This is a genomic window from Bartonella sp. AP65SXKL (assembly GCF_042195725.1).
GTDB lineage: Bacteria > Pseudomonadota > Alphaproteobacteria > Rhizobiales > Rhizobiaceae > Bartonella.
In genome coordinates this window covers 1-113,979 of record NZ_JBHIOW010000007.1, presented here as the reverse complement: position 1 = coordinate 113,979, position 113,979 = coordinate 1, and the positions used below count along the sequence as shown (strand labels likewise).

Annotated in this window: 90 protein-coding genes, 2 tRNA genes, 2 other RNA genes and 1 pseudogene; 39 read left to right on the top strand and 56 right to left on the bottom strand. The window is 37.2% G+C overall.

What is annotated here, in order from left to right; genetic code table 11:
• Both ACFIMP_RS05980 and ACFIMP_RS05975 read right to left on the bottom strand, forming a co-directional pair.
• On the bottom strand, nt 1-264 hold a 264-nt coding region (locus ACFIMP_RS05980), incomplete at its 3' end, for a phage major tropism determinant (RefSeq protein ID WP_524535890.1).
• A complete protein-coding gene (locus ACFIMP_RS05975) occupies nt 200-892 on the bottom strand; it encodes a hypothetical protein (RefSeq protein ID WP_375640996.1) in 693 nt (230 codons plus the stop codon). The genes ACFIMP_RS05980 and ACFIMP_RS05975, both read right to left, overlap by 65 nt.
• Nucleotides 893-1,797: 905 nt before the next feature.
• Here ACFIMP_RS05975 and ACFIMP_RS05970 point away from each other — a divergent pair.
• The 4 genes and pseudogenes from ACFIMP_RS05970 to ACFIMP_RS05955 all read left to right on the top strand — a co-directional run bounded on the left by ACFIMP_RS05970 (nt 1,798) and on the right by ACFIMP_RS05955 (nt 7,572).
• Nucleotides 1,798-2,406, top strand: coding sequence for a fumarylacetoacetate hydrolase family protein (locus tag ACFIMP_RS05970; protein ID WP_375613397.1), 609 nt, complete (start codon nt 1,798-1,800; stop codon nt 2,404-2,406).
• A gap of 143 nt (nt 2,407-2,549) precedes the next feature.
• Nucleotides 2,550-3,047, top strand: a pseudogene (locus tag ACFIMP_RS05965) (LysE family translocator).
• A 742-nt stretch (nt 3,048-3,789) separates the two neighbouring features.
• Entirely contained in the window at nt 3,790-5,190 is a 1,401-nt protein-coding gene (locus ACFIMP_RS05960; RefSeq protein ID WP_375613396.1) for an amino acid permease, read from the top strand.
• 990 nt (nt 5,191-6,180) lie between these two features.
• Nucleotides 6,181-7,572: an amino acid permease gene (locus ACFIMP_RS05955; RefSeq protein ID WP_375612029.1), complete on the top strand. Its 1,392-nt coding sequence runs from the start codon at nt 6,181-6,183 to the stop codon at nt 7,570-7,572.
• Between the two features lie 115 nt (nt 7,573-7,687).
• Here the strand turns inward: ACFIMP_RS05955 and ilvC are convergent, their stop codons facing one another.
• From ilvC to ACFIMP_RS05940, 3 genes are all read right to left on the bottom strand, one after another.
• A complete protein-coding gene (gene ilvC / locus ACFIMP_RS05950) occupies nt 7,688-8,707 on the bottom strand; it encodes a ketol-acid reductoisomerase (protein ID WP_375613394.1) in 1,020 nt (339 codons plus the stop codon).
• 1,065 nt (nt 8,708-9,772) lie between these two features.
• The gene (locus ACFIMP_RS05945; protein WP_375613393.1) at nt 9,773-10,507 is read right to left on the bottom strand and encodes a pyridoxine 5'-phosphate synthase; all 735 of its coding nucleotides are present in this window, start codon (nt 10,505-10,507) and stop codon (nt 9,773-9,775) included.
• Between the two features lie 86 nt (nt 10,508-10,593).
• Entirely contained in the window at nt 10,594-11,715 is a 1,122-nt protein-coding gene (locus ACFIMP_RS05940) for an ATP-dependent DNA helicase (RefSeq protein WP_375613392.1), read from the bottom strand.
• Between the two features lie 1,038 nt (nt 11,716-12,753).
• Between ACFIMP_RS05940 and ACFIMP_RS05935 the strand changes: the two genes are divergently transcribed.
• The 5 genes from ACFIMP_RS05935 to ACFIMP_RS05915 all read left to right on the top strand — a co-directional run bounded on the left by ACFIMP_RS05935 (nt 12,754) and on the right by ACFIMP_RS05915 (nt 16,133).
• Nucleotides 12,754-13,680: a D-2-hydroxyacid dehydrogenase family protein gene (locus tag ACFIMP_RS05935; protein ID WP_375686130.1), complete on the top strand. Its 927-nt coding sequence runs from the start codon at nt 12,754-12,756 to the stop codon at nt 13,678-13,680.
• 274 nt (nt 13,681-13,954) lie between these two features.
• Entirely contained in the window at nt 13,955-14,395 is a 441-nt protein-coding gene (locus ACFIMP_RS05930) for an MFS transporter (protein WP_375686129.1), read from the top strand.
• A 30-nt stretch (nt 14,396-14,425) separates the two neighbouring features.
• Nucleotides 14,426-14,755 (top strand): MFS transporter, encoded by a 330-nt coding sequence (locus ACFIMP_RS05925; RefSeq protein WP_375628869.1) that lies wholly within the window; start codon nt 14,426-14,428, stop codon nt 14,753-14,755.
• Nucleotides 14,756-15,312: 557 nt separating this feature from the next.
• On the top strand, nt 15,313-15,597 hold the full coding sequence (locus ACFIMP_RS05920) for a hypothetical protein (RefSeq protein WP_375686128.1): 285 nt from the start codon (nt 15,313-15,315) through the stop codon (nt 15,595-15,597).
• A 122-nt stretch (nt 15,598-15,719) separates the two neighbouring features.
• Nucleotides 15,720-16,133, top strand: a complete 414-nt coding sequence (locus ACFIMP_RS05915) for a Fe(II)-2OG oxygenase family protein (RefSeq protein ID WP_375668347.1) — start codon at nt 15,720-15,722, stop codon at nt 16,131-16,133.
• Between the two features lie 659 nt (nt 16,134-16,792).
• On the opposite strand, the gene ACFIMP_RS05910 is transcribed toward ACFIMP_RS05915, so the two are convergent.
• The 7 genes from ACFIMP_RS05910 to ACFIMP_RS05880 form a co-directional block, all read right to left on the bottom strand.
• Nucleotides 16,793-18,592 carry an acetolactate synthase 3 large subunit gene (locus ACFIMP_RS05910; protein ID WP_375652769.1) on the bottom strand — a complete coding sequence of 600 codons (1,800 nt, stop codon included), beginning with the start codon at nt 18,590-18,592 and terminating at the stop codon, nt 16,793-16,795.
• A gap of 270 nt (nt 18,593-18,862) precedes the next feature.
• Nucleotides 18,863-19,735, bottom strand: a complete 873-nt coding sequence (gene miaA / locus ACFIMP_RS05905; protein ID WP_375671896.1) for a tRNA (adenosine(37)-N6)-dimethylallyltransferase MiaA — start codon at nt 19,733-19,735, stop codon at nt 18,863-18,865.
• 705 nt (nt 19,736-20,440) lie between these two features.
• The gene (locus ACFIMP_RS05900) at nt 20,441-21,964 is read right to left on the bottom strand and encodes a Do family serine endopeptidase (RefSeq protein WP_375638325.1); all 1,524 of its coding nucleotides are present in this window, start codon (nt 21,962-21,964) and stop codon (nt 20,441-20,443) included.
• A 151-nt stretch (nt 21,965-22,115) separates the two neighbouring features.
• Nucleotides 22,116-23,054, bottom strand: a complete 939-nt coding sequence (hflC, locus tag ACFIMP_RS05895; protein ID WP_375606990.1) for a protease modulator HflC — start codon at nt 23,052-23,054, stop codon at nt 22,116-22,118.
• 2 nt (nt 23,055-23,056) lie between these two features.
• Nucleotides 23,057-24,196: an FtsH protease activity modulator HflK gene (hflK, locus tag ACFIMP_RS05890; RefSeq protein WP_375612019.1), complete on the bottom strand. Its 1,140-nt coding sequence runs from the start codon at nt 24,194-24,196 to the stop codon at nt 23,057-23,059.
• Nucleotides 24,197-24,315: 119 nt separating this feature from the next.
• Nucleotides 24,316-24,825, bottom strand: a complete 510-nt coding sequence (locus ACFIMP_RS05885; RefSeq protein ID WP_375629938.1) for a dihydrofolate reductase — start codon at nt 24,823-24,825, stop codon at nt 24,316-24,318.
• Nucleotides 24,822-25,616, bottom strand: coding sequence for a thymidylate synthase (locus tag ACFIMP_RS05880; protein WP_273722957.1), 795 nt, complete (start codon nt 25,614-25,616; stop codon nt 24,822-24,824). The genes ACFIMP_RS05885 and ACFIMP_RS05880 overlap by 4 nt, the downstream gene beginning before the upstream one ends.
• Before the next feature lie 213 nt (nt 25,617-25,829).
• On the opposite strand from ACFIMP_RS05880, the gene ACFIMP_RS05875 reads away from it, so the two are divergent.
• From ACFIMP_RS05875 to ACFIMP_RS05865, 3 genes are all read left to right on the top strand, one after another.
• Entirely contained in the window at nt 25,830-27,137 is a 1,308-nt protein-coding gene (locus ACFIMP_RS05875; protein ID WP_375612016.1) for an MFS family transporter, read from the top strand.
• 954 nt (nt 27,138-28,091) lie between these two features.
• Nucleotides 28,092-29,402, top strand: coding sequence for an MFS family transporter (locus ACFIMP_RS05870; RefSeq protein WP_375686127.1), 1,311 nt, complete (start codon nt 28,092-28,094; stop codon nt 29,400-29,402).
• Nucleotides 29,403-30,056: 654 nt separating this feature from the next.
• Nucleotides 30,057-31,364, top strand: coding sequence for an MFS transporter (locus ACFIMP_RS05865; RefSeq protein WP_375612014.1), 1,308 nt, complete (start codon nt 30,057-30,059; stop codon nt 31,362-31,364).
• 68 nt (nt 31,365-31,432) lie between these two features.
• On the opposite strand, the gene ACFIMP_RS05860 is transcribed toward ACFIMP_RS05865, so the two are convergent.
• Complete coding sequence (locus ACFIMP_RS05860; RefSeq protein WP_375612013.1) at nt 31,433-31,738, bottom strand: DUF2853 family protein; 306 nt, start codon at nt 31,736-31,738, stop codon at nt 31,433-31,435.
• A 96-nt stretch (nt 31,739-31,834) separates the two neighbouring features.
• Here ACFIMP_RS05860 and ssrA point away from each other — a divergent pair.
• The 5 genes from ssrA to ACFIMP_RS05835 all read left to right on the top strand — a co-directional run bounded on the left by ssrA (nt 31,835) and on the right by ACFIMP_RS05835 (nt 35,835).
• Nucleotides 31,835-32,191, top strand: a transfer-messenger RNA (tmRNA) gene (ssrA, locus tag ACFIMP_RS05855).
• 179 nt (nt 32,192-32,370) lie between these two features.
• Entirely contained in the window at nt 32,371-32,922 is a 552-nt protein-coding gene (locus tag ACFIMP_RS05850) for an SspB family protein (RefSeq protein ID WP_375612012.1), read from the top strand.
• A gap of 8 nt (nt 32,923-32,930) precedes the next feature.
• Nucleotides 32,931-33,113, top strand: a complete 183-nt coding sequence (locus ACFIMP_RS05845; protein ID WP_375612011.1) for a DUF4169 family protein — start codon at nt 32,931-32,933, stop codon at nt 33,111-33,113.
• Nucleotides 33,114-33,123: 10 nt separating this feature from the next.
• Complete coding sequence (locus ACFIMP_RS05840; RefSeq protein ID WP_375612010.1) at nt 33,124-33,375, top strand: ribbon-helix-helix domain-containing protein; 252 nt, start codon at nt 33,124-33,126, stop codon at nt 33,373-33,375.
• Nucleotides 33,376-33,495: 120 nt separating this feature from the next.
• Nucleotides 33,496-35,835: an ATP-dependent helicase gene (locus ACFIMP_RS05835; protein WP_375686126.1), complete on the top strand. Its 2,340-nt coding sequence runs from the start codon at nt 33,496-33,498 to the stop codon at nt 35,833-35,835.
• 56 nt (nt 35,836-35,891) lie between these two features.
• On the opposite strand, the gene ACFIMP_RS05830 is transcribed toward ACFIMP_RS05835, so the two are convergent.
• The gene (locus tag ACFIMP_RS05830; protein ID WP_375643457.1) at nt 35,892-36,521 is read right to left on the bottom strand and encodes a DapH/DapD/GlmU-related protein; all 630 of its coding nucleotides are present in this window, start codon (nt 36,519-36,521) and stop codon (nt 35,892-35,894) included.
• A 135-nt stretch (nt 36,522-36,656) separates the two neighbouring features.
• On the opposite strand from ACFIMP_RS05830, the gene ACFIMP_RS05825 reads away from it, so the two are divergent.
• From ACFIMP_RS05825 to ACFIMP_RS05815, 3 genes are read left to right on the top strand one after another with little or no spacing between them, the layout of a single operon-like run.
• Nucleotides 36,657-37,238, top strand: a complete 582-nt coding sequence (locus ACFIMP_RS05825) for an SCO family protein (RefSeq protein ID WP_375631170.1) — start codon at nt 36,657-36,659, stop codon at nt 37,236-37,238.
• Between the two features lie 26 nt (nt 37,239-37,264).
• On the top strand, nt 37,265-38,134 hold the full coding sequence (locus tag ACFIMP_RS05820; protein ID WP_375686125.1) for a 50S ribosomal protein L11 methyltransferase: 870 nt from the start codon (nt 37,265-37,267) through the stop codon (nt 38,132-38,134).
• 22 nt (nt 38,135-38,156) lie between these two features.
• Nucleotides 38,157-39,983, top strand: a complete 1,827-nt coding sequence (locus ACFIMP_RS05815; RefSeq protein WP_375613377.1) for an aminopeptidase P family protein — start codon at nt 38,157-38,159, stop codon at nt 39,981-39,983.
• A 606-nt stretch (nt 39,984-40,589) separates the two neighbouring features.
• On the opposite strand, the gene ligA is transcribed toward ACFIMP_RS05815, so the two are convergent.
• The 24 genes from ligA to ettA form a co-directional block, all read right to left on the bottom strand.
• Complete coding sequence (gene ligA / locus ACFIMP_RS05810) at nt 40,590-42,749, bottom strand: NAD-dependent DNA ligase LigA (protein ID WP_375686124.1); 2,160 nt, start codon at nt 42,747-42,749, stop codon at nt 40,590-40,592.
• A 111-nt stretch (nt 42,750-42,860) separates the two neighbouring features.
• Complete coding sequence (gene recN / locus ACFIMP_RS05805; protein ID WP_375671891.1) at nt 42,861-44,522, bottom strand: DNA repair protein RecN; 1,662 nt, start codon at nt 44,520-44,522, stop codon at nt 42,861-42,863.
• Nucleotides 44,523-44,528: 6 nt separating this feature from the next.
• Nucleotides 44,529-45,422, bottom strand: a complete 894-nt coding sequence (gene bamD, locus ACFIMP_RS05800; RefSeq protein ID WP_375675619.1) for an outer membrane protein assembly factor BamD — start codon at nt 45,420-45,422, stop codon at nt 44,529-44,531.
• 158 nt (nt 45,423-45,580) lie between these two features.
• Nucleotides 45,581-46,465, bottom strand: coding sequence for a UDP-3-O-acyl-N-acetylglucosamine deacetylase (lpxC, locus tag ACFIMP_RS05795; protein ID WP_375638332.1), 885 nt, complete (start codon nt 46,463-46,465; stop codon nt 45,581-45,583).
• 214 nt (nt 46,466-46,679) lie between these two features.
• The gene (gene ftsZ / locus ACFIMP_RS05790) at nt 46,680-48,452 is read right to left on the bottom strand and encodes a cell division protein FtsZ (RefSeq protein WP_375686123.1); all 1,773 of its coding nucleotides are present in this window, start codon (nt 48,450-48,452) and stop codon (nt 46,680-46,682) included.
• Between the two features lie 63 nt (nt 48,453-48,515).
• Nucleotides 48,516-49,817, bottom strand: a complete 1,302-nt coding sequence (gene ftsA / locus ACFIMP_RS05785; protein ID WP_375613372.1) for a cell division protein FtsA — start codon at nt 49,815-49,817, stop codon at nt 48,516-48,518.
• Nucleotides 49,814-50,725: a cell division protein FtsQ/DivIB gene (locus tag ACFIMP_RS05780; RefSeq protein ID WP_375618227.1), complete on the bottom strand. Its 912-nt coding sequence runs from the start codon at nt 50,723-50,725 to the stop codon at nt 49,814-49,816. The genes ftsA and ACFIMP_RS05780 overlap by 4 nt, the downstream gene beginning before the upstream one ends.
• The gene (locus ACFIMP_RS05775; RefSeq protein ID WP_375611998.1) at nt 50,713-51,633 is read right to left on the bottom strand and encodes a D-alanine--D-alanine ligase; all 921 of its coding nucleotides are present in this window, start codon (nt 51,631-51,633) and stop codon (nt 50,713-50,715) included. The genes ACFIMP_RS05780 and ACFIMP_RS05775 overlap by 13 nt, the downstream gene beginning before the upstream one ends.
• A 237-nt stretch (nt 51,634-51,870) precedes the next feature.
• A complete protein-coding gene (murB, locus tag ACFIMP_RS05770) occupies nt 51,871-52,848 on the bottom strand; it encodes a UDP-N-acetylmuramate dehydrogenase (protein ID WP_375686122.1) in 978 nt (325 codons plus the stop codon).
• Nucleotides 52,826-54,253: a UDP-N-acetylmuramate--L-alanine ligase gene (murC, locus tag ACFIMP_RS05765; RefSeq protein WP_375632331.1), complete on the bottom strand. Its 1,428-nt coding sequence runs from the start codon at nt 54,251-54,253 to the stop codon at nt 52,826-52,828. The genes murB and murC overlap by 23 nt, the downstream gene beginning before the upstream one ends.
• On the bottom strand, nt 54,237-55,373 hold the full coding sequence (gene murG, locus ACFIMP_RS05760) for an undecaprenyldiphospho-muramoylpentapeptide beta-N-acetylglucosaminyltransferase (protein ID WP_375638335.1): 1,137 nt from the start codon (nt 55,371-55,373) through the stop codon (nt 54,237-54,239). Before murG ends, murC begins: the two co-directional genes overlap by 17 nt.
• Nucleotides 55,366-56,520 carry an FtsW/RodA/SpoVE family cell cycle protein gene (locus ACFIMP_RS05755; protein WP_375621370.1) on the bottom strand — a complete coding sequence of 385 codons (1,155 nt, stop codon included), beginning with the start codon at nt 56,518-56,520 and terminating at the stop codon, nt 55,366-55,368. The genes murG and ACFIMP_RS05755 overlap by 8 nt, the downstream gene beginning before the upstream one ends.
• 143 nt (nt 56,521-56,663) lie before the next feature.
• Nucleotides 56,664-58,058, bottom strand: coding sequence for a UDP-N-acetylmuramoyl-L-alanine--D-glutamate ligase (murD, locus tag ACFIMP_RS05750; RefSeq protein ID WP_375686121.1), 1,395 nt, complete (start codon nt 58,056-58,058; stop codon nt 56,664-56,666).
• Between the two features lie 4 nt (nt 58,059-58,062).
• Complete coding sequence (gene mraY, locus ACFIMP_RS05745) at nt 58,063-59,133, bottom strand: phospho-N-acetylmuramoyl-pentapeptide-transferase (protein ID WP_375611992.1); 1,071 nt, start codon at nt 59,131-59,133, stop codon at nt 58,063-58,065.
• A 22-nt stretch (nt 59,134-59,155) separates the two neighbouring features.
• Entirely contained in the window at nt 59,156-60,577 is a 1,422-nt protein-coding gene (locus ACFIMP_RS05740; RefSeq protein ID WP_375613366.1) for a UDP-N-acetylmuramoyl-tripeptide--D-alanyl-D-alanine ligase, read from the bottom strand.
• On the bottom strand, nt 60,574-62,025 hold the full coding sequence (locus ACFIMP_RS05735) for a UDP-N-acetylmuramoyl-L-alanyl-D-glutamate--2,6-diaminopimelate ligase (RefSeq protein ID WP_375611990.1): 1,452 nt from the start codon (nt 62,023-62,025) through the stop codon (nt 60,574-60,576). Before ACFIMP_RS05735 ends, ACFIMP_RS05740 begins: the two co-directional genes overlap by 4 nt.
• A 23-nt stretch (nt 62,026-62,048) precedes the next feature.
• Nucleotides 62,049-63,791, bottom strand: coding sequence for a peptidoglycan D,D-transpeptidase FtsI family protein (locus ACFIMP_RS05730; RefSeq protein ID WP_375613364.1), 1,743 nt, complete (start codon nt 63,789-63,791; stop codon nt 62,049-62,051).
• Nucleotides 63,791-64,195 carry a cell division protein FtsL gene (gene ftsL / locus ACFIMP_RS05725; RefSeq protein ID WP_375611988.1) on the bottom strand — a complete coding sequence of 135 codons (405 nt, stop codon included), beginning with the start codon at nt 64,193-64,195 and terminating at the stop codon, nt 63,791-63,793. Before ftsL ends, ACFIMP_RS05730 begins: the two co-directional genes overlap by 1 nt.
• Nucleotides 64,192-65,190 (bottom strand): 16S rRNA (cytosine(1402)-N(4))-methyltransferase RsmH, encoded by a 999-nt coding sequence (gene rsmH, locus ACFIMP_RS05720; protein WP_375613363.1) that lies wholly within the window; start codon nt 65,188-65,190, stop codon nt 64,192-64,194. The genes ftsL and rsmH overlap by 4 nt, the downstream gene beginning before the upstream one ends.
• A 264-nt stretch (nt 65,191-65,454) precedes the next feature.
• Nucleotides 65,455-65,845, bottom strand: an RNA gene (rnpB, locus tag ACFIMP_RS05715) — RNase P RNA component class A.
• Nucleotides 65,846-65,928: 83 nt separating this feature from the next.
• Nucleotides 65,929-66,438: a lytic transglycosylase domain-containing protein gene (locus tag ACFIMP_RS05710; protein ID WP_375613362.1), complete on the bottom strand. Its 510-nt coding sequence runs from the start codon at nt 66,436-66,438 to the stop codon at nt 65,929-65,931.
• A gap of 1,364 nt (nt 66,439-67,802) precedes the next feature.
• Nucleotides 67,803-68,180: a hypothetical protein gene (locus ACFIMP_RS05705; RefSeq protein WP_375611985.1), complete on the bottom strand. Its 378-nt coding sequence runs from the start codon at nt 68,178-68,180 to the stop codon at nt 67,803-67,805.
• Between the two features lie 2,172 nt (nt 68,181-70,352).
• A complete protein-coding gene (locus ACFIMP_RS05700; protein ID WP_375636810.1) occupies nt 70,353-71,291 on the bottom strand; it encodes an ArsR/SmtB family transcription factor in 939 nt (312 codons plus the stop codon).
• Between the two features lie 666 nt (nt 71,292-71,957).
• A complete protein-coding gene (ettA, locus tag ACFIMP_RS05695) occupies nt 71,958-73,607 on the bottom strand; it encodes an energy-dependent translational throttle protein EttA (protein WP_375686120.1) in 1,650 nt (549 codons plus the stop codon).
• 160 nt (nt 73,608-73,767) lie between these two features.
• On the opposite strand from ettA, the gene ACFIMP_RS05690 reads away from it, so the two are divergent.
• Nucleotides 73,768-74,304, top strand: coding sequence for a hypothetical protein (locus ACFIMP_RS05690; protein WP_375636811.1), 537 nt, complete (start codon nt 73,768-73,770; stop codon nt 74,302-74,304).
• A gap of 46 nt (nt 74,305-74,350) precedes the next feature.
• Nucleotides 74,351-74,959, top strand: a complete 609-nt coding sequence (gene pncA / locus ACFIMP_RS05685) for a bifunctional nicotinamidase/pyrazinamidase (RefSeq protein WP_273790795.1) — start codon at nt 74,351-74,353, stop codon at nt 74,957-74,959.
• A gap of 453 nt (nt 74,960-75,412) precedes the next feature.
• Here pncA and ACFIMP_RS05680 read toward each other — a convergent pair whose 3' ends face one another.
• Nucleotides 75,413-76,465, bottom strand: coding sequence for a DUF475 domain-containing protein (locus ACFIMP_RS05680; protein WP_375671884.1), 1,053 nt, complete (start codon nt 76,463-76,465; stop codon nt 75,413-75,415).
• A gap of 359 nt (nt 76,466-76,824) precedes the next feature.
• On the opposite strand from ACFIMP_RS05680, the gene ACFIMP_RS05675 reads away from it, so the two are divergent.
• Complete coding sequence (locus tag ACFIMP_RS05675) at nt 76,825-77,364, top strand: helix-turn-helix domain-containing protein (RefSeq protein ID WP_375628802.1); 540 nt, start codon at nt 76,825-76,827, stop codon at nt 77,362-77,364.
• 389 nt (nt 77,365-77,753) lie between these two features.
• The gene (locus ACFIMP_RS05670) at nt 77,754-77,933 is read left to right on the top strand and encodes a YegP family protein (protein WP_142416545.1); all 180 of its coding nucleotides are present in this window, start codon (nt 77,754-77,756) and stop codon (nt 77,931-77,933) included.
• Between the two features lie 530 nt (nt 77,934-78,463).
• On the opposite strand, the gene ACFIMP_RS05665 is transcribed toward ACFIMP_RS05670, so the two are convergent.
• The 4 genes from ACFIMP_RS05665 to ACFIMP_RS05650 form a co-directional block, all read right to left on the bottom strand.
• A complete protein-coding gene (locus tag ACFIMP_RS05665) occupies nt 78,464-78,634 on the bottom strand; it encodes a hypothetical protein (protein ID WP_375613355.1) in 171 nt (56 codons plus the stop codon).
• Nucleotides 78,635-78,686: 52 nt separating this feature from the next.
• Nucleotides 78,687-78,998 (bottom strand): hypothetical protein, encoded by a 312-nt coding sequence (locus ACFIMP_RS05660; RefSeq protein WP_375613354.1) that lies wholly within the window; start codon nt 78,996-78,998, stop codon nt 78,687-78,689.
• A gap of 306 nt (nt 78,999-79,304) precedes the next feature.
• Complete coding sequence (locus tag ACFIMP_RS05655) at nt 79,305-79,553, bottom strand: hypothetical protein (RefSeq protein WP_375613353.1); 249 nt, start codon at nt 79,551-79,553, stop codon at nt 79,305-79,307.
• Between the two features lie 21 nt (nt 79,554-79,574).
• Nucleotides 79,575-79,700: a hypothetical protein gene (locus tag ACFIMP_RS05650; protein ID WP_375613352.1), complete on the bottom strand. Its 126-nt coding sequence runs from the start codon at nt 79,698-79,700 to the stop codon at nt 79,575-79,577.
• A 610-nt stretch (nt 79,701-80,310) separates the two neighbouring features.
• Between ACFIMP_RS05650 and ACFIMP_RS05645 the strand changes: the two genes are divergently transcribed.
• Complete coding sequence (locus ACFIMP_RS05645) at nt 80,311-80,625, top strand: helix-turn-helix domain-containing protein (RefSeq protein ID WP_007347852.1); 315 nt, start codon at nt 80,311-80,313, stop codon at nt 80,623-80,625.
• Here ACFIMP_RS05645 and ACFIMP_RS05640 read toward each other — a convergent pair.
• Nucleotides 80,549-80,731 (bottom strand): hypothetical protein, encoded by a 183-nt coding sequence (locus ACFIMP_RS05640; protein ID WP_375611974.1) that lies wholly within the window; start codon nt 80,729-80,731, stop codon nt 80,549-80,551. The two genes, ACFIMP_RS05645 and ACFIMP_RS05640, sit on opposite strands and share 77 nt — an antisense overlap.
• A 1,697-nt stretch (nt 80,732-82,428) precedes the next feature.
• Nucleotides 82,429-82,505, bottom strand: a tRNA-Ile gene (locus tag ACFIMP_RS05635).
• A 169-nt stretch (nt 82,506-82,674) separates the two neighbouring features.
• Here ACFIMP_RS05635 and ACFIMP_RS05630 point away from each other — a divergent pair.
• Nucleotides 82,675-83,418: an SIMPL domain-containing protein gene (locus ACFIMP_RS05630; protein ID WP_375613351.1), complete on the top strand. Its 744-nt coding sequence runs from the start codon at nt 82,675-82,677 to the stop codon at nt 83,416-83,418.
• 29 nt (nt 83,419-83,447) lie between these two features.
• On the opposite strand, the gene ACFIMP_RS05625 is transcribed toward ACFIMP_RS05630, so the two are convergent.
• The 3 genes from ACFIMP_RS05625 to dnaG form a co-directional block, all read right to left on the bottom strand.
• Nucleotides 83,448-83,909, bottom strand: coding sequence for a YcgN family cysteine cluster protein (locus tag ACFIMP_RS05625; RefSeq protein ID WP_375686119.1), 462 nt, complete (start codon nt 83,907-83,909; stop codon nt 83,448-83,450).
• Between the two features lie 609 nt (nt 83,910-84,518).
• Nucleotides 84,519-86,534: an RNA polymerase sigma factor RpoD gene (gene rpoD / locus ACFIMP_RS05620; RefSeq protein ID WP_375613401.1), complete on the bottom strand. Its 2,016-nt coding sequence runs from the start codon at nt 86,532-86,534 to the stop codon at nt 84,519-84,521.
• 391 nt (nt 86,535-86,925) lie between these two features.
• Nucleotides 86,926-88,863 (bottom strand): DNA primase, encoded by a 1,938-nt coding sequence (gene dnaG / locus ACFIMP_RS05615; protein ID WP_375668334.1) that lies wholly within the window; start codon nt 88,861-88,863, stop codon nt 86,926-86,928.
• 134 nt (nt 88,864-88,997) lie between these two features.
• On the opposite strand from dnaG, the gene ACFIMP_RS05610 reads away from it, so the two are divergent.
• The 4 genes from ACFIMP_RS05610 (at nt 88,998) to ubiC (ending at nt 94,742) form a co-directional block, all read left to right on the top strand.
• Complete coding sequence (locus ACFIMP_RS05610; RefSeq protein ID WP_375638344.1) at nt 88,998-90,215, top strand: mechanosensitive ion channel family protein; 1,218 nt, start codon at nt 88,998-89,000, stop codon at nt 90,213-90,215.
• A 69-nt stretch (nt 90,216-90,284) separates the two neighbouring features.
• A complete protein-coding gene (locus ACFIMP_RS05605; protein ID WP_375613347.1) occupies nt 90,285-91,976 on the top strand; it encodes a Na/Pi cotransporter family protein in 1,692 nt (563 codons plus the stop codon).
• Nucleotides 91,977-92,832: 856 nt separating this feature from the next.
• Entirely contained in the window at nt 92,833-93,084 is a 252-nt protein-coding gene (locus tag ACFIMP_RS05600) for a GlsB/YeaQ/YmgE family stress response membrane protein (RefSeq protein ID WP_375611967.1), read from the top strand.
• A 1,151-nt stretch (nt 93,085-94,235) separates the two neighbouring features.
• Nucleotides 94,236-94,742 carry a chorismate lyase gene (gene ubiC / locus ACFIMP_RS05595; protein ID WP_375611966.1) on the top strand — a complete coding sequence of 169 codons (507 nt, stop codon included), beginning with the start codon at nt 94,236-94,238 and terminating at the stop codon, nt 94,740-94,742.
• A 678-nt stretch (nt 94,743-95,420) separates the two neighbouring features.
• Here ubiC and ACFIMP_RS05590 read toward each other — a convergent pair.
• Nucleotides 95,421-95,873, bottom strand: coding sequence for a GatB/YqeY domain-containing protein (locus tag ACFIMP_RS05590; RefSeq protein ID WP_375646197.1), 453 nt, complete (start codon nt 95,871-95,873; stop codon nt 95,421-95,423).
• Between the two features lie 280 nt (nt 95,874-96,153).
• Between ACFIMP_RS05590 and carA the strand changes: the two genes are divergently transcribed.
• Nucleotides 96,154-97,350, top strand: coding sequence for a glutamine-hydrolyzing carbamoyl-phosphate synthase small subunit (gene carA, locus ACFIMP_RS05585; RefSeq protein WP_375636814.1), 1,197 nt, complete (start codon nt 96,154-96,156; stop codon nt 97,348-97,350).
• 869 nt (nt 97,351-98,219) lie between these two features.
• Here carA and ACFIMP_RS05580 read toward each other — a convergent pair.
• The gene (locus ACFIMP_RS05580) at nt 98,220-99,440 is read right to left on the bottom strand and encodes an MFS transporter (protein ID WP_375686118.1); all 1,221 of its coding nucleotides are present in this window, start codon (nt 99,438-99,440) and stop codon (nt 98,220-98,222) included.
• 757 nt (nt 99,441-100,197) lie between these two features.
• Here ACFIMP_RS05580 and ACFIMP_RS05575 point away from each other — a divergent pair.
• A complete protein-coding gene (locus ACFIMP_RS05575) occupies nt 100,198-101,037 on the top strand; it encodes a DUF1460 domain-containing protein (RefSeq protein WP_375671880.1) in 840 nt (279 codons plus the stop codon).
• Between the two features lie 1,295 nt (nt 101,038-102,332).
• Here the strand turns inward: ACFIMP_RS05575 and ACFIMP_RS05570 are convergent.
• Nucleotides 102,333-103,241: a cation diffusion facilitator family transporter gene (locus ACFIMP_RS05570; RefSeq protein ID WP_375613344.1), complete on the bottom strand. Its 909-nt coding sequence runs from the start codon at nt 103,239-103,241 to the stop codon at nt 102,333-102,335.
• Between the two features lie 765 nt (nt 103,242-104,006).
• Between ACFIMP_RS05570 and ACFIMP_RS05565 the strand changes: the two genes are divergently transcribed.
• Nucleotides 104,007-104,816: a TrmH family RNA methyltransferase gene (locus ACFIMP_RS05565; RefSeq protein ID WP_375686117.1), complete on the top strand. Its 810-nt coding sequence runs from the start codon at nt 104,007-104,009 to the stop codon at nt 104,814-104,816.
• Nucleotides 104,817-105,093: 277 nt separating this feature from the next.
• Here ACFIMP_RS05565 and mnmA read toward each other — a convergent pair whose 3' ends face one another.
• On the bottom strand, nt 105,094-106,317 hold the full coding sequence (gene mnmA, locus ACFIMP_RS05560) for a tRNA 2-thiouridine(34) synthase MnmA (protein ID WP_375628779.1): 1,224 nt from the start codon (nt 106,315-106,317) through the stop codon (nt 105,094-105,096).
• A gap of 390 nt (nt 106,318-106,707) precedes the next feature.
• Between mnmA and sciP the strand changes: the two genes are divergently transcribed.
• On the top strand, nt 106,708-106,983 hold the full coding sequence (gene sciP, locus ACFIMP_RS05555) for a CtrA inhibitor SciP (RefSeq protein WP_273790817.1): 276 nt from the start codon (nt 106,708-106,710) through the stop codon (nt 106,981-106,983).
• A 139-nt stretch (nt 106,984-107,122) separates the two neighbouring features.
• Here the strand turns inward: sciP and ACFIMP_RS05550 are convergent, their stop codons facing one another.
• A complete protein-coding gene (locus ACFIMP_RS05550; protein ID WP_375606932.1) occupies nt 107,123-107,509 on the bottom strand; it encodes a flagellar export protein FliJ in 387 nt (128 codons plus the stop codon).
• A 563-nt stretch (nt 107,510-108,072) separates the two neighbouring features.
• On the opposite strand from ACFIMP_RS05550, the gene ctrA reads away from it, so the two are divergent.
• The gene (gene ctrA / locus ACFIMP_RS05545) at nt 108,073-108,774 is read left to right on the top strand and encodes a response regulator transcription factor CtrA (RefSeq protein ID WP_273790819.1); all 702 of its coding nucleotides are present in this window, start codon (nt 108,073-108,075) and stop codon (nt 108,772-108,774) included.
• Nucleotides 108,775-108,997: 223 nt separating this feature from the next.
• Here ctrA and chpT read toward each other — a convergent pair whose 3' ends face one another.
• On the bottom strand, nt 108,998-109,636 hold the full coding sequence (gene chpT / locus ACFIMP_RS05540) for a histidine phosphotransferase ChpT (protein ID WP_375632317.1): 639 nt from the start codon (nt 109,634-109,636) through the stop codon (nt 108,998-109,000).
• Between the two features lie 214 nt (nt 109,637-109,850).
• Here chpT and ACFIMP_RS05535 point away from each other — a divergent pair, with 214 nt between their 5' ends.
• From ACFIMP_RS05535 to ACFIMP_RS05525, 3 genes are read left to right on the top strand one after another with little or no spacing between them, the layout of a single operon-like run.
• A complete protein-coding gene (locus tag ACFIMP_RS05535; RefSeq protein ID WP_375613340.1) occupies nt 109,851-110,447 on the top strand; it encodes a DUF1134 domain-containing protein in 597 nt (198 codons plus the stop codon).
• A gap of 27 nt (nt 110,448-110,474) precedes the next feature.
• Nucleotides 110,475-110,861: a hypothetical protein gene (locus ACFIMP_RS05530; protein ID WP_375611956.1), complete on the top strand. Its 387-nt coding sequence runs from the start codon at nt 110,475-110,477 to the stop codon at nt 110,859-110,861.
• Complete coding sequence (locus tag ACFIMP_RS05525) at nt 110,851-111,117, top strand: hypothetical protein (RefSeq protein ID WP_375611955.1); 267 nt, start codon at nt 110,851-110,853, stop codon at nt 111,115-111,117. The genes ACFIMP_RS05530 and ACFIMP_RS05525 overlap by 11 nt, the downstream gene beginning before the upstream one ends.
• Nucleotides 111,118-111,441: 324 nt before the next feature.
• Here ACFIMP_RS05525 and ACFIMP_RS05520 read toward each other — a convergent pair whose 3' ends face one another.
• Both ACFIMP_RS05520 and ACFIMP_RS05515 read right to left on the bottom strand, forming a co-directional pair.
• Nucleotides 111,442-112,560 (bottom strand): DegT/DnrJ/EryC1/StrS family aminotransferase, encoded by a 1,119-nt coding sequence (locus ACFIMP_RS05520; RefSeq protein ID WP_375686116.1) that lies wholly within the window; start codon nt 112,558-112,560, stop codon nt 111,442-111,444.
• 49 nt (nt 112,561-112,609) lie between these two features.
• Nucleotides 112,610-113,566, bottom strand: a complete 957-nt coding sequence (locus ACFIMP_RS05515; protein WP_375686131.1) for a Gfo/Idh/MocA family protein — start codon at nt 113,564-113,566, stop codon at nt 112,610-112,612.
• A 164-nt stretch (nt 113,567-113,730) separates the two neighbouring features.
• Between ACFIMP_RS05515 and ACFIMP_RS05510 the strand changes: the two genes are divergently transcribed.
• A tRNA-Met gene (locus ACFIMP_RS05510) sits at nt 113,731-113,807 on the top strand.
• Nucleotides 113,808-113,979 lie beyond the last annotated feature (172 nt).

Sequence of the window (113,979 nt, the reverse complement as noted above, 5' to 3'; positions counted from 1 at the left end):
TTCTGGACTACTACGTGGGCGGTGATTTAAACACCAAACAGAATTGGGCAAAATATCCCCCGCTTGATAACCCGATAAGAGATGACCTTCAATCTCACCAACATCCGCACATAGCGTATGAAATCCACCGATCTTTTCAGAATTATCCTCTGTATAGCCATCAGGAGCCGTCAGATTTTGCGAAAGCTCAAAGGATAGCTCATTCGTCTGATCTTTTAAGATGAGATATATAATAATCCTTTCCTGCTTCAAGATCTTCGTCAAAAGTCATCCTTCCACGCCCTAGAACGCGGTAAAAGAGATACCTACCCCCATTCTCTTCACCATGATAAAAGCGAAAACATGCCCCGTCATTGATCACAAGACCTTTTCTATTTTTCGGATCGGCTTCCAGAATTCTGTCAGGTTGATGAAAACGCACATTCTCTAAAAAATTAGTGGAAAGAGAACCTACCTTACTTTGAAGTTCAGAAAGACTGTCACTGTTCCTCTGTGCCTTCTCTTGAACTTCTATCAATGCACTCTTCGCTTCTTCCGCTAACACTTTTGCCTCAGAGGCGGCTGTATTCGCAGAATTTGTCGTTGCTGTCACCGTGTCTAATGAACTCTTGACCTCTCCAAGCCCTCGCTTTGTCGTATCAGCCTCTTCTTTTGCTTGCTCCGCAACATTCATCGCTTCTTCCGCTGTTATCTTCGCAGTCTCAGCTACTTCCTTGGCTTCTACAACCAAAGGTTCTACCTTATCTGCCTTAACCTGCGCTGCTTCATAAATGATCAGATCAAATTCTGATAAACCGTATTTCTCTTGCGCATCCGCAATCACTTGGATTAATTGGTAAGTAGCAAACACCACGGTCATTGCATTCGCTAAGACTTTATTTGTTTTTTTCAAAGCTTTTGAACATCATTTGGTAGCTGATAGAGCCAAGATCTGAGACATCGAGTTCGACAACAGCATCTTTGTTTTACGACGCTTGCCAACTTATGTATCAGAATACACCACAAAGGAATGAAACAGTACTTCTGTATAGCGTGTCCATTCTCTTATCGTTTATGACATCAAAGCCAGAAAAGGCACGAGAAACAAAACACGCTCTCCAGTTCCGGCTATTTGTTGTGCTATCTTAAAGCTGGTAAAAATCTTCTCCGTTCCAAATGCCATAATAAGTTTGCCACGGTCTGCTTCTTTTTAATCATCACAGACTTTCTCATACTTTTGGATTTGTTGAAAAGTTATCCCTAATTGGTGCCCTAATTGCTTTTACGACATTCCCAGCATTTTTCTTTGAAAGCAATTTTTTGCCTATAGAAATGTCGTTAAAATGTGGCTTTTTGCTTTTCACTTTCAAGTCCCCCGCCGGTTGCGAGCACCCTCGCATTAGTATTCCGAGAGCCTGAAAGTATTGAATACGAACCAGATTTTTACTTTTAGTGCTCATAGCACCTAGACATAGAAAAATATCCCATAATTCCGAGACACCCACAGAGTGGGCTCATTTATGATCGAACTTTAGGGCTTTCAGACCCTACTAATCGCTGCGTAGACGAGCAAAATCACTCTTTAAGTAATAAAGTAATTTCAGGAGATTAGCAATCAAAATGAAAATAATCTCAAAGACTATAAGATTGAGCACTCTTCAAAAGAGGATAATGCGAAGGGCTGTCATCGTGGTTAGTCATTAACCCACATAATGCTTCTTTTCCAGAAAACGCAAAACGCGATATAAGAAAAAATGTTGTTTGCAAAGTTTTCTCTTGCCTATACAAAAGAGAAAATGAAAAATTTGGAGGGCTCCCATGATAAATGACATCTACTGTGTTGGATACAATTATGTTGAACATGTTCATGAACTAGGTAATGTTGTTGAAGATGAACCTGTTATCTTTAGCAAGCCAAAAAGTTCACTCGTTTTAGGCAATGAAATTTATCTCCCTGATTTTTCCAAAGAAATACATTTTGAAACCGAAATTGTGCTCAAAATCTCAAAGGACGCTTTCATGATCATGGAGGCAGAAGCAGAAGAATGCTATGATGCCGTAGCAATAGGTCTTGATCTCACCGCGCGGGATTTGCAAACAAAACTGAAAGAAAAAAAGCTTCCTTGGCTTTTATCGAAAGGATTTAAAGGCGCTGCATACGTCTCTGACTTCATAAACAAGGAAAAAATAAACAACCCAATAACCTTTGCAATGAAGTTGAATGGCGAAACAAGACAAGTTGGCAATACGAAAAATATGATCTTTAGCTTTGAGAAGATAATCTCATTTTTAAGTCACTACATTCAGCTAAGACGTGGTGATCTCATATACACAGGCACTCCACAGGGTGTCGGAAAACTTTCTCAGTTTGACAGAATAGAATTGTATCTCGAAAATCAATTAATTTCAGAGCTAAAAGTAAAATGAATCATCAAATACTGACCTTTTTCCTTGTTTCATTTTTTTAGTCATCTCACCGGGGCCGAATATGGCCCTTATCATCGATAATGCAACGAGATTGGGAAGAAAGAACGCATTTGTAAACGTTTTAGGATTGTGTACAGCAACATATGTGCATGGGGCATTTTCCACACCTAGGTGTATCAGCGCTCATTCTCAACAACAAAACGCTGTTTTTTTTAGTAAAACTCATGGGTGGCAGCTATTTATTATACATGGGCTTTAAATCAATTAAATCTGGAATACACAGCTTAAATTCAAAAGAAAGAAGTTCAACGAATGAAAAGCATGCTACGAGTTAAACAAAGCTTTTAACCAGCTATATGGACGGTTTTCTGACACAAATACTAAACCCCAAAGTATCTATATTTTACATAGCAGCTTTTCCAAAATTCTTAGCTTCTGGAGGTAGCATTAAAAAAGGTTTTGAACTTGTCACAATACATTCTTTCAACATCTTTGCATGGTTTACTTTAATGACCATTTTTATATCATTTGCCAGTACCGCCTTAAAAAAGCAGCGGGTAAAAGGCTCGATTAACATTGCGACAGGAACAGTTTTATCTTTGATAACAAATTGTAAAGTTAATAGAGCAATCTTTTCCTGATTCTGTCTCTCACTATGAATAGCTCAATCTCTAACAGAGCTTATACAATCCCCAGTTCTTTTTTCTTTGTATAACTGAATTACGTTGCATTTCTTTATCATACTCTCAAGGACGTTTGTGTAAACTTTGTGTAAACAATGTGAGTTTCTCGCAACATTTTATAAAATGTTACCAATATCTAAACAAAATCCTTATTCATCACTTTTAAAAAAATAAGCTATGATATTCCTCTTTTCGTTTATGAAACAAAAGTAACTTTTTGATTTATGATAGCACCATACAAACAAAAAAATGATTTAAAAATCATTTTAATTTTCCATTAAAAATTGTTTCTTAAACTAAGATGAGAACTCTCGAGTGCTACTTGAGCAAAAAGTAAACTCTCACCATTATGAATAATAATAAATAATGCACTGATTACAAATAATAAGTTTCAAAAAATTATAAAAACTCCTGACAACTTTCTGAAATAATTTTAAAAGCCCCACGTCTTTTAATGAACAATTAATTTGTTATTCATAACAATAAAAAGCTCCCCATTCAAATATCTGTTACGTTATTTAAGAGGAAAACATTCTCTTTTTTCAAAACCATATTCCTAAAACATATTCTTTTCTTTATCCACACAAAATCCTAAAAAACGTTTTTTTCCTTTACACCTCATTTATATCATGCTTCGATACAAAATAATGCTTTTTTAGTGTAATTTAATCTCAAAATAATTAAAGGGAACCCCCAAAAAATGAGCTACAAACAAAATTTAAAAGATAATTCTCAGAATAAGTTACAGCGTGGACTACACAACCGACATGTACAACTTATAGCCATTGGTGGTGCTATTGGAACAGGTCTCTTCATGGGGGCAGGAAAAACAATTAGTGTAGCAGGTCCTTCCATCATACTCGTTTATGCTATTATCGGTTTTGCTCTATACTTTGTCATGCGTGCTATGGGAGAATTGTTGCTTTCTAATTCACAATACCGATCTCTTATTGATTTTTCAACCGATATGCTAGGACCGGGAATCGCTTTCTTTGTTGGCTGGAGCTATTGGTTGAGCTGGGTTGTAACTGGAGCTGCTGACATTATTGCCATCATCACTTATATGAACTTTTGGTGGCCAACACTCAATCCATGGTTTACCGTTTTTACCTGCATTAGTGTCTTTTTAATCTTTAACCTCTTTGCCGTGAAACTATTCGGTGAACTTGAATTCTGGTTTGGTCTTATCAAAGTCGTCGCAATTTTAGCATTAATTGTTGTGGGATTTTATATGATCGTTACGGGCTTTACCTCTCCCAATGGTACGGTTGCTTCTCTCAATCACGTATGGAACGATGGCAATATCTTTCCGCGAGGAATGACAGGTTTTTTTGCTGGATTTCAAATTGCCATTTTTTCTTTTGTTGGTATAGAAATTGCTGGAACAACCGCTGCTGAAGTAAAAGAACCTAAAAAAGTTCTCCCCAAAGCAATTAATGCAATACCGATCCGTATTGTACTCTTTTACATTTTTTCTCTCGCTGTAATTATGTCTGTCACACCTTGGGATCAAATTGTTCCAGATAAAAGCCCCTTTGTCTCGATGTTTTGGCTTGCAGGCATTCCGATAGCTGCTGGCTTGGTAAACTTTGTCGTTATTACCTCAGCTGCCTCTTCAGCAAATAGTGGTATTTTTTCTACCAGCCGTATGATATATGGACTTGCAACACAAAAAGGTGCCCCTCCAATTTTAGGTAAACTTTCCAGATACCATGTTCCAGCCAATGCTCTATTCTTTTCCTGTTTATGTATTTTAATAGGGTATACAATTGCCTCACTCTCTCCAAGCCTCATAAGTGCTTTTACAATTGTGACAAGCATTTCAGCTATTGCATTTTTATTCGTATGGTCTGTAATTTTGATTAGCTATATTGTGTATCGTCGCAATCGCCCTCATCTACACGCTGAATCCATTTATAAAATGCCAGGAGGTGTTATCATGTGTGGGATAATTTTAGTTTTCTTTGTTTTCATGCTCTATTTGTTGACATTAGAAGCTGATACTCTACTAGCCTTAAAATATAGTATATTCTGGTTTGTTTTCTTAGGTATAATGTATTTTATGTTTGTAAAGAAAAAAATAACTCAAGGTAACAAATAAAGTCTATACATAAAAACATCTCAAAAAAGGGTAATTTTAGTTACCCTTTTTCTACTTAACCTCCTCCCCAAACATCAAAAAACGACGATTCCTACCGGCACCGGTTTGTAAACAATCCGGCTTATTAAGGGGGAATGCTGCTGATCATTTATATGGTTCACCTACATAAGGCTCTATGGGCTAGCCCTGCCCTGAACACTCACCACCCATTCTAAAAATACTTAATGCGTAAAATGTTATATGCTTTATATCACTACTCTACACAACAGTATTTTACTGCACAATAGGATAAGAAACGAGCTATTCTGTAAAAAATTCTCTATAAACTTCACTGACATTGTTTACTAATAAAACATGAGATTTATCTAAAACTTTCCCCCCCAAAAAATTTATATTCAATTTTTTATCAAAATTAAAAATATAGCTCTAAACAGAATATATCTTAATAGCTATCTGCAATAAAAAAAGATTCTATGAAAATATTTTTCTATTTGTAATAAATTTTAAATATTAATACTTAAATGTAAATTTTAAATATATTTTTTAATGTTTTAAATAATAGTTTAACAATTTAAACTTATTTTATTTATATACAAAGTTTTATATTTAATAAATTTACAATTTTATTTATATTTTTATACAGATAACAATATATATAAATAAATAATTTTAAATATAAAGATATTTATATAAAAATTACTATAAACAAATATACATAAATATAAATTATATTATATATTATTATATATTATATATTATATATATTACTTATGTATAAAACATAAAAAATCAAAAAAATATAATACAATTTATCTTTTTTTTCTTATATATAAAATAATTATTCCATTAATTAATAATGTTTTTGCTTTATTCACATATAGTCATAGAAAAAAATTCCTTTACTCCTTAACCATAGCGTGTTCCGATAGAAGGAATTACCTTTTTTAGGGTAATTTTTATTTAAAAATAACTAAGGAGAACTCCCCAAAAATGAACAAACAAAATTTAGAAAAAAAACCTAAGAAGAAATTGCAACGTGGACTACATAACCGACACATACAACTTATAGCCCTTGGTGGAGCGATTGGAACAGGTCTCTTCATGGGATCAGGAAAAACAATCAGTGTAGCAGGCCCCTCAATTCTACTCGTTTATGCAATTATTGGTTGTGCTCTATACTTTGTCATGCGTGCTATGGGAGAGTTATTGCTTTCTAATACACAATACCGATCTTTTATTGACTTCTCAACCGATCTTCTAGGGCCATGTGCCGGATTCTTTATCGGCTGGACATATTGGTTGTGTTGGATTGTCACTGGAACTGCTGAAATTATTGCTATTGTCACTTATACACACTTTTGGTGGCCTGAGCTCAATCCGTGGATTCCTGTTATAATTGGTCTTATGTCCTTTTTAATTCTTAACCTCGTCGCCGTAAAACTATTTGGCGAACTTGAGTTTTGGTTTGGTTTTATCAAAATCGTAGCAATTCTAGTCCTAATCGTTGTAGGATTTTATATGATCTTTACCGGTTTTGTCTCTCCAAACGGTACGGTTGCTTCTCTTAGCCATATATGGAACGGTGGGAATATTTTTCCGCGAGGAATTACAGGCTTTTTTGCTGGATTTCAAATTGTTATTTTTGCTTTTGTTGGCATTGAACTCGCTGGAACAGCTGCTGCTGAAGTAAAAGAGCCTCAAAAAGCTTTACCACAGGCTGTTAATTCAATACCAATCCGCATTGTATTCTTTTATATATTCTCTCTTCTTGTGATTATGTCTGTGACGCCGTGGGATCAAATCAGTCCAGAAAAAAGCCCATTTGTAACAATGTATGCACTTATTGGTATCCCAACTGCTGCAGGTTTGATGAACTTTGTTGTCCTCACAGCTGCCGCATCTTCAGCAAATAGTGGAATTTTTTCTACCAGCCGTATGATATATGGGCTAGCAACACAAAAAGGTGCTCCTAAATTTTTAGGAAAACTTTCTCGTAACCACGTTCCAGCCAACGCATTATTCTTTTCATGTATATGCATCTTATTTGGTTATGCCGTTGTATCGTTATCTCAAACACTCATAGCTGCTTTTACAATTGTTACGACAATTGCCGCAACTTTGTTTATATTTGTATGGTCTATCATTTTGATCAGCTATATCGTCTATCGCCGCAATCGTCCTCTCCAGCATACTGTCTCTCCTTATAAAATGCCAGGAGGTGTTGTTATGTGTTGGGCGCTTCTTGTTTTCTTTGCATTCATTATCTATTTATTGTCATTAGAAGCTGACACTGCCATAGCTTTAAAATACACTCCAGCATGGTTCATATTTTTAGGAATTGTATACTTTCTTTTTGGGAAAAAGAATTATGCAAAAAATTAAAAAATAAAGCTTATGTTTCCAAAAACATATAAAAAAGGGTAACTAAAGTTACCCTTTTTTTGATATTTATCTATAAAATTATAAAAGCTATTGACAAAATATCTCTGTAGAATCTTCAATTACGCTCTTTATTAACCAAAGCATTCGATTTTATCCAAGGCATCATAGAACGAAGTTTTTTACCAACTTCTTCAATAGGATGATTATCATTTAAACGCCGCATACTTTTAAAATGAGCAGCACCAGCTTTATATTCTTGAATCCAATTCGATGTAAATTTACCCGTTTGAATATCTTTCAATATACGTTTCATTTCTGCTCTGGTTTCATCCGTAATCACACGTGGACCAGACATATATTCACCCCATTCAGCTGTATTAGAAATCGAATAATTCATATTTGCAATGCCCCCTTCATACATGAGATCAACAATCAGTTTAACCTCATGCAAACACTCAAAATAAGCCATTTCCGGCGCATAACCTGCTTGTGTTAATGTTTCATAACCTGCTCGAATCAATTCAACAAGACCACCACAAAGAACCGCTTGTTCACCAAAAAGATCAGTTTCGCACTCTTCTTTAAATGTTGTTTCAATCACCCCAGCACGTCCACCACCAAGTCCACATGCATAAGATAATGCTACATTATGTGCATGCCCTGAAGCATCTTGCGCCACCGCTATTAAGCAAGGAACACCACAACCCCGTTGGTATTCATGACGAACTGTATGCCCTGGACCTTTAGGAGCAATCATCACAATATCAACGTTTTTTTTAGGTTCAATCAAGCCAAAATGAATGCTCAAACCATGCGCAAAAGCAATCGCTGCCCCATCGTGTAAATGATCATGAATATGTTCCTTATAAATATCAGCTTGCAATTCATCTGGTGTTGCCATCATGATGAGATCTGCCCATTTTGCTGCTTCAGCAACACTCACCACTTCAAAACCATCAGCCATGGCTTTTTTAACTGTTTCCGACCCTGAACGCAAAGCTATTTGCACATTTTTAACACCAGAATCTTTCAAGTTTAAAGCGTGCGCACGCCCTTGAGAACCATAACCAACAATGGCTACTTTTTTCCCTTTAATGAGATTAACATCCGCATCACGATCATAATAAACACGCATAAAAAATTCCTTCTTTCTCTATTTAAACTGGATTTCAGATTATTTTTATTCAATAAGAAACATTATCTACAGTGCATCACACACTTATAAAGACAAAAAAAACCGCTTATAAGAACACAGCAATTGAATAATTTTAAAGTTTACATATTGCATAGAAAAAACTGTAGTCCCCAAACATTCCTAAAACATATACGGATCCCCAAATAAACTTCAACTGCTATTCTACAAAAACAATAATTACACAAAATAAGATTTCTAAAGAAAATTTAGCTAATATTCTACTCTTTTATCGTGCAACAACGCTATATTCTAAAAATTAAGATACAACATACAATCTTTAACATGAACCAAATCAATACGGATAGCAAGAAAAATTACAAAATAACAAGTATTGTTTTAATACAACCTTCAAAAGCATATACAACAATATCTTTAGAATAATAGAGAGGATGTTTTTACTTTTTACGTTCTTTTAATATCCACGCCTCTCACACGAAGAAGCCCCCATACGGCTATTATGTTATCCATTTATGGCGCCTTATAAAAAAATTTTAATATGCTCAAGCCCTTTTCAAGAATTCCCTATAATAGTGTAAGATTTATTGCACATCACTCTCTTTACTTCATAAAGCTACAAGTCGATATCATCATTCTATTTAACAGCTCCTATTGCATTAAGCTTATTCATAAGGAGATTTTACGTTATACTATTTACAGATAACCCAAAAATGAGCTCAAATATCAAGAAAATTTGTGTATTGATCCATTAAAATCCTACGCACTCCTTTATAAGGGAAATACTTTCAAAACCCTACTTCTTCTCCATTCAAAGAAATTATAATAAGAAGATTTTAAAACTTCCTCATAATGGATAGTACAAATAAAAAACATCGCATGCACTCAAAAACAAAAGATAGAAAGCAACCAATAAATAGAGGAACAATAGAATATTTATAATGCACGATAATAGTGCTATTTATCTCAACATATATAAAATTGCTTTTTAAGATAAATTGGCAAACCTCTATAAAAATTTCTTTTCCAATTTTTATAGAGAGAAAAAGATTACGATAATAACCGGATAAAACGCTGAACAGTCTCATGTATTCCATACTCTAATGCATCAGCAATGAGCCCATGGCCAATAGAAACTTCATCAAGCCAAGGAATATTTTTGACAAGAGCAGGAAGATTCATAAGTGTCAGATCATGCCCTGCGTTTATACCTAACTGCAATTCTTTTGCTCTTCTTGCTGCTAAAACAAGTTTATTGAGCTCTTGATCTTGTTTTGTTTTATCCTGAAATGCACCACCGTAAGGTCCCGTGTAAAATTCCACACGATCAGCGCCCATTGCTTTAGCAATATCAAGACCATCGACAGTAGGATTAGCAAAAAGGGATACACGAATCTTTCTGTTTTTTAAATTCTGAATAATAGGTGCTAAAAATTCTGCATCATGAGCAAAATTCCAACCATGATCAGACGTTGACTGATCTGGATCATCAGGAACAAGGGTAATCTGATCCGCATAGTTTTTAGCGATATCCAAAAATTGATCACTGGGATAACCTTCAATATTAAACTCAGCAGTAGGAAAAGTGTTCTTTATTAAACAGTATATATCTGGTAAATCCGCAAAACGAATATGCCTTTCATCAGGGCGCGGATGAACCGTCAAACCTGCTGCTCCAGCAGCAAGCGCTATATGCCCAATATTCGTTATACTTGGCCACGGAAGATTACGTCGATTACGCAAAACAGCAACAGCATTAAGATTAACCGAAAGTTTTACCGCCATGCCCATTTCCATTTTTTTATAGTGTGTAACAAGATAGAAAAAAGGCATTTTCCATCTGAAACTTAGATGATATACACATCTTTTTTCTATCGAACAATCGTTAAACGTTCTGCTGCGCGGGTAATTCCCGTATAAAGCCAGCGCGCATACATATCACGAAATGCAAAACTTTCATCAAACAAAACGACATTATTCCATTGAGAACCTTGCGCCTTATGAACCGTTAATGCATACCCATAATCAAAATCATCATATCGCTTTTTTAATTGCCATGAAATTTCTTGATCAGGGTTTTCAAACGCTGCTTTTAAAAGTTTAATCTTTGCTACCCCACGCTCACTTTCTTCTGGTTTCACAAGAAGATTAATACTTGGTTTAACGGTCTCCTTCTGTGAAGTCATCACCTTCCATAAAGAGCCATTCAACAAACCTTTAATCGGATCATTTCGCAAACACACCAGCTTATCTCCCGCTTGTGGATAATCTGCTGTAAATCCCTTTAACACACGTAAACGCTGATTATAAAGGTGGCGTGTACGATTAACCCCTACCAAGACCTGATCAGCATCCAAAACCAATTGTTGATTGACCTCTTTACGTGTCACAACGCGCGCTTCTCCATAGTCACCATAAGCAATATCGCGTCCTTCACGTACATCCATAGCAAGACGTATAATCGGATTATCTCGCGCTTGCCGATGAATTTCTGAAAGAAGAAAATCTGGTTCCCCATTAGAAAAAAAGCCTCCACCTGATATAGGAGGCAATTGACCTGGATCACCAAGAACAAGAATTGGCGTTCGAAAACTCATTAAATCACGGGCCAATTTTTCATCTACCATCGAGCACTCATCAACAATAATGAGTTTAGCTTGTGCAGCAGCACTTCTTCGATTTAACATAAATGTTGGAGCAATAGACTTTTTTCCTGTTATTTCATCGGAAACTTCCTCTTCTCCACGCGGACAATAAATCAGCGAATGAATCGTACAAGCATTGCTTGCACCTTTAGAACGCAAAACCTGCGCCGCCTTCCCTGTAAAAGCAGCAAATTGAACAGAACCATCAACTGTCTCTGCAAAATAGCGTGCAAGCGTCGTCTTACCCGTCCCCGCATAGCCAAAAAGGCGAAAAAGAGGAAAACGCCCTTCCTTCAACCACGCGGCAACAGCCTTCAATGCATTATCCTGTTCCGGCGAAAACTGCATAGCTTACCAACATAAGATTTGCATAAAAAGAGCAGTATTTTGAAAAAAACCGACTATCAAGAAAAACCTTTTTATTAAGAATTGCTGACACACGCCCATCTAACAACTTTCGTAGCACAATTATCAATTATTTACCCATTGTTTTTTCAAGATATTGTAACAATCTAAATTTTATCTATACATCGATCTTCTTGGTAACACCTTATGCGTATCAAATAAAATATCATTTTTTACAACAGTAACACCAACAATGGAAGATGCATATCTTAAATTTAAAATAACACCTATATACGCTTTTTCTAACCAAAATTTAGAATGAGAAAAAGAGCATTGCAATTGCAAAACCCTCACTAGAAAAAATGTCCTTAACAGGATAAAAATAATGTAATTTTTGAACGCTATTTTACACAATCAATCAGCTTTCTTGCACATAAAATAAAGTACATCCACTATTACGAAATAATAATTAAATATATCAAAAACCTTTTAGCAGAAATAAAAATAGCTCTCAACAAAACGACTTAATCCTATGATGATACACCTATAAAGTTCCTATCTCCCTCTCATCATGATTTTAATAAATTTACTCTTCATGCTACAAATAAGTGATATCTCAACGAATAAAGAGAGACATCACACTTATATGAAGCACGCTTTATCTCGCACAAATATGTAGCTTTTTCTGTTTCAACAATAAAATATGGTTCGTAAGTATGGCCTTCTTGGTAGTCTATTATAGAAAACTGGGACATGGCTTCAGTCCAGCGTAGCGCTTCAGGTTCATCCTCTAGAATATGAGAAAAGCGCAATTCTCCATCTATTGAGTTAAACTTTTTCTTTTTGTCGCAATGTTTTAAAGTTTATAAAAACTAACTGATTAATGCTATTCTTATTGCTAGAAATAACAATAAATCAAGGGGTATAATTTGTTAATAGGCTTGGTGTTATGTCAAAATATCAGCGATGAGATTGCTTTTTGGTTGTTTTAGAAATGAAATAATGAGCTCAAATATTGATGAATGAAACGGAAGGTTTAAATTGAAAATATTAATTCCAGATGACTATCAAAAAGCCACTCTAACATTACAGTCTATTACAAAATTAATGAAATCGCATGAAGTGCTGGTTATAAATAATTTAGCTAAAGAATGTAATTTAGAAGATAAGCTCAAAGAGATAGATATTCTTATCTTAATTAGAGAGCGGACTATAGTTGATAGAAATCTTCTCCTGAAACTGCCAAATTTAAAATTAATCTGCCAAACAGGCCCTATAGGTTCACATATTGATATAGAAGCTTGTAGAGACTTAGGAATTGAAATATTAGACGGTGGTGGAGATCCAACTTCTGCTGCTGAATTTGCCTGGCTCTTAATTATGTCTGCGCGTAGAAAACTCTATAAATCTGTGTCTGATATGAAAAAAGGACGCTGGCAAACAACATTTGGCAACCAAATGAAAGGGGCTACTCTTGGAATATTCGGGTTTGGGCGTATTGGTAAAATGGTTGCTCAATATGCTCAAGCTTTTGGCATGTCCATTTTAGTTTATGGGAGCGAGCGTTCAACGCAAGAAGCAAAAAATTTAGGTTATCATTTTACGCATTCAAAAGAAGAATTTTTTACACGTCCTGACATTATATCCATCCATTTACGTTTAAGTGATAAAACTAGAGAAATCATAAAATTAGATGATCTATTGAGCATGAAACCTCATGCTATTTTTGTCAACACAGCGCGTTCAGCTTTGATTGAAAAAGGGGCGATAGAAAAAATACTCAGTTTGGAAAATTCAACTTACTTTGCACTGGATGTTTATGACAGCGAGCCAGTATATGAGAGCAAATTATTGCAATCAGATAGAGTTCTTTGCACACCGCATCTGGGCTATGTGACTGAAGAAAGCTTTGAGAATTATTTTGAAAAAGCTTGCCAAAATATAGCTTCTTTTATGAAGAGCGCTTAATGCCGGCTGAGCCAATGTTTGTAAAATTTATCTTATATCGCTAGCGTATCAAATTTGCACGACACATAATAGCTTATTTCCTTAAATGAAGCATATTCCTTAGTTTTCATATTAATACCAATAGTATGGACAGATTTTTATGTAATCAGCATAAAATACACAATTTATTATTGCAATCATTAAAAAAGGCTACCTCATTGGAATACACTTTAATTGGAGGAGGCTGAGTGAGCAATAATAAATTTATAGAAAAAATTATTATAGATGGATTGTATTGCTTGTTGCCACTATCGCTCAAGCATCAGCCTGTTTCTTTGTTCAAGGGATTGGTCCTTTAGCTGAATTTTTTAAGAAAGATTTCTCGCTTAGTAACTCTCAGATAGGTTTGCTGTCTTCAGCCGCGCAGTTCCTACCTATTATTGGCTTACTTGTAGCTGACGAATTACTAGACAAGTTTAACGAGCGCTATATTGTTGGCGTTGGCGCACTCGGCGTTTCTGTCGCCCTTTTGTTGGGAGCAATCGCAGATAACTATATTTCCCTTTTGGTTTGTTTGCTAATTATAGGGGAATTTTATAGTTCTGCTCAACCCGGTGGCGCTAAATCTGTTTCTTCATGGTTTCCACAATCGCAGCGCGGATTTGCAATGGGAATAAGGCAGGCGGGGTTAACATTAGGTTGTGGGGGCATTAGCTGGAATAGTTCTTCCTGCTAGTGTGCTTGTCTATGGCATACAAGGTGCGTTTTGGTCGGTGCCATAGTTTCTTTTTTAGGGGGATGTATATTTATTATTTTTTATCACTCACCAGCAAAAGTTATCGCTATCGTTCCAAAAAGCAAGGCAAGAATTTCGTTCTATGCAAATGTAAGATCTCGTCTTGCAATGTTGGCTGCGCCTCATATGAAGAATATTATTTTTCCAAGCGTTTCACTTGTGATCGTTCAATATGTTTTAACCATTTTTATAACGATCTATTTTTATAGAATCTATCACCTGTCTCTAGATAAAAGTGCTTATTTATTTTTTGTTTCACAGGCTTCTGGTGCCTTAGGAAGAATTATTTTAGCAGCGTAGTGTGATCATTGTAAAAAAGGACAATTTTTTCCTGTCTTGTTTTGCATGATTGCAGTCGTTTTTGGATTTTTAATATTAATTTTGGGCATAAGTGGATCCATAATTTATTTAACTATTTTATCTGCTTGGTTAGTTTTTTGGGAATGGAATGGTATGGCCCTTGGGCTGCTTATATTGTAGACTCTTAAGCCGAAAGAAAGCGTTGGCTTTTCTCTGGATTTAGGAATGTCTATAAATCAAATCGCAATCATTACTGCTCCACGATTATTTGGATTAATCCAAAATTTTACAGAAACTTATTTACTAACATGGCTGATTTTAATTATTGTTTTTTCACTTTTCTTAATAAGAAAGTAGGGAAATATAATTGGGGAGGAAATTATAATGATAAATGAAAATACTTTTGAGTTGAGCAATATCGAAAGAGACAAACTTTGGGAGGCTTTAGACCATGTTATTTATGATCCATACGGGTGGTATTGAATATTCGGTTGAGCTAAAAAATAGCATTTTCGCTGCTACCCCATAGAATATTAACAATTCTTATGAACCAAAAGGTGTCTATTACTCCCAGACCATATCTAATCTTTGAAAATCTTCCTGTTGATAGACAAATTAATATGTCACCTAATCCTTACAATTTAGATGCGTCTTGTAAAAGTGGCTATATTAGCGAAAATTTAATTATGATGTTTTCTTTATTGATCGGAGAGCCTTATTCAATTAAGTTTGAAGGCGAACATATAGTAAATAACCTAGTTCCTTTAGAGGATAATAAAAAAGATTATACAGGATTAGGATCTGAAGTTGAGTTAGATTTTCATATGAAAATGCTGCACTAAAATTTATAACGGATTTAAATTTATCTCCTAAAGGGGATACTTTTATCTGGTGTTCGCAATGGTGTTGATGGTCCGTTAACGATGATGCACGTCTAGCTTTAAAACTTTTAAGTGAGGAGGATTTGAGGAGCTTCAGGGATAATTTATATATAATTAATGTTCCCTATAGATGGAGAAAAAATGGGGTAACTTCTACAAGTAAAGTGCCCCTCGTTCAAGGGGACGGTGAATTCCCAGATATCAGCGCTGTTTTTTATCCAGGCATGTTAGAGCCACAGTCAAAAAAAGCCAAGAAAGCTTCAGATCATTTTTATGAGGCTATTAAGGCTGTATCTTTTGGAATTGATGTACAACCAGGAAGATTATTATACATTGATAACAGAATGGCCTTACACTCTAGAGATAAATTTTTTGGATCATTTGATAGTTATGAAAATCCAATGCGGTGGATTCAAAGAGTGTTTATGTCTGCAGATTTATGGAATCATAGATATATAGAACAAATAAAAGAAAGAGTATTTAATTTTCAATGTTAATATCCTGATAATGATATGATGTTGAGTATTATTCTGGTTTATATATTGACGATACATCTCATATGTATAGGTTTCTCCCGCATAATCATACCTGATTATAAGCTATGGTGACCTATTGGTTTTCTATGGCTGCATTTGATTTTTGTTATTTTTTCCCTTCCTTTCAAACCGCTAGGGGGATTTTCCTATCAAGCCCCTGAAAGAGCTATTTGGAGTAATTTCATAATGCAAAACCAAAACATAGTAACAAACTTTTCTATTGTTTTCATAGGCATAATGGCTTGCATGGTTGCACCCTTCAAGCAGTGTGGCTTTTTTTCTTGCACGATGAAATCATTCATATATGAGACAACATAATTAATTTATAACAGATAATTCAATGTATTATCTAAAAAATGCAACGAAATAGCTATTAATGTGAACATATGAATTAAAAAAACAAACATCGCGTACAAATAAATTCAAACATAATTGTGCACACGACTTATAACATTTTTTAGATGAACAAATAATAATACACCCCATGTCTTTAAACAAAGAATGAAAATCATAAAATGAGCTCTAAGGATAATAGGAACTCTCCACAAAGAAGTGACAGAGATGAAGACTCCAAAGACTTCATCATCACCATCCTTCACCATTTTGTTAACATATTCATTTTATACAAGAATCTTTCCCTCGGAAGAAATAGCATTTGCAATAGCTTCTTCGCTTGCCTCATCGGGTAATAACATCTCATTATGAGCACATCCCGATGGGATCATAGGAAAACAGTTTTCTAAATGATAAACACGACAATCAAAAAGAACAGGCTTATCACAGTCAATCATCTGCTGAATTTTATCATCAAGTTCATCGGGTTTTGAACAATGAATTCCCACGGCTCCATAAGCTTGTGCCAATTTCACAAAGTCAGGCATAGATTCCGTATAAGAATGAGAAAGACGATTACCATGCAGCAATTGCTGCCACTGGCGGACCATTCCCATATACTGATTATTTAAAATGAAAATTTTCACCGGTGTGTCATGCTGAATAGCTGTTGCAAGCTCTTGAATATTCATCTGAATGGAGGCATCACCAGAAATACACACAACAAGCGCATCAGGATGCGCTATTTGAACACCTATAGCAGCAGGTAAACCATACCCCATCGTTCCAAGACCACCAGAAGTCATCCAATGTTTTGGTTCATCAAAATGATAATACTGCGCTGCCCACATCTGATGCTGCCCGACATCCGTTGTAATATAAGCATTCGCATCTTTGGTAAAAGCATACAGCCGTTCAAGAGCATATTGCGGCATAATGACATCTTTTTTCTCCGCATATGCCAATGAATTACGAGCTTTCCAACGGTTAATTTGCGTCCACCATGTTTTACGACTTTCTTTATCGAACTTTGATTGATGCATATGCAAATGTTGCATTATATCTGCCAAAACATGCGCCACATCACCAATAATTGGAACTTCTGCTTTTACAATTTTATTGATAGAAGAAGGGTCAATATCAATATGAATAATACGCGCATGAGGTGCAAATGCATCAAGGCGCCCGGTGATACGATCATCAAATCGTGCTCCAACAGCTAACATGACATCACAATCATGCATGGCCATATTAGCCTCATAGGTTCCATGCATTCCAAGCATTCCAAGCCAATTTTTACCGGAAGCAGGATAAGCACCAAGTCCCATTAATGTTGAAGTAATCGGAAAATCCCCCAATTGAACCAAATTACGTAAAAGCTGTATAGCTTTCATCCCCGATGAAATAACACCACCACCAGAATAAATAATAGGGCGTTTTGCCTCAACTAAAAGAGAAACGGCAGATTCAATAGCCTTAGTATTCCCTTTCAACGATGGAAAAGAATGTAAAGACTCCTGAACTTGAGGTGCTCTATAAAATCCTGAAGCAAATTGAACATCCTTAGGAATATCAATCAAAACCGGCCCAGGACGACCTGATTGAGCAAGAAAAAAAGCTTCATGAATAATAGCCGCAAGATCATTGACATTTTTAACCAGCCAATTACGCTTCGTACAAGGCTTTGTAATTCCAACTGTATCAGCCTCTTGAAAAGCATTTGTTCCAATCACCGTTGTTGACACCTGCCCAGAAAAACAAATAAGAGGTATCGAATCCATAAGAGCATCTTGCAAAGGTGTAACAGCATTCGTTGCCCCTGGACCAGAAGTCACAAGCATAACCCCTACCTTCCCTGTGCTGCGTGCATAGCCTTCAGCTGCATGCCCTGCGGCTTGTTCATGGCGCACCAAAATATGCTGGAGTGTATCTTGGTGATAAAGAACATCAAAAATAGGCAAAACAGCCCCACCAGGATAACCAAAAATATGTTCAACGCCTTGATCTATAAGAGCTTGAACCACTATTTCAGCGCCCGACATTATTTTTCCATCTGCACTCTCTTGCTTTCTTGGATCATTTCTCATTTTTCCCACTCACCTACTTTATAGGACAATAAAAAAGCCCCTAACGGAGCCCATAAAAAAAGCCCCCAAAGGAGCCCATTACACAACACATACTGTATGATTACCCCCATTATTCCAACGTATAAAATATATAAAAAATTCCTTGTAGAGAGATTTCTAATTCCATTGATACCATTCGTCAATAAAAAATTATATTTTCTAAAAAATTTCTTTTTCACGAATTATCTTTTATCTTTCGATAAGTTTCTTTGCAAAGCTCTAACTCTTTTATCAAAAAGTAAGCATCCATTCTTCATCAAATTGATTACGAAACCATGTCATTTGTCTTTTTGCATATCTCCTCGTTTGTATTTTCACCGCTTCAAGAGCACTCTCAAAGCTTCTATATCCATCCAAATAAGCCATAAACTCAGGTATACCAATAGCCTTCATTGCTGGTAATGAAGGGGAAAGTTTAAGTTTTTTCATAGCCACCACTTCTTCTAAAGCTCCTCTTTCAATCATAGAATCCAAGCGTTTATGAATACGTTCATAAAGCAGAGGACGTGGTGGCATGAGAAGAATTTTTTCGGTCAAATTTGGCGCAATGAGAGGTGTTGTTTTTTGTTTCTGCCACCAACTGAGCGACTTACCGGTTGCATCATAAACTTCCAAAGCACGTACAATACGCTGTCTATCGTGCGAAGAAATTTTTTCAGCAACAACAGCATCAATCTGCAACAACTGGCGATAAAGACTTTCAGGTCCCTCTTTATCAAGCAGCAAACGCCACTTCTGCCGCACAACATCTGGAACATGAGGGATTTCCGAAATCCCCTCTAAAAGAGCACGAAAATAAAGTCCTGTTCCACCAACAAAAATAACTGATCTTAAAGAAAAAGTAGCCAATAGCTTCTCGACATCACACAACCATTGCCCTACTGAATAGTTCAAAGTAGGACTCACATGACCATAAAGATAATGGGGAACAATCGCGGTGTCAGCCTCCCTCGGCCGTGCCGTTAAAATATTTAAAACATCATAAACCTGCATTGAATCAGTATTAATAATGAGAGCATTTTTTTCTTGAGCCATTTGCAAGGCAAGTTCTGACTTCCCACTTGCCGTTGGCCCTGCTATTAATGTAACTGTTCTCTGTGTCATGAATAGCAATTTCTCCCAATCAATAACTTATTGCAACATGCAGACACCCCCAAAGCCTTCCTGTATTTTCTCTCCATTATCATAGAGTAAATACTTCAAACAAAAATACGAACACAAATTCCCCTTAAGACAAAGCCCCTTATGAAACTTATAAAAAAGAAAAAATGGACTTAATAACAACACCAAAGGAATTTCCAAGCATTTTTTGCTATCATAATTCAATAACAAACCACAGCTATAATAATTCTGTCCGTTAAGGCCATTAAAAATATACTCTTTGTCATCATTTATGAAAATAATACTAAGTTTAATCTATACAATCAAATAGCTTTATTTTTTCCTATAAAAATAGCATGCTACGCCGGTTTATAATAAGAGCCTCATAAAGTATCATATCAATACCATTTACTTGCGCATCACAAGCAGAGATAAAAATGGACTTAAGAAAGGTGTACCAATATCTCTTATGCAGCATTTCAAAGTCTAGGCTGTTACAATATTGAGAACTGAAAAATACTATGATGACACCAATTTATACTTTGATATTCAGCATAAAGATATAATAATTTCCAATGGATTTTATATTGCACACCCCATACTCTCTATCGTGAAATGAGCTTGAGAAATATTGGACATCACATGGCTGACTTGCAAAATATCCCACACACTAAGGCTGATAAAAAACAAAAAATAATTTTTTAAGGATCAATCCATTAGGAGCGTTACGAACCGTAACTCTCCATCTGGACGCGCTACAATAAATAGAGCATTTTTGCGTCCAGCTTCACGTAATTTATGAATACGTTTTTTAGCCTCATCAATTGTTGTGATAGAACTCTGATTGATATCAACAATCACTTCACCAACGCGAATACGCTTTTTATCCGCGGCACTATTTTGTGCAACAGATGTCACCACTAGTCCTCGAAGTTTATCTGAAATTGAATAACGATGACGCAAATCCTCTGTCAGTTCAGATAACGTCATTCCCATAAATTGCATTGTCACGTTTTTCGACAGATCTTGATTTTTTTTATCATCAACTTCTTCTGTATCTTCATTTGGATCTGTTTCAATCAAACGTCCAAGCTTAACTTTTACTGTTGCTTCTTGCCCATTGCGTAAAATAGTAACGTCCACCACTTTTCCTTCTGAACTTTCTGCAACTAAACGCGGCAAATCACGTGCATGCTTAATTTTGGAATTACCAAAGGAAAGAATAACATCTCCAGTTTGTAACTGGCTATTATCTACATTATTTTCTTCCGTCTGTTCTATTTTACCAGCCACCAATGCTCCCACAGCATTGTCCAATTTTAAACTTTTTGCAATATCCTCTGTTACCGGCTGAATACGAATAGCCAACCAACCACGCCTTATTTCTCCAAAATCACGCAATTGATTGATAACAGAAAGAGCCATATCCGATGGAATAGCAAATCCAATACCGATAGATCCTCCCGAAGGTGAAACAATTGCTGTATTAATGCCAATGACTTCACCATTTCTATCAAATAACGGCCCACCAGAATTTCCCCGATTAATTGCTGCATCTGTTTGAATAAAATTATCATAGGGACCAGCATTAAGATCACGGTTACGTGCAGAAATAATACCAACCGTCACACTTCCACCAAAACCATAAGGATTACCAATAGCCATAACCCAGTCACCAATACGTGCTTTTTCTGAGTCACCAAAACGCACAGCTTTTAATTTTTTACTTCCTGCATCGACTTGAAGCAACGCCAAATCAGTTTTGCTATCCTTTCCAAGAAGCTTTGCCTTTAGTTTTGTACCATCCGTAAAATTAACTTCAATATCATCAGCATCTACAATAACATGATAATTTGTAACAATAATCCCTTTTTGCGCATCAATCACAAAACCAGAGCCTAAAGAACGCACCTTTTGAAATTGACTATCTTTTTGACCATCCTTGGGTGTAAAAAAATCACTGAAATATTCCTCCAGCAATGAATCTTTTGGGATAACGGGTACCGAGGTGTTTGCATCCTGTTCTGTTCCTTCAACAGTCTGCGCCGTGGAAATATTCACAACTGTTTCCAAAAGCTCAGAAGCTAAATCAGGAATAGAAAGCAATGCCTTGCTTGTCTCGGCTCCCCAAGACAAACTCACTGATCCTGATAGAAACAAAGTCACACAAAAAACAACTCTTGTGATAAAAAACTTTAAAAACGTATTTTTACTCACGATACTTCTATCCATGACATGCCTTTAATCAAAGATGCAAAGAGCCCCACTAAATTTATCTACGTAAAACCAGCACGGCTCGATACTCTCTACCACTTTTACCATAAAAGAAAATGGTCACAGATCATTCTTTTCATGCAAAATCTCGTATCTGCAATCCATTATTTTATCTATTCTCTCCCGATTTTGGATCAGTTTTACTGAGGCCAGTATTCATTGTCGGTAAGAATGCTTTATTTGCCTGCGGCGGATTACGAAAATAGAAAAAGAAATCCTCATTTGGAGAAATTACCATCGGTGTTTTCTCTAAATTCTTGTATTGTTCCATCGCCAACCAAAAATCGTAAAAAGACGGATTAGCCTCCCTCGCATTCAATAAAAGACGAATACTTTCAGCTTGACCTTCACCACGGGTAATTTCAGCATCACGCTTTGCAGCTGCTACAATTTCTTCATATTCACGATTAGCTTCTGCCACAATACGATCTCGCTCCTGCTGACCACGAGCCCGGATATTTTCCGCAGCAGCTTCACGTTCAGCTGCCATTTGCCGATAGACATCTTCTGAAACAGCATCAGTCAAATCGGTTTTACGAATACGCACATCAACAATGGTAATACCCAACGAGCCTGCATCTACAGAAAATTGCTTCTGTACTTCAGCCATCATCGCGCCTCGTTCATCCGATAAGGCTGCTTTAAATTCTCGCTTACCATAAACAGCACGCAAAGCGTCAATAAACCGTGGTGCAAGGTTTTCACGTGCCGCAATTTGTGGACGCCCAGAAGCAATGCGCTGTAAAAACAACTTAGGATCTGTAATACGGTAAATAAAGAACGCATCCACCTCATAATACGCACCACCACGAACCTGTACAGATTGTGTAGGAACATCGTAACGCAATAACCGATTATCAACAATGATCATCTTATCGATAAAGGGCGCCTTGAAATAGATTCCAGGATTAGATTCTACCTGAACAATTTGTCCAAAACGCTTAATTGCTACTTGTTGACGAGGATAGACGATAAATACGGACATCCACAAAATCATCAAAACAAACACTATAGCACTAAAAACAAACAAAAAGCGAGATTGCTGCATAATTAATCTCCTCCAGAAATACGAGAATCTAAGAGTAACGCAGGACGCGCTGCTGTTGCCTTTACTTTTTCCGATGACTTGCTACGCAACAATTCATTCAAAGGTAAATAAGGCACCGCTGGAGAATTTGCCTGATCAAGAACCAGCTTATTTGGTGAAGAAAGAATCCGCCCCATCGTCTCCATATAGAGACGGTAGCGAGCAGCTTCTGGTGAAATCGCAGCCTCTCGAGCTATCGCCTGAAAACGTTCAGCACGCCCTGTTGCCTCTTCAACCATTTGTGCCTTTTCACCTTTTGCGATTTCCCGTGTGCGTGAAGCTTCACCATTTGCTAAACCAATTTTCGTAAAACGCACACGATTCCCCTCTTCAATCATTCTTCCACGTTCCTGCTCCGCCTGCTGAACAGAATTAAACGCAGCAGCAACCTTTGTCGGAGGAGCAGCTTCACTGATAGAAACACGGCTTATTTCGACACCAAGTTGATATTTATCCACAGTCAACTGGATAATCTTTCTAACGTCATTAGCAACTTCTTCTTTCTTGTCACGTAAAACATCATCAACCGGCCGCGAACCAATGACCTCACGCATTGCACTCTCAGCAACTTGGCGGACAGTTCCCTCTTGATCATTCACATTGAATAAAAACTGACTAGGGTATGAAATCCGATAATAAACGGAAAAATTAACATTAACGATATTTTGATCACTCGAAAGCATTAAACCATCACTTTGTTGCGCCTGACCGGGCTTCCCACCAATCGCGATTGTTTTTTCCGTTAAAGGGACTTTCATATAGGTCTCAATTGGCCAAAAATGAAAATGCAACCCATCACCAATAATGCCTTCTTTAGGGATGCCAAAGCGCAACTCTACCGCTTGTTCATTTTGCTGAACAATATAAATTGACTGGTATAGCCAAAAAAACACAATAAGCAGAAGGAATAAAACAGAAAAACTGCTTCTCCCGAATTGTTTAAACTGATCCTGCCCTTTGCGCAAAATTTCATTAAGATTAGGACCATTTTCGCCACCATTACCGCCACCAGAACCAAAGAGATTCTTAGCTGGTGTTTTTTTGTCACCACTGTTTTTATCGCCACTCCACGGGCCACCACCATTTTGATTTGTCCAGGGCATTATCACCTCTTTAACTGATTACCACTACTCGAACACCAACCATTTGCTTGATCTTATAGGGTGTCTCTTACCTCATTACAATACAACTGATAAACCCTTCCACTTCATATTACAAAAAATTATTTCCGCTCATAAACAACAAAACGTGTCGGATGACTATCTTTATCCCCTTTTGGAATATCTTGTGTTTGCACAATAGTCCACTTTTCTTTATCAAAAACAGGAAAAAAACTATCACCTTCTATAGAAGCTAAAACTTCTGTAAGAAATATTTTATCAGCCATATGCAACCCTTGTTGAAAAATTGCACCACCACCAATAATAAAAATTTCCTCTACATCATTTTGAGAAGCAACGCTTGTTGCAAGAGAACAAGCTTGCGATAAAGAGTGAGCAACAACAGCCCCCTCAGCACAAAAGGTACAATCACGCGTAATGACGATATTTGTACGCCCTGGTAAAGGTCTCCTAATAGAATCCCAAGTTTTTCTTCCCATAATAATGGGCTTACGCAACGTCAAAGCTTTAAAGCGTTGCAAATCCGTCGATAAATGCCACGGCATGGCACCTTCACGACCGATAACACCATTTTCTGCAACAGCAGCAATTAAACAAATGGAAATCGTCATATTGCTACCGGCGCTTTAATATGGGGTTGTGCTTCATAATTAAGCAACTCAAAATCCTCAAATTGAAAAGAAAAAAGATCTGTTACCGCTGGATTTATGCGCATACATGGCAAAGCATTTGGTATACGAGACAATTGATATTTTGCCTGTTCAAAATGATTAGAATAAAGATGAGCATCTCCCAGAGTATGAATAAAATCGCCTACTTTAAGACCGCTTACTTGCGCAATCATCATCGTTAGCAATGCGTAGGATGCAATATTGAATGGAACACCTAAGAAAATATCCGCCGAACGCTGATAAAGTTGACAAGATAATTTCCCCTCCGCAATGTAAAATTGAAAAAGACAATGACACGGAGGCAACGCCATTTCCTCTATTAATGCAGGATTCCAAGCTGATACAATCAAGCGACGAGAATCTGGCGTTTCCTTAATCATCGTTAAAAGATTGTTAATTTGATCAATATGGCGTCCATCAGGAGCGGGCCAAGAACGCCACTGATAACCATAAACAGGACCAAGATTTCCCTTTTCATCAGCCCACTCGTCCCAAATTGACACACCATGCTCTTTCAACCAAGCGATATTTGTATCGCCTTTAAGAAACCACAAAAGTTCATAAATAATTGAACGTAAGTGTAGTTTCTTTGTTGTCAACAACGGAAATCCTGCTTGTAAATCAAAACGCATCTGATACCCAAAGATAGATCGCGTTCCAACACCCGTTCGATCTGTCCGATCAATACCCTGATTTAAAACATGAGATAAAAGAGCAAGATATGATTTCATGAGGGTATTATGTCCGATTCTTCTTATTATAGAAAATAAAAACTGTAAAATCCGTACAAACATAATTCAAATCTTTTTCCAAAAACATCTTACACAAGAAATTATCATGATCTAACTAAATTTTTGATGCAAAAGATAAAATACTATAGACAGCTTCTAAAAAAATGACATAAATGAACAAAGATGGATGAACATCAAATAAAGGGATCGACTATGGAAAAACAAGAAGCTTTAAAACCACATGATACAAGAAAACGTATCTGGGCTATCGTGTCCAGTGCATCAGGTAATCTAGTAGAATGGTATGACTTTTATGTTTATTCCTTTACATCTATTTATTTTGCATCACAATTCTTTCCCTCAGATGGCAATGACGTTACGCAACTTTTAAAAGCGGCGGGTGTTTTTGCTATTGGTTTTCTTATGCGCCCAATAGGCGGATGGCTTTTTGGCTTCATTGCCGATCGTTACGGACGCAAACGCTCAATGCTTATCTCTGTTTTTATGATGTGTGGTGGTTCGTTCTTAATCGCCCTACTTCCTACCTATGAAACCATTGGAATGGCAGCAGGAATTCTTTTACTTTTACTCAGAATGCTTCAGGGGCTTTCTGTCGGTGGTGAATATGGTACAACAGCAACTTATATGAGCGAAATCGCCCTCAAAAATCGCCGCGGATTTTTTAGCTCTTTCCAATATACCACACTGATTGGTGGTCAACTTCTAGCCAGTCTCGTTATATTCATTTTAGCGCTTTATCTCACCGAAGATCAGCTAAAAGCGTGGGGCTGGCGTATTCCATTTGCCATTGGTGGATGCGGCGCAATTGTTGCGATTTATCTACGCCGCACACTCCATGAGACAACGACCAAAGAAAGTCGTTCTAGTGCACAAGCTGGTAGTATTAGGGGACTTCTGAGCAACCACCGAAAAGCTTTCTTTCTGGTTATTGGCTTTACAGCTGGAGGATCGCTCACATTCTACACCTATACGACTTACATGCAGAAATATCTGATCACAACCACTGGCTTTGATAAACATACAGCCACAACAATCATGACAGCTGCACTCTTTGTTTTCATGTTACTCCAACCCCTCTTTGGTGCTCTTGCAGATAAAATTGGAACAAGAACTTCACTCCTTATTTGGAGTGTCTTATCTATTATCTTTACCATTCCTGGACTTAATATGATTGGTAGTACTGATAGTACATGGATTGCTTTATCAGTCATTACTGGAATGCTCTGCATTATGAGCTTTTATACATCTATCTCTGGCATTGTAAAATCAGAAATGTTTCCTGCTTCAGTACGAGCAATAGGAGTTGGGCTCTCTTATGCTATTGCCAACGCACTGTTTGGCGGTTCTGCTGAATATGTCGCACTTGGATTAAAAGATCTTGGATATGAATCTGTCTTCTATTTTTATATAACCGGCATGATGATTATTGCATTCATTGCTGTTCTCTTAATGCCAGATGCTCGCAAAAAAGGGTATTTACAAGGAGACGATATTCATTAACCTTTAATGTTAACAAACAAGGATTTTAACAAAAAAGCCCAGAGTACTGGGCTTTTTTTATATCCTTTCCGATAGAAGTTTAAAGCTCACAATTTTTTATCCCTTCAAACACTCTAAAGAAGCAATGTTCCCTCCTGCACACGCCGCTTATAAAAATAAATGGCTTCATATTATTATGTAATAAATACTTCTTTAGCTGAATTTAATTCACTGAAGATAAAAAACGTTTGATTTATTTTAATATTCCCATGCCCACTCAAAATCGAAGAAAAGTGATTATCTTTCAAGATAATTTTATCAATAATAAAGATTACACTCATGATTTTGTTTAATACGTTCTTAATAGTACCCCCTCATGCAAAACAAATTCTTTCATGAAAATAGAAAATACCATTATATTATGAATTCGCACACTTTTTTGAGAAACATTTCTCAATGCACCCAACTCCATTTCACAACGACACCCGTGAATGACATAACGTAAAAGCCCCGTAAAATATAAACATGAACATTACTCTCTTTACACTTAATAAAAGTGCAAGCCGCTATCATTATACTTTTGACGAACTCTTAATATTGTACTCCCCCTTAACACTTAAGCTCATTCATAAAAAGTATTTTAACAGATACACCAACCTCGCATGAAATAGTCAATAACATCATTTTACGAAACAACATCAAGCATATAAACTAAAGAGTATCATATCTTCATAAACACTCTGCATATGCAAATAATTCACAATCAAACAAAAAATAATATTTCCTTAAGGATAGTAAAAAGCGTATGATTTACGCAATGTAACAACACCATGAGCCCAAAACACCACTGATAGCTCTAGAAAAAATCTTTATGTTTCCCTAAAAAATTATCATGATACAATGGCGTTTTTATAATGCACATCGTAAATAGCTTTAAAAAGAAGAAAAGTTATAAATCTAAAAGGGGAATACTTCATGAATAATCAAACAACTTTAGATCCACATGATACAAGGAAACGTATTTTTGCTATCATATCCAGCGCATCAGGAAATCTGGTAGAATGGTACGACTTTTATGCTTACTCCTTTGCATCGGTTTATTTTGCATCACAATTTTTTCCTGAAGATGAAGATATTGTTACACAACTGTTAAAAACGGCAGGAATCTTTTTTATTGGCTTTCTTATGCGTCCAATTGGAGCATGGCTCTTTGGATACATTGCGGATCGTTATGGACGTAAACGCTCAATGCTTATTTCTGTTTTTATGATGTGTGGTGGCTCTTTTCTCATTGCCATACTTCCCACTTATAAAACCTTGGGAATAACAGCAGCATTTCTTCTCCTTTTAGTCCGTATGTTTCAAGGACTTTCCGTTGGCGGTGAATATGGTACAGCAGCAACTTATATGAGCGAAGTTGCGCCCAAAAATCGTCGTGGTCTCTTTGCTTCTTTTCAATATGCAACAACGATCTCAGGTCAACTTCTCGCAAGTTTTATAATATTTATTTTAGCCATTTACCTTAACGAGGATCAGTTAAAAGCATGGGGATGGCGTATTCCCTTTGTCATTGGTGGCTTTGGAGCAATCGTTGCAATTTATCTGCGTAGTTTGCTTCATGAAACAACAACCCACAAAAGCCGCTCTGAAAAACATGCTGGTAGTCTTCGAGAACTTTTTCGCAATCATAAAAAAGCTTTCTTTTTGGTTGTTGGCTTTACAGCTGGTGGATCACTCACATTTTATACATACACCACTTATATGCAAAAATATCTGATCACAACCACGGGCTTTGATAAACAAACCGCAACAACGATAATGACTGCCGCCCTCTTTGTTTTTGTGCTACTCCAACCCCTTTTTGGTTCCCTAGCCGATAAAATTGGAGCAAGAGCTTCACTCATTAGTTGGGGGGCATTATCCATTATCTGCACCATTCCTGTACTTAAAATGATCGGTAATGCCCATAATCCATGGACAGCACTCTTAATCATTATTGGAATACTCTGTGTTATGAGTTTTTATACGTCCATTGCTGGTATCATAAAAGCAGAATTGTTCCCTGCTTCAATCCGAGCAATTGGTGTTGGATTTGCTTTTGCCATTGGCAACGCACTCTTTGGCGGTTCTGCTGAATATGTAGCGCTTGGATTAAAAAATATGGGATACGAATCTGTTTTCTTTTTTTACATCGTTGGTATGATGGTCATTGCACTCATCTCTATTCTTCTTATGCCCGATATAGATAAAGGAGGATATCTCGATAAAGACGATAAACTTCATTAAACTTATTTTCTGGATAAAAAAAGCCCAAGAAATTGGGCTTTTTTTGATCTCCTCTCCACCCTAGTAAAGAACGAAAAGCCCGCCCCGCATTCATCTTACAAACAACTCAGTTTCTTTTAAATTGTCTATAGTTACTGCCCTCTTTATGTAATTTACTTGATAAGATTCTATGGGCAGCCCTACCCTAAATATTTATCACGATATCTAAAAAACACCTCATACGGAAAACCTTATCTGAGACTTACCTCACCCTCCTAAATGATGATGTGTTATGATACAATAAGATAATTAAGGACACAAAATCCCCTTTTACATTAACTTAAGCTTTATGAAATGTCTTCAGTTTTTGGGCTTTCTGCTCATAAAGACCATCTCTTCTATAATCCTCCGGTATGATGCCAATATTGCATTCTTCTCATCAAGTTTAAAGGTATCTTGATCTACTTTTCAATGTTCTCTCCCTTTAAATGCAATGTGATAACTTTTTATTCTACAACACAAGTAAAAATCTTAAAACGAATGACAACATAACTCTAATAAATCATCTTAAAGAGTTTCCCTAAGAAATTATTATAATACCATTGAATTTTTCTGGAAATCATAAACAATTATGTTTAGAAAATATGAACTATAAATCCAAAAGGGGAACAATTCATGAAAAATGAAACAACTTCAGCATCACAGGATGCAAGAAAACGTGTTTTTGCTATTATAGCAAGCGCATCAGGAAATCTCGTAGAATGGTATGATTTTTACGTTTACTCATTTGCATCAATTTATTTTGCATCACAATTCTTTCCCTCCGATGGTGATACGATTACGCCACTGTTAAAAACCGCAGGTGTGTTTTTTATTGGCTTTCTTATGCGCCCTATTGGAGCTTGGTTTTTAGGGTTTGTCGCCGATCGTTATGGACGTAAACGCTCGATGCTTATATCCATTTTTATGATGTGTGGTGGCTCTTTTTTCATCGCCATACTTCCCACCTATGAAACCTTAGGAGTAACATCAGCAATCCTTTTACTTTTAGCTCGGATGATGCAAGGACTTTCAGCAGGTGGTGAATATGGTACAGCAGCCACTTATATGAGCGAAGTTGCCCTCAAAAAACATCGTGGGCTTTTTGCTTCTTTCCAATCAGCCACCCTTATTACAGGTCAACTTCTTGCCAGCTTCATTATATTTATTCTAGCATCTTATCTCTCTGAAGATCAGTTAAAAGCATGGGGATGGCGCATTCCTTTTGTGATTGGTGGTTTCGGGGCAGTGATTGCGATTTATCTGCGTCGTTCTCTCCACGAAACAACCACGAAAGAAAGCCGCTCTCACAAACACTCTGGCAGTCTTAAGGAACTTCTCACCAAGCATACAAAAGCCGTTGTCGTAATTGCATGCTTTGCATCAGGAGGATCACTCACATTTTACACCTTTACGACTTATATGCAAAAATATCTGATCACAACCACCGGCTTTGATAAACATACCGCAACAACGATTATGACAGCTGTACTATTTATTTTCATCCTATTCCAACCCATAGCTGGTATCATAGCCGATAAAATTGGAACAAAAACTTTACTTATCATTTGGAGTATACTCTCTGTCATCTTTACATTTCCTGGACTCTGGATAATCGGTAATACGCATAGTATATGGGTTGCCTTTTCCGTCATTATTGGCTTGCTCTTCATTATGAGCATGTATACATCCATCTCTGGTGTCGTCAAATCAGCAATGTTTCCCTCTTCAATACGCGCATTAGGCGTTAGCATCTCTCATGCCATTGGCAACGCCTTATTTGGTGGTTCTGCTGAATACGTTGCGCTTGGATTAAAAAAGTACGGTCATGAATCACTCTTTTATTTTTATATAACCGTCGTGATGATCATGGCATTCATTGCTCTTCTCTTTGTCCCGAGTATGCGTAAAGGAGGCTACCTCCAAGAGGATGAAAAACATTAACCCTTTTTATCAACGAAAAAGCCCAAGAAATTGGGCTTTTTTTATCATTATCACAAATTTAATATTGTTTAAATTTTATGAAGTGCATTAAGGTGCTTAGCAACTAGATAATAAAAAGTCACACGACTTTTTCTACGCTCTCCAGACATCATCTCAGCCACTTTTGAAACAGCCATTTTAGCACTCTTCTCATCGGCTTCTAAAACATCTTGAACCCATTTTTCAACACGTTCTAACTCTTTTGGATCCGATGTAGCAACAAGCGCTGCATCCTGCTTTTTCATCACTAAAGCTAAACGACGGCTAAGTCGTTCTACTGCTGCTTCATCGGGATTTGAATCATATAGTTTAATATCTGCTAAATTATTTGTCATTTTGCATCATCTCCTCTCCAAAAATGAGCGGACTATACTTTACAGCCGCATCATATAGCTCCATAAATAATTAGAGGATTAAAAATATTAACAACCCCCCTTTTCCTAAGACTGTTCTTCATCTATATTTAGAGGGCTGGTTTACCAGCTATGGTAATAAATGGACGGTGAAATAAACCTATTGGACCCGGGGGCGGTACCCGGCGCCTCCACCAAAATATAAGAAACCAAAATTATATTTTGGTGGGGGCGAAATAGGATCGACAAGGGTGTAAAGATCGCTCTTTTACTCGGCATTGTACCACCGTTATCGGGCTAAATGAGTAGTTGCAAATGACAACTATGCGGAAGCACGTCTCGCCGCTTAAGGTGGTGTGAATGTTTCAATTTAAGTCTTAAACCGTCGCAGGTTTAAGCGGGGTTCGGAGGCACCTGGCAACAGAAGCCTTCACTTTTTTAAATGTTGTTGATTGATCTTTCAGACATTATCAGACATTATTTACCATAGAGTTTCGTATTTATTCGATTTATTGAGGTGCATCGTAGAAAAAATCTGCTAATTTAAAATATATTCTGTCACACAATATCAATACGCCCCATTCTGCTACGTGAAATAAAAGGAATAAACTTCGATGGTTAAAGATCAAATCCGTTACGATATTCTCGTTCAGGATGCGCTTCGTGGAGTTATCCGTAAAGTTTTATCGGAAGTTGCCAAAGCAGGTCTTCCGGGAAATCATCATTTTTTTATAACTTTTTTGACAAATGCCCCAGGCGTTAAAATTTCTCCTCGGCTAAAAAATCGCTATCCCGAGCAAATGACAATCGTCTTACAACATCAATTTAGAGATCTCAGTGTTTCAGAAACAGCTTTCGAAGTAACCCTCTCTTTCAGGGAAATAACCGAAAAGCTCGTGATTCCTTTTACTTCCATTCAGGTCTTTTATGATCCTGTAGCAGCATTTGAAGCAGCATTTGATCTGCCCTCAAATCTGACCTCTGGAGAAAGTGAAAATTCAGAAAATACCTCAACTACGCCTATTACCTTATCAAACAAACAAAAAAAAGAAAATACGCTTACAAAAGAACAAAATCTCAGTACAAATAAAGAACCTTCAAATAACGATGCAAAACAAAATCAAAGTGCTGATGTTGTCTCTTTAGATTCCTTTCGGAAAAAATAATTTTTCTCATGACTGAATTGATTAATCTTCGCCAATTTCGAAAACAAAAAAAACGTACAGAAAAATCTCTTTGTGCTGAGCAAAATCGTTATCGTTTTGGACGAACAAAAACTGAAAAAAATTTTGAGCAGCAAAAATCTTTAAAAATGCAAAAATTTCTTGATCAAAATCGTTTGCGAAACGACGAATAAAGGTGGAAAAATGCACGAAAATAATTCTATCGATTGGTCAAAAGTCATTCCACGAAAGATATCTGTTCGCGTTGATGGACACGCAACAAGCGTCTCTTTAGAACCACCATTTTTAGATATTCTAAAAGATATAGCCCGCAAAAAAGGACAATCTTTAGCCTTTATTATTACCGATATTGATAGCAAAAGACCACAACAAGTAAATCTTTCGGCTTCGTTACGCGTTTATGCCCTTCAAAGCGTTCTCACCCAAAGCCTTTAATGTTTGTGCTTATTTTTTTACGTTCTCTTTCTGTCTGTTCAACTGAAACTGTTGTGACTTTTTAAGAGAAGTTTTTTTAATCTAGAACTTCAATAAAAAAAAGACTACAAAAGAGAGATAATGAGTAATTTTTCTGATCATACCATACCTTTCTTTGAAGAAGATTCCCCTCCAGACCATGATAAGAAGAGCTCTGGTTTTTTCTCCCATACTCTAAAAGAACAAAAATCATATAACACAGACTATTTAGAACAACTCAATCCAGAACAGCAACAAGCTGTTATGAATACTGAGGGACCTCTTTTAGTTCTTGCAGGTGCTGGTACAGGAAAAACACGCGTTTTAACAACCCGTATTTCTCACATTTTACGCTCTGGACTTGCCTCTCCTCAGCAAATACTTGCTGTCACTTTCACCAACAAAGCAGCACGTGAAATGAAAATACGTATTGGTGAACTTATTGGAGAAGTTGTTGAAGGTATGCCTTGGCTTGGAACCTTTCATTCCACTGGAGCTAAAATTTTACGCCGTCACGCAGAGCTTGTTGATTTAAAAAGAAACTTTACAATTCTCGATAGCGATGATGTTCTTCGACTTTTAAAACAACTTATTCAAGCTGAAGGATTAGACGATAAGCGTTGGCCCGCACGAAACCTTGCCATGATGATTGATTCTTGGAAAAATCAAGGACTCTCACCAACACATATCTCAAAAAGTGATGCTCATTCCTTTGGTAATGGCATGGGACGTGAACTTTATCACAGTTATCAAAATCGATTAAAAGATCTTAATGCTTGTGATTTTGGTGACCTTCTACTTCATTCTATCTCTATCTTCCAACATAATCCAGATATCCTTCACGAATATCATTCTCAATTTCGTTATATTCTCGTCGATGAATATCAGGATACAAATACAGCACAATATCTTTGGCTTCGCCTTTTGGCCCAACATCCTCAAGGTCAACATGTTAATCTTTGTTGTGTTGGCGATGATGATCAATCCATTTATGGATGGCGTGGTGCAAAAGTCGAAAACATATTACGTTTTGAAAAAGATTTTCCTTCTGCTAAAATTATTCGTCTAGAACGCAATTATCGCTCAACATCCCATATTCTCAAAACCGCCTCCCATCTCATTGCTCATAATGAAGAAAGACTGGGAAAAGTCCTTTTTTCTGCTCAAATAAAGAGCGAGGAAGAAAAGGTAAAAATTCATTCAGCATGGGATTCGGCAGAAGAAGCACGAGCAATTGGAGAAGAAATCGAACGCGCACAACAAACCGGTCATGCATTAAATCATATGGCTATATTGGTACGCGCATCATTTCAAATGCGTGAATTTGAAGATCGCTTTGTAACGCTTGGCCTTAATTATCGCGTTATTGGTGGTCCTCGTTTTTATGAGCGGATGGAAATACGTGATGCCATGGCTTATTTACGCGTTGTTGTCCAACCCACTGATGATTTAGCTTTTGAGCGTGTTATTAATACACCCAAACGCGGCATAGGAGATGCAACCCTGCGCATTCTTTATGAGAGTGCACGTGCACGTGCTGTTCCTCTCTTTTCTGCTGCCGCTGACATCATTGAAACAGATGAATTAAAGCCTAAGGCACGCAGTGCGTTACGAAGCCTCATTGAAAACTTCCGCCGCTGGCAAAATATGCTTCAAGACACTCCTCATAGAGAACTTGCCGAGATCGTCCTTGATGATTCTGGTTATACAACCATGTGGTTAGAAGATCGTTCACCAGAGGCTCCTACAAGACTAGAAAATCTTAAAGAAATGATTCGTTCCATGGAACAATTTGAAAATCTTCAAAGTTTTTTGGAACATGTTGCACTCGTTATGGAAACGGAAAATAATGAAAATATGGATGCAGTCAACATCATGACACTTCATTCAGCCAAAGGGCTTGAATTTGAAACAATTTTTCTTCCAGGTTGGGAAGAAGGACTCTTTCCCCACCAGCGCTCATTAGATGAAGGTGGACGTTCAGGATTAGAAGAAGAACGGCGTCTTGCTTACGTAGGTCTAACAAGAGCAAAAAAACATTTGCATATATGGTTTGTATCGAATCGAAGAATTCATGGACTTTGGCAACCTGCTCTTCCCTCCCGTTTTCTAGATGAATTACCAGCAGAACATATAGAAGTTGTAGAAATGGAAACATCCTATGGTGGTTATGGAAAATCTTCCTTTCAACATCACGATTCCTTTTATACTGACTATGCAACAGCAAGACAAAAGCGTGCACAAAAAAACAAGAATATTGAAGGGAAAGTTATCTCTCAATCAATCTCTCATGCACCATCAGATTTTTCTGTCAATGATCGGATTTTTCACATAAAATTTGGTTATGGTCATATTACAGCAATAGACGATCATAAATTGACAATAATGTTCGAAAAAGCCGGAGAAAAGCGTGTACTAGACAATTTTGTAAACAAAGCTTAATTACAAGTAAACCACGATCAATTTTTTCAAGAAACCACTTTATTTTATTCTGAATGTCATTTCCATTTACGAACAAAGGCTTCAATGGGCAAATTTTGCATATCAGGCAATGCGTTGTGAATTTTATCAAGCGGCCAATCCCACCAAGCCATATCTAAAAGGCATTCTATCACATTATTGGGAAAACGCATCCGCAACCGTTTAGCAGGCACCCCAACGACAATCGTATAAGGCAAAACATCTTTCGTTATAACAGCGTTCGCGCCAATGATAGCGCCATGACCAATTGTCACCCCAGGCATAATAACCGCACCATATCCAATCCACACATCATGCCCAATAATAACACGTTTTGCACAACGCCTTTCACGAAAACCACTATCTAATGCCATATAACGAAAATATTCGTTTGGACGATAGGTTATTTTATGCGTTGAAACGCGCTCCATAGGATGCTCCAACGCATTCATCCGTACATGAGATGCAATAGAACAAAAACGCCCAATATCGCTATAAATAGCCTCACTATTACGTTCTAAATAAGAAAAATCTCCAACGGTTACATCCCGTAAAATCACCCGCTCATTAATTTCCACATAGCGCCCCAATTTACAACCATGCAGCCGTGCCGTCGTATGGATACGAGGCTCACTTTCATGAAACCGAAGATCGTTCTCAATATTCATGCATCTTTCACCAATGTTTCATCATAGATATGGAAAGACATACCAATCAAGCCAATAAAATCAACCATGAAACACACATTGCAAAACAAACCTGCCGATGTTACAATTTCTCGATCTATTTAAGAGAGTCAAACTATGAAAAATGTAATACGCATCTTGGGGCTGACAATCATATTTCTTGCAGGTGTTTTTATTTATGATACGCTGACAAATAAGCCTTTAGGTGATAACTTTACTCTCACTGATTCTAATGGAAAAAATATTACTGAGGCTGATGTTCGAAGCAAGCCTTCAATAATTTTTTTCGGCTTCACTATGTGTCCTGAAAGCTGCCCTACCACACTGATGAATCTTGATCGATGGCTTACAGCCCTTGGGCCTAAAGCTGATAAATTAGGTATATGGTTTGTGACTGTTGATCCTGAACGTGACACACCAAAAGTACTCCATGATTATCTCAGTAATTTTAACAATAAAATTGTTGGCATCAGCGGAGATCCTGAAAAAGTTCATAAAATGGTCAATTCTTTCAACATCGTTGCTGAAAAAGTCCCTGAAACAGATGGAAACTATACATATAACCATACAGCAGCAATTTTTTTACTCAAAAAAGGTGGAAAATTAGCTGGCGTTATCCGTTATGACACGAAAGAAAGCGATAGCGAATTAAAAGATGAAATCGCCATTGAACGGTTAAAAAAACTCATCTTAAACTAAAAAAACCGATCAAAAGAAAGAACAGCATGTCGCAACAAATTCGCCTCTATTATACTGCTTCTAAAAATGAAGCAGAACGGTTCTATACCCTTATAGAAACAGCCTTTGACGAAGAAGGGTATCCTCTTGCTCTTACAGAGATAGATGAACAAAATGCTGTATATGAGCTTTCTCTATATGTCGATCAAGACAATCAAGAGAACGCATTGAAACGTTTTGCTCAAATCCTTTCTATAGATTTTGATAAAATTAATATGGAAGTTTTACCCAACATTGATTGGGTACAAAAAAGCCTAGAAGGACTAAAACCTGTGCAAGCTGGTCCTTTTTTCCTTCATGGAAGTCACAACCGAAACGCCATTCCAGCAAATGTTCTCCCTATTGAAATTGAAGCTAATCAAGCTTTTGGCACCGGACATCATGGAACAACAGCCGGTTGTTTAGAAATGATTGCCAAAGTCATGAAACACGAAAATCCCAAAAATGCCCTTGATCTTGGTACTGGGAGCGGTGTACTAGCCATTGGCATAGCAATGCTCAAACCAATTCCTGTGCTTGCATCCGATATTGACCCAATTGCTGTTCAAGTTGCACAACACAATATCGAATTCAATGGTGTCAAGGAATATGTTACAGCTGTCACAGCAACAGGTTTTGCCCATGATGCAATTGCATCACGAGCCCCTTTTGATCTCATCGTTGCCAATATCCTTGCTAATCCGCTTATTGAACTTGCGCAAGAAGTGGTAAAAGCACTTCAAAAAGGGGGATCACTTATACTCTCTGGAATTCTTGAAGAACAACATGCCCATGTTTTAGAGACTTATATAAAACAAGGACTCAAGCATATCGAAACATACCACCGGCAAGGATGGGTTACGATACATCTGAAATAAAAGAAAAGAAAAGGACGTCGTTATGTATCAATCTTTTGAGGCGACCACAAATCCTGCTTATGCAGCAGAACGCATTTCTTGCCTTCGTAAAGAACTCGATCACCTTGGACTCGATGGTTTTCTTGTTCCGCGGTGCGATGAACATCAAGGAGAATATGTCCCCCCTCATGCTCAACGCCTTAGCTGGTTAACCGGCTTTACTGGATCAGCTGGGATTGCACTGATTTTAAAAAACAAAGCCATTATATTTACAGATGGGCGATATAAGCTCCAAGTTCGCCAACAAACTGATCCTGATATTTTTAATTATGAAGATCTCATAACTTGTCCTCCCTCACAATGGCTTGAAAAAAATGGTCAAAAACTTTCTATTGGCTTTGATCCATGGCTCCACACGATTGCTGCCACCGATGCATTGAGAAACGCATTAGAAATGAAAGCAGGTGGAAAACTTGTAGAAGTTCAACATAATCCCATTGATTTGCTCTGGCATAATCAACCAAAGTTACCACAATCTGCCTTATCAATTCACCCTCTCAAATATGCTGGGTGCGATACAGATGAAAAACTCGCTTTGATTTACAAAGATATACAGCAAACTCATGCAAATGCTTTTATTTTTACAGATCCCTCTTCCATTGCATGGACATTCAATATACGGGGCAATGATGTTTCCAACACGCCTTTTTCCCTTTGTTTTGCTCTCATTCCACTTAACGAAACACCAGCCTTATTCATTGACAACAAAAAACTTGGTGTAGAACAGAAACAATATCTGGAACGTTATGCAAAATTATATGAACCAGAACAGCTTATTCCCAAGATCAAAGAGTATGTTCAAAAAGGGACAGTGTTTGCCTTAGATCCACAGCTAACATGCGAAAAATTACGAACTGTTATTGAAGAAAAAAATAGCTCTTTTATCACACTTACCGATCCTGCTGCTCTACCACGTGCCATTAAAAATGACACAGAACTCAATGGCGCACGCAAAGCGCATCTACGCGATGGTGTTGCCCTAACCCGTTTTTTTTCTTGGTTAGATAAACAAATACCAGGGTCAATAAGTGAAATTTCTGCTGCTCAAAAATTAGAAGAATTTCGCATAAATACAGCAAAAGAAATGGGAGAAAAACTTAAAGATCTTTCTTTTGATACAATTTCAGCAGCAGGAGAAAATGGTGCCATTATTCATTATCGTGTAACAACGCAAACAAATAAACAACTCAAAGCCGGTGAACTTTACCTCGTTGATTCAGGTGGACAATATCGTGATGGCACGACTGATGTCACACGCACCGTAGCAATTGGGAATATTGGAGAAGAAGAAAAACGCTGTTTTACGCTTGTCCTCAAAGGCATGATTACTCTTTCAACTGCTTGCTTTCCCAAAAGAACCCGTGGACAAGACCTTGATGCTCTTGCACGCATTGCATTGTGGAAAGCTGGTTTTGATTATGCCCATGGCACCGGTCATGGTGTTGGATCTTATCTTTCTGTCCATGAAGGACCGCAAAATATTTCTCGTAAAGGGTGCCAAGAACTCATCTCCGGTATGATTCTTTCAAACGAGCCAGGCTATTACCGCGAAGGCGCTTTTGGTATCCGTCTTGAAAATTTGATGATTGTGAAGCCAGCACAAAAAATTGATGGTGGAGATATAGAAATGCTCTCGTTCGAAACACTCACACATTGCCCCATTGATCGACGGTTAATCCTTCCAGAGCTTTTGACACAAGAAGAACGACAATGGCTCAATGATTACCATGCGCGCGTTTATCAGATGAATGCACCTTACTTAAATGAAGAAGATAAAAAATGGGCAAAAGAAGCAACAATGCCCCTTTAAATGAAGCAACCTATAACTTTTACCCTTTCTACAAAACACTACACCCTTCTCTTTTAAAGAGAGAAGTGCGAATTTACCATCAGCAAACACAAAAAATATTTCTACAAGATACTTCAAGTTTTTTTGCCGATACGACAAAAGCCTTCCAAAATTGAAACAGAACGGGATACACTCGCAAAAGATAATGCTTATCAATTATCCTCCACCATCTCCACATGAGTTATAGCCTTATTCTGCTATATAGAAATTTTCATTATATTTTGTAATCCTCCGCGTCGCATTTCTAAAACGCCCATTATAACCAACTTATTACGCCGTTTAGATTCAAAAATTCTGCATATTTATTTACAATTTTTACCTTGCTTCACAGTAATAATTTATATTTTTTACTAATAATAACCTTGTATATTCTTCATCATAATAGTTTAAGTTTAATATTTAAGTTCAATGTTAATTATTTTAAATAACGTAATAAATATCAAAATATATGGCGCTCTGTTTTTGCAAAAAAACAGCCCCTATTATCCCCCTTTTTGATTTCATCCCCCCCAAAAATGTAAGAGCGATAATCATACAAATAGCATACGATCTTCTAGAAAACATCCTCTAAACATTATGTTTCTCAATCAGCTGTAGCCAAGCCTCTTCATCGATAACCTCAACACCTAATTCTTCAGCTTTAGCCAATTTGGAGCCCGCTCCAAGTCCTGCAACAAGAAGATCTGTTTTTTTAGAAAGTGAACCAGATGTTTTAGCCCCTAATCGCTCTGCCAATGCTTTTGCTTCATCGCGTGACATATGCGCCAAAGTTCCTGTAAAAACAATGATCTTCTCCGCTATTGGTGAAGAATCTGCTATGATAGGCTCCTCATCAAGAGGAGTTACTTCTTCAAGCAAAACAGATAAAATCTCACGGTTATGCTCTTCTTGATAAAAATCAACAATTGCGCTCCCTACCTGTGGTCCAATTCCTTCGATATTGGTAAGCTCTATCCAAGCCTCATTTCCTTCTTCATTTTCCTTATCACATGGCATAAATGCTTCCATAGCCGCAGTCTCAAAAGCTGTATAATTTTTATAAGCACGTGCAAGGCGGCGTGCATTCACTTCGCCAACATGACGAATCCCCAATGCAAACAAAAAACGGCTCAAAGGAATTTCTCGGCGCGCATTAATGGCATCATACAATTTTCGCACTGAAACAGTACCAAAACCTTCCATATTTTCCAAACGTATCAAAGACTTTTCTTGGCGCCGTTGTAAAGTAAAAATATCGGCTGGTGTATGAATACAAAGCGCCTCATCTTGAGCATAGAAAAAAAACTCTACCTGTTTTTTACCCAAGCCTTCAATATCAAAAGCATTGCGTGAAACAAAATGACGAATACGTTCAATTGCTTGTGCAGGACAAATAAGCCCCCCTGTACAGCGACGCACGGCTTCTCCCACTTCACGAACAGCATGACTCCCACAAGCTGGACACAAATGAGGAAAAATAAAAACAGCAGCATCTTTCGGGCGTTTTTCAATGATAACATCAATAACTTGAGGGATCACATCACCAGCACGTTGTACAATCACGCTATCACCTACACGGATATCACGTCCTTCACGAATGGGCTCTCCTTTATGACCAATTCCCTTAATATAATCCTCATTATGCAAACTAGCATTGGTCACCACCACTCCACCAACAGTAATAGGCGTAAGACGTGCAACAGGTGTCAAAGCTCCCGTGCGACCAACTTGAATGTCAATATCTTCCAAAAGCGCTATCGCTTTTTCTGCTGGAAATTTATGGGCGATAGCCCAACGCGGCGAACGAGAAACAAACCCCAAGCGCTTTTGGAGCATCAAATCATTAACCTTATAAACAATACCATCAATATCATAGCTTAAAGAATGACGGCATTCTTCGATATCGTGATAATAGCAAATAATATCTTCTACTGTCTTAAAAACTTTTGTTAATGGATTGATAACAAAGCCATACTCTTTTAGCTTTTTCATCATCTCCATTTGACTTTCTGCCAATATTTCACTCACCTCACCACAAGCATAAGCAAAAAATTGAAGTTTTCTGCTAGCGGTTATCCGTGAATTAAGCTGACGGAGAGAACCAGCCGCCGCATTTCGAGGATTGGCAAAGGTTAACTTGCCCTTCTCTTGTTGGCTGATATTTAGTGCTTGGAAATCTTCCCGCCCCATATAAACTTCACCACGCACCTCAATGATATCAGGAAAATCACCTTGCAAAACTTGTGGAATATCAGCAATTGTTCGGGCATTTGCCGTCACATTTTCACCGACAGTTCCATCCCCACGCGTTGCCGCACGCACAAGCTGCCCCTTTTCGTAGCGCAAAGACAAAGATAAACCATCAATTTTTGGCTCCGCTGTTATTTCCAACACTTGTGTTTCTGGAAGCCGTAAAAAACGACGAATACGCTCAACAAATTCAGTAACATCTTCAGAGCTAAACGCATTATCAAGTGAAAGCATAGGCTGTGCATGAACAGATTTTTCAAATTTTTCAGAAATTGGTGCTCCAATTTTATGTGAAGGAGAATCAATACGTATAAGCTCTGGAAAAAGAGCTTCAATTTCTGCATTACGACGACGTAAAGCATCATATTCTGCATCAGAAATTTCAGGTTGATCATCACGATTATAAAGCACATCATGACGTGCAATCTCTTTTGCCAACCACTCTAATTCACGTTCTGCTTCAACAGCTGTGAGATTTTTATATGCATCTTTGTTCATAAAATCTATTCCAAATTACAAGCGCTGCCACAAGGGCCTCCCACGCCTCCTCATCAAGTGAATCTCAATAAATATAAGCTTTCTAGTATTTTTATCGCTGACTAATTACCTTTATGCGAGAAGCTTTTGAGCCGCTGCACGCGCTTCTTCAGTAATCTGTTCTCCAGCCAACATACGGGCAATTTCTTCTGCACGCTCATGTTCTTTCATTTTATGAATCGCAGTAACAAAGCGTCCTTTATCATGACTCTCAATTTTTGAAATAAGAAAATGACCATGCGCTTTCGATGCAACCTGTGGAGCATGCGTAATAGCGAAAACTTGGACATGTTCTGATAAGCGTTGCAACCGTTGCCCAATAGCCGCTGCAACAGCCCCCCCAACGCCTGTATCAATTTCATCAAAAATCAGCGTCGGTGCTGATCCTCGATCAGATAAAACAACTTTTAATGCCAGCAAAAAACGGGATAATTCACCGCCAGAAGCCACACTAAGCATCGGCCCAGCACGTGTTCCAGGATTTGTCCGCACCCAATATTCAATACGATCACATCCCTCTGCACTCCGCTTTTCCATATCACTTTGCATTTCAACAATAAATTCAGCCCTCTCTAACTTCAATGCCGGCAACTCAGCCATAACACTTTCAGATAAATGCTTTGCTGTCTCCCGACGCTTTATTGTTAAGGCTTGCGCCAATGTATCATAATTTTTCTTTGCCTGCTCTGCCTCATCTTCAAAACGTGTCAATATGGTCTGAGCCTCTTCAAAGTCAGCCAGTTCAGCATCCATTTTATCGCGTAACTGAACCAATTCATCCGCAGAAACTTGATATTTACGAGCAAAACCCCGAAGAGCAAAAAGACGCTCTTCTATCCGTTCCAATTCATCAGGTTCAAAATCTAATGCTCGTATTGCCGTCTCAATACCTTCTTGTGCTGTTGCAAGTGCATGCAATGCCTCATCAATAGATTTCACCACTGGTGCAATAAGTTCTTGCGCCTCAGGAATTTTCCGCTCCAAACGCCTCACCAAATTAGAAAGTACTGGGATTGGTGATTTTTGACCCGTTAAAAGATCATCCGCTTCTTTAATATCTGTCGCTATTTTTTCTAATTTAAGCATATCAGCACGACGAAGAGAAAGAGCTTCCTCTTCACCAACTTTAAAATCAAGCTTTTCAAGCTCTTCTACACACGCACGAAGATAATCAACCTCCCGTACAGCACTCTCTACTTTAAGACGCTGCCGTTGCAAACGCTCCTCAAATTCACGCCATGTGTGATAACACTGACGCAAATTTTCCACTTCATCTTCAAGACCACCAAAGGCATCTAATAATTGGCGATGTGTAGCAACATCAACAAGCGCACGATCATCATGTTGTCCATGGATTTCAACCAGCAAACGGCCAACACTCCGCATCAATGCAACACTAGACACCTGATCATTGATAAAAACACGGCTACGTCCATCACTTGATTGTACCCGCCGTAAAATAATATCACCCTCGTCATCAAGACCATTCTCACGAATAAGTTGACGTGCAGGATGTGAAACAGACACATCAAAAACAGCCGTAACCTGCCCGCGGTCAGCACCATGACGCACAAGCGAAGCATCACCCCGCCCCCCTAAAGCAAGTGATAAAGCATCAAGGAGAATAGACTTCCCCGCACCCGTTTCTCCAGTTAAAACCGTCAACCCCGCTGTAAAATGAATATCGAGCGTTTCGATCAAAACAATATTATGAATCGAAAGCTGTACCAACATAGAGAATCAACGTACCCTCTTCTTGTCACCACCTAAAGCATTTGAGATCCAAGAAGATTTATGCTCATGTGGTGATATTTTATTCTTCTGCAAGAGATTATAAGAAAATTTATACCACTCACTTTTGGGATAATTACGTCCTAAAATAGCTGCTGCCGTCTGTGCTTCCGCCGTTAAGCCGAGAGCAAGATTAACCTCAGTCAAGCGGAAAAGTGCTTCTTCAATTTGATTTGTATCAGAATACTCTTCAACCACGGTACGAAACCGTCTACTTGCCGCAAGATAGCGCCGCCCCTCTTCATAATAACGGCCAATCTGCATTTCTTTACCAGCCAGTTGTTCGCGACCAAAACGGATTTTATCCTTAGCATCCTTGACATACTCAGAATTAGGATAACGCTCTATAAGAAGCTGCATAGCAGCAATAGCACGTTTCGTGTCACGTTGATCACGCGTAACATCAGGAATCCGACGGAAAGAAGAAAGACCAATAATATAGTATGCATAAGCCGAGTCAGTCGACCCTGGATAAAGAGTAATATAGCGTTGAGCCATACTAATTGAATCATCATACTTTCCGAGTCGATAATTAGTAAAAGCACCCATGACCAAAGATTTACGTCCCCAGTCTGTATAAGCGTACTGTTTTTCAATCTTCAAAAACTTCTTCGATGCATCCCCAAGCCGCCCACTTTCAAGGCTAGCAAGCGCCTGATTATATAAAACATCTGGTGGCTCTATTTTCAAAACATAAGCAGATGGATCAAGGGTATTTTTCTCTTTAAAGAGGCATCCCGCTAACATACAGGTGCTTCCTAAAAGTACCACCCCCAATATCTTGCGTACAATGTTAGATTTTCTATATGTCATATTTCCAATGCACACATGAGATTTTTTCATAGTTTTTCCGGCCTCCAGAGAATATCACCTTGTAGCAAAAACAATTTATCAAAGGTTTTATACCATATCACTTTAAAATCCACATAACCAATTTAACAGTTTAGGTCAATCATCCCCTTAAAAATCAAATAAACGATAAAAAAATCTTGCCAATTTTTTTACTTTTTCTCTAAAAAGCTTTTTTCATAATATGATTCGTCTGCCAAAACAGCCTTCACCAATTGCGCATTAATTCTATGCCCACTACAATAAGAACGAAATAATCCAATAAAAGGTGCCCCAAGCAAAGCAGTATCACCAATCGCATCAAGCATCTTGTGCCGAACACATTCATTCTCCCAATAAGGACCATCGGGATTTAAAATTTTATCATTAAGGTCGATAACAAGAGAATTTTCCAAAGAAGCGCCTCTCGCCTTTCCAGAAAGCCTTAATTCTTCCACGTCTTTGATAAAACCAAAAGTGCGCGCACGTGACAAATCATCCCTAAACCCTCGTGTGGTAAGATCAAAACTGAAATGTTGCTTACCAATAGCAGAAGAAGGAAAAGAGATCGTTATATCAAAACGACGTCCATCGAATGGCAAAAGCTCTGCAACACCATGAGCTCCTTCAACCCGCACCGGCTTTTTTATAATGAAATAAGAACGCAACGCATTTTGCTGTACAATACCAACATCTTCAAAAGCTTGGCAATATAGCCACGCTGAACCATCCAAAATAGGAATCTCATTATGTGACACTTCAATAACAAGATTATCCAAATTATAAGCAGCAATTGCCGCCATCAAATGTTCAATTGTTTCAACCCTTACATCTCCATCTCCAAGTACTGTCGATAATTCAGTTTCTCCTGTTTGCGATGCATGGGCTTGAAATATTTTCTCTGTTCCGTCTAATCCACAACGCTTAAAAACAATACCACACCCAACATCCGCTGGACAAACCTTTACCACTGACAAACAGCCACTATGAACGCCAATCCCCTTAAATGTTACTGCTTTTTTAAGAGTAGACTGATATTTTGGTACTAAATTCATCATATCATTTTATTAAATTGCTTGTACATCTTTTAACAAAATTTATAAAACTATAAAAAATATTCATAGTAAATAATAAAAAAAACCGCTTATTGTAAGCGGTTTTTTTTAAAACAAAGTATTTTATCCAAAAAACAGTAATATATTTTACTGTATAATTTTTGTCTGATCATTAAAGAAATAATAAAATTTCTTACTTTACCTCATTTTCCATCAATTAATTTGCCTGACGACGTAAAAATGCTGGTATTTCCAACTGATCTTCTTCACTTATAAAAGTACGCTGATCTTGTGGTACCTGAGGATGCAGCTCACCAGAACGACGTGGAACATAAACAGAAGCATCTTGAGAAAGCGCCTGAGAGTTTTTATTGTAAACATGAGACTCTTTCTGCTGAGACGATCTAACAGCAGGCTCCAGCCTCGCTTCTGGCTCAGCTTCTTCACGATGTGTCAAGCTCTGTTTCAAACGCTGCCAAAGATTACGAGGACCCTGATCCGTCACAAATGTTCTTTGGCTTTGTCCATGCGCAACAGGAGGAAAATCCTTTAACTCAGGCATACGCATTGGAGCGCGCGCTTGCATTTGTTGCATTTGTTTTGGTTGCACTGGCTTTTCTTTTTGCTTCACAAGCCCTGTCATCTCATCAAGAACATGCGCTGTTGCCTCCATACTCACAGGAGCCGTCATCGCCTGTTGAGAACCACGGCTTACTTGCATACGAGGCACATTTGATCTCTGTTCCTGAACAGCATTTGAACCATACGCAACAGCATTCGTGGCACTTCGTGTCGTCATTGCTTCTGCAGGATGTGCAAAAATTTGACTTTTGGGACGGAACTGTTCTCCGGTTGATTTACCCTTCTCTATTTCAAGTGATTCGATCACTTCTACCATTGACTCAGAACGCAGAGGCGATGATTGAACATGAAAAGAACTATGTGACGTTCCAGGATCGCTCTTGCGTATTGAAGAAGCAGGCCTTTGAATCTGAGGATGAGAGGACTGAACCACATCACTAACTTCACGATCAATACCGGTGGCAACTACAGAAACACGAATAACACCTTCCAATGACTCATCATCAATAGCGCCAAAGATCACATTCGCATCAGCATCTACTTCTTCACGAATACGATTAGCAGCTTCATCAACCTCAAAGAGAGTCATATCACGACCACCCGTAATAGAAATCAATAAACCACGCGCCCCACGCATAGAGGTATCATCCAACAATGGATTTGCAATAGCAGCTTCAGCCGCAGCCAAAGCACGCCCATCACCAGATGCCTCACCCGTTCCCATCATGGCTCGACCCATTTCGTGCATAACAGAACGAACATCAGCAAAATCAAGGTTAATCAAACCCTCTTTAATCATCAAATCCGTAATGGAAGCAACACCAGAATAAAGCACTTGGTCAGCCATAGCAAAAGCATCAGCAAACGTTGTCTTATCATTTGCAATACGGAAAAGATTTTGATTGGGAATAACAATCAATGTATCGACAGACTTTTGTAATTCTTCAATACCAGCCTCTGCCGTTTTCATACGACGTGCGCCTTCAAACTGAAACGGCTTTGTCACAACACCAACAGTCAAAATACCTTTTTCACGCGCTGCGCGAGCAACAACGGGAGCAGCCCCTGTTCCAGTTCCTCCCCCCATACCAGCAGTAATGAAAACCATATGAGAGTCTGCAAGATGATCAATAATTTCATCAATACATTCCTCCGCCGCCGCTTGTCCAACTTCAGGCAAAGCCCCAGCACCCAAACCTTCTGTCACAGCTGCCCCAAGTTGGATAACACGTTCAGCCTTTGACATAGCCAAAGCCTGTGCATCCGTATTTGCAACAACAAAGTCAACTCCCTGAAGACCAGCATTTATCATATTATTCACGGCATTCCCGCCACCACCTCCAACACCAAAAACGGTAATGCGTGGCTTCAATTCCGCGATATCTGGCCGATGCAGATTAATCGTCATTTTCTTTTCCTTCTCATAAGACACCGCAAGCCAAAGCGATGAAATTTATCCAACTAGACTTAACTAAAAACTCTCACGCAACCACTGACCAACACGCTGAAAATATCCACGCGTGCCCATCGATAAATGATTTCCTGCCGCCTGCATTGTTTTTTCTTCAAAACCCACCAATTGCGGATAAATTAACAACCCAACAGCAGATGTAAACGCCGCCCCTTTTGCAAGAGAAGGAAGCCTCGAAATACCTAAAGGCCGCCCGATACGAACATTTCTTCCTAATATAGTACGTGCCATTTCTGGCAATCCTGTTAACTGGCTTGCTCCCCCAGTCAAAATAACACGTTTACCAATGATGTGACCAAAACCAGAACGATTTAAACAATCACGGACCATTTCTAAAATTTCTTCAACACGCGCACGAATGATACGCCCAAGAACCGCGCGAGGATATTGAGTTTCACGCTGTTCACTCCCAATTTCTGCTACATTAATCATTTGCCGCTCATCAGCACTTGTTAAAAGTGCTGAACCATAAACAACTTTTAAACGTTCCGCCTCTGTTAAAGACATAGAAAATCCGCGCGCAACATCAAGAGTGACATGATGCCCCCCAACAGCAAGAGCATCTGCATGAATAAATTTCCCCTCAAAAAACACTGAAAATGTTGTTGTTCCACCACCAAAATCAATACATGCAGCCCCTAAACGCGCCTCATCATTCATCAAGACAGCAAGACCACTTGCAAAGGGAGTAGCAACCATTGCTTCAACACTCAAATGTGCACGATTAATACAAGTTTCCAAATTACGCAAAGAGGCTGTTTCTGCTGTTACCACATGCACGTCGACACCAAATGTTTCCCCTGCCATGCCAATAGGATCAAAAATTCCTTTATCTCCATCCAATACATAAGAAACTGGAACTGAGTGCATAACATGACGTTCAGCATCAAAGGCTTTACGCGAAACATCTGAAAAGGCCATACGCATATCACGCTTGGTGACTTCACGACCATTCAAATGAACCTTTCCATTAATCAAAGCACTTTGTAATCGACTTGAGGAAAAATTCACAATCACTGAATCCACCACCAAACCCGCCATTTTTTCTGCCGCATCAACAGCCAATCTTATTGATTGTTCTGCTGCAAACATATCCATAACAACACCGGATTTAATACCACGTGAACGCTGCACTCCAAAGCCTAGAATTTCCGTAGAATGTGTACGACCATGTAAATAGTGTGCATGCTTCAAAGGACGCAAACAAGCAATAAGACAAACAATCTTACTTGAACCGACATCAAGTACCGTTAAAAAACGTGTTTTACGCCCCTTCAAATGATGTGATCTGAGTAGCATCATAGGCTTCCTGCCTTTCGCGCTTTTAAAATACGTTCTTCTTCTGCTACAGTAGTATGATAACGCTCCAACGTTTCATCTGATAAAGAAACAGTAATTCGATCAGCAAGACGTAAATCAACACTGAGAATATCGCGAGATAAAAGATCTTGCATTGTACCGGACGAAAAAAGAGAAGAAAGCCTTTCAAGAGCACCATTTTCAGGCAACATAACGCGCATTCCATTATTCAAAACAAGATCCCAACGTCGATCACCTACCCGCACAAAAGCACGAATACGATCATATACTTCCGGATAGACTGACAGCGCTTGAATAAACACTTTAGCAGCATTTTGTGCACCCTGCCCAACCACAAGAGGTAAATCCCGAACAATTTCTCCTTTAAAAGGCACAATGACACGACCTGTATTATCAACAATATCCATTATGCCATCATGTTGCCAAATGGCATAGGGTTCACGCTCCACGATGGAAATGCGCATTCTATTGGGATAAATTTTCTGAACATTAGCCGATTGCACCCAAGCCTGTTTTTCCAACAGAGAACGCGCTCTTTCAACATCAAAAGTGAATATAGAAGGCGCAACATCAAGTTTTAAAATTTTAAAAATATCCTGCTTTGCCAAGCGCTTATTACCGCTTATATCGACATGAGTGACCACAAAACTACTATCCAATATGATCGTATTTACGATCACAGCCATCTGACCACTTGATGAAAGTCCATAAAAAGCCGTAACAAAGAAAAACCACACAACAGCAAAAGAGCCAAAATGGCGTGGAATATGAATATTGACAAAAACAAACTCAAACATAAACCGAAGAAAACGACGATAAAGACGTGGCAAAGCCGGCACTGAAAGCACCTCCATCGGAACATTTGTTTTATTAACATTCAACGCATACATGATGCGTCCTCCACCATCCATTGAACAATATCGCCGTAAGTACGGCCGCTCGCTTTTGCAATATCAGGAAGAAGAGACGTCGAGGTCATACCTGGTTGCGTATTAATTTCAAGCCAAACCAATTCTCCCGTTTTTTCATCAAAACGAAAATCAGAACGGCTAACACCTCGACACCCTATCGCCTGATGGGCTGCTAAAGACATTCTTTGCACACTTTGGTAAATATTTAGTGAAAGTTGTGCAGGACAAATATGAAGAGAACCACCCGTTTTATATTTTGAGTCATAATCGTAGAATGGAAAGTGTTTATCGGGAAGAATTTCACACACATCCAGCACTTCGTTCCCCAAAACAGCACAAGTCAATTCACGACCAGGAATATATTTTTCAATCATCACCTCATCGGCATACCCCCACTCAGCTCCCCCAATATTATGCGGCGGTGCAGCTTCATTTCCTTGAACAATGACAACACCAAAACTTGATCCTTCACACACAGGTTTAATTACATAAGGAGGCTCCATGGGATGCGTTCGGCCCAAAGCAAAGCGGCTCATGATACGAGAAGGAGCAACACAAACCCCAACATTTGCAACGATAATTTTTGCACGTCCCTTATCCATTGCCAAAGCAGATGCCATCACGCCAGAATGAGTATAAGGAATTTTTAAATATTCAAGAATCCCCTGAATCCGGCCATCTTCACCAAATGGACCATGCAATGCATTGAAGGCAATATCGGGCTGCAACTGTTCAAGAACAGAAGCAATATGAGCATCAACATCCACGCGGCTCACGCGATACCCCTGCACCTCTAAAACATCAGCACACGCCGCCCCTGAAGATAAACTTATAGACCGTTCAGAAGAAAAACCTCCCATTAACACAGCTATATGTTTATCTTTCATAATAAATCACCCTCTTTCGCATACTATATGTAGTCTATATAGAATACATCAGCACTACATACAGGAAAAACAAAGTTTATCCTTGCGAATCAATAACCTAGCATTTTGCATAATGAATCAGACTCAAAAGCCTGATGCAAGAGATTCTTTGTTAATTTATTGATTCTTAATAGAAATTTTTTATTATCTCTTTGAAATGACTCAATTTTTTATTTTCACTTTTTAGTGAACAATAAATCAATGAAATGGATCAAAAGGAGAAACACTTCGACCACGCTCAAATTGACCAATACGCTCTATTTCCCATTGTAAAAGGTGGGCTGAATTTGCAAAAACACGCGCACGCACTGTTTCTCCCAATGCTTCAAGATCATATCCTGTTGCTTGCCCTGTATTAATCATAAAATTACAGTGCATTTCACTCATTTGAGCGCCACCAATCTGTAAACCACGACACCCTGCTTCATCAATCACGCGCCACGCGGATGTATTCTCAGGATTTTTGAAAGTTGATCCCCCTGTCTTTTCACGAATAGGTTGCACAGTTTCTCTGTGGAGGGCAACTTCATCCATAGCAGCACGAATATCATCTTTATTGCCGAGTTTTCCTTCTAATAAAGCAGCCGTAAAAATAAAATCTTTAGGAATATCACAATGGCGATAGGAATAATGCATATCTTCCACACTCAAGATATGACGTTGCCCTTTACGATCCAGCGCATAGACCTCGACAACACGCGCTGCGGTTTCAACACCATTCGCACCTGCGTTCATTTTGAGAGCTCCTCCAAGACCTCCAGGAATACCATGATAAAAATGAAAACCTGCAATCTCAGCTTCTAAAGCGGCAGCAGCTAAATGTTTATCCGCCGTACCAGCACCAACTAAAAAGCCTTTTGGAGAAACTTGCTTCACTTGCCCAAATTTTTTTGGCGAAAGACGAATCACAACACCAGGAACCCCCCCATCACGCACCAGAAGATTAGAACCAATACCGACAATTGTTACAGGAACAAATTCAGGCAAATTTTGAAGAAAGAGAGCCAAATCTTCTTCATCGACAGGCTGATAAAAAAGCTCTGCCAACCCGCCCGTGCGAAACCACGTTACCTTACGCATCTCAACATTAGGTGTAAGCTTTCCTCTCACGCCACCTAACAGTGGTTGCAATTGCGCCAATAGCGCCTCACCATCAATGTGCTGAAAATTTATCATGACCATCCAATACCGCTAACTGATGAGGCAAAGCACAAGCCCATTGTGTGATATTGCCAGCACCAAGAAAAACAACATAATCCTCTGCCTGAGCAAATTTTGAGACAAGAGACACAACATCTTCCAAACCATGTATCAAGCGCACATCACGATGACCCGCCATTTTAATATGCTCTACCAATTCTTGAGAACCAAATCCTACAATAGGCTCTTCACCAGCCGCATAAACGGGCGTAATCAACACTGTATCTGCATCATTAAAACAAGCAGCAAAATCATCAAATAAATGATACAAACGCGAATACCGATGGGGTTGTGCAATCGCAATAACACGCCCTTTTGCACTCTCACGTGCAGCACGCAAAACAGCCTTTATTTCAACAGGATGATGTCCATAATCATCAAATATTTCAATGCCACGCCAACTTCCTGTTCGCGTAAAACGCCGTTTTACTCCGCCAAATTCTGCTAAGCCCCTTTTTATAGCTTCATTTGAAATGCCAAGTTCATGCGCAATAGCAATCGCCGCCGTTGCATTGGCAACATTATGCTGCCCTGCCATGGGCAAAAGCAAATTTTTCAACTCAATCTTTCTTCCTGTTTTGCGTGAGCGAACAAGAACATCAAAATGCGTTTTTTGACCATCCATCGAAAGATTAAGAAAACGAACATCCGCTTGTGGATTTGCACCATAAGTGATCACCCAACGATCATCAATACGGCCCGCCAATGACTGAACCTCTGGATGATCAAGACACAAAACAGCAAAACCATAAAAAGGAACATTTTCTACGAATTGCCGAAAAGCCTCACGCACAGCATCAAAACTTCCATAATGATCCAAATGCTCAGCGTCAATATTAGTAATAACAGCAATATCAGCAGGCAGCTTTAAAAATGTACCATCACTTTCATCAGCTTCAACAATCATCCAATCGCCATCTCCCGTACGAGAATTCGTACCATAAGCATTAATAATACCGCCATTAATCACCACTGGATCAAAATGACCAGCATCAAGAAGGGCTGCGACCATTGATGTGGTTGTTGTTTTACCATGTGTACCACCCACTGCAATTGCACGCCGAAATCGCATCAGCTCCGCCAGCATTTCTGCACGTCTGACAAGCGGCAAATGTCTTTCCTTTGCAGCAATATACTCAGGATTTGTTTTTTTAACGGCAGTAGAAAAAACAACAACCTCTGCATTCCCTAAGTTTTCAGCACAATGACCTATATGAACGTTAATTCCTTTTTTCCGCAAACGTTCAACATTTGCACTTTCAACTTGATCTGACCCTTGAACTTTATAGCCAAGATTATAAAAAACCTCCGCAATTCCACTCATACCGATCCCCCCGATTCCGATAAAATGGATAACGCCTATATCAAGTGGCATTTTCATTAAAAAGCTCCTCTTTTATATCTGACAACAATCGCCCTGCAGTTAAGGATTCAGCCATATCAGCAAGGCGACGGGTTGCATGAGGTTGTCCAACTTTTTTTGCAGCAAGCGCTTGTTTTTCCAATAAATGGGGCGCACAACAAGCGTGCATTAAAAGAGAAGAAAGCTTTTGTGCATTTAAATCTTTTTCTGATATAATTTGTGCTCCCCCCACACGAGCAAGCAAAGCTGCATTGGCAGCCTGATCATGATCTAAAGCATGGGGATAGGGAACAAGCAGAGCAGGTCTACCAATCACCGCTATCTCACAAACGGACGAAGCCCCAGCGCGCGACAAAATAAAATGAGCATGTGCCATACGTTCAGCCATATCATCAAAGAAAGGAGCAACTTCTGCTTGTACCCCCATATCACGATAGATTTTGATCAACCTTCCTGCTTCACCGCGGACTTGCTGTACAATTCGTAAACGTTTACGGTTCTTATCATCAAATAAAGCAATAGCTTCTGGAACAATATGTGAAAAAGCAGAAGCCCCTTGACTACCTCCAAAAATCAAAAAATTAAATGGCTTTTCTCCCTCTGAAGAATGATAAGGAATTTTGGCCGCCTTCAACACAGCCTCACGGACAGGATTCCCCGTCAAAAGTATTTTATGAGCATAAGCGCCATTTGGCGACAACAAACCACCAGCGATTGCACGCACAAAAATTGCCAACACCCGATTGGCACGCCCCATAACAGCATTTTGTTCATGAATAAATGTCACACGCCTCGTTAAAGCCGCAATAAAAAGAGGAGGAAAGCTCGGATACCCCCCAAATCCTCCAACAAGAACAGGACGTAATTTATAAAACAACGCCAACGATTGCCCCATACCCCTTAGCAAAGACCAAAACGTCTTTATCAGAGCAAAAGGATGGCGTCGTGTAAATGTTGCCGATGAAACGATATGAATATGCTCTTCATCAAAACACCGAACAAAAGGGCGTGCTCTTTCATCTGTTATTAAATGAACATCATATCCACGCTGCCTTAATTCAACAGAAAGGGCTTCAGCAGGAAAAAGATGTCCACCTGTACCACCAGCCACCAAAATAATAACTTTTTTATCATTCATAAGGGGTATCCAAGACAGAAGAGGAAGAAAAAGCTGAAAGGCGCGCTTCTGGCCAACGACGTGTTAAACTAAGCAAAATGCCCATTGAAAACGCAATCGCCACCATCGAAGAACCACCATAAGAAATAAAAGGCAATGTCATACCTTTTGGAGGAATTAAGTGAAGATTAACGGCCATATTAATAGCTGATTGAAAGCCAATCATCATTGCTATGCCAGTAATACCAAGACGTATAAAGGAATCACGTGTATTCATGGCTATATACAATGAACGCATAACGATAAAGCCAAACAGCATCATAATTAATAAACAAAGAATAATACCATATTCTTCAGCAGCAACGGAAAATACAAAATCTGTATGGCTATCAGGAATGATACGTTTTACTGTGCCCTCCCCAGGACCTTGCCCAAACCAACCACCATTCAAAATAGCCTCACGTCCCACATCCACTTGAAAAGTATCTCCTTCACCTGTCAAAAAACCATTGATCCGCTCGCGCACATGATGCAGAAAAAAATAAGCTAAAATAATTCCTACAACGCCTAAAATGAGAAAGAGAAAAATAATAGTAAGAGGGACACCAGCAATAAAAAACAGCCCCCCCCATGTTGCACTTATTAAAACTGTTTGTCCAATATCAGGCTGCAAAACCAGAAGCACACAACAAATGGCATAAAGTAGAATCGCTAACGTATAACCCAGAATGCCCCTCTTGCGTATCTGTTCCGAAAAAAGCCAAGCGGACATAACCACAAAAGCTGGCTTCATAAACTCTGAAGCCTGTACAGAAAAACCAAATAGTAGAATCCACCTCCGTGCTCCCTTTAATTCTGGACCCCAAAATAAGGTTGCAACCATAAGAGCAAGCGTTACAATGAGCAAAAGAGCACATAAACGACGAATATTAGAAAGCGAAAAAAAGGAAATGGTAACCATCGTAAAAAATGCTGAAATGCTAAAAATGATATGCCACCGAACAAAATAAAAACTATCAGCAATTCCGATTTTTTTTGCAATAATAGGGCTGGCAGCAAAAGACAGCATAATGCCAATTCCCATTAAAATTAAACAAGCTGCAAAGATAGAGCGATCAATCGTCCACCACCAATTAGCAATTGGATCTCTATCTGCACGCGTCACCATGGTATCCACCTTATCCATTTTATAAATTATCTCAAAGTAATATGGTTCCCCAGCCTGTTTAACAAACACTTTAAAAACTAAATTACACAAAAAAAGATTCTGGAGTCTTAACGCAAAAATATTTTTTTATAACTGATGCTTTTTTATTGTAACTGCATCACAAAAGAGACAAATGCTTCGCCTCGCATTTCATAATTTTTAAATTGGTCATAACTTGCACAAGCAGGTGACAAAAGAACCGTCACCTCTTTTGCCTGAAAACCCATTGCGTCAACAGCTGCTTCACACACCGCATTTTTCAAAGTTAAGCTCATAGAAAAGGGAAAAGCAGATCCAATAGTGCGAGCAAATTCTTCCGCCGCGCTCCCAATCAAATAGGCTTTACGAATTTTAGGAAAAAATTCTCTAAGAGACTCTATCCCTCCCTTTTTTGCCTGTCCTCCAACAATCCAAAAAATATCATTAAAGGTGGAAAGCGCAGGAGCTGTTGCATCTGCATTAGTAGCCTTGCTGTCATTGATAAACAAAACCGCCCCCATTTTACGCACCTGCTGCATACGATGATCCAACCCTTTATAACTTGCCAAATGCTTGTTCACAGAAGGATCGGTTATTTTTAAAGCCTGCAATGTTGCTAATGCCATAAGGGCATTTTGCGCATTATGACTCCCACGTAACCCCGCCATAGGAGCAAGATCTGCAAGCATATGACTCTGTCCTTGACGAACAGAAAAGAGCTTGGTCCCATCTGCATAAAAACCATTTTCAACAAAATGATCCTTGGAAATTGCCTCAATTTGCTTCCCATCATGAAGTAACTGTTGATATAAAACCCGACAAGCTGCATCATCAACTGAAATGAAAGCCTGAGAAGCCTGAGCAATCAGATGCCTTTTGGTTTGCACATAACAGGCAAAACTCCCATGTCGATCAATATGATCAGGTGTTAAATTCAATAAAAGTCCAATGGTCGGCTGAAGAGAGGGAGTAAGATCAATTTGAAATGATGAACATTCAATCACATAGATACGTTTTTTAACAAATGGCTTAAGCGTCAATATTGCTTTTCCGATATTTCCCCCCATCTGCACATCATAGCCCATTTTTTCCAACAAATGCGCAAGTAAAGCCGTTGTGGTTGACTTGCCATTCGTCCCCGTAATCGCAATGAAAGGAACATCTTGGTCACACAAACCATAATGTTGTAAAAAATGCTGGCGCGCACGAACAAATAATTCAATATCACCGATAATTTCTATATTTTTTTTTCGTGCTTTTTCAACAATCCAATGGGGCTGAGGATAACTTAAAGGAACTCCAGGAGCTACAATCAATGCAACAAATTCTGACCAATCTTCATAACGGAGATCTCGTGTTGGAATATTGTGCCGAAAAGCCATTTGCACGCTTGAAGAACTATCATCCCACGCCACCACTTCTGCGCCACCGCACATCAATGCTTGTGCCGTTGCTAGTCCAGACTGTCCCAATCCAAACAGAGCAACTTTTTGACCTTTATAACACGTAACAGAAATCACATTCTCACCGCAATTTAAGTGTTGAAAGACCTATGAGAGCGAGAACAATCGAAATAATCCAAAAGCGTATCACGACTTGGCTTTCAGTCCAGCCTTTTTTCTCAAAATGATGATGTATCGGTGCCATAAGAAACACGCGTTTTCTTGTTAATTTGAAATAACCAACCTGAATAACGACCGAAAAAGCTTCCACAACAAAAAGCCCACCAATAAGAACCAAAACAATTTCGTGTTTCGTAGCAACCGCAACAGTCCCTAAGAGTCCTCCAAGAGCCAATGAACCAGTATCTCCCATAAAAATAGCTGCAGGTGGTGCATTAAACCATAAAAAACCAAGCCCTGCCCCAACAACAGCTCCCAATAAAACAGCCAATTCACCTGTTCCCGATACATAATGGATTTGGAGATAATCAGCAAAATTCATATTACCAGAAAGATAAGCAATCAGAGCAAAAGATAAAGCTGCAACCATCACAGGAACAATAGCAAGCCCATCGAGTCCATCCGTTAAATTAACCGCATTACCCGTCGCAACAATGACGAAAGCAGAAAAAGGAATAAAAAACCAGCCCAAATTGATAAGATAATCTTTTAAAAAAGGCAAAGCTAATCCAGATGAGCCAATTTTCAAGATGGCAAAAGCCGCAATTGCCGCAACAAAAAACTCCAAGCTTAATCGTGCTTTCCCAGAAAATCCTTTGTCTGTTTGTTTTGTGACCTTAAGATAATCGTCATAAAATCCAATTCCCCCAAAAGAAAGCATAACCAATAGCGATACCCAAAAGTAAATATTCGATAAATTACCCCATAAAAATGCCGATACCACAATGCCGATTAAAATCATCAATCCACCCATTGTAGGTGTTCCAGCCTTTTTAAAATGTGTTTGAGGACCATCAGCACGAATCGGTTGCCCCTTACCCTGCCGCAATTTAAGAGAAGCAATGATGCTAGGTCCAAACAAAAAGACGATAAGCCCCGAAGTAAGCATAGCCGCTATCGTGCGAAAAGTAATATAACGAAATACATTCACACCTGGAAGCCAATCACTAAACGAAGAAAAAAATAGCATCATGGAATAAAAAAACCTCTTAAAACTATGAAGAAACCGCTTTATAGCGATCAAGCAATGCAGTCACAATATTTGATGAACAAAGGCTATTGGATGATTTAACCATAAGCAGATCCCCAGAAGAAATTTCTGCTAAAAGAAGCGATAAAATTTTCTCAATATTTTCAGCATAATGAACCTTAACACCAGCAGACAAATCACTGACTAAAGATTTCATCGCCTCACCAAATAGAAAAACCGGATTAGCACCAGAAAGACGTATTGGTTTTATTAAATCACGATGAAGCTTTTCACTATACTCCCCTAACTCTAGCATATCTCCTAAAATAGCAATTCGCCGCCCCCCTTTCCCTACAGGCCCTGTAGCAAGAAGCTCAAGTGCAGCACGCATAGAAGCAGGATTTGCATTATAGCTTTCATCAATGAGATAAAATTCACCCCCATTTGATAAAGACAGTCGATAACGAACACCTCGCCCCTTTTGAGAAGAAAAATGGCGAAAAGAAAGAAAAACAGGCTCTAGCTCAACCCCCATAGCATCACAAGCAGCAATAACCCCTAAACTATTTTGCACAATATGGCGCCCAGGAGCACCAATTTGGACCTCCCTATCCCGCCCCCCCATACGCACAATCATAGAAGAACTATCGGTTAGAAGACGTATATCATGCGCTTGATAATCAGCATCTTTAGTCTCACCAAAGCTTAAGATCTTTTTTACACCGCATTTCTTTGCTTTTTGAACGAGATAAGAAAAAAAATCACTATCCGCATTTAAAATGGCAATGCCTTCCTCATCCAATCCTTCAAAAATTTCAGCTTTTGCCTTTGCTATTTCTTCAAGATCCTTGAAAAAACCCATATGTCCTGCACAAATATGCGTAATGAGAGCAACATGCGGACAAACCAGTTTGACCAGAGGGCGAATTTCATCTCTGTGATTCATGCCAATTTCAAAGATACCATAATCACTCTCCACAGGCATCCGCGCTAAAGTGAGTGGAACCCCCCAGCAATTGTTTAAAGAAGCGAGATTCGCATGAACATTCCCAGCCGTTGCAAGTGCTTGTTTCAAAGCTTCTTTTGTCGTTGTTTTTCCCACCGATCCTGTTATCGCGATAATCTTAGCTCTTGAACGTTTGCGTGCAGCTTGTGCAAGTTGTTCTAAGGCTTTCAAAACATCAGGAACGACAATGAGTGGAGCCGATATCTTTTTCATATCCCTCAAACGGTGTTCCGTAACGATAAGAACGCCTGCACCTCGTTCATAAGCTTGCGCAGCAAAATCATGACCATCAAGATGATGCCCTTTAATGCAGAAAAAAACATCCCCTTCCGCAAGAGTACGGCTATCAATGGAAACCCCAGAAAAAGTTTCTGGCAGGCTTCCCATTACAACACCATTAACTGCAGCAACAAGTGCTTGCTTATCCCATAAAGCTGTCATTTTTTTCGGTCCTCTAAAGCTTCTATCGCTTTCAGACGATCTGAAAAAGGATAAGTTGTCTGCCCTATAATTTGGCCATCCTCATGACCTTTTCCAGCAATGATTAATGTATCACCAACTTTCAAAAGCTCCACCGCGTAAGAAATAGCCTCTCCACGATCTGCTATCTCTATTGCTGTTGGCACCGCCTGTAAAATATCCTTGCGTATTTTTTCTGGCATTTCTGTGCGAGGATTATCATCCGTTACAATAACAATGTCCGCTTTATCCGCCGCAATTTTTCCCATCAAAGGTCTTTTCCCTTGATCACGATCTCCTCCACAACCAAAAACAACGATCAAGCGCCCTTGCGTAAAGGGACGAACAGAAAGCAAAACCTGCTCCAAAGCTTCTGGTTTATGGGCATAATCAATGTAAACAAGCGCATTATTTTCTGTCTTTCCCACAAACTCTAACCGCCCAGGTGCTCCCTGCAAAGTTTCAAGCGCAGAAAAAACCTTACGAGGTGAAACGCCCGTTGCAATTGCTAACCCCGCTGCCATAAGCGCATTGGCGACCTGAAAATCTCCAGCTAAAGGCAAATCAAATGTATAAATATTGTTTTCCACACGACACTCAATACACTGTTTTGAGCGTTGATGTTCGACACGATTAATCGTGATAAATTGCCCCTTACGACCAATTGTCAAGACACGGCGGCGCGCTTGTGTAACAACATCAATAACCTTTTGTGAATAAACATCATCAGCAAAAATCAAAGCAGGAGCAGATACAGGCAAAAGTGTATCAAACAACCTCATTTTAGCCCGCAAATAATCCTCTACCCCCGTGTGATAATCCATGTGATCTCGCCCTAAATTGGTAAAGGCACCAGCCGTTAAACGGACTCCATCAAGTCGTCCTTGGTCAAGCCCATGCGAAGAAGCTTCAAGAGCTGCATGAGTCACACCTTCATGAGAAATTTCATAAAGAAGACGGTGCAAGACGACCGGATCAGGTGTTGTGAGAGAACCATAAACATTCCGTTTAGGAGAAACAACACCAACCGTTCCTATACTCGCAGCACAAAATCCAGCATAAGTCCAAATTTGCCGAAGAAAAGAAACAACAGATGTTTTACCACTTGTACCAGTCACAGCAACGACCGTTTCAGGCTGAGAACCGTAAAAACGTGCAGCTGCCAACGCTAAACTATGACGAACATTAGAAACACGTAAAATGGGAACAGATAAATCCTCAAGAACAGCATGATAATCTGTAACGATTGCTCGTGCGCCACGCTTTATCGCATCATCTATATAGTGCCTTCCATCACTTTTTTTTCCTTGAACAGCGACAAAAACATAGCCTGGCAAAACTTGCCGAGAATCCACACTGATTCCTGTTATTTCTATTGAAGAAAGACTTTCATCTTCAACACATTCTGTAAAAACTGTTCCCAACAACATGATAACGCACCTTTATATTCATTTTACCGTTGTTTAACGAAACTTGAATTGCTCTTTTTACTTAAAAGAGGCTCATATTCTTTTTTAAAATCGGGTTTTACACCAAGAAAACTAGCTGTGCGACGAACAATATTAGCAAGCATTGGTCCAGCATTCATTCCCGCTGTTGCTGAACGCTGTCCCTCCTCTGGCTTTGGTTCATCGATAATTGTTAAAACAACATAAGCAGGATCTTCAATAGGAAAAGCAGCAAGAAAACTATTGAAATTTTTTGTTTTAGAATATTTTCCATTTTCAACTTTTTCAGCTGTTCCTGTCTTACCACCTACACGATAGCCTTCTACTTTTGCATTACGTCCAGAACCAATATCACTATTTAATTGATAAAGGTAACGCATATTTTGACTTGTTTTAGCCTGCAAAACCCGTTTTGCATGGTGCAGAGTTTGTTCTTTTGTGCGTTTTAAAAATGTCGGAGCAATTAACCAACCACCATTCATTAAAGCAGCAGCCCCGACAGCTGTTTGCAAGGGTGTTGTTGCCATACCATGCCCAAAAGAAATCGTCATAGAATGTATATCCTTCCAATGATGTGGCACAATAGGGTGGGCAACTTCAGGCAACTCTGTTGTGAGACGATCCAGTAATCCAAGTTTTTGTAAAAAACCACGATGTTTATCAATCCCTATCGCCAATGCCTCTTTAGCAGAACCAATATTAGAAGAATAAATAAAAACCTCCCATAACGTTAAGGGTCGATTTTTTCCATGAAAATCATGAATAGTATACCCACTACTTGCTTTTATTGGCTTTGAAGCATCAATAATACTGTTTAAATGAAAAATATTGGAATCAAGTGCCATGGCGGTCGTAAAACTTTTAATAATTGATCCCATTTCAAAAGCTCCTGCCGTCATCCGATTGAGACGATCACTTTTTAAAGCTTCGATAGGATTTCCAGGATCAAAATCTGGTAGTGATGCCAAAGCCAAAACTTCCCCCGTATGTATATTTAAAATAACAGCTCCTGCAGCAATTGCCTTATAACGCTTCATAGCCTGAATAAGTTCATCATGAACAATTGCCTGAACACGCACATCAATCGAAAGCTGAACTTGTTTTAACGATTCTTCCATGGCAAGACCAGCGGCACGCAAAGCACTCAACCCCGCATCATCAATATATTTTTCCATACCTGCAATGCCCTGATTATCAACATTCACCATACCGAGAATATGGGAAGTTACAGGTCCATCAGGATAAAAACGACGAATTTCAGTCCGAAAACCAATTCCTGGTATACCAAGAGCCATAATTTGCGTCTTCTGCATTGGTGTTAACCCCCGCTGTATCCAAGAAAAACTAGATTTTCTTTTTAAGCGCTTATAGGTTTCCTGCCAATTAAGATCAGGCAAAACTGTTGAGAGCAATTCAATTGTTTCATCCACATCAATAATACGTCGTGGCTCAGCAAAAAGTGAATAAGTTTTAATATCTGTTGCCAATAAACGACCATTACGATCAACGATATCAGGACGTGCCATCAATTGAAGAACTCCAGGCCCTTTTGCTTCTTCAATCTGTCCACCTTCCAACCCATAAGAAATAAGGCAAGCCCCCATGATGCCATATAAAATTAAAAAGCAGAACAACGAAAAAAGCAAACGTGGACGACTAGAATAGGGACGACGAACAGAAACATTATGATTATTCAACGAATTCTTTAAGCGCTTTTTCTTCTGTGAGAATAAAAAAGTCGATTTCATTACTGCGCGCCTTTTTGGACAACACTATTGATCTGAGAAGCCCGATTATTTGTCAAAATATCTTGATTATCTTCCAAGATATTTTGTTTAATCACTTCTTCAATTTGATCATGTACCCGTACCGGAATGTCTTTAAACTCCACGATTTGACGCGGCTGTATAACCTCTAACCCAAGTTCTTTCTGATAACGTTTCGCAAGTTTTTGCATGCGTGAAGGCCTTATCATCACAGCCCACTCAGCATGAAGCAAACTTACCGTATTTTTTGCTGCAGCAATTTCATGCTCAAGATGAAGAACTTCGTTCATTCGCTTTTGAACATCATATTTTACCTTATAAGTAAGTCCTGCCATACAAATCATAATCAACACTAAAATCATATCAAATGTACGAAAAACTGTCATTTTTTGCTGCCTTCAAAACTGGCAATCTCTGCTAAACCAAATAATTTCATATCTGCTGCAAGAGCCTCTGCTTCAGTCCGTACACCAATACGCAACCTCGCAGAACGTGAACGAGGATTTTTCTGTAACTCCTCTTTAGTTGCCGTGATCCCACCTCGAAACAAAGGAAAAAATGTTGCTGGAGCAGCCTTTATTTCTGGCAGATAGCGTGATCTCATACATTCTCCAGAACGAGCCGAAAAAAATCTTTTGACCATACGATCTTCAAGAGAATGAAAACTGACAACCCCCAAACGGCCTCCAGCTTTTAAAACGCGTTCAGCAGCAAATAAACCACATGCCAATTCACCAATTTCATCATTAACATAGATACGAAGAGCCTGAAATACACGTGTTGCCGGATGAATACGATCTCCCGGCTTACGTCCTATCAACGTTTCGATAGCATACGCCAAATCACCTGTACGCAAAAAAGGCTGCACAACACGACGCTTTTCAATCATCCGTGCAATTCGCCCCGCATAACGCTCTTCCCCTAATATCTTAAAAATACGTGCCAAATCCCTTGCTTTTAAATGATTGACAACATCGCTGGCTGTAAAACCAGTCTGAGCCATTCGCATATCCAATGGACCATCTTTTTGAAAAGAAAAACCTCTTTCTGCTTCATCAAGCTGCATTGAAGAGACACCAATATCCAAAATAACTGCATCCACCTTCTCTTCAACGACACGATCGAGCTGTGAAAACGCCATATGGACCAAACGAAGGCGTGGAAAAAATTCATCAACAAGCGATTGTCCCGCGCTGATAGCATGAGGATCACGATCAAGAGCAATCACCTGTGCTCCTGCCTTTAATAAAGCACGCGTATACCCACCAGCACCAAAGGTACCATCAATTACTTTTGCTCCAACCAATGGCATAAGCCCAGCCAAAACTGGCTGTAACAACACTGGAATATGGCGTTCAGCTCTTTGATCCTGCTTTATCAAAATAATCCGTCTTGAAGTTATGCTGTCTTAAATCAACAGCTCTCTCATGGCAACTGATCTTAGAATAACCTGACCTTCAACTTTCACATTAATCACAATGAACGAAAAAACTAAAGTTATCCCAAAACAGATCCTAACGCATTATACTTAAAGAAATGTTATAATTTTTTTAAACACCCTTTGCTCAAGTGTCCATTTCAAACACATAGACTCCATAAAAGACCATATATAATTGATCTTATAAAATATCGCCTATCATCATGAAATATCAGTCGGCCTATAAGCCGGGTTCTGTAGAGTAAAGCTTACACTTTACATGGCAACCATTCATCTGGGACGGATGTTACCATCCGCCTCGTGCAACCTACCCGAATGACTCGCCCGGAAATCGGCTGCAAATTAAATTTTGCACGTCATTTCTATTTGGTCTTGCTCCCGGTGGGGTTTACCTTGCCACATTCATTACTGAATGCGCGGTGGGCTCTTACTCCACCCTTTCACCCTTACCTATAAAAATAGGCGGTTTACTTTCTGTGGCACTTTCCCTAGGGTCACCCCTGCCGGGTGTTACCCGGCACCGTCTTTCCATGGAGCCCGGACTTTCCTCACCTGCCGTATTTCAGTATCAGACAAGCGCGGCTGCCCAGCCGACTGACATACTGATTTATAAAACATTTTCTGCTCCGTGAAAATAGCATCTTAAAATATTTTATGACAAACCTCTCTCAACAGATGTTTTTATTTTAATGAAGCCAGATAAGTCTTTACTTTTGCGCAATATTTCGCTGAAATGGAATTCATTTTTTTTGCAGCATGACCTGCGTTATATTTAAGGATTGTACCACACGTACTTCCACCACTGAGTTTATAGGCCCTTGCCAAATAACGCATACCATATTCAAGATTGGTCGCAGGATCGTACAAATCCTGTACAGAACCACTAAAGCCCAACCCTCGTGCCGTAGAGGGTTTAATTTGCATCAAACCTATTTCGCCAGCAGCCCCCTTTATACCTGCCTTATAATTACTTTCAACTTTTACAACAGCATGTGCTAAATTAACGGGAACATTATATTTATTCGCAAGTTTCTGAATAAGAAACTCATAAGGACGAGCAGAAATCTTAGAAGCAACAATCACTGAGGTTTCTCCTGATTCCGCAACATTTAAGACACTATGAGTCCAACTTATATCAAATACAAAAAATACAGCACATGCTGTATTTAACAAGATTTTCAAAAATTGCATTTTCTTTCTCTTCACTCAAACATTCTCAAATTCTAGCCGCAAGTAATTTGCAAATGTATTATACAAAAAAGAAAGCAAAAGAACGTCTTTAAAAAGGAAATAGTAAGACAATTTCAAGCTAAAATTATGAAATAAAAGAATATATCTTTATGCACAAGTCTCAGATTTCTCTATATCATAAAATAAAAAAATAAAAAGACTATAATTAATCTTATAGCGTATCAAATAAAATGATATAATCTATAACTTGCGGCTATCTCTGTTGTATCAATCAATTTTTATATTAAAAAAATAGCATCTGAACTAGATGTAATATTTTTTACATAAGATTATTAATTTTTTTATTGAGATCAATCCCTCAAAGAAAGAGAGACAAGAGCATCTTTTTACCGAAGATGCTCGATATCAAAAAAGGTTCACAAAAAATATAAATCGTTATCAACGCTTCTCTCTGATTAATAAACACCCACTGCACTCTTTATGTCCGATAAAACCTCAAAAAATCACAAAACAAATCCCCCCATCATTGCGCATAAAAAATTCATAAATATACTAAAACCATCATACTCTTTACCAATTCAAAATATTGGAACAGACTTTTAGCTCTCAAGATGTCTCAAAGAAGCTTTTTAATTCCTTTTTATAAAGAGTTTTTATCCACACAAGCCTCTACTTGTGGTATACAAGAAACTGATTTTAATTTTTTCACCATGGATAAATTTAAAATGAGAGGATTTTACAATTCTTAAGATTCTCATTCAATATAAAATGATAAATTATCATTATAAAACAATATACTAAAAAAGTTATATCCGTTTTTATCCCTACAACAAAGCTTAACAATTACTTGTGTCTATTTTTTTTGAAAAATGTTAGAAAACTCAATACCCCCAAAGCCTTTTTAAATAAAAATAGACCTCTCATCTTCATTCAAATATTTTTTCTTTGTCACAGACTATCATCTTATCAGTCTTGCACCTCATTTTCAGAAATCATACAAGTGGATAAATATCCTAAAATCTGTAGAACAAAAAAAGCTTAAATCCTTTAAAAAATTTTATTTTCTCATATCAAATAAAAAAATAACCGGCATATAAAATGCAGTTAACGTGTTTTATTATAGTCAATACTGCTTTTGTCATTGTAGCGATTGATAATGCAATTAACTTGGACCAATACCCTTGATAGACTTTCTATCACTCCTGTAATGATTGCAACATTACCCTTATACTCCAATTGCTTACCTTTTGAGAGATAAATTTTGTTAATACCTTACAAATTGATCATCTCCTCGCACTTTTCAAAATTTCAAGAGAAGCTCTTTCTCCTTAAAATAAACCCCAAAAGCGCGATTAAAAAAATAGCTAAAAATAAGCATTAGCAACGGAAGGACGAGAAATCGCTTTCGAGAGAGCCATAGCAACAGTTTCACCAGATTTTTGAGCCTGCTCACGACTCTGACCACTTTTAGAAGCAAGCGCAATTACATCACGACGCAGCTGCGCAATAAACAACTCTTGCTGTTGAGGGGTCATTTTAGAAAGATGCTTGATAATATCTGGAAAAGATACGGATAATCTCTCTAATAACTCCTCCTCTGTTACATCAAGCTGCTGAGAAGAAAAAGAAGAGCGACCGGGAAAAAACTGATAAACAACACCACTTCGAGAAGCAAAAAAGACAGCGCCAAAAATAAAAAATACGAATAAAATAAAAATAATACGATGCGAAAAAGATCCCATTATCTCTTACCTAAAGACCACAGAATACAAACATAGATTCCTTTTATGATTCCCCTTATAGCATTCAACAATGCCTCAATAAAGAAAAATCAAATTATTAAAAATGAATACGCTAACACTATCCGCCCAATAAGACTCGCCCCTCTATGTATTTAGGTACTATAGGCGAAACAATAACAAATTTTACACCTCCCCCCTAATAACACCTTACATTTCCTAAAATAATTACAAAAAGCCTGACTGAGGAAATCCTCAGTCAGGCCAGACAATCTAGGGGATCCACGCGGGGGGGGGGGGGAGGAGGTTCCCCGATTGTCCTCTTACATCAACCACTAAGATAGCCGATGCAATATTCTTGCTATGGAATAAAATTCTTTAAACAACAAGAAATTCTTATCATCTTCTACGCAAAAAAACATAAAAGAATTATAAATTATTTAAAAATGTTTAAATTTAGGCAAAAAAAGTTCAAAATGACCCAATTTGAAGCAATTTTATTTCAAGAAGCATCAATTAGAATCTACGATCATTATAACTTTTAAATAGTTTCTTTCATAACTCTGATGATCATATTAAAAAACAGTAATTTCTACGTATCCACCCTATAAAAATCAAACTACGTAAAAGTAGAATCACTTTTCCAACAGCAATCACCACAAAAAGAAAAACGTAGATTTTTAAAATCTTACACAAATAACCGTAAAAAATGGAAAACATCTTCTTGCAAGAAAGCTATGAATTATTTAAATAAAACAATAAATTAGAGAAAATAAAATCTTATCTATCTTTATAAAAAATTTCTGTAAATGATCATTAAAATATTGTTACATCCCTCATGTAACAATCAATGAGGAACTTAAACAGCTTAATCTTATGAAAAAATGAGAGCTCTGAAGGTATTTGTTTCGAATCACGCCCCATCGTCATTCCAAATAACGATAAACCATTTTACAATAACCAACAGTCTCTAACGCATTTTAACATAACAAACCGAAATCAATACAGACATTTTCTCTTAATCTCTATCATTTAAATGATCCCGTAAAATAATACACACAGTAGTTTCTATGCTCAAAAATTTTTATATTCTGTTCTTCTAACGTAAACAATTCATTGATTTACAATCATAACTCATCATTTTACAATTTACATGAGAGATCTCAAGAACGTAAGGTTCCCTTATTTTAAATCTTCGTCTATTGAATTAATGAATAGCCATACTACCGCACATCACAAACAAGAAGAAGCATATGGATAAAAAACATAAAACGATGATGCCGGCTTACAACTTTTACTTAAACTAAAGACGATGGTGCCCTATCAATTTTACGCTATACCAACGGACTGCGTCATAAGATGAGCGGCAAACATAAAAAGAAAGAAAATACTTTTGGCAAAAACAATGGACTTATTTAATAACCTTCATAACTTCTCATGATAAAGAGATACGAAACTTTAGTGTAATATCACACTTTTCTTTCCTACTTTCAGCCACAGACTATCCCTAGATCATCGCCGATCTTATTTTTATGAATATAATGCATTGTCTTACCCTTTTACTTTTTCGTCTTTTTAGAGCATCTTTTTGCACCCCTCACTAAAAGTTCCAACGTACTCCTTATCTAAAAACCTGTTTTAAAGAGATATTTTAAGATCTATTGGGCACCACCATCTTTGACATTTATGAAGGTATGAGCCTTCACTATGATTATATTGTGCGGCATTATATCATATTGCAGCCGCTCCCACATTTAGAAAATGTATGAAAGATGTATTTTCTTTTACAAACGGTATCATTAAGATAAATACCTTCTTTTGTAGCAGACAAACAGACTCTTTCGGATTCTGAAACAGGAAATTTGAAATGAAACAACATTCCTGTATTTAAACCTCTTATTGAGTCTAAAAAAATCAATGATCTTTTAAAATCAATATATTGGCTAATAACATAAATATGATATCAAGAACACCTTAAATAATGATCCTCATAGGCTTAACTCTATAGAAGGTGCTTCATTATACAGCCTACACGCCGCTATAAAACACCAATACTCCCATATAAAAACATAATACAAATGTAAAAAACAATAGCTTATCAATGATTGAATAAAGTTTTATCTCTACGCTATTCTTGAGAAAAATCAGAGTATAAAGTACGTTAACAAACGCGATTTATGCAAAATCTACTTGTTTATCTTTGATATCGTCAACCAATAAACGCGGATCACGAGCAAGCCAAAGCGTAGCACTCCCCTCCTCACTGTTTTCATTTTGTATAGGAGTAAGACAAACCGTTTGTTCTAGAACAAGTCCCGCATTTTTAAGCCATTGTTCTATTTGTAAAGCCGAAAATCCAAAACGCATATGCACTTGATCAGAATATGAAGACTCAATTTCATGATAACCAAAATCCACAATCAATAAACGGCCATGAGGACGCAAAACACTTGATATCTCATGAAGGAATATTTCAGGATTTTCAAGAAAATGTAAAACCCAATGAAGAATAACTAAATCAAAAGTTGTATCTCCAACAGACAAGTGAAAAACATTGCTATCAAGCACAACTTGAACCGCATGCGTATAAAGATTAGAAAACAATTTTAAGATAGAGTCTCCACCTCTTCCAATATTCAACATCGTCTGAAATGGTTTATCGCCAATGATTTCAAGTAACGAGTTTTCTACACCATGATCTGCCATATAGGATGACCGTAATACATCCCGTTGCAACGCATTTTGTAAGAAATGCTTCTTCCTCGTTTTTTGACGCTGCTTTTTAACATCCTTCAAACGTTCTAAATCATGCGCTAACAACACATCATCCTTTGGCAAAGCCGAAAGAATACCTATCACAATGTCTTTACCCCAAAAATCATGACAAAGCTTAAAATAAAGGCTATCCCCCTTCTGATAACGCTCAATCAATCGTGCTTCGTACAATAAACGTAAATATCGTGATATACACGCTTGCGACTGATCAAGAATAAAAATAAAATCAGGAATTGTTAAATCTTCATGATGTAAGAGCCTAAGAACACGTAAATGGCTTACTTCTGCGACCGCTTTCAGCAGCACAATCATTGCATCTAAACTTGCACTTTTTTTCATAATTATCCCCTAAACATTCCTATAAACATTTGTTTATAGGAAAAAAAGTCAAGCATACAACGCATATTCTCATCTATTTTGTTCTCTCTATTTTATCATACTATGAAAAAAATAGGCTAATGTAAAAAACGAACAGATCTTATCTCCCTGCTTCTCGTTATAATGAGAATACATTGATTTATAATAATAATTCATTTTTAACTTGAATAAAAAACCGGAATACCGTAGATTTTTCTCATTTCAAATCTATTCATGATAAATCAATCCAAATCATTCTCTTACAGCTCATAAACGGAGGGGACAGATGGATAAAAATACCTTTTATGCCCACCTAAAAACAAGAACTGCATACTATTGAGAAAAAATAACATGATAATGCCAGCTTGCATTTTTATTAAGTAAAGATGATAATGCTCAATGACCAAGGCATTTGTAGAAGTAATACTATACGCTCCATCCCCTCCTTTTCATTGCAGTTTTACAAAAAATAACCGGTTATATATCATGAGTAAAATAACCCTATTTAGGTCATAATTTCATAAAGTGTCTCTTACTCTTTTCAATGAATAAAAACTCCCACAGAGTACACACACACTTTATTTATGAAATAACAAACGCAATAAAATACACTATTATTCTAACAAAGTTGCGATAAGATAAAAAATTCTAGCGTGTAAGAGGTTTATAATTTGCATGCTTAGGATTAAGAGATTCCGCCCCAAGACGACGAACTTTATCAGCCTCATATTCAGCAAAATTACCTTCAAACCATTCTACATGACCATCACCTTCAAAGGCTAAAATATGTGTTGCCAATCGATCAAGAAACATACGATCATGCGATATGATAACTGCACAACCAGCGAAATTTTCCAATGCATCTTCCAATGCACCCAATGTTTCAGTATCAAGATCATTTGTCGGTTCATCAAGAAGAAGCACATTCCCCCCCTCTTTTAGAAGTTTCGCCAAATGTACGCGATTGCGCTGCCCTCCTGATAAATTTGCCACCTTCTGCTGCTGATCTGCCCCCTTGAAATTAAAAGCCCCGCAATAAGCGCGGCTATTCATCTCATATTTGCCTAATTTAATAATGTCATTTCCACCAGAAATTTCCTCCCAAACAGTTTTATCCCCCACCAAGGAATCGCGACTCTGATCCACATAACTCATGTGAACTGTTTCACCGATACGTATCTGACCTGAATCGGGCTTTTCCTGTCCCGTCAACATTTTAAACAAGGTCGACTTTCCCATACCATTGGCCCCAATAACGCCGACAATGCCACCAGCAGGAAGTTTAAAAGAAAGAGAATCAATCAATACACGTTCACCATAAGCTTTAGAGAGATTATCAACCTCAATAACAACTTGTCCTAACCTTTCTCCAATAGGAATAATGATTTGCGCCTCTCCAGGACGGCGCTCACGTGCTGCTTGAACCAACTCATCATAAGCCTTAATCCGAGCTTTTGACTTTGCTTGTCGCCCTTTTGGACTAGAAGCGATCCATTCTTGCTCACGTGATAAAGCACGTTGACGCGCTGCCTCTTCACGGCCTTCCTGAGCCAAACGCTTGGCTTTAGCCCCCAAATAAGCAGAATAGTTCCCCTCATAAGGAATACCTCTACCGCGATCTAATTCTAAAATCCAACCCGTTACATTGTCGAGAAAATAACGATCATGGGTTATCAAAAGCACAGCCCCAGGATATTCACGTAGATGCCTCTCAAGCCAAGCCGTCGTTTCAGCATCTAAATGGTTTGTCGGTTCATCCAAAAGTAATAAATCAGGTTTTGACAAAAGCAATTTACAAAGTGCAACACGCCGCTTCTCACCACCCGAAAGTTTTGTTACATCCCCATCGGCTGGCGGACAGCCAAGAGCAGCCATAGCCATTTCCACTTGACTTTCTAAATCCCAAAGATTCTGACTGTCAATAATGTCCTGAAGCTGTGCGCTTTCATCAGCCGTTTCCTCGCTATAATTCATCATCAATTCGTTATAACGCTCAAGAATTTCCTGTTTATCTGCAACACCTTCCATCACATTACCACACACATCTTTGCTCGCATCAAGCAAAGGTTCTTGTGGTAGATAACCACAGCGTGCTCCTTCAGAAATCCATGCTTCTCCCGTATATTCCTTATCTAGCCCAGCCATAATACGTAAAATAGTTGACTTCCCTGCACCATTCGGCCCTAAAATACCGATCTTCGCATCTGGATAAAAAGACAAATGAATATTTTCTAGAACTTTTTTATTGCCGTAAGACTTGTTAAGCCCAGCCATATGATAGATAAATTGACGTGCCATAAATTTCTCTTTATATTATGCGATATTAAAGATTAGGATTTTGAAAAAACTGCTTTTGCTTTTTGAAACTGTACAGTAAATAGCACTTACGTCGTATCAAAAGCTTTCGCTTTATATTGGTACATTTTTTCTAATCTCACAAGCCCCAGTATGGTCCTGAATGCAAAAAAACATCCCCCTAAAGAGCAAAAAGCAAATCTTTTTAGCTGTACCTGAAACCTGTTATCAAACATTGCCTCTCTTTTCCATACCAGATATAACATTGTATTTTTATCGTATTAAACCGACTTATCAATGTAATATGGTACCACAAAGAAAAGCAATTCTCTATGCGCCTTCTTTTCTCGCTTTATGGGCTTTATATTACGCAGTAAAAAATCCTTCTCTTTTTTCATCGATTTTTTGCTACGGAAAGCAATGGTCTTCACCCCTTGCCTTGATATGGCTTAAATTACGTTTACAAAACGACCGCCGCCTTATGGGATCTGACGTCCCAAGCCCAATGATCATGAAAGCTTTGCATCAACACGTAGCAACAAATGAATACAGTGCCCTTCCCATTGGTACGTGGTTACAATTCGTAAAAAACTATAAAGCCAATTGTAAAAACTTATCCATCCCCCTCTTTTGGCTTGATAATTATAAAAATAATATCAATATCCAGCACATCATTTCAAAACTTCAAGACGACATATAGCTTTTTAAAAATACGATAAAAGCTCATCTCGTATAGGAATATATTTATGGAAAAAAAAGCCTTAATCGTCATTGATGTTCAAAATGACTTCTTACTAGGTGGAGCACTTGCCGTACCTCAAGGTGATGCTATTTTACCCGCCGTCAATAATCTCATAAATCATTTTGACCACGTTATCTTAACCCAAGACTGGCATCCCAAAAACCATTGCAGCTTTGCTTCCTGCTATCCTGAAAAAAAGCCCTATGATACAGTCATTCTTGACTATGGTCCTCAAATACTTTGGCCTGATCATTGCATACGAGGAACACAAGGAGCAGAATTCCATCCATCTCTTAGAGTAGAAAAGGCACAACTTATCCTTAGAAAAGGCTATAATCAAAAAATGGATAGCTATTCTGCTTTTCTTGAAAATGATCAAAAAACACCAACAGGTTTACAAGTTTATCTCAAAGAACATGGTTTTACTAAGCTCATTATGTGTGGCTTAGCAACTGATTTTTGTGTCGGATTTTCTGCTCTTCACGCTATGCAATGCGGTTTTAAAGTCAGTGTTTCATTAAATGCCTGTGCTGGTATAGATGTAAACGGATCACTAAACACTATGCTTAAAACAATGAACGAAGCCGGTATAGAACTTTTAATGGTCTCTTAAAAGATCCTTCTCTAATCTACCATTATAATACACTGATTTATAAAGGATAAATCATTTTTCACATATTTAAGTAAGAGTCCAGAATATCGTAAATTCTCTCATTTCAAACCTGTTTCAAAACCATTCTCTTACACGTTACAAAGAGAATCCAATGTATGAATAGAAATCATTCAAAAAAACATGCAAAAAGGCCTCTTATGAACCATTAATGCAAAAGTTTGTCATAGTATTGAAAGCTGCTAAAAAGTATAACATCAGCTTTCTGTCTTATATTTAGGTCAAAAAGTATCCTAGAGATTGTACATTATTGGCTTCATGGGTAGTATCATGCAATGAACTCAACTTTAAAAAAACGCAAATAAGCAATAAAATAGTATTTTATTTTGCATAAAAGACCTCTTTCTATTCAAAGATATGCGATAAACAAAAGTGTGAAAAAGGAAGAAATCTCCATTACTTAGATGCAACATGTTTATCTAATTGACGATGCTTAAAACGAATTGAAGAATATAATGCCATTCCAATAATACAGACTCCCACAAGTCCTGTTAAAACTTCAGGAACCGATATAATCGTTTGCAGATACATAATCACTGCAAGAACTAGAATTGCATAAAAAGCACCATGCTCTAAATAACGATAATGCAATAATGTTCCTGATTCAACCAACATAATTGTCATAGAACGAACGTAAAATGCTCCGATACCAAGACCTATCGCAATAATAAAAAGGTTGTGTGAAAAGGCAAAAGCACCAACCACGCCATCGAAAGAAAAACTAGCATCAAGAACTTCTAAATAAAGAAACGCCCCTACTCCCCCGTGAGCTACTGTTGTTAAAGTCTTTTGAGGAGTATCCAAGAGATGACCGACAACTTCAACACCGATAAAGGTCAAAAGTCCATAAAGTGCTGCCAATAAAAAAGTTATTTTATTTTCTGCGTCAATCTGAGCTGAAACAAATAAGATCAAAATCAAAACAATTGCAATATCAATTCCAACAAGCGCCCCAAACTTTTGAGCAGATCTCTCTATAACATTAAGCCAATGCACCTCTTTTTCAGAATCAAAAAAATATTTTAAGCCAACCATCATAAGGAAAGTTCCTCCAAAAGCAGCAATCCCCATATGCGCATCGGTTAAAACTTCAGCATATCGATGTGGTTCCCATATCGCTAATTTGACTGCCGCAATTGGATTAATCCCAACAGCAACGACAACCACCAATAATGGAAAAACAATTCTCATCCCAAATACAGCTATCAAAATACCCCATATAAGAAAACGACGACGCCACAATGGACTCATTCTACTAAGAACACGCGCATTGATAATAGAATTATCAAAAGATAAAGAAATTTCCAAAATTCCTAAAACAAAGCAAATAAAAAAATATTTAAGAAAACCAGTAATACTTTCCGTTTCAAACCAACCAATAACCCCTCCTAAAAAGACACCAATAATCGTGAAAAAAAAAGCAAACCCAAAATAGCGTAATAGGGACATGATCATTCCTCAAAGTTTATTTTCTACTTCATCTAAGCACACCCAGTACCAATCCAAAGTTTGCATCTCTTTAAAGTTGCATCTATTAATGCAGAGGTGTATAGAATATATATGGTAAAATTACATGAAAATTCTCTCAAAAAAAGCAAGAGACAAATGTAGCAACAAGGAATTTTGTTTTGAAGTGAATATCAATTGTCAATACAATAAGTGCAAGATTGCTTTCTATCTACACAAATAAAAAAAATAACAAGAAATTAAAGCTATAATATTGACATTATATCATAGAATATTAATACATAGTGTGCTTTTATTATTTAATGATTTATACCATGATGATTTACCGAGGGAGATAATTCGTGGCACGTCCTGAAACTGAATCAAAAACCATATTTGGAAAACGTTTACGTTATGTACGTCTTGCTTTAGGCGATCCATCGCGTGAAACCTTAGCTAAAAGTTTTAGCATGACAAAAAATTCCATTGCTTTTTATGAGCGTGGAGAGAGAGAACCCAATCTTAGTGTCTTACAAACATACCGCACGTTATATGGTGTCAATATTAATTGGCTTTTAACTGGACAAGGAAAAATGTTTGACACCGAATATACAAAAGGTGATTTTGACTGGAATTATTTTATTAAAAAAATCGAGGGACTGGAAGAAACACTTGCCGATAGTGATCGTAACGAAAAACTAAATCAAGAAAAAATCGACAGTTCTTATGAAAAATTGCAGCAATATTTGTCAAGACAAGGTTTATCAAATGGTTTTAACTCTAAAACTACAACCTCTCTTATCGATATGAAAGCTAAAATGGCCAATTCTTATACCCTTAGCTTATTCATTGATTTACTCATTCGAAGCGTATCCCAAAAAGAGGTTATAGCTAATCAATAAACGTCTATTTCAAAAGAAAAAGCAAGAAATGATTAAACACCAGTATGGAAAGAAGTATTTTTTTACTTTATCCGTGCTGGTGAAGTTTTATATAATTTATAAACTTTATTTCTGTAACGACAGAAAAATATTTGCGTTGTAAATGAAAGTATAGTGTCTTTAAATTAAAAAAAATAATTTTATAGTATAAAATTCTCATTCATATCTTATTGACAATAAATTTTTTCTTGTTAAAAGAATAATAGCTCTCATAGAAATTATTTTTTAAGGTCAGAAAATTTAAGGGGAATATATTGACGACTTCCTAGAGAGACATACATTAATGTTTACAAGCGGATTAGTTAAATATTTATCCTGAAAATTATCAGCTATTTTATGAGGTGGGAAGCATGTATTTTGAGGTGTTTCAAGGAGTTCACAATCAATGGTACTGGCGTTTAATCTCAGGAGATGCACAAAAAATTGCTTTTTCTAGTAAAGGTTATCCAACAAAACAAGATATCCTAATCAATATTGAGCAAATAAAAGAAATTACACATAAGGCTCTTATTAGAGAACTACAGTCCTAACGTTCTTTACCATTAAAACAAGCGTTTATTTTGTATAATGGTATGGTAGTTACTTTTGTGATAAATGAAAAGTGATTGATTTGCCCTCAATGAGAGGAAGTTTTTGTATTATTTCTGACACTCACAAAGAACATTCATATTCTTACAGATTATATGTTTATTTTCAATCATACTCAAATCTCTATAGCCTTTATCAAAAAGAAAATCTCTTAAGTTTTGTATTTTTCATAAAAAATAAACGCACATGAAGAGAAGATAAATCATCAATGAGAAATATATTTACTCTAAAAGATATTAATATCTTTTACGTTCATATTCCTCTTCTGTATCTGATAATCATAACTGACTTACCCATTTCATCTTCATAAAAAGCAAATATCTCTTTCTTTCTATTATCATGCAATTTTTTATACCTATTAGCTGAAACTATCGTAGCATTTATACCTTACATCTAAAAAGAACGTGCAAAACTGTTTCCAGCAATAATATAAAATTGCTGGATTGTATAGACGCGCTTTTTAATAACTAGCCTACCTATAAACTGGTTTATCATCATAAACTCTTATTTTATGATCAACGACGCTCTGTCTTATAACCTTAAATGTTGTCATAAAATCAGAGTAAACTTGAATATTCTCTTCCAATACAATCTCTCCATCAGCACCATAATTGGCTTCATTAAAGTTTATCTCTCTCGTCATTCCAATCTTCCTAACACATTTCCAAACCCTTTAATGCAAAATATGAATACAATCACTCTTTATCATCTTCAGATTTAAGCATTTTTTTATATTTCTTTTCATTTTTTTCATATTGCTTAATTTGTTTTTTCAGTTTTTCAATTGCTTGGTCGCGTCTTTTAATCACCATACTTTGCTCTCTAATAGCCCTATCTCGTTCTTCAGTCATCTTCATAGAATCTCTTAAAAACTCATGCTTTATTCTTCTAGATTCCTCTTTTAAAATTTTCACTTGACTGCGATAATATAAAGAAAATCGAAATATAACCCCGCTGCACAACAAAACAACAATCATTGCTCCCAATAAAATTTCGTTTACACTCATTTGGATCTCCCTTAATTGTCGCTCAAGTGATCATCTTGACCAATTTGTTTCATCCTCAATCAAAAAAAGAATGCAATAAATTGCATGTTCCAAGAGTGATCAGTCACTCTCGGCGTTCTTATTTTCTCCATTAAAGCATTGATAAATGACGCAAACAAATCTCTGAAAGCGGCTAAATCTACACTCACACCAATTATTTGCGACACATTTATTGACACAAAATACAAAAAATAAGGAACGTCAAATAAAACTAACGACGCAATCCAATCATACAAGCCTTGCCCAAATCGTTCCTATCTTCCTTTTTTACGCCATGTGGAATGCGGCTATATATGAAAGTTTTTCATTATTACAAAAATCTTCAGTGTCACAAAGCACAGCATTTCTGTAAAATTTTGCCTTCCCACAAATCTTTACATCACCACAAACTAAAGCATCATTATAAACTCGAGCCTTTCTAAAATCACGAGTATCACCACAAAATTCAATACATTGAGCATTCAAAACTTGATCAAAAAAGACCGCATTAGCATAAACATATGCATCTCCACTCATATTCAAATAACGATAAAGTTCTTATTTTTCATAAACATGCGAACTCTTACGAACGACTAAACAACCATATGTTAATGCATTGTTATCAATAACAATATCATTATAAACACAGACTTCATTATAAACCGCAGCATCATAAAAACACATTCATCCCCATAAGGGCATTGATCGAATGTACAATTCTACCAAACAACCACCTTTGTGGATCAGATTACCTTCCTGTTTAATAAAATATCCAAGATCACTTTTTTGATATTTCCCATTTTTTTACGCATATATACGATATACCATCTGATAGTGATCTAATTTATTACAATAAAGAAGAAATCAGTATTCTTTGTCTATGCAATTTACATTTTTTCTACAGCCATTATCCTATCTCTTAAGGCTCTAAAGCTTCGTTATATTCACACACTACCCCAACATCAGAATTTTTTTTACAAATTCTGATGTTGGGGTATATCTTGATTTATAATGCTGCTACGTATACTATCATAGTGAAATCTCATAAACATACGAGTGTGTATCGCCCTTTCTGGTATACACATTTACTTTTTCACAACCGTGGAACTAAGCAACCATTTTTATTGATTCGAATCTGAAAGTGTATGGGGACATTTTGTTATTAGTTAAAAACAACTCTATATGCTTCCTTAGCGAAGAGCTACACATGGATATTTTCACGCTCCTTGTATCATATATTCTGGATTCGCAACGCAATATTAACGCTATAGCGTAAATATGTAAAGGTCTAAAAATGACAAAGACTGAAAAAGATTGGTTCCAACGCTTAGTTGAATTGATAAAAAGTGACGGACGAACAATGATTGAAATAAGCAGAGCTGCAGGCTGTGGACAAAATTACGTCCAACAAATGATAAATGGAGGCAAGAGGCCTTCTGTAGATAAACTCATGGCTATTTTGAATACACTGGGAAATGCTAGTGCCATATATGTAATAACTGGTTTCAACATCTCCGATGAAGACTTAAAACTCATAACTTTGATTTCGTCTGGAGATAAAAAGAAGATTGAAGCCTTAAATGTTCTGTTGAATGAGCAGAATCTGTAGCATTTTCTACTTTATCCAATATCGCTTGCTTTTGAGACGTCGATAAAGACTCCCATTTCACAATAATATCAGATAAAGTTGTTTCAAATTTTTTATCATTCTTCATAGTCATACTCCATGTAGTCACACTATATAACGCTAAAGCGTTTAAAATATATCTCATACCTTAGAAAAAAATATTTGCAATAGGCAGTATGGAAGCAATTGTGTACAAACTTATTTTACAAAATCAGATGAAGTTCTATTAGTCATGTACCATGGTGAAACAGAAAGCATCACACGATCCAGACCTTCTTATGAAAATTGGTATAATCTATCAAAAACGCGAATAATGTTACGCAGATCTTGCGATTCGGACCAATAAAAACTAATGTGAAAATATCCCTGAAGACACTTCTGAACTCTATATAAGAGAACACGAAAAAGCTTTTTTGAAAAAAATACATCACAATTTATTCTACATAGCACCATCTATGTTTTTTTAACAATATTGCAAAGCGAGAATATAACAATGTTATAGGAATAAATTCTTATAAACAGAGCCACACTACCTAAAACTCTGTAACACATTTACAGGTAACCTCCCCTCTAAACGCACCTTGTAAATACTAATATAAGTCTCTATCATAAGCAAAAATGATACTATCAAAAAAATAAAACGAATCACCACGCACAATCTTTGTACGTAAATTTTATACAGATTTACAACAAGAGAGAAATTCCCTTATGCAAATGAAGAATTATATTTTAAAAGTATGGCTTTGAAGAAGAAGTATACTTTTCCAAAAAAACACCCTCCCTGCCAATAATTTTTCATAAGAGAAAAAACTCATAATAAAGATAAAACTCTCTATACGATCAATACGAGAAAAATGTTAGCAATACAAAAAAGTGCTAGGGTTACCGCAATATTGCCAATTCCTTATCAGAGTAAAATCAAAAAAGACATCTGCTCTTCAATAATAATTCGGATCACATGAAAACTCTATAATTTAAACATTAAGCAAAAAATACACAAAAACAGAAAATGGCATTTTAACAAATTTTCCAATATCATAGAAAACATTTCTTACAGAATAATAAAATGCTTATTACAATAGAATCTGGATGATGCAAAGCGATAGAAACAATCACTCAATTGACTTTTCAAAGAACAATTAATAAAATTCTTTTCAAAAAACACGCCACCGTCACTATGAACAATATTTCTCAAGATATTAAATAGAATTCCTTTCTTGGGAAAAAGAAAATAACAACAAATGTTATCATCGTTGCCCCATGATACATATGAATGCCCATAGATCACATTCTCTTATACACTAACCTTTCATCACAATGATGCTATTCGAACGTCTAAAAGACATTAACATCACTTAGAAAAAAGCAAATTTACACTAAATGTTTTTTGAGCCATTTGTTCTGAACAGGTACAATCTTTAAAATTGGTTTTATTGAGGTCTGTTTATTTGCAGAACAAGTATAAATAAACTTATCCAATGAAGCTTTTAGCCTTCTATTTTATGAAGAACACCATATAGAAAAAGTACAAAACAGTATATGAATTAAGAAAGTAAATAGCGCCCCATATCAGTTAATCCAAATGCTAAAAGGTTGCAAATGAGAGAACTTCTTTGATGAGACTAAGAAAACATACCATCATATTAAAGCAACTGAGAGAAAAAACTGCAACAAACAACGACCAAAAGCTTCTAAAACAAACAGGAAAATAAATAAAAAACGAAAAAGGTAGAATCTCAAAACTTTTATATAAGCGATCCATTTTTCTATTGTACATTTCCCTATTGGTGGGCCCGGAGGGACTCGAACCCCCAACCAAGCGGTTATGAGCCGCTGGCTCTAACCAATTGAGCTACAGGCCCTAAATAGGTTGTTTCTCTCTAAACTAAAATGCCCTATGATACAAGAGCTGACAAAGATTATAACCCATCTTTTTCTCTTTTCTATTGGTTTTTTTTCAGTGCTCTAATTTCTTTACAAAAACTCTTAAAAATGAGAGAATAATTAACTGACAAATATAAAGGTATAGATATGATAGAAAAGAAAATTCAACCACTGAAGAGTTCTCTGGTTAAAACAGTTATATTAGCATTTACACTCTTAGCCACATCGTTGACTGTACGTGCTTATGCTGAAGAAAATAAAATGAAAAATGCAACGATTACAGTGACAGCAATCGGAGAAAGTCAAGCAGCACCGGATATGGCCATTATTAATCTAGCCGTTGTTACCTATGACAAAACTGCCCAAAAGGCATTAGCTTCCAATAATCAATCCATCAATGATATTATAAACGCTTTTAAAAACAATGGCATCCAAGCAAATGATTTGCAAACATCAGGCTTATCCATTTATCAGTCAACCTCTGATAAACACCACGAAAAAAAGAATAATGAAAAACTCTATCATGTTTCAAATTCTTTAACCGTGCGCATTCGTGATCTTACCAATGCTGGTAAAATCTTTGATCAAGCGATGACACTAGGTGTTAATTCAGTTAACGGCATTACTTTTACCAACGCAGATACAAAACCATTTTATCAAGAAGCACGTAAAAAAGCCATTACTGAAGCCATTGAAAAAGCGCAAACGATAGCGCAAGCAGCCGATTTAAAATTAGGAAAAATTATTGAAATCAATGAAAAGGATGATTACTATCACCCAACACCACGTCTCATGAGTAGAGCAGCAGATGTAAGCTATGCAAATACAAATTTTGCAGGTGGTGAATTAAATTATAACGTGAGCGTCACTGTAGTCTTTGCGATCGATTAAGTCACAAACAAGTTGTATAAAAAATCATATTACTGGCCTTCACGTAGAAGACCAGTAATGTGATAAAGATAATCTTCCTCAGATAATAATTCGTCTTCGTAAATCTCTATTTGTCCGCGTGCAGAAATATGCGCTGTATGTACCGTCTGACAATCCCCTGATACCAATGGATGCCACCAATGAAGATCTTTTCCCTCATAAATTAATCTATAAGCACAACTTTCTGGGAGCCAACGCGCTGTTTTAACTGTCGTAATGTCTAGCGATATACAATCTGGTACAATTGATTTACGATGAGCATAATCTCGACACCTGCAGGTTTCCCCATCTAAAAGACGACAAGCAATACTGGTTGCATAAAGGTCACCCGTATCATCGTCCTCAACTTTATGGAGACAACAACAGCCACAGCCATCACAAAGGCTCTCCCACTCAGAAACGGAAATCTCTTCTAATTTTTTTACTTTCCAAAAGGGAAGTTCTCCACTCATAAACTCAGACTCACCTTTTTTAATTAAGACGATCTATAAAAAATGAAACGTTTAATTTCTATAATTTTATCTATTTCTGTCTCTTAAAAAGATTCAACTCAATGTATACTTTAAACCATGTTCTTAAAAGCTATCTGAATAAAAAGAGAATATTCAAAAATAGCGCATATAAATGAACATAACCTATTGAAACATCTCTTTGTAAACTTAACGAAGAATAAAATGCGTCACCTAAAATGATAGAAAAATTCCCCAAAGAACATACATTTTTCATCAAAAAGTCCGTATGTTGCAATATAAGTTTACTCCTAACAGATCTCATTTCTTAAAAACGAGCCGCGCTATACGCAAGGTAATGTTTTTATCGTTCATTTCTTGAAAGCCCCCTACTCTCTACTCCATAACCACCCTTTGCCCTATATCTATTCTTTTGAGACAGAGAAGTATAAAGCCCCAAAGCTAAGAAAAACATTAAACATCGAAAACTTTCTAGATTGTTCAAATTCTTCCTATGTTTTTCTCAAAAAGTATCCAAGTACAACATGAAGCACCTCCCCCCTTCATTAGGAAGAAAGAGGGAGTTATTAAAATGCACACGAATTCTTTTATTTAAGAATCGAGAAAACTGCGCAATTTTCGTGAACGGCTAGGATGTTTTAATTTACGAAGTGCCTTTGCTTCAATCTGACGAATACGCTCTCTTGTAACTGAGAACTGCTGTCCCACTTCTTCCAATGTGTGATCGGTATTCATCCCTATTCCAAAACGCATCCGCAAAACACGTTCTTCTCGTGGTGTTAATGAAGCAAGAACGCGTGTTGTCGTATCTCGCAGATTAGCTTGGATAGCTGCATCAATTGGTAATAACGCATTCCTATCCTCAATAAAATCACCCAAATGGGAATCATCTTCATCACCAACAGGCGTTTCGAGAGAAATAGGTTCTTTTGCAATTTTAAGAACTTTTCGTACTTTTTCTAACGGCATAGAAAGCTTGCTAGATAATTCTTCTGGTGTTGGTTCTCGTCCAATTTCATGGAGAATCTGACGCGAGGTACGAACGATTTTATTAATTGTTTCAATCATATGAACAGGAATACGAATTGTACGTGCCTGATCAGCAATTGAACGTGTAATAGCTTGACGAATCCACCATGTTGCATAAGTTGAAAATTTGTAGCCGCGCCGATATTCAAACTTATCCACAGCCTTCATCAAACCGATATTGCCCTCTTGAATAAGATCAAGAAACTGCAAACCACGATTGGTGTATTTTTTTGCAATTGAAATGACAAGACGCAAATTAGATTCTACCATCTCTTTTTTCGCAATTGTTGATTCGCGTTCACCTTTCTGCACCTGCATAACAATCCGACGAAATTCACCAATCGAAATAGCCGTTTCTTGCGCAAGATTTTGTATTTCACTTCGCAGTTTTTGGATTTCTTTTGCTTCACGCACCGAAAACTCTTTCCAACCAGGTGTAGGCAAAGCAGAAATATAATTCATCCAATCCGCGTCCAATTCACGCCCTTGGTATTCTTTTAAAAAGTCCTCATGGCCAATGCCATAGCTATTGGCAATCCGTTTCAGCTTACCTTCATTATGAATCAATCTCTTATTAATGTCATAAAGCTGTTCAACCAAAGCTTCGATACGATTTTGGTTTAAAGAAAGGGATTTTACTGCTTGAATCAACTCACCCTTTAATTGAATATATTTCTTCTTCTGAGAAGATGTAAGAGCCCCCTCTTTACGCTCTGCCAAACTGCTTTCAACATGCTGATCTTGTAATTTTCGTAATTTCACATAGGTTTGAGCAATAAAATCCAATGTTTCCATAACTTGAGGACAAAGTTCATTTTCCATTGCAGCAAGCGATAAGTTAACATCGTCCTCGTCCTCTTCATCATCGTCTTCAATGTTTCTCTCTCCTGCGCTCTCCCCCATATTACGTATACCAGAAGACATTTTTTCTTCTACGGTCTTATCAACTTCACTTCGCTCAATAACAGGAGCCTGCTTTGCTTCTGGACCAGCATAAGTCGTTTCAAGATCAATAATTTCACGAAGAAGAATACGCTGCTCTTTTAACTCATCACGCCAGATAATAAGAGCCTGAAAAGTCAAAGGACTCTCACAAAGTCCCGCAATCATTGTCTCACGCCCTGCTTCAATACGCTTAGCAATGGCAATTTCGCCTTCCCGCGAAAGAAGCTCAACAGCTCCCATCTCACGCAAATACATACGCACCGGATCATCCGTACGATCTGTTACTTCGCGTTTATTCGTTGTCGTTGCAATTGCGTGGCTAGAGGCTTCTACTAAATCACCCCCCTCTACCGTAACTTCTTCTTCATAATTTTCAGACTCGACTTCATCCTCATCATCCACAACATTAACCCCCATCTCAGAGAACATCGCCAAGATATCTTCAATTTGTTCGGATGTAACCTCGTCAGAAGGAAGAACAGCATTGAGTTCATCCATTGTTACGTAACCATTTTTTTTGGCAAGTTTAATCATTTTCTTGATGGCATCATCAGAAAAATCAAGAAGAGGACTATCCAAACTCGCTTGGTTTGTTACTTCTGCATTATCTTTCTGTTTAACCTTTGTTGCCATACCATAACTCCACTCGATCACTTCATAGTTTCCATGTAACCATAGTTTCCATGTGACCAGTTTTTTTTGTTCTCACTAAAATCTACCAATAGTTACTCATATATACTTCCTGTTAAGAGATTACCATTGGAAAGAATACATTTTGTATACGCCCTGACATCCAGACAAGCTTGACATCCAGACAAAAACGCGGGAAAACTCCAGAAGTTTCCCCGACACCTCTCAGCCCTTCTGAGATAATCTCTGCACCCTATCGTAAGAACCAATTTCCCGCTTTTCCTAAAATTTACCCGCTTTTCCTAAAATTTAATTGTCATCTTTATAAAAATGTCACTCCACATAAACTTCCTCATCTAAAATTTAAGTGACTGATTCGCATTAAAAAAGCGAATCATTTTATCGTATCTTGTGTATTCCCGTCTATTTTTTCATCCAACCAACTTCCAAATCCTTCAATTAACGCTTCTGTTGCCTGCATCTGCTCCAGCTCATTTTTTACCTCACGAAGCAGATCAAAAACCTCACTCTTAGGATTTTCTACAAGTTGCTCTTCAATATCCTGTAACCTCTTATGTAGGTGGTGTTCTTGAAGATGCAAGTAGACAGCTTGTTTTAATATAGCACGCGCATCTTCTATAGGGGCTCCACCAGGAATAATACGCATACCAATATTTTGCACAAGATGTTTCATACGCTCTAACAGAGCCTTTTGCCCTCTTTTTTCTAAGAACACAACCATCGTCTCTTTATCATGAAGCTGTTGGTCCCCAAGAATTTCCAACATAGCTTGATGAAAAATTATCAATTGAGTATTTTTTAATTCTAACTCAGAAAGAATTTCAAAATTTTCATACCACAACTCAGGATAGTAAGCTAAAGTAAGTAAAATCACTGCTTCACGCAAAGGGATAGATTGCGAAGAATTTCGTACTATTTCAGAATTTGCTAACAGAGAAAAGGTTTGATCTTTAAAGGTCCTATTTGGTGAAGATTGACCATATCGCCCTTCCCCCCTTTTTTTCGAAAAAGAGGGACGAAAAAAATCAAAAAGGCGTTTTTTTACATCTTGCAAATAATAACGACGGACATCTTCATCCTTAATCGTAAAAATTTGTTGTTTTAGTTGTTTTTCTAGCGCTGCTCGTGCCTCTGGAATTTCAAAATGCTTTCCATAGGTAGCACGCCACCATAAAAGCTCACTCAAAGGAATAGCTTTTTGCAAAAAAGAAGAAAAAAGCTGTGCTCCACCAGCACAAACAATTTCATCAGGATCTTTCCCTTGTGGCAACAAAACAAAGCGTACACAAACCCCAGCCTTTAAAAGAGGCAACACACGATCAGCAACACGAAAAGCAGCTTTTAAACCAGCATCATCACCATCAAAACACAAAATAGGCTCCTTCCCCATCTGCCATAAAAGCTCAATTTGCGCTTCCGTTAATGCTGTCCCTAAGGGCGCTACAACTCCTTCAAAACCAGCTTTAGTCAATGCAATGACATCCATATACCCCTCAACAACAAGGAGTGAATGAATTTTTTCATCGCCAACAAAGCGACTATTTTTGCGAGCTGCTGCCGCGTTATAAAGTATATTTCCTTTATGAAACAGCACTGTTTCAGGGCTATTGAGATATTTTGCTCGTGTCTCTTTCTCTAATGCACGCCCTCCGAAAGCCACCACACGTCCGCGCAAATCTTCGATAGGAAACATAATGCGATTTCTAAATCGGTCATAAGAATCTGCGCTCTCCTCATGCACTGAGAGAAGCCCACATTCTTCCATTTGCTTTATTGAAATGCCCCGTGCACTCAAAGCTTCTTTCAAAGCTGTACGCCTTACCGGTGCAAAACCAATGCGGAAACGCTCTACAAGCTCTGGTGTAACACCACGTGCATCCAGATAACGACGTGCTTGCGTACCTTCTTTATCGCGTAAATTATATTGAAAAAAATCTGTAGCAATTTTCATCACATCATAAAGGTCAGCTTTTTCCAGTTGACGTTTATGACTTTGTGAATCCAAAATAGGGAGTTTTATTCCCGCAAAATCAGCCAAACGCTCTACACTTTCTGAAAAGTGCAATCCATCAAGCTCACACAAAAAGGTAAAAATATCTCCACTTACACCACAACCAAAACAATAATAGCGCCCTTTATGATCATCACAATGAAAACTTGGCGTTTTTTCACCATGAAATGGACAACAACACCAAAAGTCTCCCCGTGAAGGCTTACTTTTTCGAGGATCAAAATCCACCCGTTGCCCAATCACTGTTGAAATTGGGAGTCTCGTACGCAATTCATTAAGGAAATCGGGCGGAAAACGCATTATCTCTCACAGAGTTTGAAAATTCTTTTTTGCATATTTAACGACTTTAGAGCATAATTCCAATACTTCCTCTTAAGCAGTTGTAAAATTTTAAACCCTCAACTGCATATATTTTTAGAAATGGAGAATAAAAAGTGATCGAATTTATTGCTCAATATCCGTGGTTAGAGGCTATTTCTTGGCTTGTTATTCTTACTATAGCTGCCCTTTTAGTGAACTTTCTAGGACGAAAATTACTTATTCACGGAGCAAAAAAACTCTCTTCTTTTCTCCCCAAAAATACAACGATCGATATTAATAATGCTATTCAATACATAGCGGATATCATTTCAGCTTTTATTCTTTCAATTGGTGTTAATTTTATCTCAACATTGCCCGATGCATTTAGCACTGTCATCAGTAATGTTGCCAACGCCTTCATTATCTTCTTTGTCGTCCTGACAATTTCTTCCTGTCTCAATGTCATTAACATCCTTTACGAACAACGACCAACAGCACGACTAAAACCAATAAAAGGTTATATTCAAATTGCTAAAATTGCACTTTTTGCTGTTGCAACAATTTTAATGGTCGCTACATTGATTGACCGTTCCCCTCTTATTCTCTTCTCCGGTCTTGGTGCAATGGCCGCGGTTCTCATGTTAATTTTTCAAGATACGCTTCTTTCTCTCGTTGCCGGTATTCAAATTTCATCCACTGATATGGTTCGTGTTGGGGATTGGATTGAAATCCCCAATCTCGGTGCCGATGGTGATGTTATTGAAATTGCCTTGCATACTGTTAAAGTTCAAAATTTCGACAACACCATCACCTCAGTTCCTATCCGTAAACTTGTGACCGACCCTTTTAAAAATTGGCGTGGAATGCAAGAATCGGGTGGCAGACGCATCAAACGCTCCCTTTTTATTGATCAATCAAGTATCCATTTTCTCACAAAAGAAGAACAAAAATATCTTTCCCGATTTAATTTATTAGAAAGTTATTTCACGCAAAAAGTAGAAGAAATCGAACAATGGAACGCTCAATTAGATAAAAATCATGATGTCTTAGCCAATACGCGCCGTTTAACCAACATTGGAACTTTTCGTGCTTATGTTTTTGCTTATCTACAACAGCATCTAAACATCAACCCTAATATGACCCTCATGGCACGGCAATTACCTCCTACAGAAAATGGTTTACCCTTAGAAATCTATTGCTTTACAAACACCACCGTTTGGATCGACTATGAACAAATTCAAGGCGATATCTTTGATCACCTTTATTCCATTCTGCCCTGTTTCGGTCTAAAGGTTTTTCAAAATCCAAGCGGTTATGATTTTAATCAAGTATTAAAAGCAAAAGTGAAATAAAAACAATAAACTTCAATTTATTAATTTGAGGCAACCACATTCACAACAACAAAGAAAGAATAAAGTATCATGAATGGTTCATTGGTACTCCTTCATCTTGCCGGCGCTATTTCTTTACTTCTCTGGGCCACACGCATGGTGCGCACAGGAGTTGAACGCGCCTATGGTGACAGACTTAAATATAAAATGTGCCACGTCGTTTCAAAACCATTGTTTGCCGTAAGTTTTGGGCTTTTTACAGCAATGATTTTACAAAGCTCTACAGCAATAACACTCCTCGTTGGCTCTTTCGTTGAATCTGGTTTTGTCTCTGGAGTAGCAGGACTTATGGCTGTACGTGGAGGAGAATTAGGATCAGCAATCGTTGTAAAAATTCTCACCTATGACCTCACTCTTGTTGTACCCTTGTGTCTTTTAATTGGCACTTGTATCTTCATGACAACAGAAAAACGTGAATGGCGTCAAATAGGACGTATTGTCATCGGTATTGGTCTTTTGATTTTATCTTTAGAGATGATAAGTACCGCGACAGAACCTTTACGTGAAAGCGAAATTTTGCCTAGCATCATTCGTTATCTTTCAACCGATCCTATTTCCACTTTTTTGTTGGCTGCTGGCTTAACCTACCTCTTACATTCATCCATTGCAGGAATCATTTTGCTGGTCAATTTTGCCAACTACGATCTTATCCATACGCAACTCTGTGTTGTCATGGTTCTTGGTGTCAACTTTGGCTCTTCTCTTATAGCACCACTTTTAACGCGCAACGCCTCTCCTAATACCCGCCTCGTTCCCTTAGGAAATTTACTCATGCGTGGGGCAGGGTCAATCCTTATACTTATCTTATTTCTCTCCTTTCACCCTCCCATCACATGGCTTGGCAATAACGCCCCTACTCAAGTAATCAACGCCCATATCATTTTTAATGTTTTCATTCTCCTTGCTGGAATACCGCTTTCAAAATGGGTTTTAAAATTAACCACTCAGATCGTGAATATAAGTGCAAAAAAAATGCAAGCCGACAAAACGCTCAATTTATCCGATCAAACAGCTCTTGATGACAGTGTTCTTGATCGCCCAACTCTCGCCCTCTCGAATGTCATGCGTGAAGTCATTCATATTTGTGATCTTGTAGACATCATGCTAGAAAAAATTATGGGACTTTATGAAAAGCCTGATCCCAATATTATTCGTGAACTCAACCAACTCAACACCATATTGGACAAAAAACATATCGCCATCAAACTTTATCTTGCACGATTAGCGGGACAAAAATTATCTGACGAAGAAGCTCTTCAAACGCAAGAACTTCTAGGTGCCTGTATAAAATTAGACCAAGCAGGCGATATCATTATTCATAATATGTTGATGCTGGTTAAAAAGAAACAACAAAAAGGTTTACAGTTCAGCAGCGAGGGCTGGAGTGACCTCCTTCGTTTCCACGCCATTGTACTAGCCAACGCGCATATAGCATTTAACGTTCTCGTCTCACGTGATACACACACTGCACACCTATTGGTACAAAAAAAAGATCAACTACGAAACTTAGAAAAAGAGATGAGTTTAAAACATTTTAAACGTCTGCGTGAAGGGGATCTCAAAAATGTAGAATCATCCAGTCTTCATCTCGACACTGTGCGCGACCTCAAACAAATCAACTCTCTTTTGACCTCAATGATCTACCCCATTTTAGAAGAACAGGGACTTCTTCAAAGTTCTCGTCTACGCAACCCTGCTGAAGAACAAACAGAAAAAACTTAAACCTTTCAAATAACTTGAATAAAACACACATCACATCGATTATTCAATTTTGAATATGGTCAAGATATTGATTTAATCAAAATATCTTATTATTCGACAATTTAAATGAGCTTTCTGCATCGTAAGTTTCTTTCATTTAAAATCTATACATGATGAATTGCTCAAAGTCATCTGCTTGCACATTACAAACAAAGCAGCATGTAGAATAGAACTCTTGAAGAAAGATGTAAAAATGCCTAACCATCTCAAAGCCAAGACTGTTAAACACATAAAGAGTAGGTCAAGAGTATGATAGTTCCAACCTAAACCCGCCTTGTAAAAAGGGAACCGCTTCACAGTAGCAGCGAAACAGAAATACTCTATAAGAAATACAAAACCCCACAAAAATGCAACATTTATATCAAGATTGGTAGAGGTTCAACCTATACAGCCATGCTATAACGTATCAACGAAACAGTTTTCATTTCAAACATCATTGATATCAATTGGCAAGCTCCAAACTTTTAAATATCCATTTTACTTATTGCTTTAATCACAATTGTTTTTTTAATTTAAGAGAGAGATTTAAAAAGCTTATAAATACACTTTATGAGTTCTTAGAACATTTCTACTAATATTTTCTTCTTTTATTCATATTTATCAATTAATTAATTTATTTATAAATTAAAATATGTTGTATATTTATACTTATTAAGTATTATTATGATATAAATGTGAATGTTATTTTTATATAAAGGAAAGTAATAAGTAAAATATCTAAAAGAAATATCCTTTCCACTGGTTAAAAAAGGAATAAACCTTGATTTTTACAAAGTTTACTCTAGTTACAATTTAAATTCAGGCAAAGGAGGGTATCATGGAAAATGCAAACATCGGTTGGATTGCTGCTATTATTATCGGCGGGATTGCAGGTTGGGCAGCACAGTATATTATGAAAAGCCAAACAGGAATATTGTTAAATATTATCTTAGGGATTATTGGCGCTGCGCTAGCAAGCTTTCTTTTTAGTCTTTTAGGTGTAAGTTTTGCTGGTTGGCTTGGCTATCTTATTTCAGGTTTTATAGGAGCCTGTATTCTTATATGGATAGGACAAAAAATTCGATCATAGAGTATTTATTTTTTACACCTTTTGGGATTCAATACAAAACTAGGAAACAACGAGCAGAGTTTAAAATATTCCCCTGTAACTTGTTGTTACCAATTTTGATATGATGGTGAGATGCTTAAGCTGTGATTTTAGGCATACACCATCACCATATTATAAAACCAAATGCAGTAAAGAACTTTATAACGCACCATTTCATACCTATATAAACTTACGCATATCAGAGGAGAGATATGTTGCGTTATTTTAACAAAATACGAACTGATTTTTGTACCACGTGCGCAAATCCAGCATATCTCACTGTAATAACAATTCATAAGGTTACAAAAATCACTAACGATGATTAAAAATTCTACCGTATAATGCTTAACACCTATACACTCTATCAACAATACCCTTTTTACCGAAAAACTCGAAGCGCTTTTTTACATTCTTAAGAAATAAAGAGAGACGGCAAGAATAAAATGATAAATATTTTTTCTAATCTATGAAATAAAATAGTATCTAAAATAAATATGAAAATTAAATTATAATGTGTTTTTTTAAATTTATTTTTAATAATAAAAATATATAAGTAAAAATTAATAATATTAATGCAAATTTATTATAAAATTAATACACATTATGTGATGTAATATTTCAAAATTTTAATAATATAATATATTTTGCAAAAATATATGCATTACTATAAACTTCTTGATTATAAAGAATACGATCTCCTTTACATCTCAATTCAAAAGATTTGAATATCTCTTCTCTTTCTAAAGTATAAAATAAAGTTTTGTTCCTCTTAAAATTTCCTCTTTATATCATCTTGCATAGATGAATTTTTAGCTCTTCTTTATATGCGTTACAAACGAATTTTAAAGCACGAAACATTTTTCCCATTGCTCTCATGCGATAAAGAAATTTCCGTAATGCATTGTGAAAGCGCCTTGAACAAAACATAATACTTTATTTTGCTTTTTTAAATGAAAATAATCCTATAATATATACTTCCTGCATATCTTCTTTTAAAGACCTTTGCTTTCGATTTTCCCTTTGATATCTTCCTGTTAAAATCTTGCTGCTTTTATACTCCTTGTATTACAATAGAGCTATCTATTTAACCCAACATAACATATGGAATAAGACTTTAGCTGTGGAGTAAAACGATGTCTGATCTTGAAGATTCCATCTTACCACCTCTAAAGTGGTTCTCTGATCAAAATCCTCCAATACCAGAAAATGTTCGCGATTGGCTCATGGAATCGGGCTCAATGACGCTTCGATTAAAGAAATATTGTACCTGCCTCCAAGTTCAACCACAACGCGAATGTTTTATTACGCGAGATAAATTAACAGAAGAAGCAGAGCATCTCCCCGAAAATGCGCGTTATTGGCTACGCGAAGTCATATTAATGGGAGATAATAAACCTTGGCTCCTTGGACGCACTGTAATTCCACAAGAAACCCTCCTACACAATCAAGCCTTGATGCATTTGGGAACTGTACCTCTAGGACATTATTTATTTAACAATGACAAATTAACCCGCGATTACATTCATATTGGTCAACAAGGTGCGCTATGGGCACGCCGTTCCCGTTTGCGGTTAACGGGTAAGCCATTGTTGCTAACTGAACTATTTTTAACAGATTCACCACTGTATCCCCACAAATAGAGGTTACTCATTTTATTCTGCATAACTTATAGATTTCATATAGCTTATAAGGGATTTAATCAGAGAAAAGAATTTCAAAATTATCTCAAGAACACATTAAAAACAAAGATTTCTTTTCAAAATATCCTTTTATTTCATCAACTCAGCTTAAAAAATCTCTTCCCTAGAAAAAACGTTCTAAAATTCTGATTTTCTTATCATTAAAACCAGCACTTGAATTAAAAAGATACACACCATATTGATAAAACCATCTATATTTAAATTTCTTGCTGAATAATCACTACTCTAAAATACGGTAACTCTTTATCAAACAAATGCTTTGAAACAGCAAAAAAGACAATAATACACTCCCCAAAATTGGAAATCTGTATCAATTAGCTTAATCATTCTGTTTTAAAATTTTTAACAGTGCTGACAATAGATCTTTTTAAAAAAGTAAAAACTCTATAATCTTTTTGTTTTTTAATGGTCTAACAGCTTTGAAGAACAGAAAAATATAATACTTAAAAGAATGTTTATTGCTCTATAAGAGCCAAAAAAATTTCGTTGATATCAAAAAAATATTTTTTTGATAATAGTATGTATATAAAAAATAAATGATATTTATCAACATCCTACTGACTTACAAAGGCGACGCACAATAAAAAATATTTTCCAATCCCCTTGAATTAACAAGATCTATTGCAATTTTTGACGAAGACTATTGCACACTTTAGAAAAATTCATTTGCCCCGCATACCGTTCCTTAAGCCATGCCATCACCTTACCGATATCGCGTAATTTTTCTGCCTTTGTTTGTGCCAAAGCTTCACAAAGAACCTGTTCTACTTCCATCTCCTTAAGTTGATAGGGAAGAAATTCACGAATAACTTCTATTTCTGCTTGTCCTCTCTCTGCCAATTCCAAGCAACCAGACTCTTTATAGGCTCGCATCAATTCTTCACGCTGTTGAAGCATTTTAGTGAAAACAGACTGTATCTGCTGATCATCCACTTCTAGCTTCCCTTCATCATAATAAAGAATATCACGATCCCTAACTGCAGCATTCATTAAACGAAGTGTAGCAAGACGCGCACTATCTTGCGCTTTCAAAGCAGCCCTAAGAGCCCCATCAATCTGGTTACGCAACATAAATTTATCCAATTTTTGTTCAAGAAGAAGATGCCTTTTAACCAATCTTTATCCATCTTGCAATGGAGAATAAAAAAATAATTAAGGACTCGATCTTCGAAAAGCTAAAACAAGACTTTACCTCTTCATGGAATGTACTTATACTGCCTATTTCAAGCGAAACGTTACCAGAATAATATACACAGCATCTGCTAAAGGTATGATTTTTGTGTAAAGTTGATCATTATACCTTTCAGAGAATAAGCCATCATACCTTTAGAATAAATTGTGGATACATACTATGATACAAGCGACTTCACCCAGCCACCCTTGGAGTATCAAAAAACCGACAGCCCTCTTAGTCTTAGCAGATGGAACCGTTATTGAAGGCAAAGGAGCAGGTGCTACAGGTATAGCTGAAGCTGAAGTGTGTTTTAACACCGCCATCACAGGCTATGAAGAAATCCTCACAGACCCGTCATACACACAACAAATCGTTAATTTTACTTTTCCTCATATAGGAAATGTAGGGGCAAATAGCGAAGATATTGAAGATCTCTCTCCTCTCAATTGTCATGGTGCTGTTGGCGCTATTTTCAAAGCAGACATTACACATCCCTCAAATTATCGATCCAATGAAAATCTTCATCAATGGCTTAAAACGCGTAAAATTATTGCACTTTGTGGTATTGATACACGTGCACTCACAATTCTTATTCGTGAAAAAGGTGCACAAAATGCTGTCATTGCACACGATGCTAATGGAAACTTTGATATTCCTTCTTTAAAGAAACGTGCGCAAAAATGGCAAGGTCTCGTCAATCTTGACCTTACGAAAGACGTGACATCTCAATCATCAATGCAATGGAATGAAAAACCATGGAGTTGGAATAAAGGATACGGTACAAACAATGTGCACAATCTTCATATCATTGCAATTGACTACGGTATTAAACGTAATATTCTTCGCCTTATGGCAACACAAAAAGCACGCATTACTGTTGTGCCTGCCCACACAACTGCAAAAGAAATTCTGGCAATGAACCCTGATGGCGTTTTTCTTTCTAATGGACCAGGAGACCCCGCAGCTACGGCTCAATATGCCATTCCAACAATCAAAACATTAATTGATCATAATTTACCAATTTTTGGAATATGTCTTGGTCATCAACTTCTCGCTCTTACGGTTGGTGCAAAGACCATGAAAATGCACCAAGGACATCATGGTGCCAACCACCCAGTTAAAGACCTTAACACTGGAAAAGTTGAGATTGTATCGATGAATCACGGTTTTGCCGTAGATTCTTCCTCTTTACCACAACATGTTCAAGAAACACATATTTCTCTCTTTGATGGTTCAAACTGTGGTATTCGAATCATTGGAAAACCTGTTTTTTCTGTTCAATATCACCCCGAAGCTTCTCCTGGACCACAAGATAGCCACTACCTCTTTCAGCATTTTAGTGATCTCATTATGAATTATAAAAAAATATCTTAAAATAAAAAGCCTCACCTTTTAACTTCTCTCCTTTAAATTATATCATCTTCCTACGCACAATTATATTATTTTTATACCTACAACTTATTGAATAAATATTCTTATTGATCATTCTAAAACTAAAAAGAGCGCTCTGAATAGCTTAAATTTTTCTCATTCCTCTCCTCTTAAGGTCGTATCCATCAAAATCATTGGTTTCTCCCCCCAAGCAAGATAAGTGGGTCGATAAAAACCATTTTTAAAAAGAGTAAAGTGCCTAATATTCAAATAAGCATTTGATTCACAATACAATTTTAAGCATTCTATTGTGCATGAGAAACATAATCCCTCCTAAAGAATAAAAAAATTAAAGTGTGAGACAGTGCAACAAATCTCTACTTTTTAAAAGATATTGCCGTAGATGGTTTTGAAAACTGTAAAGTCGAATAAAAAAGTAATCGCAAAACAGAAAACATCTTTTCAATTTTACAACGTTATATTCTTCCAAAATGAGGTTGTCTTTCGATTCCAGAAATGATGCCAACAAATATAAGCAATATTTTACTTCCAATTTGCCATATAAAATTTGGAATTGTTCATTCAATACTGATACATCTAACGCAGATACATTTTAATCTTTGTTTTCAATATGCTGCTGCATTAGCACTGGATATTAATTTGCAAGCAATAGAAAAAATACGGACTCCCCCTCTACAAACAATATCACAAAATAAAAAAATTATTTTTACTAAATGAGAAGGATATATCGATATTTTATACAACACTTTGTGAAACAAATATCACAAAAACTTTCTGCCTATAAAATGATACATTTTGTTTATCTTGTGCATTCTTTAGCAAAATAGTACGTACCAGCCCCTCTCAACAAATTAACGTACCCGCAAGGCAAAAATAACTGTCGCAACGACAAGAAGAAAAAAGCCTCCAACAAAAGGAGCACCAGAAAAATAAAACAGTGCATTTTTATCTGTAAAACATTCAAAAAGAAACACATAAAAAACAGAACCAAATGTTAAACTCAACGAAATAACAGATGTCATCGCTCCTTGCAGTTCTCCTTGTACATTTGTCGGTACCTGCGCTGAAGCAATAGCACGTATAGGTGCATGAACAAGATATTCAAGCATTGTACACATACAAACCATATAAACCATCCACCCCTGCGTCGCGAATGTATAGCCCAGCATAGCAACAGAGGCAAACAAAAGCCCCACTATAACAATATGCCAATCACTCCATCGTTTAGAAAAATAAGGCAAAATGAGAGCGACTACAATAAATTGGCCTATCCCAAAAACACTATAGGAGAGTCCAATAGAAAAAGAACTCCAATCATAGCGTTCTTTTGCAATGAAAGCCCAAATGCTTAACCATACAGATTCCGCAAACCAATAAAGAAAAAAGACCAATAACACCCAAAGAACCATCGGATATTGTTTCAGGTGCCAAAAAGCACCTAAGGGATTTGCCCGCTTAATATCAAAAAAGCGCCTATTCCATAAAGAAAGGGTTTCTGGAAGCATAACCCAAGAAAAAATAAAATTAATGAGTGAAAAACCAACAGCAAAATAAAACGGAATACGCGGACCAAACTGACCTAAAAAACCACCAATAAACGATCCTAAAATAAACCCCAATGCGGATGCAATGCCTAACAAACCAAAATTGCGTGTACGGGTTTTATCATCAGATATATCCGCAAGATAAGCTGTACAAGTTGCAAAACTAGCGCCACTTATCCCTGACAAAAGACGCCCGATAAATAACATAGAATAGCTCCATGCTATAGCACATATGAGATTATCAAGAGCAAAGCAAATAATAGAGAGAAGCAAAATAGGACGACGACCATAACGATCAGAGAGATTGCCAATAACAGGAGCAAACAAAAACTGCATCACTGAATAAGCTGCAAGTAATTTTCCTCTTTCTACAAAAGATGTACTGACCTCTTTTCCAGTTAATTGAGAAAAATATTCAGGCAAAACAGGACAAATGATCGCAATACAAAGAATATCTAACAATAAAGTGATGAACACTAAAACGAGCCCACGCTGAACAAATTTCGGATTGAGCATTTGGTCTGGCATAACATACACACTATTTTACGCATACAATGACTCCCCCGCTCTCTTTTAACTCCCGTTTCCTTTTAAAAGTATTCTATACCGTATACTTTTCACATACAAAATAATAACAAAGTAAAAATTTAAGTAAGAGTCAAGATAAAACTATAAAATTACGTTTTAATTGGTATATATTTAATTGCTATCTCATTGTCAAAGAATAAAAATTTTTTGCATTATACGAACAAAATATTTGTGCGACAAACTCATGAACAAAATTTCATGAAACACAAAGTATTTCCAATAGTTTTAGAGACATTATGATGAATTTTATCAGACATCGTTTCCCCCTCTCATCCCACCGTTTTCAGGAATCTCAATTCCATCAGATACGTTAGATATACTATAGTAATTGAAACCTTTTAAAAGATAAGCTCTTAAAAAATTTTCTTACCCTCAGAATATGCTATAAGGTTAAAGCAGCATCACCAGAATAGCTTAACAACGTAAAAAGCTCATCATATTTTTAAAAGTATTTATTTGACAATAATTTTGATTAAAAAATAAGTATATTATAGAGAAAGTTCTTTAATTCTATAATCTTAGAAAATATTCATATCGCTTGCAATTTGTGGAACCTTATTTTATCTTTATATTCATTGATACTCTTAATGATTGTATGCTACCATTAAATCTAACGATGATCATGATAAGCATTTAAAAAAATAGCACTTTTAGAAATAGTTCGTCATGAATTTTTAATTCAAAAATGGTGTATAAAATGCGAAAAATATCCCTATTAATTCTCATATTAATGTTGGTAACAGGATGTGATGTTCAGGATTCTGATTCACAAGAGAGTATTTTAGAAAATAAAATAAAAACACAACAAACAACCAACGTAAACCTAGATCCCTATACTCTAAATAAATTAAATACTCTTCTCAAAAAACGTTCAGAAACAAATTATCAGGAAAAAGGGGCACTAATTGACTTTCTTTCTGAAGCTTTTTTAGGGACACCTTACCAAGCAAATATGTTACATGGCTCAGAAAATACACCAGAAAAACTGATTATTGACTTTAGAGGCTTAGATTGCTTCACTTATCTGGATTATGTTGAAGCATTGCGCAAATCAACATCCCAAACAGAATTCATAAATAACGTCATAAAAACACGTTATATTAACGGTAATGTTCATTTTTTAAATCGGAAACATTTTTTTACAGATTGGGCTTATAGAGAATATAAACTCGCCACTGATATTACCGCTGAAATAAGTCCCCATGCGGTAAAAATAGAAAAATATCTCAACAAAAAAGCTGATGGTGGAAGCTATCTACCTGGGTTGCCAGTTGTGAAACGCACAATAACGTATATTCCAAGTAACTTTATTAATGAGGAGGTTATAGGTCATTTACAGTCTGGTGATTTCATTGGTATTTATACGAAACTTGCTGGATTGGATGTAACACATGTGGGCTTCTTTATCATGACAGATAAAGGGCCAATGTTAAGAAATGCTTCTTCACGAAAAGAAAACGAAAAAGTCGTTGATTCTCCTTTTATGAATTATGTTGAAAAAACACCAGGAATCATTGTTTTAAGAGCTCTTGAATAACATGCGATATGAAATATCTTCTCTATTCTTAAAATATATACTGTCGTTATTCAGGTAAACATCTAACTTCGTTCAAGCTATACGGATACAATATTTTTGTTTACAGTTTTAAGAGAAAAAAGTCGTTTTGATCTAACTTTGTTTATAGGTATGACAAAATCATTTTTGGAGAAATCACGGATTTATAATCACTTTATACTGGTTGAACGATAAAGACAGAAAAAAGTCTACTATAGTATCACGCTTTCCTTTCATATTCTCAACCAAGAGTTATCTATAGATTACAGCTAATCTGATCTTTACAAATATAACGCAAAAGACACAAACGAATGTTTGTAAAAATAAGTAAAAGTAAAGCCAGATATGTTTGGTTATTGTTTATAAAGTATTTTATAAAAATTCGATCTACCTCTCTAATTTATTGCATATAAATTTTTGACTTTATAGCTTTGTTTTCCTTATAAAGTCTTTGCTTTTTGTTGTTGTCTATAAATTAAAATAGCCCTAATGTAGCAGCATATTTATGATTAGGATGCACCAGTACTGTACGAGTCCTTGTAAAATTTTGATGCCAGATTGGAATGAAAATATGAAGGCATCAATTAAAAACCAGTTTCTATCTTTAGCATCATTCTTTCGCTCAGCTTTACGATTTTCTACAGCAACGACAATAATATCCTTTAAAGAGTAGAGATATGAGCATTATTTTTGGTTTTTTCATTCTTTAATGAGTCCCCATCTTTCATGCAATAAAGAACACTCTAAACAGAATCCATTGTATCGATAAAACAATACATTTATTAGCAACAACAATGATGATTAATCTATGATCACAAACTTTAAAACCCTATTCATAACTTTTATATAAAATTTATAATTAAATCTCATTAAAACTTATTACGAAGGCTTCACTCCTCTTCGCCCTAAGAGACGAAACATCTACTCCTGAAAGTCTGTAAACAATCCGTTCTCTTAAGTGGATTTAAGCTGCTAACCATTTCATGAGATTCACTTACAAAAGAATACAGCGGTAAGTCCTATTTTGAATATTTACTTCATACTCTAAAAACACTTAATAGATCAAATTTTATATGCCTTATCTCACCACACCTTAAATGACAGTGTTTTAACGAAATAGAATAAATCTTGCCTTAAATACTCTGTTTAACCTTGTATACTTGATTGATGCAAAAATAAAATCAACAAAAGAGCATCATCGTATTTTCGAGAGGTATGAATCGCTCCATCATAAAAAACAGCCCTTATAACATAACAGACAATTCGAAAAAATCTTTTTATATAAAAGGGATCACCGTTGTACCAGGAGGCAATTTTGCCTCATCTTCAGGCTCGACATGAATAGAAATACGCACATTATCAAATTCTTTTTGAAGAACAGCTTCGATTTTATCACAAATTTTATGTGCTTCTCCTACCTGCATTATAGCAGGCACAACCAAATGAAACTCTATAAAAGTAACCCTCCCAGCAACACGCGTCCGCAAATCATGGACCTCAAGCGCACCCGATGCATTTGCAGAAATCAGCTCCCGAATCCGCATGCTTTCATTCAATTCAACGCCAACATCCATTAATCCCTGAACAGCACTTCTAATCACCTTCCAGCCCTGTAAGAGAATATTAACGGCAACGATTATCGCTAAAATTGGATCTAAAGCTCCCCATCCTCCGACAAAACCAGCAATCAAACCAATTAAAATTGCAAGCGACGTAAAAACATCAGTTATAAAATGTACTCCATCAGCTTTAAGAGCCGGTGAGCGATGGAGTTTTCCCTGCCCAATAAGAACCATTCCCCACATACAGTTTATGACAGTTGCAATAAGATGAATAACAAGCCATATTCCAGGCTTCTGCAACAATTTAACGGTAGAAAGAGCTATCCATGCTTCTCTTAAAATAACAATTGCCGCAATAATAATGAGTACCCCTTCAAGAATTGCGGAAAAATATTCCGCTTTATGATGCCCAAAGGGATGATCATGATCTGCTGGCTTCATACTCACTTTAACAGCCCACCATGCTGCTAATGACGCAAGAATATTAACGATTGATTCCAATGCATCAGAATAAAGTGCAACCGAACCTGTGATGTGATATGCCCAATATTTCAAAGCAAAAACAATACACGCAATAAAAATAGAGTATAAAGTTAAGCTTTGTATATTGATTTTTACATCCATGAATCTCATCCTTTTCTTCACGAAATAGGGAATTAATATTTTCAACCATATCATTATACTTTTGGCATAACGACGATCTTTCCTCAATATTACAGAAGCTTCATCATACAATAAACGCCTCAGCTCACCATTATTATCGTAAAAACTGCTCAGTTACACGAACAGCACCAATAAATAAAGAAGAGAGAAAATAATAGAAAGAAGAGTTTTCCCAAGAGCAATCAAACACATAACCTTCATTATTAATCGTTTTCTGAATAACTTAAAGCCATCTCACTTCTCATAAACGAAAAACTTGTTTTTGCTCAAATCTATCATGATCATGCATTATTTTTCAGTCTTATGATGTGCATTATAACCCATCTATAAGCCATCTTTGCACCTTAGAAAAAATATCTTAGCACTCTACAGTAATCTTACAGGTCAATAGGATTTTAAAATATGATTTACTAAAAAATTTAGATATAAAAAGAAGAACAATGATTACCCTCAAAAAAAAGAATCTGGGCATTGGGGACCCAGATTCTTTTCCCTTAGAAATTAAGGGCATACAGAACTTGGGAAATAGCGGGGACCCAAGACACTGCACCCGATACAAGAAAAATATATGATTCCGTATCAGTATTTTTACATTATACCTATGGTTGTGTATTGTCAACATAAATTCTACCATAAGTTTTAAAAGATATTTTTTTATCTCTTCTTTTTAAATAAAACAAATTCTAACATCTGGAAATCATAAGAAAAAAGCACTAAAAATCTCGCATGCATTTGAATATCATAACAATCAATGAAACAGATGATCCACGCCTAAAAGCCTATCATAATATCCGTGAAAAAGATCTTGTTGGACGGCAACATCAATTTATTGCTGAAGGCAAAGTAACATTGTCCGCATTACTACACTCAAAAGAGTTTTCTGCCATCTCACTGCTCATCGTAGCAAACCGTCTCTCTGGACTTCTACCGCTTTTAGAAAAAACACAGCCCCTATGTCCCATTTATTGCGTTCCACAAAAAGTTATGGATAATATCACCGGCTTCCATGTTCATCGTGGTGTTCTGGGTATTGGTAAACGCAAAATACTGCCATCTTTACAAAGTTTTTTACAACATCTTCCAGAAAAAGCTTTGATTCTTATTTTATGTGGTATCTCGAATCACGATAATATGGGATCAATTTTTCGTAATGCAGCAGCCTTTGCCAGTAATGGCATTATTGTCGACAAAACCTCATGCGACCCACTTTATCGCAAATCAATAAGAGTGTCTGCCGGCGCTGCTTTAAAAGTACCCTATACGCAAAACGCTGATATAGATGACATTATAGCTGCTCTAAACGATGAAAACTTTCATCTTTATGCACTCTCCCCTTCTGCCTCACACACTATCAAACAAGCCAACAAAAGCAAAAGAATAGCACTTATTTTTGGAACAGAAGGCGATGGCTTACCACTCCACATACTACAACAATCAAACACCTTACGTATTCCCATGACTGACGGTTTTGACAGCCTTAATGTTGCCACAGCCTCAGGTATTGCACTTGCTCATTTTACCAACTTTGACCACTAAAGATGATAACACTTCAAGTTATAGAACATACCCAATGTTGTATGTTATCTACCAGTCTCCAATAATATTACCGTTCCCTAGCCTTTGAAAGCATTGATAAAAAACATTTTTACATTTTTTTCATCACTTTTCACACCCTAACCCCACTTATGACGTGCAGAAAATATAATGTTGATGGATTCAATTATAAAACAAACTTTCAATGAGAAAATCTTCCGGAAGTCTCTCATTCAAGTTTAAGGTTAAAAGATATCATTATAAATCAATTTACTATGCTTTATAAAGCTGTTGTTTTTAGTTCTGAGGAAACAGAATCTTTTGTTTCGAGATTACATAAAACGCGCTTCAACATCATTTCAGTATCGGCTGCACGTTCTGAATGTGTTACAAATCCTCCCCCAAGAATACGCGCCTCATGACCATTTCCATCATAAAGAACGCAAGCTTGCCCTGGTGCCACACCATTTTCACATTCCAATAAATCAACGGAAAAAATACCTTCTTTATAATGTAAGCGCGCAAGGTGAGGAGGACGCGTTGAACGCACCTTTACAGCCACCTCAATACCTTGAGAAGGGAAATTATCTAACGACTCATCACCAAGCCAATTCACATCACGTAAAAAAAGCTTATGCGTTTCTAACATTTCACGCGGTCCAACAATAACACGTGCATTTTCCACATCGAGATAAACCACATAAAGCGCTTCACCCGTTGACACCCCAATACCACGACGTTGACCAACCGTATAATTAACAATTCCCGAATGTTTACCTAAAATCTTTCCATCAATATGGACAATAACGCCAGGATTAGCTGCTTCTGGACGCAGTTTTGCGATAACATCTGAATATTTTCCTTGTGGAACAAAACAAATATCCTGACTATCATGCTTATTGGCAACCACAAAGCCCATTTCTGCTGCCATTTCACGAACGCGGGCTTTTGGAAGGTCACCAAGTGGAAAACGCAAATAATCAATCTGTTCTTGTGTCGTTGCAAAGAGAAAATAACTCTGATCACGATCATTATCGAGAGGACGAAAGAGTGCTCGATGCGCTCCGTGGGAACGCGAACGAATATAATGTCCCGTAGCCAAAGCATCTGCTCCCAATTCGCGTGCCGTTGTTAATAAATCAGCAAACTTAACCGTTTGATTACATGCAATACATGGTACTGGGGTCTCTCCATGAGCATAACTTTCTGCAAAAGGATCAATAACAGCTTCGCGAAAGCGCTTTTCATAATCAAGAACATAATGCGGTATTCCTAGTGTTTCTGCAACGCGGCGTGCATCCTCAATATCTTGTCCTGCGCAACACGCCCCCACCCGATGCGTTGCTTCCCCATGATCATAAAGCTGCAACGTAATGCCAATAACATTATACCCTTCCTTTTTCAAAAGACCTGCAACAACCGATGAATCAACCCCCCCCGACATTGCAACAACAATGCGAGAATCCTCAGGTTGTCCTGGTAAATCAAGACTGTTTAAAAACATGTATTCATTCTCTATTTAATGCTCTGTTTAATGGCTAGCCATATGTTGACATTCTGATGCACGCTCTTTAGCACTTTTACGCGATTGATTGTCTTTATATTATTTTTTTATCCTTTCCACAACCATAGGCATTACTTTCTTAAAAGCTGCTGCAAACAAAAAAAGAATGATGGAAATAAGGCATAATGGTAATCGTTTAGGAGAAAACCTTTTTTCTCTTTTGAAAAATCCGGTAAAATATTGCAAGAATCTCTTCTACACACTTCAACTTGAGCTTCTTTTTACATACCCAATCACTTTATTAATTTTTTCTTTCAGCGCTTTTAGCTCTTTTTTAAATTTCATGCTCTATAAACGAATCAAGTCCTTGACTAAAGGTAGAGGATACGAATGAGCAACTTGATAAAAACACAAATGAAATATGTTATTGGGCCAGATGGAAGTCCGCTTACAATTGCCGACCTACCGCCGCAAACAACACGGCGCTGGGTGATTCGTCGCAAAGCTGAAGTTGTTGCGGCTGTCAGAGGTGGATTGTTAAGTCTTGACGAAGCGTGCCACCGTTATACTTTGACCGTAGAAGAATTTCTTTCATGGCAAAGTTTAATCGATGAACACGGTTTAGCGGGATTACGAACGACCAAGATTCAACACTACAGGCATTAAGTTGCCATTGATTAATAACATAAAGCAATCTATAAAACAGCCAAACTTTTATCAAGTTTGGCTGTTTTATACTATATCCAAAAGATAAACCTGAAAGAATGGATTTTTCAATAATTGCTTTTATCATCCAGCCATTAAATTAGCCAACCATTGAATTAGATTGAATCAAAATATCCTTATCATCCGCAGCAATCTTCTTTTCTCGTGCTTCCAAAAGCTGTGCACGTTGCAGCTCTGTATTAGCTTCATGGAGAGCAATTTCAGCATTTGTTTTTTGAAGTTCTAAATCACGAATTGAATTGATCAGATTATCACGTCTTTGCCGCGCTGCACGCGCAAAAGCAGAATAAGCAAAATGGTGAACATCATTGTTTCCAGATTTACGTTCTTCATGAGTAATCTGTGCTTCCAACTCTAACACCATTCGTTCAAATTCTGCGATCATCATCTCAAGCTGTGCAATTTCACGGCGCTTTCCACGCACTTGAAACATCCTCAATCGCACCATATTTTCTCGTGGCTTCATACTCACTACTCCTTGATTGCGCCAACTCAAAACTCGCATTCACACCCAATAAATATCTTTTAGTTATATATCTATCCGACAAAAACAGTCTATTAACTTGAAATTATAATAATTTTTGCCTTGCATTAAAGCATCTGAAAATACAATCTGCTTTAAAGAGCAATAACTATTTCTTTAACTTTTCCCCCATTATAAACTGAAGAGGTTTAAAGCTCAGTAAATAAACACTGAAATTGTAAAAAAGTAATTTATAAAGCTCTTTTACAAATTTTTTTAAGTTAAAGTTTATAGAAAAAGCCCTCCTTTTTTATTATGTTAAAAAATATAGGATTTTTCTAAAATAATTTTGTAGCCTCTTTCAAAAATAAAAATATTTTGTTAACCACTATCATGGATAGTGGGGAATTTAGTAGTGATTGTTACGCGTACTACTGAAATGTTCATAAACGCTTTGTTATAAGTGTTTGATTTAATGAATTGTTTTTATAACAGTGGTTTTGCTAACTGATATAAAATAGAAATGCTCCTTATGATTCGTGAAGGAGCAAAGTGAGGGATCTAAAATGCGCGTATTATTAATTGAAGATGATAGAGCAGTTACTCAAAGCATTGAGTTGATGTTAAAGTCGGCTAACTTTAATGTTTATATCACTGATCTGGGTGAAGAAGGTATCGATTTAGGAAAACTCTATGATTATGATATCATTTTGCTTGATCTGAATTTGCCTGACATGTCAGGGTATGATGTCTTGCGGACTCTAAGGTTGGCAAAAATAAAAACTCCTGTCCTAATCCTCTCTGGTATGAATGCCATTGAAGATAAGGTTCGTGGTTTTGGCTTTGGAGCAGACGACTATATGACGAAGCCTTTTCATAAGGATGAGCTCATTGCACGTATCCATGCAGTTGTTCGTCGTTCAAAAGGACATGCACAATCGGTTATTGTTACCGGAGATCTCACCGTTAACCTTGACACAAAAACTGTCGAAGTTGCAGGGCGCCCTGTTCACTTAACCGGTAAAGAATACCAAATGTTAGAGCTTCTCTCTTTACGCAAAGGTACCACCCTTACCAAGGAAATGTTTCTCAATCATCTCTATGGTGGAATGGATGAACCAGAACTAAAGATTATCGATGTTTTTATTTGTAAATTGCGGAAAAAATTGGAAGCAGTCTCTTCCAGTGTAAATTACATTGATACAGTTTGGGGACGTGGTTATGTATTACGTGATCCAGTTGAAGAGAACGTACGAAAAACCGCTTAAGCAGTGAACATGCACATTGTAAAATCTCGGAGTGTAGCGGGCCGAGATTTTTTCCCGAGATCTTTTCTCTGTTAAAAGTAGAGAACTCGCACACTAAAAATCTCATATAGAAAGCGCTTAAAGCTTAAGAAGTAACCACACCCAATTTACACATATAACCTTATCGCTCATAAGTTCAATCGAAGCCACTTTTCCCAACACAGCTTAAGCGCTTCTCTCTTATTCAAAGCTTTTTTACACTTTCTAAAACAATACAACCATCACTTTCATCAATATTTATTTTCATCTCTGTCATCTGAGCAAGTAACATTGTGTAATAAAATTGGATGACATGTGCATCAATAAGCTCTTCTTGAACTTCTCCACGAAATAACGCAAGAAAATGAGGGGGTATACGGAGAGTTCTACCGAAAACCTCAAATCGAAAAGAACGTTTATTTTCTTCTTGCAAAATCATAACAACAATTTCACCACCACGAGAAACTGTTGCGTTTGCAATCAATAATAAATTAAGCAAAAGTTTAACTTCATCTTTTTCTAACAATAAAGAAGAAGCTTGCCATTTTAAAGTTGCTTTTTCTTCTTTCATATATTGTTGAGCAACCTGCTCTGCAGTCCGTGTATCTATTTGTCCTCCACTTGCACCAGCAAAACCAAAAGCCAATCGCGCAAATTGTAGACGTGCAGCAGCACTCGCAACGGATAAACGCACCAATTGTAAAGCATCTTCTTCAGCTCCTCCTTCATCATAAAGCTCCATTGCATTTTGAATAGCCCCCACAGGTGAAATCAAATCATGGCAAATACGACTACAAAGCAAAGCAGCAAGATCCATAGGCTTCAAAGAAATATCTAACGTCATAATGATTGAAAACTCCTAGATTCAAAAAAACAAACTTTATTTTAAAGAAAAACTCTTAACATCTGATGCATAATAGGAAACATTAACAATCATGCTAAAAAATTCAGAAATAAATTCAAGAATTTAAATAACCTTATATCTTATTTTTTATTTGAATAGAATGAAAATTCTAATATTATCTTTTTGTTTATCACTAATAAAAGGAGAAAACTCCATGGCTCTCTCTCTGCTCAAATACTGGTACAAAAATATTATATCTTTAATCTTCCTTTTATTCATCACCATAAACACTACACAAGCTCGACTAAAACCAATAGAGCAAAACGAACCTCATTATTCACTCCAAGAAATTATTGATTCTGGTCATATTTTTTTTGGAAAAACAGCCAGTGGTCTGGCTGTTGCAATTCAAAATATTTTTTCAAAATACGGTTATCCCAATGCCTATATTTTAGGAGAAGAAGCTTCTGGTGCCTTTTTTGCTGGATTAACCTATGGCGAAGGAATGGTTTTTACCAAAAGCTATGGTCAACATAAAGTTTTTTGGCAAGGTCCCTCAGTAGGATGGGATTTTGGCGGCCAAGGCTCCCGTTTAATGATCTTAGTTTACAATCTTAATGGCATAAATAATTTATGGAGACGCTATGGTGGTATTTCAGGTTCGGCCTATTTAATTGCAGGTGTTGGTTTTCATGTCCTAAAATACCACAATACCTTGTTAATCCCAATACGTACAGGAGTCGGCGCACGCCTTGGTATCAATATAGGATATTTAAAATTAACACATAGACCGACATGGAATCCGTTTTAAACGGTTTCTTATTTGAAAAGGGGTATTATGCTTATTCAATCATTTCTTTTTTTTATACTTGGAGTTGCTTTTACTTCCTGGTTACTGGTGCTTTTATCTCCTTTTATTTGGCGTAAAGCCGTTCATTTTGCGTATAAAGATGTTTGTGCGAAAATGCCATTATCACTCGCGGAAATAGAAGCAAATCACGATTTTCTTCGTGCACAACATGCTGTAGAATTAGCAAACAACCAACAAAAGTACGAATTTTTGCAAAAAAAATATGTCCAACAAAAAATACAACTGAGCCAAGTAACAGAACAATTTTATCGGCTATGCCTCCCCACAAAAGATACTCTCACCAAAGAAGCGATAGCAATCAAACAAAATATCGCCACACTACACACTTCCAAAGGAAAGACAAATGATGCGTGAAAAAGTCGCACACTATCAGCAACGCTTACAAAAAATCCAAACTCATGAGCTGGACACGACCGCCAACCACCAATTGCTAGAAGAACTCCGAGAAGAAACAAAAGAACTTGCAGCAACATTGGCAGCTCAAATAGCGCTACAAGAGGGGAATACATCACCCATCAACACATTGATTCAAAAATCCAAAAGCAAAAATGACCTAGCATCACGTATTCGCCAAAAAATAACTTTTCTCTCCAAAAGCCCTGTTAAATAAGTTATCTTTTAAAACACCTTAAATGAAGAGTAAAATCAACAAAGGTTCATTGTAACTTTCATAACCCAAATCCTTTTTACTAAACGTGACTTTTTTGCTAAGCTAAAGGACAAAGTTTCTTAGCCCATACCGTTCTGTTAAAAAATATCTTCTTGTCTAGAAGCTTCACTTTCTAATCATATCACCGCTCTAAAGGACAACATTTCATAGGTCCTAGAAAGGAAATAATACCAAAATATTGGCCACACACTCTAACAAAAAATACCTTCTAAGATGGATCACCAATAGAGCTTTGACCATAATTTTAAGGATAAAAACACGCTCTCAAGAGTGATAAAAATCTCTTATTTTTTTAATAATCATATCCTGATCCGTTTGTGTCAAGTAAGGATGCATTGGTAAACTTAAAACACACTCTCCTAAAGACTCTGAAACAGAAAGGGAATCTTTTACATAAGGGAAGTGTTTATAAGCTGGCTGTTGATGTAAAGGAGTTTTATAATAAATCATTGTAGGGATAGAATTTTTTTGTAAAAAATCTTTTAATTTATCCCGTTCTTTTACCTTAATCGTATATTGTGCATAAGCAGAACGAATATTTTCTCCTATTTCTGGAACTGTAACAATATCTCTTAAGCCATTGGAATAGCGTTGAGCAATTTCCACACGCTTTTCCATTTCATCTTCAAAAATCGCAAACTTTTCTAGTAAAATTGCAGCCTGAATGCTATCTAGGCGCGAATTCATACCAATACGTACATTGTCATATTGCGTTTCACCTTTACCATGAAACAAAATAGAGCGTAAAAGTTCTGCAAAATGATCATCATTGGTCATCATAGCGCCTCCATCACCATAACATCCTAATGGTTTTGCAGGATAAAAACTTGTAGCAGCCACATCACCAAAAGCACCACACATAGTATTACCGCTTCTCCCCCCCATAGATTGAGCAGCATCTTCAATTACAAAAAGATTTTCCTTTGCAGCCACTTGAGCAATTTGCACATAGTCAGCAGAAAGTCCAAATAAATCAACGGCAATAATAGCTTTTGGCTTTAGACGTCCCTCTTTTTTTACCATTTCGATAGCGTGAGAAAGTTTTTCAACATCAATATTGAATGTATCAGGTAAAACATCAACAAAAACAGGTTTAGCCCCCACCAAAGCAACCACTTCAGCCGTTGCTGAAAATGTAAAACTAGGACAAAAAACAGCATCCCCTAGACCAATATTTTTAGCCATAAGAGGCATCTTCAAAGCATCTGTTCCATTAGCACATGCAATCACATGTTTAACGCCAAGATATTCTGCCAATTTCTCTTCAAATTCTGTTACTTTTGGCCCCAAAATATACTTACCACTAGCGACTACATGCGCAATTGCAGAATTAATTTTATCTTCAATACGCGCACGCTGCGCCCCAAGGTCGATGAATTGCATATTAACTCCATTGATCATCACAAGAATGCAAAAGCGCTACCTATCTCTTTTATCTATCATAATTGACATCAGCAGCTGTTAAAATCCGTAAAACCGCAATAGCATCATCACCATTTGTACGAGGTGATTGACGCGTTTCAATACAATGAAGGAAATGCCGTAATTCGCAAGTAAGCGGCAAATCTTCACAAACATCAATGTAATTCAGCTCATCCATGCTAAAAGCCCACTCTTGATTTTCTTTCCAAACGGCAAAATGGTGCATTGCCAATTTACGACTCCACGGTTCCATATCATCAAAAACGAGTATAGCCTTTGTTCCAACAACAATTAAACGCCTCTCACGATAAGAACTCAAGCGTGAAGTAAAAAGATGACTACGCACACCATTTGGAAAAATCATATGAATATGAGAAAAATCAGAAATCTGATCAACGACAGCAGCCCCCTCACCGCGAATTTCGGAAGGTTCACATCCTGTCAACGCCAAAATCATTGAAAGATCATGAGGGGCAAGATCCCATAAAGCATCACTGTGTGTGTGAAATTTTCCAAAGCCTAATCTATGAGAATAAATATATCGCACATCTCCCACATCTCCGTTTTTCACCAATTCACACATTTTTTCAAAAGCTGGATGAAAACGCAAAATATGGCCCACCATAAAAACTCGCTCATAGGCCTCAGCCTCCTGAACTTGGCGTTTAGCATCAGAAACATTCAAGGCTATTGGTTTTTCCACCAAAACATCTTTACCATTTTTAACAGCACGGAGCACATTTTGCGTATGCAATTGTGGCGGCAACGCTAATACCAGCGCATCAATATCTCGATGAGTAAAAAGATCATCTGGTGTAACAACCTCTACACCATACAGTGTTGCAAAACTAGCAGCACGATCAATATCAATATCAGAAACTGCTGCTAAAGCCCCGAGAGAGTGGAGTGTCCGTATATGATTTTCACCCCAATGACCGCATCCTAAAACCGCTACACGTGGCACCATTTTCATGCCTTACCTTACTTTATCATATGAAAATTACACTTTTACATATCGAGGATAAAATAGAATGACAAGAGAAAAGCTTAAAAACGATGCTTGACATCTTACTATTCTACCCCTTATATCCGCAAAAGATGTAATTATTGACAATTATGATTGCTTATTTTGGCGGAGTAGCTCAGTAGGTTAGAGCAGAGGAATCATAATCCTTGTGTCGGGGGTTCAAATCCCTCCTCCGCTACCATTACTTTTTTATTGTGTGTGTAGTTTGCCAGCAGTGTAGCTGTAGCTTGTGTAGCTTGCCAGCTGTAGCTTGCCAGCAGGTTTTGTATATTTTGACACTAGGTTTTGTACCAATTTATTTTTTTCAAAGAGTTTTTAAGGGGTTCTCAAAGGGTTTTCAAAGGCCTTTCAAA

Bases quoted from the DNA above. Each gene is read 5' to 3' on its own strand.
- miaA (WP_375671896.1), bottom strand. From the start codon at position 19,735: ATGACACAGAGAACAGTTACATTAATAGCAGGGCCAACGGCAAGTGGG.
- mnmA (WP_375628779.1), bottom strand. From the start codon at position 106,317: ATGTTTTTAAACAGTCTTGATTTACCAGGACAACCTGAGGATTCTCGC.
- ACFIMP_RS05670 (WP_142416545.1), top strand. From the start codon at position 77,754: ATGTATTTTGAGGTGTTTCAAGGAGTTCACAATCAATGGTACTGGCGT.
- hflK (WP_375612019.1), bottom strand. From the start codon at position 24,196: ATGCCCTGGACAAATCAAAATGGTGGTGGCCCGTGGAGTGGCGATAAA.
- ACFIMP_RS05680 (WP_375671884.1), bottom strand. From the start codon at position 76,465: ATGTCCCTATTACGCTATTTTGGGTTTGCTTTTTTTTTCACGATTATT.
- ACFIMP_RS05580 (WP_375686118.1), bottom strand. From the start codon at position 99,440: ATGCCAGACCAAATGCTCAATCCGAAATTTGTTCAGCGTGGGCTCGTT.
- ACFIMP_RS05690 (WP_375636811.1), top strand. From the start codon at position 73,768: ATGCAAAAAAACATCCCCCTAAAGAGCAAAAAGCAAATCTTTTTAGCT.
- carA (WP_375636814.1), top strand. From the start codon at position 96,154: ATGATACAAGCGACTTCACCCAGCCACCCTTGGAGTATCAAAAAACCG.
- ACFIMP_RS05910 (WP_375652769.1), bottom strand. From the start codon at position 18,592: ATGAGAAATGATCCAAGAAAGCAAGAGAGTGCAGATGGAAAAATAATG.
- ACFIMP_RS05730 (WP_375613364.1), bottom strand. From the start codon at position 63,791: ATGAAATCGACTTTTTTATTCTCACAGAAGAAAAAGCGCTTAAAGAAT.
- mraY (WP_375611992.1), bottom strand. From the start codon at position 59,133: ATGATGCTATTTTTTTCTTCGTTTAGTGATTGGCTTCCAGGTGTGAAT.
- ACFIMP_RS05865 (WP_375612014.1), top strand. From the start codon at position 30,057: ATGAAAAATGAAACAACTTCAGCATCACAGGATGCAAGAAAACGTGTT.
- sciP (WP_273790817.1), top strand. From the start codon at position 106,708: ATGAGCAACTTGATAAAAACACAAATGAAATATGTTATTGGGCCAGAT.
- ACFIMP_RS05780 (WP_375618227.1), bottom strand. From the start codon at position 50,725: ATGTATGCGTTGAATGTTAATAAAACAAATGTTCCGATGGAGGTGCTT.
- ACFIMP_RS05835 (WP_375686126.1), top strand. From the start codon at position 33,496: ATGAGTAATTTTTCTGATCATACCATACCTTTCTTTGAAGAAGATTCC.
- ACFIMP_RS05605 (WP_375613347.1), top strand. From the start codon at position 90,285: ATGAATGGTTCATTGGTACTCCTTCATCTTGCCGGCGCTATTTCTTTA.
- ACFIMP_RS05705 (WP_375611985.1), bottom strand. From the start codon at position 68,180: ATGGGATCTTTTTCGCATCGTATTATTTTTATTTTATTCGTATTTTTT.
- ACFIMP_RS05875 (WP_375612016.1), top strand. From the start codon at position 25,830: ATGGAAAAACAAGAAGCTTTAAAACCACATGATACAAGAAAACGTATC.
- ACFIMP_RS05640 (WP_375611974.1), bottom strand. From the start codon at position 80,731: ATGAAGAATGATAAAAAATTTGAAACAACTTTATCTGATATTATTGTG.
- ACFIMP_RS05550 (WP_375606932.1), bottom strand. From the start codon at position 107,509: ATGAAGCCACGAGAAAATATGGTGCGATTGAGGATGTTTCAAGTGCGT.
- ACFIMP_RS05820 (WP_375686125.1), top strand. From the start codon at position 37,265: ATGTCGCAACAAATTCGCCTCTATTATACTGCTTCTAAAAATGAAGCA.
- ACFIMP_RS05665 (WP_375613355.1), bottom strand. From the start codon at position 78,634: ATGACGAGAGAGATAAACTTTAATGAAGCCAATTATGGTGCTGATGGA.
- ACFIMP_RS05860 (WP_375612013.1), bottom strand. From the start codon at position 31,738: ATGACAAATAATTTAGCAGATATTAAACTATATGATTCAAATCCCGAT.
- ACFIMP_RS05590 (WP_375646197.1), bottom strand. From the start codon at position 95,873: ATGTTGCGTAACCAGATTGATGGGGCTCTTAGGGCTGCTTTGAAAGCG.
- recN (WP_375671891.1), bottom strand. From the start codon at position 44,522: ATGTTGGTACAGCTTTCGATTCATAATATTGTTTTGATCGAAACGCTC.
- ACFIMP_RS05525 (WP_375611955.1), top strand. From the start codon at position 110,851: ATGATGCGTGAAAAAGTCGCACACTATCAGCAACGCTTACAAAAAATC.
- ACFIMP_RS05625 (WP_375686119.1), bottom strand. From the start codon at position 83,909: ATGAGTGGAGAACTTCCCTTTTGGAAAGTAAAAAAATTAGAAGAGATT.
- ACFIMP_RS05775 (WP_375611998.1), bottom strand. From the start codon at position 51,633: ATGAAAGATAAACATATAGCTGTGTTAATGGGAGGTTTTTCTTCTGAA.
- pncA (WP_273790795.1), top strand. From the start codon at position 74,351: ATGGAAAAAAAAGCCTTAATCGTCATTGATGTTCAAAATGACTTCTTA.
- ACFIMP_RS05970 (WP_375613397.1), top strand. From the start codon at position 1,798: ATGATAAATGACATCTACTGTGTTGGATACAATTATGTTGAACATGTT.
- ACFIMP_RS05845 (WP_375612011.1), top strand. From the start codon at position 32,931: ATGACTGAATTGATTAATCTTCGCCAATTTCGAAAACAAAAAAAACGT.
- hflC (WP_375606990.1), bottom strand. From the start codon at position 23,054: ATGCAGCAATCTCGCTTTTTGTTTGTTTTTAGTGCTATAGTGTTTGTT.
- ACFIMP_RS05900 (WP_375638325.1), bottom strand. From the start codon at position 21,964: ATGGATAGAAGTATCGTGAGTAAAAATACGTTTTTAAAGTTTTTTATC.
- lpxC (WP_375638332.1), bottom strand. From the start codon at position 46,465: ATGATGAATTTAGTACCAAAATATCAGTCTACTCTTAAAAAAGCAGTA.
- ACFIMP_RS05830 (WP_375643457.1), bottom strand. From the start codon at position 36,521: ATGAATATTGAGAACGATCTTCGGTTTCATGAAAGTGAGCCTCGTATC.
- ACFIMP_RS05940 (WP_375613392.1), bottom strand. From the start codon at position 11,715: ATGCAGTTTTCGCCGGAACAGGATAATGCATTGAAGGCTGTTGCCGCG.
- murC (WP_375632331.1), bottom strand. From the start codon at position 54,253: ATGAAAATGCCACTTGATATAGGCGTTATCCATTTTATCGGAATCGGG.
- ACFIMP_RS05850 (WP_375612012.1), top strand. From the start codon at position 32,371: ATGGTTAAAGATCAAATCCGTTACGATATTCTCGTTCAGGATGCGCTT.
- ACFIMP_RS05955 (WP_375612029.1), top strand. From the start codon at position 6,181: ATGAACAAACAAAATTTAGAAAAAAAACCTAAGAAGAAATTGCAACGT.
- dnaG (WP_375668334.1), bottom strand. From the start codon at position 88,863: ATGCGTTTTCCGCCCGATTTCCTTAATGAATTGCGTACGAGACTCCCA.
- ACFIMP_RS05530 (WP_375611956.1), top strand. From the start codon at position 110,475: ATGCTTATTCAATCATTTCTTTTTTTTATACTTGGAGTTGCTTTTACT.
- ACFIMP_RS05700 (WP_375636810.1), bottom strand. From the start codon at position 71,291: ATGAAAAAAAGTGCAAGTTTAGATGCAATGATTGTGCTGCTGAAAGCG.
- ACFIMP_RS05655 (WP_375613353.1), bottom strand. From the start codon at position 79,553: ATGAGTGGAGATGCATATGTTTATGCTAATGCGGTCTTTTTTGATCAA.
- ctrA (WP_273790819.1), top strand. From the start codon at position 108,073: ATGCGCGTATTATTAATTGAAGATGATAGAGCAGTTACTCAAAGCATT.
- ACFIMP_RS05600 (WP_375611967.1), top strand. From the start codon at position 92,833: ATGGAAAATGCAAACATCGGTTGGATTGCTGCTATTATTATCGGCGGG.
- ACFIMP_RS05945 (WP_375613393.1), bottom strand. From the start codon at position 10,507: ATGGCGGTAAAACTTTCGGTTAATCTTAATGCTGTTGCTGTTTTGCGT.
- ACFIMP_RS05870 (WP_375686127.1), top strand. From the start codon at position 28,092: ATGAATAATCAAACAACTTTAGATCCACATGATACAAGGAAACGTATT.
- ACFIMP_RS05575 (WP_375671880.1), top strand. From the start codon at position 100,198: ATGCGAAAAATATCCCTATTAATTCTCATATTAATGTTGGTAACAGGA.
- ligA (WP_375686124.1), bottom strand. From the start codon at position 42,749: ATGAACAAAGATGCATATAAAAATCTCACAGCTGTTGAAGCAGAACGT.
- ACFIMP_RS05570 (WP_375613344.1), bottom strand. From the start codon at position 103,241: ATGGATGTAAAAATCAATATACAAAGCTTAACTTTATACTCTATTTTT.
- ACFIMP_RS05630 (WP_375613351.1), top strand. From the start codon at position 82,675: ATGATAGAAAAGAAAATTCAACCACTGAAGAGTTCTCTGGTTAAAACA.
- rpoD (WP_375613401.1), bottom strand. From the start codon at position 86,534: ATGGCAACAAAGGTTAAACAGAAAGATAATGCAGAAGTAACAAACCAA.
- ACFIMP_RS05885 (WP_375629938.1), bottom strand. From the start codon at position 24,825: ATGACGATTTCCATTTGTTTAATTGCTGCTGTTGCAGAAAATGGTGTT.
- ftsA (WP_375613372.1), bottom strand. From the start codon at position 49,817: ATGATGCTACTCAGATCACATCATTTGAAGGGGCGTAAAACACGTTTT.
- ACFIMP_RS05735 (WP_375611990.1), bottom strand. From the start codon at position 62,025: ATGTTGTTGGGAACAGTTTTTACAGAATGTGTTGAAGATGAAAGTCTT.
- ACFIMP_RS05825 (WP_375631170.1), top strand. From the start codon at position 36,657: ATGAAAAATGTAATACGCATCTTGGGGCTGACAATCATATTTCTTGCA.
- ACFIMP_RS05565 (WP_375686117.1), top strand. From the start codon at position 104,007: ATGCATTTGAATATCATAACAATCAATGAAACAGATGATCCACGCCTA.
- ACFIMP_RS05710 (WP_375613362.1), bottom strand. From the start codon at position 66,438: ATGCAATTTTTGAAAATCTTGTTAAATACAGCATGTGCTGTATTTTTT.
- ACFIMP_RS05535 (WP_375613340.1), top strand. From the start codon at position 109,851: ATGGCTCTCTCTCTGCTCAAATACTGGTACAAAAATATTATATCTTTA.
- ACFIMP_RS05740 (WP_375613366.1), bottom strand. From the start codon at position 60,577: ATGACAGCTTTATGGGATAAGCAAGCACTTGTTGCTGCAGTTAATGGT.
- bamD (WP_375675619.1), bottom strand. From the start codon at position 45,422: ATGAAAAAATCTCATGTGTGCATTGGAAATATGACATATAGAAAATCT.
- murB (WP_375686122.1), bottom strand. From the start codon at position 52,848: ATGATAAATTTTCAGCACATTGATGGTGAGGCGCTATTGGCGCAATTG.
- ettA (WP_375686120.1), bottom strand. From the start codon at position 73,607: ATGGCACGTCAATTTATCTATCATATGGCTGGGCTTAACAAGTCTTAC.
- ACFIMP_RS05960 (WP_375613396.1), top strand. From the start codon at position 3,790: ATGAGCTACAAACAAAATTTAAAAGATAATTCTCAGAATAAGTTACAG.
- murG (WP_375638335.1), bottom strand. From the start codon at position 55,373: ATGAATGATAAAAAAGTTATTATTTTGGTGGCTGGTGGTACAGGTGGA.
- ACFIMP_RS05650 (WP_375613352.1), bottom strand. From the start codon at position 79,700: ATGTGTTTTTATGATGCTGCGGTTTATAATGAAGTCTGTGTTTATAAT.
- ACFIMP_RS05520 (WP_375686116.1), bottom strand. From the start codon at position 112,560: ATGCAATTCATCGACCTTGGGGCGCAGCGTGCGCGTATTGAAGATAAA.
- ACFIMP_RS05755 (WP_375621370.1), bottom strand. From the start codon at position 56,520: ATGGTGACGCGTGCAGATAGAGATCCAATTGCTAATTGGTGGTGGACG.
- ilvC (WP_375613394.1), bottom strand. From the start codon at position 8,707: ATGCGTGTTTATTATGATCGTGATGCGGATGTTAATCTCATTAAAGGG.
- ftsZ (WP_375686123.1), bottom strand. From the start codon at position 48,452: ATGACGATTAATCTGCATCGGCCAGATATCGCGGAATTGAAGCCACGC.
- ACFIMP_RS05840 (WP_375612010.1), top strand. From the start codon at position 33,124: ATGCACGAAAATAATTCTATCGATTGGTCAAAAGTCATTCCACGAAAG.
- ACFIMP_RS05515 (WP_375686131.1), bottom strand. From the start codon at position 113,566: ATGGTGCCACGTGTAGCGGTTTTAGGATGCGGTCATTGGGGTGAAAAT.
- ftsL (WP_375611988.1), bottom strand. From the start codon at position 64,195: ATGACAGTTTTTCGTACATTTGATATGATTTTAGTGTTGATTATGATT.
- ubiC (WP_375611966.1), top strand. From the start codon at position 94,236: ATGTCTGATCTTGAAGATTCCATCTTACCACCTCTAAAGTGGTTCTCT.
- chpT (WP_375632317.1), bottom strand. From the start codon at position 109,636: ATGACGTTAGATATTTCTTTGAAGCCTATGGATCTTGCTGCTTTGCTT.
- ACFIMP_RS05815 (WP_375613377.1), top strand. From the start codon at position 38,157: ATGTATCAATCTTTTGAGGCGACCACAAATCCTGCTTATGCAGCAGAA.
- ACFIMP_RS05660 (WP_375613354.1), bottom strand. From the start codon at position 78,998: ATGAGTGTAAACGAAATTTTATTGGGAGCAATGATTGTTGTTTTGTTG.
- ACFIMP_RS05645 (WP_007347852.1), top strand. From the start codon at position 80,311: ATGACAAAGACTGAAAAAGATTGGTTCCAACGCTTAGTTGAATTGATA.
- ACFIMP_RS05880 (WP_273722957.1), bottom strand. From the start codon at position 25,616: ATGAAATCATATCTTGCTCTTTTATCTCATGTTTTAAATCAGGGTATT.